The following is a 109,761-nucleotide window of genomic DNA, read 5'->3' as shown; positions in this document are numbered from 1 at the left end:
CCCGGGGGTCCACAGCACTGTTCTCGTCGGTGAGGGTGCCGTCGATGTCCACGGCGAGCGGCGGGGCGGGGTCCGATCCGGGCATGGTGCCGGTCGGCGGACGGGGGGCTTACGGCTTTCCACTCGTGAGGCGCTCGTAGGCTTCGTTGACCCGCCTGAACCGCCGCACGTCGCCGTCCTCGGTGTCCGGATGGACCTGTTTCACCCGCTCACGGTAGGCCGACCGAACCGCCGCCTCGCCCGCACCGGGGTCGAGCCCGAGCACCTCGTAGGCCTCGGCCGGACTCGGACCGTCGACTCCCCCGCCCGGACCGCGCGTTCCGCCGCCCCGCTCCCGTCGACCACCGGCCGGCCCCTCACGAAAGCCTCGCGGCCCGGCCCCGAACCCCCCGCCAGCCCCTCGGTCCGAGGTCGTCTCTCGAAACCCACTCGCGGTCCGGGTCTGCCGGTAGACGCGTTCCCCGAGCCGGCCGCTGACGTGGTACCAGAGGACGTAGGTCACGACCCCGAACGGGACCGCGACGACGAGCACCACGGGACTGTAGACGAAGCCGAGGATCGCCAGGACGACGGTGAGTCCCGCGAAGACCGACGCGAGACCGACCAGGAGCCGCGGTGCGCTCACGGCCGGCCTTGGGTGCCGAACGGCCTAAACCTCTCGCCACAGATTCAAGACGCTCGACCCCTAACTCGAACCATGAGCGTCGCCTCCCTGTGTGCAGTGTGCGAGAGCCGCGAAGCCGAGCGCACCTGCGACCGCTGCGGTCGCGGCGTCTGCGCGCAACACTACGACGACGCGTTCGGGCTCTGTCTCGACTGTGGGAACAGCGCGGGCTCGGGGAGTCCCGGCGGCCCCAGCGACCCCGACGGAACCGGGCGGGACGACGTCGGCGACGAGGTCCAGTTCTAGCTCCCCACGAACGCAACCGTGATCCGCCCGTCCGTCCACGATGACCCGGTGTTTCGATGGTTTCGCAGGCAGTAGCCTTTTACTTTATCTCCGCTGGGGGTACGTATGACGGAAACCCTCGGCCATCTGGGGATGGCCCTGATCTTCCTCGCCCCGGCGTGGCTGTTCATCGACGAGAAGCGGACGGCGGCTCTGTTCATCGCCGCCGGCTTCTGGTTCGGCCCGGTCCCGGACGTCGACACCTACCTCTCGGAATGGTTCCCGAACGAGATCCACCACCACGGCATCGTCCACACCCTCCTCGCCGTCGTCGTCATGACCGCGGTCCTCGGTCCGATCCTCGGCTGGCTGCTCAAGCGCGTCTTCGGCGGGACGAGCTGGTTCTCGAAGAAAGCGAGCCAGCGCGCCACCTGGATGGGCGTGATCGCCGTCGGGGCCGCGCTGACCTCCCACCTGTTCGCGGACATCCTCTCGGCCCCCGACATCTCGACCCGGATCGAGCCGCTCTGGCCGGTGGTTCAGGGGCCGATCGCGTACGTCGACGTGCTCTACTACGACTCGATCTGGGCCACGGTCGGGCTGTTCGTCCTCGGGTTGCTGGCCAACGCCGTCTTCTTCGCCTGGCGAACCCAGCGCGGTGCCCCGATGGGCTCGGCGACGCAGGGGTAGGACTACCGGAACTCGTTGAGCCGGCGCTTGAGTCGCTTGGCCGCTTCGCCGGCCGCCCCCGCGAAGTCCTCGCCCTCGCCCGCGAAGGTGATCCCCCGCGAGGAGTTCACCAGCCCGACACCGTCCGCGAGCCCGTACTCGACGGCGGCCTCGCTATCCCCACCCTGCGCGCCCACGCCGGGGACCAGGAATGGCAGGTCGGGCGCGATCTCACGCACGCGTTCGAGCTCGTCGGGCGTCGTGGCTCCGACTACCAGTCCCACGTTGTCGTGCTCGTTCCACCCGCTGGCGAGACGTGCGACGCGCTCGTAGAGTCGTTCGTCACTGGCGAGTTCGAGGTCCTGGAGGTCGCTTCCACCTGGATTCGAGGTCCGACACAGCACGAACACGCCGGCGTCTGCCTGCGAGAGGAACGGGTCGAGCGAGTCGCGGCCGAGATAGGGGTTGACGGTGATGGCGTCCACGGTGTCGAGCACGCGGGCGTACTGGCGGGCGGTGTTGCCGATGTCGGCGCGTTTGGCGTCGAGGAGAACGGGGACGTCTTTTCCGTGGGCGTAGGCGACGAGTTCGCGAAGCGCGCGCCAGCCGTCGGGGTCCTCGTAGAAGGCGGCGTTCGGTTTGTAGCACGCGGCGTGCTCGTGGGTCGCGTCGATGATCCGGCGGGCCCAGGCCCACCGTGGGAGGTCGTGGTCGGCGAGGTGGTCGGGCAACCGGTCGGGGTCGGGGTCGAGACCCACCGAGAGCACGCTGTCGGCGGTCTCGATGCGTGCGGCGAGTCGCTCGAAGAACATGGTCGGTACTCGGAACCCGCCGGCCTACCGTTTTCGGCTCGTCCGCCACACTCATACCCCCCGGCTCCATCCTGTGCGTATGCCAGTCACGGCGGTCGCGTTCGACCTCGATTACACCCTCGCGGTTCCCAACCGCGACCGCCAGACGCTCCTCGACGACGCCACCGAAGCGGTCGGCGCGCCCCGGTTCTCGCGTGAGGCCTACCTCGACGCCCACCGTCGGCATCTCACCAACGAGACGCGCGAGGCGATCTTCGCCGACCTCCTCGACGAGGACAGTACTGTGTCGGCGGCGGCGCTCGCCGATGCCTATCGCGACGTGATCGAGGAGGCGCTGGTGCCGGTCGCGGGGGCCGAAGCCCTCGTCACCGACCTCAAGGGGACCTATCGCGTCGGACTCCTCACCGACGGCCCGGTCCGCGCCCAGCAGGCCAAACTCGACGCGCTCGGGTGGGCCGACCTGTTCGATTCGGTGGTGATAACGGGCTCGCTCGCCGCGGGGAAACCCGACGACCGTGCCTTCGCGGCGATCCTCGACAGGCTGTCGAGCGCGCCCGACGAGACGGTGTACGTCGGCGACCATCCCGAGGCCGACATCAGGGGTGCCCACGCCGCGGGGCTCTACACCATCCAGATCCTCGACGGGAGCGACGCCGTCCCCGAGGCCGACGCCAGCATCGAGCGCGAGGCGCTCGCCGACGACCTCCCCGGACTCATCGGGGGTCTGTAGCTCCTCTCCCCCGCTCACCCTGCAACGCCCTCTCAGCTCTCGCGGAGTTCGTCGAGCGCGCGCTCGGCCACCTCGCCCACGTCGATCCCGCGGCGGCGGGCGTAGACCACCGCGGCGGCCTCGATGGTGAGCCCGAGCGCGCCCTGGAGTCGGTTGATCTCGGCGACGGCGGTGCGTTTTTCGGTGCCGTCGGCCACAACGCTGTCGAGCACGCGCTCGAACGTCGAGCGCTGTCGGAGGAGGTCCTCGCTCGGGACGAACCCGTCGGGGATCGTCACCTCGTCCGGGTCGAAGCCGGGTTCGAGGCCGGCGTCGGTGCGTTCGAGGAGACCCTCGCCGACCGCGACGTCCGCGAGGCGTTTGGCCTGGTCGGGCGAGAACCAGTCCCGGTCGAGCGAGAGCGCCACCACGAACTCGCTCTCGGCGAGTTCCATCTCCCCGCGACCCAGAAACGGTGCGGCGACGGCGCTCCGGAGACTCACACGGGAGGGCCACGGTCGAGCGGCCTAAAGGCTCCGGTAGACCCGCATCGAGCGATTCAAATAGCGCGCTCGTCGTGTGGGAGGTATGAAAGACCAAGGACGCTCGACGAAGAAGCGGACGGGCGGGCGACGACGACCGACGCACGGCAAACGCAAACACCAGCTCGGCAGCGAGGGCACCGAGACCCGCGTCGGCGAGCCGAAGCTCAAGACCGTCACCTCGCGTGGCAACACGACGAAAGTCCGGGCGATCGCGACCGACCGCGCCACCGTCGCCGTCGACGGCGAGACCCGAAGCACGACCATCGAGAACGTGGTCGAGAACCCCGCGAACCCGAACTACGTCCGACGGAACATCGTCACGAAGGGCGCGCTGGTCGAGACCGGCGAGGGCGCGGCCCGCGTGACCTCCCGCCCCGGCCAGGACGGGCAGGTCAACGCCGTCCTCGAAGAGTAAACCGACCGAAACCGAATTTTTCGGCCCGGCGACTGCGGAGCGGTGCGGCCGCTGTGCGGATGCGGTCCTGGCGGATGAAGGGCGAGACTGCGAGCGAAGCGAGCAGTCGAGGGCTTCGGCGGTTGCGGTGCTGTGCGGTTTGCGGAGGTGGTCGCGGTGCTGTGCGGAGTTGGTTAGTGGTTGTACCGCGAGCGAACGAAGTGAGCGAGCGGTCCTTTTTAGTCCAGGTTTTTGGGCGGGGGTTGAGCGCGAGCGCAGCGAGCGCGATTCCCCCGTCGAAAAAAGTGGGTGCTCAGAACGAGAGGTTGTTCTCCATCCCCTCAGTGGCCTCGTCGAGGCCGTCGCGGGTGGCCTCGGTCGTGTGGTCTTCGAGGTCGGCGTCGAGGTAGATCTCGTCGAAGGCCTCCCGGAAGCGGTCGCCGACCGCGCGGCGCTCGGCCCAGGTTTCGAGCACCCGACCGTAGCGCCGGACCGTCGACTCCGCGACGTCGAACTCCTCGGCGACCGCCGCGACGTCGGTCCCGTCTTCGAGCCGCTCGCGGAGGGTGTCGAGGTCGAACGGTGCTTCGACGTCGTCGTCCCGAAAGAGGTGGAGGTCCATTCGGGCCTGGAAGACGGTGTGGCGCGATTCGTCGACCGCGTCGGCGAGTTCGGCGTCGGTATCGTCCTCGTAGAACCCGCGGACGATGGCGACGAGCCCCTCGCGGTCGAGGTCGGTCGTGAACTCGTAGCGTTCGTCCATCGCCGCGACCACGTCGGCGGTACGCTCGTCTGGCGAGCCCTCGGGTGCGATCGCCCCCCGCTCGTCCTCCTGCGGCTCGGTGACGCTCGACGCGTCGGTGACCTCCATGAAGATGTCCCGGAGCTCCTCGGTTTTTTCGTCCATTGCCACGCGAACGAAGCGTCTGACACCGGCGAATAAAAACCCACCGGCGACCCGAACCCGAGTTCGTCAACCAGACTTATTAGAGGGGTTGACGAAGGGTCGCTATCGTGAGTACGCGAACCACCGACACCGAACTCGTCGGCGACGAGACCGCGGCCAACCTCGCACGAGCGGCGCTGTTCGCGGCGTTGCTGGGGGCCTTCGCCTACGTGGCGTTCCCGTACCCCCTCTCGCCCGCGCCCGTGACCCTGCAGGTCCTCGGGGTGTTCCTCGCGGGCCTGTTCTGTGGCCCGGTTTGGGGGGCGGCGGCCTGTGGGCTCTACCTCCTCGCGGGCGCGCTCGGCGCGCCGGTGTTCGCGCTCGGGACCGCGGGATTCGGGGTCCTCCTCGGCCCGACCGCGGGCTACCTCTGGTCGTACCCCCTCGGCGCGGCGGTCATCGGCGGCCTCGCCTACGGCCGATCGGGGGTCGACCCCAGTCGAGTGGGGCTCGTTCGGCTCGTCGTCGCGCTCGTCGCCGGCATCGCCGTGATCTACACCTGTGGAACCCTCGGGCTGATGGCGACCCAGCAGCTCGGGCCCGTCGAGGCGTTCCTGACCGGCGCGGCGGCGTTCCTGCCGGCCGAGGCGCTGAAGGCGGCTGCCGCGGTCGGGATCGTCCGGAGCGACGCGCTCGTGACCGAATGATCGAGACCCGCGACCTCGTCTATCGCTACGGGAGCGACGAGAGCGATCGGCCGGCGGTCGACGGCGTCTCGCTCACCATCGACGACGGCGAGTTCGTGGTGTTCGCCGGCCCCAACGGCTCGGGGAAGACGAGCCTGGTGCGGCTGTTCAACGGGCTGCTCACGCTTGATTCGGGGTCCGTCGCGGTCAACGGAGTACCGGTGGCCGAGGATCTCGTGGCCGCTCGGAGCACGGTGGCGATGACGTTTCAGGACCCGAAGGACGGTTTCGTCGCCGCGACGGTCGGCGCGGACGTCGCGTTCGGGCCGGAGAACCTCGGGCTCCCGCGGGAGACGATCGATCGGCGGGTCGAGCGGGCGCTCTCGGCGGTGCGGCTGGCGGGGCGCGCGGACGACCGGATCGACCGGCTCTCGGGTGGCGAGCAGGCCCGAGTCGCCATCGCGGGCGCGCTCGCGATGGATCCCGACCATCTGGTGCTCGACGAACCGTTCGCAGGGCTCGACGAACCCGCGCGGGCGTCGGTTCTCGACAGGCTGGCCGCGCTCTCGGCCGACGGCACGAGCATCGTAATCGTGACACACGACCTCCGTGACCTCCTCGCGCTCGCCGACCGCGTAGTCGTGTTGCGCGATGGCCGGATCGCGCTCGACGCCACACCCGAGAACGTCCGCGACCGACTGGCGGGGCTCGGCGTGCGGGTTCCCGCCCGCGGTGCGGACCCGTGACGCTGGCGTACGAACCCGGCGACTCGGTGGCGCACCGGCTCGATCCGCGGACGAAGCTCGCCGTCCAGGTCGGGTTCGCGGTCGCGGCGTTCGCCCACACCACCCCGCGCGGGCTCGCCGTCGCGACCGGCATCACGGCCGTCGCCCTCCTCGCAGCGGCCACCTCGCCGGTCGAAGCCGTGGCCGAGGTGCGATACGCGCTCCCCTTCCTCGTCGCCGGGCCGGCCGTCGCGGCGCTCACGCTCGGGCCGCCGTGGGTCGCGCTCTCCGAGGCCGGCGGCCCGGCACTGGCGAGCTACCGGGTCCTGCTCGTCCTGGTGGTGAGCACGGCCTACGTCCGGACGACGCCGGTCCGGGACTCGCGCGCCGCGATCCAGCGGACGATCCCGGGTCGAACGGGTCGGCTGCTCGGGGTCGGCGTGGCGCTGGTCTTCCGGTTCTTGCCGGTGTTGGTGGCCGACCTCAAGGGCGCGCGAACGGCGATGCGGGCGCGTCTCGGCACCGAACGCTCGCTGGTCGAGCGGATGCGGATCGTCGCCGCCGCGGGCGTCGGGCGGGCGTTCGGCCGGGCGGACCGACTGGGACTCGCCCTTCGTGCCCGGTGTTTCGCGTGGAACCCGACGCTTCCGGTCCTCCAACTCTCCTGGCTCGACGGCCCCGCGCTCCTCGTCGCGGGTGGTTTGCTCGTGTGGGCGGCGCTCTGACGCCCACTGGATATATCACCGTCGACCCCGAAGCCCGCGCATGGTGCTCGACGCAGCTGACTGGGAGGCCGCCGACCCGACCAGCGACGTCATCACGCAGGTTCGGGACGTCCTCACCGACGACGAAACCAAAGCCTACTGCGTCGACGACTTCTTTCGCGACGCCGGCCCGGAGTCCGAGGGGTTCGAACCCCTCGCCACGCTGCTCGAAGCCCTCGACTGGCAGGTCTCGAAACAGCGCTCGGAGGTCATCGTCGAGATGGCGCTCGAAACCCTCGTCTCGCGCGACGTGGCGGAGAAACGGGTGCGCCAGGAGGACGGCGACGCGGTCGCGTACTACCGTGCCGCGTGACGGCTCAGGGTAGCCGTCCCCCCGCTGTTGCCAAGATTTAACCCCGGCGGTCGATACGCTAACAGTAGTAAATGATACATCCACTCCAGGCCGGAACCGTCACCCGGGAGACGTTCTGGCTGGTGGGCCCGGTGGGGAAGGCGGTGTTCTACTTCCTCGCGGCGCTCGCGGTCGTGCTCTTCCTCTACGGGGTCTACGACCGGTTCGCGCGCTACGCCCGGGGCCCCGACGACGCGTTCGCGCGACTCGACGACCTCCCGGGTCGGGTGGTGAGCGCCGCGAGCACAGTTTTGTCGAACCGCAACCAGTTCGACCGCGACCTCTACGGCGGGCTGATGCACACCTTCATCATGTGGGGTTTTCTCACGCTCCTGATCGGCACCACCATCCTCGGGATCGACATGGACGGCTACCGGCTCGTGACCGGGCTGCTCGGCGAGGAGCAGTCGTTCTTCGTCGGCGATTTCTACCTCTCGTACTCCCTGATAATGGACGCGCTCGGCTTCCTGTTCGTGGTCGGCCTCGGCATGGCGATCTACCGCCGACACGTCGTCCGCACCGACCGCCTCTGGGGTCGCCACACCAGCCTCGAGGACGGCGGCTTCGTCTGGGTACTCTTCCTGCTCGGCGTGGGTGGCTACCTCCTCGAAGGCCTCCGGATCCTCGCGACCGGCTTCCCGAGCTTCGAGACGGTGAGTTTCGTCGGCTGGTTCGTCGCGGACGCCCTCCGCGCCGCCGGGATCTCCGAGAGCCTCGCGAGGGCCCTCTACCCGGCGGCGTGGTGGTCGCACTCGCTCCTCGCGCTCGGGTTCGTCGCGTGGGTCCCCTACGCCAAACCGTTCCACATGATCTCGAGCTTCGCGAACGTCGTGACCCGCGACGAGAAGGCCGGGGTCCGCCTTCCGGGGGTGCCCGCCGACGCCGCACCCGACGAGATCGGCTTCACCGAAGTGGAGGACATGTCCTGGCGACAGCGCCTCGACCACGACGCCTGCACCAAGTGCGGCCGGTGTTCGTCGGTCTGCCCCGCGAAGGCGTCGGGCCGCCCGCTCGATCCCCGGAACGTGATCCTCGACCTGAAGAACTACCGGGAGTCCGTGGACGCGGGCGGCGAGACGAAGGACATCGTGGCCGACGGCGGCACGAGCGTGATCGATTCCCGAACGATGGAGTCGTGCATGTCGTGTATGGCTTGCATGGACGCCTGTCCCGTCGACATCGAGCACGTCCCGCAGTTCACGGAGATGAACCGCCGGCTGACCGAGATGGGCGAGATGGACGACAACGTTCAAGAAACCATGATGGACGTCTTCCAGCAGGGCAACTCGTTCGGGGATCCGGAGCGCAAACGCCCCGACTGGGTCGAGAAACTGGACTTCGAGGTGCCCGACGCGCGCGATCAGGAGGTCGAGTACCTCTGGTACGTCGGCGACTACCCCTCCTACGACGAGCGCAACCGGCGCGTCGCGCGCTCGCTCGCCACCATCCTCGAACATTCCGGGGTTTCCTACGGGATCCTCTACGAGGACGAGCAGAACGACGGCAACGACGTCCGGCGCGTCGGTGAAGAGGGATTGTACGAAATGCTCGCCGAGGACAACGCCGCCGCGTTCGAGGAGTGCGAGTTCGAGAAACTGGTCTGCACCGACCCGCACAGCTACAACACGTTCGAGAACGAGTACCCCGAGCTCGACGGCGTCGAGTGGAATTCGGATGGCGCGATCGACGTCCACCACTACACCCAGGTGGTGCAGGAACTGGCGGAGACGGGGAAGATCGACCTCGCGGGGACCGAACTCGACTACACCGTCACCTACCACGACCCGTGCCACCTCGGCCGGATGAACGACGAGTTCGAAGCTCCCAGGGACTTGATCCGTCGGACGGGCTGTACGATCGACGAGATGCCCAGGAACCGCGCGAACTCGTTTTGCTGTGGCGGCGGCGGTGGCGGTCTCTGGATGGACTTCGACGAGGACCCGAAACCCAGCGAGGAGCGCCTCCGGGAGGCCCTGGAGGACACGGATGCGGGGTCGGGAATCGAGAAATTCGTCGTCGCCTGCCCGATGTGCATGACGATGTACGAGGACGGACGCAAGACCGGGAACTTCGAGGACAGGATCGAGGTCGTCGGGCTCTCCGAACTCCTCGCCGAGGCGATCGAGGCTGGTGGGCGGGCCACGGATTCGACCACGGCCGCGGGGACGGCGACCGCGGACGATTGATTCGGACCGAGAACGGGTTCAGAGCACCCACTCGATGACGCCGAGCGAGATCGCCGCGAGCGCGGTCTCGAAGACGAGGGTGCCGATCGCCGAGAGCACCACGAACTCCCGGGTTCGCATCTCGGCGAAGCCCGCGGGGACGGTGAGCATCCCGCGCGTGAACAGCAGTGAGTTGCTCACCGGGACGACGAGCGGGCCCCAGCGGTCGAACCAGCCGTCGAAGGTCGCGAGGCGCTCGTCGCTCACCCGGAACCACCGCTTCTGGAGGAGCCACTCCCGGCCGCCGCGCTTCGCGAGCGTGAACAACGCGGTCTGCCCGATCGTCGCCCCGAGGACGGCGACCCCGATGATGGCGGCGATCTCGGGGATGGTTCCCCCCAGGAGCCCGATCGAGATCGGCACGATCGCCTCGCTCGGCATGAAGTACATCAGCATCGCGCCTTCGAGCACGAACACGCAGAGCAGCGCGAGGAACGCGAACTCCGAATCGAGGAGATCCCGCAGGAGTTGCGGCATCTCGGCTATCTGGAGGACCGGCGCGATCATCGTCGGAGCTACTTCGGTGGCTCCTAAATCGTTTCCGTCACGCCGCGGGGGTTTTGGGCTCCGGGGCCCTCCACAGACCATGTCCGGTCCTCACCGCCCGCGACGGCTCCGCCGCGACGGGCTCCGCGGCCTCGTGCGCGAGACCAGCCTCCAGCCGACCGACCTCATCGCGCCGGTCTTCGTCGACGCCACGACCGACGAGCGGGTCCCAATAGAGTCGATGCCGGGTCACGAGCGCGTCCCCGTGAGCCAGGCCGCCGACCGCGTCGCCGAGGTCGAGGCGACCGGCGTCGAGAGCGTGATGGTCTTCGGGATCCCCGAATCGAAGGACGAACGCGGCACCCGGGCCTGGGCCGACGACGGCGTGGTCCAGCGCGCGCTCCGGCGGATCACGGCGGAAACCGACGTCTTCGCCATCACCGACGTCTGTCTCTGTGAGTACACCGAACACGGCCACTGCGGGGTGCTCACCGACGAGGCGCACGAGCGGTGGGACGGGACCGCGAGCGACGGTGGGATGACGACGACCGACGGGCGGCCCGACCTCACCGTCGACAACGACGCGACCCTCGACCTCCTGGGGAAGGTCGCCGAGAGCCACGCCGCGGCGGGGGCGGACATGGTCGCGCCGAGCAGCGCGACCGACGGCATGGTGGGTGCCATTCGAGGCGCGCTCGACGGCGCGGACTACGAGGACGTCCCGATCATGTCCTACGCCGCGAAGTACGAGAGCGCCTTCTACGGGCCCTTCCGCGACGCCGCCGACGGGGCCCCCGCCTTCGGCGACCGCCGGCACTACCAGATGGACCCCGCGAACGCGCGCGAGGCGCTCCGCGAGGTCGACCTCGACGTCGAGGAGGGTGCGGACGTGCTGATGGTCAAACCCGCCCTGCCGTACCTCGACGTGGTCCGGCAGGTCCGCGACCACACCGACTACCCGGTGGCGGCCTACAACGTCTCCGGCGAGTACGCGATGCTCCACGCCGCCGCCGAGAAGGGCTGGCTCGACCTCGACGCGGTGGCGCTCGAATCGCTGCTGTCGATCAAACGCGCCGGTGCCGACCTGATCCTCACCTACTTCGCCGAGACCATCGCCGACCGGCTCTGACCTCCGACCGGTCGAGCCATCCATGCGACACGTCGTGTCGGGGCGCGCGCGAGGCCGACAGGGTAGTACCCGATCGAATCGACGGATTCGGATCGAAACTTTCGGCCGGCGGAGCGCGGGCGTTTCCGATCGGACGGAACCTAATATGGTATAGATATACTTCCATATTGAACATATGTTTACCGTATGTGGCTTGAACACTCCCTCGACAGGTGGAATATTTATATACTATCACTTCCAGACGTCTTCGCGTGATGAGGACCACGAACATGGTCAAAACGACGGTTAATCCGAACGAACAGCTACCGATTCACGAGCCATCTGGGCAGGTGATCCGGAAATGACCGACGTGCTGCTTCAGTCCGGGGTCGACGTCGGGGTGCTCGCCGACGGGGTCAACAACGTCTGGGTGCTGACGGTGACCTTCCTGATCTTCTTCATGCACGCGGGCTTCGCGATGCTGGAGGCGGGTCAGGTCAGAGCGAAGAACGTCGCCAACCAGCTCACGAAGAACATGCTGACGTGGTCGCTCGGCGTCGTGGCCTTCTTCCTCGTCGGTGCAGCCGTCTCGACGATCGTGGCCGGCCTGACGAGCGGCAGCGGGGTCGATATCGGCGGGGCGTTCGGCAGCGTCATCGCGCCCGCGGACCCCACTGCGTGGGTCGGCTGGCTGTTCAGCGCGGTGTTCGCGATGACCGCCGCCACGATCGTCTCGGGCGCGGTCGCGGGGCGGTGTAAGCTCCGGGCCTACGTCACCTACACCTTCCTGCTCGCCGCGGTCATCTACCCCGTCGTGACGGGCGTCACCTGGGGCGGGGGCTTCCTCGCCGACTTCATGGGCGTCGGTTTCCACGACTTCGCGGGCGGCATGATCGTCCACGGCATGGGCGGCATCGCCGGCCTCACCGCGGCGTGGGTCATCGGCCCCCGGATCGACCGCTACAACGACGACGGCAGCGCGAACGTGATCCCCGGCCACTCGATGACGTTCGCGGTGCTCGGTACCCTCATCCTCTGTTTCGGCTGGTACGGGTTCAACGTCGGTACGGCGGCGACGGTGTTCACCGCCGAGAACGACACGCTCGCGCTCGGCGCGTTCGCGAGCACCGTCGGCCGGGTCGCGCTCACGACCACGCTCGCGATGGGGACCGGCGCGCTCGGTGCCGCCGGCGTCTCGTTGCTCAAGAGCGACAAGGTCGACACCCTCTTCGTCGCCAACGGGATGCTCGCGGGCCTCGTGGTCATCACCAGCGTCACGGACGCCGTGACGTGGTGGGGGGCCATGATCCTCGGGCTGCTCGCGGGCGGCCAGCTCCCGATCGTCTTCGCGTTCGTCGAGAAGCGCCTCAAGATCGACGACGTCTGTGCGGTCTACCCGGTCCACGGCTCGGCCGGCGCGATGGGCGCGGTGCTCTTCCCGTTCTTCGCGGTGGGCGGCTTCTCCGTCACGCAGCTCATCGTCCAGGTCGTCGGCGTCACCGTCATCGGTGGCTGGACGATCCTCGCGACCGCGGCGGTCTTCTACGCGTTCAAGGCGGCCGGCCAGGCGCGGGTCACCCCCGAGCACGAACGCAACGGGCTCGATAGCTCCGAACACGGCGTCGACACCTACCCCGAGTTCGGCTTCGGCGACTCGGGCGGCCCCGTCGCCGACGGCGGGATGGTCCGCTCGATCGACGACGAGAAGATCCGGACCGACGGTGGTGAACCCGAACCCAACGGCGGGGAGCTCAAGATGATCACCGCCGTCGTCCGTCCGGAGAAGCTCAACGCAGTGAAGAGCGCGCTCTCGGAGGCCGGCGCGCCCTCGCTCACGGTGACGAACGTCTCCGGCCGGGGCAGCCAGCCGGTCACGAAGGGCCAGTGGCGCGGCGAGGAGTACACCGTCGACCTCCACCAGAAGGTCAAGATCGAGTGTGTGGTCGCCGAGATCCCCGCCTCGGACGTGGTCGACGCCATCGTCGAACGGGCCGCGACCGGCGAACCCGGCGACGGCAAGGTGTTCGTCACGCCCGTCGAGGACGCCGCCCAGATCCGGACCGGGACACACGGACCGGACGCGGTCTGAACACCCACTTTTTTCCTCCTCGGGTTGGCTCGCTTCGCTCGCCAACCGCTCGTCGCAAAAACCTGGACTAAAAAGGGCCGCTCGCTCGGCTTCGCCTCGCTCGCGGTACAACCACTAACCGCCCCGTACCGTAACCACTCCGCACAGCAACCGCTCCCGCCGAAGCCCTCGTTCACGCCTCCGGCGTTCACTCGCCCTTCATCCGCCAGGACCGCACCGCCCCGCCACCGCAGTCTCGGCTCGCTACCGCTCGCCGAGACCGTTCCACAACCGCACCGCCGCCGCACGGCGGCTCACTCGAAGTAGGCCTTGTAGGCTTCGAGGGTCTCCTCGACGTCCTCGTCGGTGTGCGCGTCGCTCACGAACTGGGACTCCATCTGGTTCGCGGTCAGCAGGATCCCCCGGTCGAGCATCGCGGGTCTGAACAGCCGGTCCCAGCGCTCGGTCTCGGCGTTCGCGACGTCCGCGCCGGTCTTGGGACACCGCTCGAAGCGTGCACAGTCGGGTTCCTGCCGACAGCCCGCCCGGCAGGAATCACTCACGCCCTCCGACCCGCCGCGGGTGAAGACGAGTTTGAACATGCTCTCGGTTCCGAGCACTGTGTAGCCCGGCGCGCGCTCGTCGACGATATCGGTAATGCCCGACCGGAGCTTTTCTCCCAGTCGGTTCACGTGGTCGTAGACGTCGTTCTCGGCCGCGTAACGCAGGGTTTCGAGCCCCGCCGCCATTGCCATCGGGTGCCCCGAGTAGGTTCCGGACTGGAAGACGTCCCCCGACGGCGTGAACGACTCGATTATCTCGGCCGGGCCGCCGATCGCACCCGCCGGGAGGCCGCCGCCGATGATCTTCGCGAACGTCGTGAGGTCCGGTTCGATATCGAACTTCCCCTGGGCACACTGGAGGCCCCCGACGCGGAAGCCCGTCATCACCTCGTCGAAGACCAGCAACGCGCCGTGCTCGTCGCACAACTCGCGCAGGCGGTCGTGATAGCCCTCGACTGGCAGCACGCTCGCGGTGTTCCCGAGCAGGGGTTCGGTGAGCACCGCCGCGATCTCCCCCTCGTGGGCCTCGAAGACGGCTTCCAGGCTCTCGGTGTCGTTGAACGGCACCGGGATGGTCTCGGCCGCGAAGGACTGCGGGATCCCCGGCGAGGAGGGCTGCGGTGCGTCCGGCGAGCCCTCGACCAGCGTCGACTCCTGGGCCCCGTGATAGCCACCCTGCATCACGACGACCTTGTCACGGCCGGTGTAGCCCCGTGCGAGCCGGACCGCCGACACCGTGGCTTCGGTGCCCGAGTTCACGAACCGGAGCATCTCGACGCTCGGCACGTGGCGGGCGACGAACTCCGCGAGTTCGACCTCGATCTCCGTCGGTGCGCCGTACATCGGTCCTGCACTCATGTGGGACTGGACCGCCGCGCGGACCGATTCGGGCAGGTCGTGGCCGAGCAGGAGCGGGCCGTAGCCCATCACGTAGTCGATGTAGCGGTTGCCGTCGGCGTCGATCAGATGCGATCCGTCGCCGCGCTCGGCGAACGCGGGGTAGGGCTGGGTCGCGCGCACCGAGGAGTTCACACCGCCGGCCAGCACGGAGAGGGCGCGGTCGTAGAGGTCGCGCGAGCGCTCGCGGTTCATGGCCGGGATACGATAGGGGACGGAATGTAACTGTCGAACGGCGATACGTTCCGACCCGCCGCCCCACCATCCTCGCCCTTTCGGGTGATCTACTTCGTGAGGACTGACCGCGCCGGATAAGTGCGGCCGGGCCCAACCGCGACCATGCGATACCGGAAACTCGGGGGCTCGAACGTCGAGGTCAGCGAGGTCGGCTTCGGCGCGTGGACCGTCGGCACCGACTGGTGGGGCGACCGGAGCGAGCGCGAGAGCATCGAGATGCTTCGTCACGCCGCCGATCGGGGGATCACCTTCTTCGACACCGGCGACGTCTACGGCCACGGCCGGAGCGAGGAGCTCGTCGGCCAGGCGTTCGCCGACCGCCGCGACGAGGTCACCATCGCCACCAAGGTCGGCTACGACTTCTACAACAACCCGCAGGCCGGCCACGGCGAACTTCCGAAGGTCATCACGCCCGAGTACATCCACGAGTCGGTCGAGAAGAGCCTCGACCGGCTCGACACCGACCACGTCGAACTCCTCCAGCTCCACAACGCCAACGTCGACGAGGTGGACGAGGACATCCTCGAAGCCCTCGACGAACTCAAAGAGGAGGGCAAAGTCGAGGCGCTCGGCTGGGCGCTCGGGCCCTCGATCGGCTGGCTCGCGGAGGGCGACGCGGCGATCGAGAACGAGTTCGACGCCGTCCAGGTGGTGTTCAACCTCTTCGAGCAGGTTCCGGGCAAGCACTTCATCGAGACCATCGAGGACCTCGACGCCGAGACCAGCCTCGTCCCGCGGGTGCCCCACTCCTCGGGGATCCTCAACGAGCAGGTCACGCCCGAGACCGAACTCGACGCCGGCGACCACCGGGGCTTCCGGCCCGACGAGTGGTACGACACCGGCTGGGAGAAGGTCGAACAGCTCCGGTTCCTCGAACGCGACGGCGAGCGCACGATGGGCCAGGCCACGATCCAGTGGCTGCTCGCCCACGACGCGGTCGCCTCGGTGACGCCGACCTTCCGCACCGCCGCCGACATCAACGAGTGGGCCGCCGCGCCGGAGACCCCCCGACTCTCGGACGAGGAGTTCGAACGGGTCGCGGAGCTCCACGCGAACGACTACGGCATCACGCGCGACGACGGGATGCACGGCTTCCGGTCGTCGGTCGACGGCGCGGACCTCGACGCCGTCGGCGCGAAATACGCTGGCGACTGACGCGTCTCGCTCAATCTCCCATATACGCAGTCTGGCAGTTACCGCCCGTGTAAACGTCCCTTTCCGGATCCATCTTGCCGAAGATCTTCACGTCGAGACCTTCCCACACGGATAGCCCGTTACAATCCGAAGCCGGCCACTGCCTCTCGTACCGTTTCCCATCGACAGTGACGAGCACCGTTGCGGGATCGTCCGATGCCGGGAACGTCTCGCTCTCGGACGCCTGAACGGATTCGGAGAAGGCATACGAACGCTCGAAGAGGATCTCGTCGGCGCTGTTTCGCACGCTGACCTCCACCTCTCGGGCTCGCTTTTCGCTGAGATTGTAGACGGAGACGGTATGAGCAGGAGTTTTGACGAGACTAGATAGGCCACTCACACAACCCGCGCTTCCTATCGCCGCAGTTGCTATCGCTCCGATCAGCTGGCGGCGTTTCATCTTTCGACAGCGGTTCTCCGTGGCGGGTTATAATTCCAGTTGGTCGTCGGAGGACATAAACCGGATCCCGACGCAACAGCTCTTCGATAGCGATCCGTCCGAACGCGACGCGCGAAAAAACGGTGGGGTCGGCTTATATGACGCGGTTCTGGAGGTAGTCGAGGTGTTTCGCGTTGTAGACGATCTTGACCTCGTCGGCCGCCGGCGACCCGATGCAGGTCAGGCGGACGTTGCGGTCCTCGACTTCCTCGTCCGAGAGGATCTGCTGCATGTCCATGTCGATCTCGCCCTCTTTGAGGATCGACGCGCAGTTCGCACACGCACCAGCGCGGCACGAGAACGGCCAGTCGTAGCCCTGTGCCTCGGCGGCTTCGAGGATGTACTCGGACTCGTTGACGTCGATGGAACCGTAATCCTCCTCGTCGAGTCCGGCGTCCGCGGCCTTCTCGAAGAGGTCGTCGTCCTCAACATCCCAGCCCTGATCGTCGACCACTTCGTAGTTGACGTATTCTACGGTAGGCATCAATAGCTCGTTCTCCCCCGAAGGTGTTAGATGTTTTCGTTCCCGAATTCGGCTCGCCCAAACCTCAGCGCCGAGATCGAGGCTGATTCCGAGGTCCCGAATCGCGACCACGGCGCTATCGGTCGTCCACCTGGAGCCGTCCGCCGCACATGCAGGGCGTTAAGGCCGCGCGACCGCCTACGCGACCCATGTACGATTCGTTCGAAGTCGTTCCCGCGGTCGACATCGAAGGTGGGCAGGTGGTTCAGCTCGTCGGCGGCGAGCGCGGTAGCGAGACCGCCTACGGCGACCCCGTCGAGGCGGCCGAACGCTGGGTCGCGGCGGGCGCGCGAACCCTCCACCTCGTGGACCTCGACGGGGCGTTCGACGGCGAGCGGCGCAACGCGACCGCGATCGAGCGGATCGTCGAGACCGTCGACGTCCCCGTTCAGCTCGGCGGCGGCATCCGGACCGCAGCCGACGCCCGCTCCCTCCTCGACGCCGGCGTCGACCGGGTCATCCTGGGGACGGCCGCGGTCGAGACCCCCGAGGTCGTCGCGGCGATCAGCGACACCCACCCCGAGAGCGTGGTCGTCAGCCTCGACGCCAGCGACGGCGAGGTCGTGGTCTCAGGCTGGACGGAGGGTACAGGAATAGACCCCGTCGAAGCCGCAGCGGGCTACGAGGACCGCGGCGCGGCCGGGATCCTCTTCACCGACGTCGACGTCGAGGGCCGGCTCGAAGGCGTCCGCGCCGACCGTGTGCGCCGGCTCGCCGAGGCGGTCTCGGTCCCGGTCGTGGCGAGCGGCGGGGTCGAGACCCTCGACGACCTCGAAACCCTCCGCGACGCCGGCGCGAGCGCGGCCGTCGTCGGCACCGCGCTCTACGAGGGGCGGTTCACGCTCGAGGACGCCATCACGGCGCTCGAAGGGGACTGAGCGCCACGCGACCGAGCAAAACCGCCTTATGCCCGCTACGCCGAGGGCTCGCATGACCAGGCGTGCGACCGTCGAGCGCGAGACGGCCGAAACCACGATCGAGGTGACGCTCGCGGTCGACGGCGAGGGCGAGTCGACCACGGACACCGGGATCGGCTTCCTCGACCACATGCTGGATTCGTTCGCGAAACACGGCCTGTTCGACCTCGACGTCTCGTGTGACGGCGACCTCCACGTCGACGACCACCACACGATCGAGGACGTCGCGATCGCGCTCGGGACGGCCCTCGACGAGGCGCTCGGCGATCGGGCGGGGATCCACCGGTTCGCCGATAGGCGAGTGCCGCTCGACGAGGCGGTCGCCGGGGTGGTGGTCGACGTCTCGGGTCGCCCGCTGTTCGAATTCGACGGGGAATTCTCCCAGGGCCGGGTGGGCGAGTTCACGAGCGCGATGGCTCCGCACTTCTTCCGCTCGCTCGCGATGAACGCAAACCTGACCCTCCACACGGAGGTCGCCGGCGAGAACGCCCACCACGAGATCGAGGCGCTGTTCAAGGCGGTCGCGCGGGCACTCGACGACGCTACCCGGCCCGACGACCGCCGTGAGGGGGCCCCGAGCACGAAGGGCACCCTCTCCGAGTAGCGGTTCGACCCCTGCCGACGGGTTCGGTCACTCGGAGAGGAGCCAGTGGAAAGGTACTTTTCGGTGGGCCGTCAGTCGATCGCTGTGCCGAAACCGACCGACCACACCGCGTTCGAGCGCTCGTTGACCGTCGGGACCGGCGGGGCGGTCGCGGTGGGGCTGCTCTTCCTCTCGCTCTCGATCCTCGGGCTCGCGCTGGCGGACGTCGTCATCGCCGTCGGCATCCTTCTCGTGCCCTTCCTCGCCGTGCTCACGTACTACCGGCATGGAGGGCGGACGGCCGATCTCGGCTACTACGCCGACCAGTACTGGCGCGAGCGGTACCCCCACTGGTACGGCGAGGAGGCGGCCGACCAGAGCAGCCGGGACGCCGATAGCCTCGCGACGCTCCGCGAACGCTACGCCCGCGGCGAACTCACCGAGGCACAGTTCGAGCGGAAGCTCGACGTGCTCCTCAACACCGAAACCCGCGAGAACGCAGCCGAATGGCGACGATCCGGGACCGAGCGCACGCTGGAGGAGGCCGACCAGTTGAATTAACCCCGCGGGTGCGATACGGAGGTGCACAGACGATGTTCGACGAGATCATGGCGAAGTTCGCGGGAAGCCCGGGCCAGCAGGCCGTCGTCCGGCTCCTGCTCGAACGCGGTTTCTCGGTGAACGAGAGCGGGCGGGTGGTCTCGGGCGGGATCGAGATCCCGAACACCCAGGTCGCCGCGGAGGTCGGCGTCGACAGACGCGTCGTGGACTCGACCACCGACGCGCTGCTGGCCGACGACGAACTCCGGCCCATCTTCCACAACATCTCGGCGGTGCCGAGCCTCCGCGACCTCGCGCCGGTGCTCGATCTATCCGTCCTCACCGTCGAGGTCGCCGACGCGGAGGCCTCGGGGATCGTCGCCGCGGTCACGGGTGCGATCGCCGACCACGGAGTCTCGATCCGACAGACGATCTCGGAGGACCCGGAGTTCACCGACGTCCCGACGCTCTCGGTGATCACCGACGACCCGCTCCCGGGCGCGGTCCTCACCGAGATCCGGGAGATGGCGTTCGTCCGACGGCTCGAACTGGAGTGACCGAAACCTACCGAACCGTCGAGACCCGCGGCGAGGCCGCCTTCGAGGAGCGCGGCTCGCGGTTCGTCGGTCGTATCGCGCCGGTCGGGTCGGTCGACGAGGCGGAGGCGTTCGTCGAGGGGATCGCGACCGACCACGCCGACGCGACCCACAACGTCCCCGCCTACCGGGTTCGGGCCGACCCGCTCCGTGAGTACGCGAACGACGACGGCGAGCCGGGCGGTTCGGCGGGCAAACCCGCGCTCACGGTGCTCCAGCGCGAGGAGCTCGAAAACGTCGCGGCCGTCGTCACCCGCTACTACGGCGGGACGAACCTCGGGGTCGGCGGCCTCGCGCGTGCCTACGCCCGTGCGGTGAAAGTCGCGGTCGAGGACGCGGGGGTCGTCGAGTCACGACCCCACGAGACGGTCGTCGTCGAGGTCGAGTACGACGATTCCGGGCTCGTGCGTGGGATCCTCGAGAGCGCCGACGTCGAGTTCGAGGCGCGCTACGACGAACGCGTCGCGTTCCGGGTTCGGATCCCGACGGCCGAGAGCGACGACCTCCGCGACCGACTCCTGAGCGCCACCAGCGGCCGGGCCGACATCGACGCCGGCGAGTAGTTCGGCCGGACGTTCTCTCGACCGCCGTCTCCGATCCGGACCGCGCGCCAGCCCAACCGGACCCCTAAAGGCCGATTCAGAGCCGCGAGAGCAGGATGTCGGGGTCCTCGATCCCCTCGATGAGCCGCTCCATGAACCGGTTCGCGGTCACGCCGTCGATGAGGCGGTGGTCGAACGAGAGCGAGAGCGGGATTCTGGTTTGGACCTCGACCTCGCCGTCGACCGCGACCGGTTTGTCCGCGATCGGCTCGATACCCAGGATCGCGGCTTCGGGGTGGTTGATGACCGGCGTGCCACCCGTTCGGTGCTCCCCGTCGAGTGCGAGGTTCGTGATCGTGAAGGTCCCGCCTTGGAGGTCCGAGATGTCGATCGAGCGCTCGCGGGCCTGTTCGGCGAGATCGTTCAACTCCGTCGCGACCTCCACCAGCGACTTCTGGTCGACGTCCTCTATGACGGGGACCATCAGGCCGTCCTCGGTGTGGGTCGCGAAGCCGACGTTGTAGTAGTGCTTCTCGACGATCTCGCCGGTCGTATCGTCGATGCTCGCGTTCACCAACGGGAACTCCTTCAGCGCGGGGACGACCGCCTTCAGGAGGATCGGTGTGTAGGTGACGTGAACGTCGTGCTTTTCGTTCAGCCGCTCCTTCAGCGCGACGAGCTCCGTGGCATCCGCTTCGAACTCCGAGGTGAGGTGGGCGGTGACGGTCTTCGAGCGCGTCATGTTCTCCGCTATCCGCGCCCGCAGTCCCGAGAGGTCGTAGCGCTCCGAGCGCGACTCGTCCTCGTCGACCGACGTCGGCTCGATGTCGACGCTCGGGTGCAGGTCTCCCGCTCCACTCGCCTCGGCCGCTGCACCCTCGTCGCCTTCGCTACCCTCGCCGCTCGCGTGCGCGTCGATGTCCTCGCGGAGCACCCGACCGTTGGGGCCGGACCCATCCACGTCCGCGAGGTCGACACCCTCCTCGCGGGCGTAGCGCCGGGTGCTCGGTGCGGCGAACACCCGTCCGTCGCCGGTTTCGGGCTCCGACCCTTCGTCGGCTTCCCCGTCCGCCGTCGACCCGTCCTCGCTCTCGTCGCCGTCGTCGACCCTCGTGGCGGCCTGCTTCGGCTCGTCGCCCTCGCTCTCCTCGTCCGCTCCCTCCTGGTCTCCGTCTTCCGCCTCGTCCTCGGATTCGGACCCGTCCGATTCCTCGGCTTCCTCGCCGTCGGTTCCCTCGTCCTCCGACTCCTCGGCTTCTTCGTCGGCCGACTCGTCGCCACCGTCCTCGTCGCCGTCGAAGACCACGATGACCGTCCCGACGTCCACCGTCTCGCCCTCCTCGGCGGTGATCTCCGTCACCGTCCCCGCGACCGGCGACGGGACTTCGGTGACGGCTTTGTCCGTCTCGACCTCCGCGAGCACGTCGTCCTCCGCGACCTCGTCGCCCTCCGCGACCTGCCAGGAGACGATCTCGGCCTCGGTGAGTCCCTCGCCGGGGTCCGGGAGTTCGAACTCGTAGCTCATCGCTCGTCCCCGATGGATCGGATCGCGGTTGTCGCCGTGCGGTTCGTGGGTCGGGTGTGTGAATCAGAATTCATAGTTCATCACCGCCTCGATGGCGTACTGCGCGCGTTCGGCGTCCGGCAGGTAGTCGTCCTCGATGTCGTGGCCCGGGAAGTGGACGTCGTAGCCCGTCGCCCGCTTGACGGGGGCTTTCAGCCGGTCGAGCGCGTACTCGTTGACCAGCGCCGAGAGCTCCGCGCCGAGGCCGAGGCTCCGGCGCGCCTCGTGGAGCACGACACACCGCCCCGTCTTCTTCACCGATTCGAGCACCGTCTCGACGTCGAGCGGGGCCAGCGACCGCATGTCGACGATCTCGACGTCCGCATCCACGGCGTCGCTCGCCGCGACCGCGTGGCGAACCATCGCGCCCCACGTCAACACGGTGACGTCCTCGCCCTCCCGAACCAGCCGGGCCTCGTCGAGCGGCAGGGTGTACTCCTCCGTTGGCACTTCCTGGCTCCCGCCGCGGTAGATCCGTTTGGGTTCGAGGAACACCACCGGATCGTCGTCCCGGATGCTCGCCGCGAGCAGACCCTTCGCCTGATAGGGCGTGCTCGGGCAGACCACCCGAACGCCCGGCGTGTGCGCGTAGTAGGTCTCGGTGGATTCCTGGTGGTATTCGAGGGCTTTGACCCCGCCGCCGTAGGCCATCCGGAGGGTCATCGGGAGTTCGATACTCCCTGCCGTCCGGTCGTACATCTTCGCCATCGCGTACATGAACTGGCCGAAAGCGGGGTACGAGAAGCCCATGAACTGGATCTCGGGGACGACCCGCTCGCCCGCCATCGCCATCCCGACCGCCGTCCCGAGGATCCCGTTCTCCGCGAGCGGGGTGTCGATCACGCGCTCCTCGCCGTACTCCTCCAGCAAGCCCTGGGTCGCCCGGAAGACCCCGCCGATGGGGCCGATGTCGTAGCCGATCATCCGGACCGACGCCTCGCGCTCCATCTCCTGGTGCAGAGTCCGATTCACCGCGGTCACGAGGTCGATCTCCTCGCTTTCGCCCTCGATCTCGTTGTCCGGGTCCGGGGCCGGGTAGATCTCACTCATCGAACCCCTCCCCGGTGAAGTCGGTGAACGGATTTTTCCCACTCTGCTCGCGTTCGAGCTCCGTCCGCTGGTGGGCCTGCGCCCACGAGTCGCCGTGGAGGTGGTGGTCGAACATCCGCTCGGGCTCCGAATCGGGGACACCCCGTGCGGCCTCGACCGCCTCCGAGACTTCCTCGTCGAGCTCGGCCGCGATCTCCTCGGCCAGGTCGTCGTCGAGGATCTCTTCCTCGCGGAGGTAGGTCTCGTACCGGTCGAGCGGGTCCCGGTCCTCCCACTTCTCGCGTTGCTCCTCCGGATCCCGGTAGACGTCCGGGTTGTCGGAGGTGTTGTGCTCCTCCATCCGGTAGGTCACGCACTCGATGAACGTCGGGCCGTCGCCGTTTCGCGCCCGCTCGACGGCCTCCTCGGCCTTTTCACGAACCGCGAAGATGTCGTTGCCGTCGACGCGCTCGTGGGGCACGCCGTAGGCTTCGCCCTTCTGGGCGAAGGTCTCCGAGCCGGTTTGCCGATGTGAGGGTTCGGAGATCGCCCACTGGTTGTTCTGACAGACGATCACGACCGGCGGCTCGAAAACCCCTGCAAAATTCATCGCGTCGTGGAACGCGCCCTCGCTGGTGGAGCCGTCGCCGATGAACGCCATCGAGACCGTGTCGCGGTCGTTGAACTTATCGGCCATCGCCATCCCGACCGCGTTGGTGGTGTTCACCCCCACCGGAGTGTAGTCCGGCGAGAAGTTCACGCCCGCCTCGACCGGGCCGAGTTCTTCTTCAATAGTTTCGGGCTCGGCCCCTATCGAGCCCGCGATGAGGTTGTCCATCGGGTAGTCCCAGTAGAGCAGCGCGGGGTTCTGTCGATAGGTGTAGAAGACCCAGTCGTCGGGCGCGAGCGCGGCGGCACAGCCCAGCGGGGTGGCTTCCTCACCCCGCGACCGCGCGACGAGGCTCGCCTCACCGCTCTGTTGCATCTTCAACATCTTCTCCTCCAGGGTCCGCGTGGCGACCATCGTGCGGTACATCCCCACGAGTTCGTCCTCCTCGAACGCGGGCGGGTCGCCGTCGAGCGCTCCCTCGGCGTCGAGAACCTGATACTGTCCCTCCGGCGGCTCGTGTTCCGTCCATTCTACCATGATTCGATCACGTACTCCGCTCGCGGTTCCTCGCCCGTCCTGCCGGTCGTGCGTACTCGCCGACCGGGAGATCGATGCTCGTCAACGTCGAACACATCGACGCCAGCGGCTAAAAGCGACTCCCGGCACATTCAAGCCGACCATATACGCGACCGTCGCGCCCGCTCAATCGAGGAGGGCGACGAGGTCCGTCACGTCGTGGTCTTCGAGGTTCCTGACGACGTCGACGATCTCGTCTCGCCTACTCTCGTCGTAGCGCTCGCGTGCCATCGTCCCGAACTTCTCCTCGACCTGCTCCCACGTCATCCGCTGGGTGGGGTGGCCGCTGAAGGCGTCCTTCTCGACGTGGCGCGTCGAGTCGTCCCCGAGCTCGATGTCGACCACGGCGGGCATCTCGCCGTTCTCGAAGCGCTCGGTGAGGTCGTCGTCCTCCTCGACCTCGACCTTCCGGAGGAGGGTCTGCACGTCCTCGCGCTGGATGCGCTCCTCGTCGTAGGCCTCGTTGGTGAGCTCGCGGTCGATGAGGGCTGCTGCCAGCATGTAGGGGAGGGAGTGGTCGGCCTGGGCTTTGGTCTCGACCTCGTAGCGGCTCCCTTCGCCGCCGCCGATGATGAGCTTCGCGCCGTGGAAGGTGTCGAGGTGGATCGAGTTGACCTGTTTGGGGTCGATGTCCGCGGTCTCGGCGAGCTCGATGACGCCCTCGACGGCGGACTGGGCGTAGGTCTCGGCGACGTAGCGTTTGGTCATGGTGTCGAAGACGCGCTCGCAGTCGGGATCGAGGTCCACCTCGAACTCGCCCGAGACGATCTGTTTCCAGCCCTTCTGCCCCTCGAAGAGGTTCACGGGGCCCTCCATCCCGTTCGCGGCGAGGAGGGCGGAGTAGACCGCGTTCCGGGCGGCGTTCGCGCTCGCGATGCCCTTCCACTCGTTGATTCCGCCAGTCCTCGTGACCCGGAGCGCGTTGTGGGCCGTCCCGGCGATCCCGACCGCGTTCCGGAGTTGCTCGTGGTCGAGCCCGAGGACCTTCCCGGCCCCCGCCGCCGCCGAGATCACGGTGTGGGTGACGTGGTCCCAGCCCTTGTCCCGAACCGGCGCGTTCCAGGCGAGCTCGGCCTGGAGTTCGTAGGCCACCCCCACCGCTTCGATGAGGTCTCGTCCGCTGGCGTCGGTGTACTCGCCACAGGCCACGAGGCTCGCGATGTTGTCGCTCGGGTGGGGCGTCTCGCCCGGCGCGAGGAACGAGTCCATGAAGTCGAGGTAGCGCGTGAGCGAGGTGTTGTACATCGCCGCGCCGGTCGGGCTGGCGCGGGTATCTGACCCCCAGAGCCGCGCCGCGTCACCCGCCGCGGTGGTCTCGACGGTGTCGCGAACGACCCGCGTCGCGTCGGCGTCCATCGCGCCGACCGCGATGCCGACCGAGTCGAGCACGCGTTTCTTCAACTCCTCACGAACGTCCTCGGAGAGGTCGTCGTACGCGACCGAGCCCACGAACCCCGCGATCTCGTCGGTGGTTGTCATACCTGGAGTTACTCCCGGGCGGGGCAAAAGGATTGTCGCGGATGCGTCCGTCGCGAGGCGGTCCTGTCCGCGTTTCGCGGGTCCGGTGGAGTCTTGTGAGTCGCACCCGTCGAGTTTCCCATGCAAGCTTCCGACCTACTCGTCAGATGTCTCGAAGTCGAGGGCGTCGACCGGGTGTTCGGCGTCCCGGGCGAGGAGCTGGAGGACATCCTGTTCTCGATGCGCGACTCGACGGTGGAGTTCGTCCCGGTCCGCCACGAACAGGGCGCGGCGTTCATGGCCGACGTCCACGGTCGGCTCACCGGCGAGGCCGGGGTCTGTATGGGCACCCTCGGGCCGGGCGCGACCAACCTCCTCACCGGGGTCGCGGACGCCCAGCTCGACAAGAGCCCGCTGGTCGCGATCACCGGCCAGGGCGGCCTCGAACGCCTCCACCAGGAGAGCCACCAGCGCCTCGACGTCGTAGGGATGTTCGAGCCGGTCACGAAGTGGAACACCCAGATCACGGAACCCGAGATCATCCACGAGTCGGTCCGAAAGGCGTTCAAACTCGCCGAGTACGAGAAACCCGGCGCGACCCACATCGAGTTCCCCGAGGACGTCGCGGCCGAGGAGGCCCACAACCGTCCGATCCGCCCCCGTGAACGCGTCCGCCGGCCCAGCCCCGACCAGAAGGCCGTCGAGCGCGCCGCCTCGCTGCTCGCCGACGCCGACCGCCCGATCGTTCTGGCCGGCAACGGCGGTATCCGAACCCGCTCGTCCGAACGTCTCCGCTCGTTCGTCGACGAGACGAACATCCCAGTAGTAGGAACCTACATGGGCAAGGGCGCGGTCTCGGACGCCGACGACCACTCGCTGTTCACCCTCGATTCGGGCGACGACGACCAGGCTCAGACCGCGATCGAACGGGCCGACGTGGTGCTCGCCGTCGGTTACGACATCGCCGAGCACGACCCCGAGAACTGGAACCCCGACCTCGAAAAGCGGATCGTTCACCTCGACTTCGAACCCGCCGAGGTCTACGAGCACTACAACCCCCAGGCCGAGATCGTTTCGGATGTCTCAGCCGGTCTCCGGGCGATCCAGGAGTACGACGAGGCGATCGCCACCGACACCGACTGGTACGCCGACCTCCGGGAGTCGATCCTCGACGACGTGACCCAGGAGCCAGAGGCCGACGACCCGTTCAGCGTCGAACGCACGCTGCCCCTCCTCCGGGAGGCGATGGCCGACTCGGACGTCCTCCTCTCGGACACCGGCAGCCACAAGATGGCGATCGCCCAGAACTACCCGACTTACGAGCCGAACACCTGCATCATCTCGAACGGGCTGGCGACGATGGGCATCTCAGTACCCGGCGCGGTGGCCGCCGACCTCGCCGTCGATTCGAACGTCGTCGCCGCGACGGGTGACGGCGGGTTCCTGATGAACGGTGCGGAGATCGAGACCGCGACCCGCCTGGGCTGTGGGTTCACGATCCTGCTGTTCAACGACGACGACTACGGGCTGATCTCCGAGAAACAGGAGGACCACCGGGACGAGAGCACCGGCACGAAGCTCTCGAACCCCGACTTCACGACCTTCGCCGAGAGCTTCGGGATCGAGGGATATCGGCCCGAGACGTGGGACGAGCTGGGTGAGACCCTCGAAACCGTGGTGCCGAGCGACGAAATGGCGCTCGTGGAAGTTCCGGTCGAATAACAAACGCGGCTTTCAGTCGGACGACCGGTTTGCTGTCGTTTCGGAACCGCGCTGACGCTGGTACAAACGAGAACCGCAACCGCCCCGAACCGGCCACACGCCTCCCCAGCCGATTCCTTCGGCTCGTCGCTTCGCTCCTCACCTCAGTCATCCCTCGCACAGTGTCCGCGGTCGGCGCTCGTTTCACTCGCGCACGACCGCGAGCGCGCGCCAACAGCACCACCGCAACCGCACCGCACGGCGGCTGACCGGGAGCCGATTCAGGCGCGGGCGGTGGCCCAGATGGCGGTGAGCCCGAGCACGAGCGCGGGGACGAACGGCACCACGAGGAAGGTGTCGCGCCAGGTTAGCCCGAGCATGGCGAGGCTTTCGCCCGAGATGGCCAGCCAGTAGACCCCTACCGGCGCGACGATAAACGTGAGGATCACCATCCCCACCAGCGTCCAGCCCCGCCAGTCGAACTCGCGGTCGGCCGCGCCGGCGGCGACCTCGTCGTACTCGGTTCGGGGACGGTCGGCCACGGGGTCGCGAACGGATTCGTCGCTCATCGCGCCCGGCCACACCCCATCCGACTCCGGCGTCGGCCCCGGTTCATACCGACTCGACGAGCGGGTCGAACAAAAGCGATGCGGGACGTTTTATTCGCGACGACCGATCCGAGCGCATGGCGGATTCCCACGACCACGACGACCACCACAGCCACGACCACGGCGACGAACCCGACCACGCCCACCACGACTTCGGCCCGGTCGCCTTCGCGCTGATCACGGTCTCCACCTCTCGAAGCCTCGATGACGACCCGGCAGGCGACGCCATCGTGGCCGCGGTCGAGGACGACGGTGGCTCGGTCGCGACCCGCGAACTCGTCGACGACGACTACGACGGGATCCAGGGTCGAGTGAACTCCCTCGTCAATCGTGACGACGTGGACGTGGTCGTCACCACCGGCGGCACGGGCGTGACGCCCGACGACGTCACCGTCGAGGCGGTCGATCCCCTCTTCGACAAACGACTCCCCGGCTTCGGTGAACTCTTCCGGGCGCGCTCGCGCGAGGAGGTGGGTACCCGCGTGGTCGCCACCCGCGCCACGGCCGGGGTCATCGAGGGCGTCCCGGCGTTCTGTCTCCCCGGGAGCGAGAACGCGGCGAGCCTCGGGGCCGAGATCGTCACCGCCGAGGCGGGCCACCTCGCGGGGCTCGCGAAACGCGACGAGGACGTCGAGGACGAGAACGTGGACGACGAAGAAACGGACGACGGCGATACGGATTCCGGTTCCGACGAGAGCTGAGTCAGGACGGCAGCGGACACAGGCTCGCGGTCAGCACCGCCACCGCGTCGGTTTCGTTGCGCGCGCCGTGGACCGCGCCGCGTTCGTTCGGGACCACGCCCGGTGCCGAAATCAGTTCTTCTTCGTTGTCGCGGGTCACGACCACCGTCCCGTCGAGGACGTGGAAGACGTTGGTGGCGTTCTCGTGGGCGTGTGGCTCGACGGCCGCGCCGGGGCCCAGCACGAACGCCTTCACGAGCACGTCGTCGGTCACGAGGAGTTCCTCGGTCAGCACCTCGCCCTCGTCGGGGTCGAGGTCCGGGTAGGTATCGAGCACACCCAGAGCGCGGAGCGCGGACCGGGTAGTGCTTTCGCCGATCCGCGAAACTCTCCGCCGGGCCACAGTATATACGCCGGCCGGCCGTCGTCCGGACATGGAGTACGTTACCGTTCAGGACACCGAGATCCCGGCGCTCGGTCTCGGCACGTGGCGCATGAAGGGCCCGACCTGCCGGCGTGCGGTCGCGACCGCGCTCGACTGTGGCTACCGCCACATCGACACCGCCCAGATGTACGGCAACGAGCGCCAGGTCGGCGCGGCGATCTCCGGTGCGGCCGTCGACCGCGACGAGGTCTTCCTCACCACGAAGCTCGCGATGTCGAACCGCGACCACGACTCGGTGATCGAGTCCACGGAGACCAGCCTCCGGAAGCTCCAGACCGACTCGGTCGACCTCCTCCTGATCCACCAGCCGAATCGTGGGGTAGCGCTCGAAGAGACCCTCGGCGCGATGGACGAACTCGTCGACGACGGCCTGGTCGACCACATCGGGGTCTCGAACTTCGGCGTCGAACGCCTCCATTCCGCCTGTGAAATCGCCGACGCGCCGATCCTCACGAACCAGGTGATGTATCACCCATTCTGGGACCAGTCCACAGTCCTAGATTACTGCCAGATCCACGACATCATGCTGACGGCCTACAGCCCGCTGGCCCACGGCGGTGCGGTCTCCGATCCCCTGCTGAGCGAGATCGGCGCACGCTACGACAAGACGCCCGCCCAGGTCGCCTTCCGGTGGCTGATCCAACAGGAGAACGTCTCGACGATCCCGAAGTCCACCTCGCCGGAACACATCGAGGCCAACCTCGCAGTCTTCGACTTCGAACTCACCGACGAGGAGATGCGGGCGATCCGACGGCCATCGGCCTCCCGGACCGCGTCGAGCTTCGTCCGGGCGCGACTCCCGTTCTGACCCCGAGAGCTTTCCGCTCGCCGGTCGAAGGGACGGCATGGCGACCCAGCTCGCGGACGGTATCTGGTGGTTCGAGCTCTCGGGCGTGAACGCCTACCTCGTCGAGGACGACGTGCTCACCCTCGTCGACGCCGGCACGCCGTTCGACGCCGCGACGATCGAGGCCGAGGTCGAGGGGGCGGGGCACCGAGTGAGCGAGATCGAGCGCGTGCTGCTCACTCACTACGACTTCGACCACGTCGGTGCACTTGCGAAACTCGACGACCTCGACGCCACGGTCTACGCCGGGCGGGCGGACGCGGCGGTCCTCACCGGCGACGAGAAGCCCCGACTCGGCAACCGAAAGGGTGCGTTCCAGCGCGTTGCGGGCCCGTTTGTCGACACCCCCGACCTCCCGGTCGAAATCGTCGCCGACGGTGATACTGTGGGCTCCTTCACGGCCTACCACACGCCGGGTCACACCCCCGGCCACACCGCGTTCGTGAGTGAGACCCTCTCGGCGGGGTTCTTCGGCGACCTCGTCTTCGAGGGGTCCGGCCGACTCACGCCCTCCGGGTGGGCGATGAGCCACGACACCGACACCGTCGCCGAGAGCATCCGGTCGGTCGACGAGCGGGTCCCCGCCTTCTCGGTGCTCGGGATGGGTCATGGAGTGCCGTTCGTCCGCGACGGCGACGCGCGCCTCGCGGACCTCGCCGCCGACCGCTGAAGAACCGGGACGCTTTGGTGCCGGACGACGAGGGATGGGACGATGAGTACCGACGACCTGCCGAACGGCTGGAGCCGAATCGAGGACACCGACCAACAGGGCGGCCAGTACAACCCACAGCAGCCGATCCAGTACGAGCGCGACTCCATCGAGCTCCACCTCCAGCCCGCGACGAACGCCGCCGACACCGACCAAGACGTCTGGCAGGTGAACGCGATCCGCGAGACAGGTGATGGGCCGGACGTCCTCCGCGAGGAGATCGAGGGTCGCGACACCGCCATCGGCACCGCTCGCGAGTTCATGGAGACCTACAACGAGCGCCACGTCGAGGGCGACGAGAGCGTCGACGGCCTGATCTCGTCGTTCTAATTGTCCGCAGCGAGTTCTTCGGCCACCGTTCGCGCGTCGAGCAGCGCGGGGTCGACGAGGAGATCCGCCTGCCCCTTCGCGAACTCCGGCAGCGAATCGCGCGAGTAGACGACGATCCTGATCCGTCCCACCAGGTCCACGACTACCGGGATCGAGGTGGCCTGTTCGACGTCGGTGAGGACGAAGACGTCGGCCTCGCTGATACCGGCGTCTTCGAGCGCCGGCCGGTTGGCGATGCCCTCGACCCACGAGACTTCGACACCCTCGGCTTCGAGTGCGTCGCCGAGGCCGTCGAGGTCCGGACCCGCGACGACCGCTTTCTGGTCGGTCATTCTACTGCCTCGATCGCCCGTCGAGTTCTCGCTTTCGCTCCTGGTCGTAGGTCTTCGTATAGGCCACTGTCGAGTGGTCGAAATCGCGCGTCCGCTGCGTCGGACCCCGCCGCCGGCTCGCCGGCTGTATCGGCCCGCGAAACGACGAATCCGACCGCGACGGCGTAGACACCATCCGAGAAGTCGGACTGCCACGTGTCGAACGGGACGAGGTCCACCGGGGACGCCTCGACGTTCGTTTCCTCCCGGAGTTCGCGTGCCGCAGCCACCGCGAGGGGTTCGTCGTGCTCCACTGCACCGCCGGGCAACGCCCACGAGCCTTCGTGAGGTGGTCGCCCTCGCTGGACCAACAACACGTCTTCCCCGTCGACGACCGCGACGTTGGCTGCCACGCCCGGTTGCTGGAAGACGATCCGGTCACAGGCCTCGCAGTAGCGCCGGTCGCGCCCCTCGAATCGCGTCGACTTCAGCGGACTGCCGCATCGAGGACAGAACTCGGCGGGAAGTTTGGTCACTGATGAGCGACGCGAAACACCCACATCACTCATACTCGATGGTCGCGGGCGGTTTATGGGTCACGTCGTAGACGACACGCGAGACGTTGTCGAGCGATCCCGTGATCCGGCTCTGGAGGCGCTGGAGGGTGTCCCAGTCGACTTCGAGGGCGCGCGCGGTCATGCCGTCCCGACTCTCGACCGCCCGCACGGAGACTACCCAGCCGTGGACCCGGTTGTCCCCCTTCACGCCCGTGGCCTTCCCGATGACCGCCGCGAGCGCCTGCCAGGGCTCGTAGTCGGCGTTTTCCAACTCCTCCTCGACGGCCTGGGTCGCCTCGCGCGCGACGTGGAGCTTTTCTTCGGTGACCTCGCCGAGCACCCGCACCGCGAGACCGGGACCCGGGAACGGCATCCGCTCGGCCACGAGGTCGTCGAGGCCGAGTTCGCGGGCGACCTCGCGGACCTCGTCCTTGTAGAGGTCGCGAACGGGTTCGACGATCCCCTCGAAGTCGACTCTGTCGGGGAGCCCGCCGACGTTGTGGTGGGACTTGATGTTGCCCTCCGACTCGATCCGGTCGGGGTAGATGGTGCCCTGGACGAGGTAGTCGGCGTCCGTCTCGCGCGCCTCGGTTTCGAGTTCGCGGATGAATCGCTCGCCGACGACGTGCCGTTTCTCCTCCGGGTCCGTCACGCCCGCGAGCGCGTCGAGGAACCGTTCCTGGGCGTGGACGACCTGGAGACTCTCCATGTAGGAGAAGGTCTCCTCGACCTGTTCGGTCTCGCCCTTTCGCATCAGGCCGGTGTCGACGTAGACGGGGGTCAGTCGGTCGCCGAGCGCCTCGTAGGCCAGCGCCGCCGCCACGGACGAGTCCACACCGCCGGAGAGCGCGATCACCGCGCTCGCGTCGCCGACGTCGGCCTCGATCCCCGCGACCGCCTCGTCGATGAACTCTTCGGGGTCGACCATCAGACCTCGACCTCGGTGGTCTCGGTCGGTTCCTTCTCGATGGCGGCGTCGAGCAACCCGACGAACGGCGGGCTCGCCCGACCCGGTCGCGACCGGAACTCGGGGTGGAACTGGGTACCGAAGAAGAACGGGTGGTCGTCGAGTTCGAGGACCTCCATCCGGTTGTTCGCCCGGCCCGAGAAGCGGAGTCCCTCCGCCTCCAGGTCGTCGATGTACTCGGGGTTGACCTCGTAGCGGTGGCGGTGGCGTTCGGTACACGATTCCCCATATAACTCGGCCGCGAGCGTTCCCGGCTGGATCTCGGTCGCGTGAGCCCCGAGGCGCATGGTGCCTCCGAGGTCCTCGACGTCGTACTGTTCGGGCAGCAACCCGATGACGGGATGGGGGGTCTCGGGGACCATCTCGGTCGAGTGGGCTCCTTCCAGCCCGAGGACGTTTCTGGCGTACTCGATCACGGCCATCTGGAAGCCGAGACAGAGCCCGAGGTAGGGCACCTCGTTCTCGCGGGCGTATCGCGCGGCGTCGATCTTCTCGCGCGTGCCGCGCGTGCCGAACCCGCCGGGGACCACGATGGCGTCGGCCTCCCGAACCCGGCGCTGGTGGGTGTTCGCCATCTCCTCGGCGTCGACCCAGAGCACCTCGACCTCGACGCCGTGCTCGAGACCCGCGTGCTTCAGCGCCTCGTGGATCGAGAGGTAGGCGTCTTCGAGCGCGTACTTCCCGACGAGCGCCACCTTCACCGTCCCGGACTTCTCGCGGGTCACGACGTCGCGCCACCAGCCCGCGCGTTCGGCGGCCGGCTGTGCCGCGTCCTCGATATCCAGGCGCTCCATGACGTGCTCGTCGAGCCCTTCCTCCTCGACGACGAGGGGGACGTGGTAGATGTCCTCGACGTCGGGGTTCGAGAAGACGGCCTCCCTCGGGACGTCACAGAACAGCGCGATCTTCTCCTTGGTGTCGGGGTCGAGTTTCTCCTCACACCGCCCGACCACGATGTCGGGCTGGAGCCCGATCGAGCGGAGCTCCTTCACGCTGTGCTGGGTGGGTTTGGTCTTCTGCTCGCCGTTCTTCGAGAAGGGAACGAGGGTGACGTGCGCCAGCAGGACGTCCTCCTCGTTCTCCTCGTGGGTGAACTGTCGGATCGCCTCGTAGTAGGGGCCGCCCTCGATATCTCCAACCGTTCCGCCGACCTCGATGAGACAGACGTCGTGGCCCGCGGCGGCCTCCCTGATGCGGCGCTTGATGTCGTCGGTGATGTGGGGGATTATCTGTACTGTTTTCCCGAGGTAGTCGCCGGCGCGCTCCTTCTCGATGACGTTCTTGTAGAGCTTGCCAGTCGTAATATTCTGGTCGAAGCTCATGTCCTCGTCGAGGAACCGTTCGTAGTTCCCGAGATCCAGGTCGACCTCGCCGCCGTCGTTGAGGACGTATACCTCGCCGTGCTGGTAGGGGTTCATCGTGCCCGCGTCGACGTTGAGATAGGGGTCGATCTTGACGGCCGTGACGTCGAAACCGGCGTTCTCGAGGAGGCGGCCCGTGCTCGCCGCGGTGATTCCCTTCCCGAGGCCGCTCATCACGCCCCCGGTGACGAAAACGAATTTGGGTCCCCCGTCGGGACTCGCGGAGTTTGTCGGCATAGCAACGGTCTGCAACCGGAGGACAAAATGGTTTCGGAGGTCCAGTCCATCCATGACACGTCTCACGCACGGGTGCTGGACGGGATGAGCGCCCGACACGATCTCGTCGCCGGCGCGAAGGCCACCGCCCCGCTCCTCCTCGGGGTCCTCCCGTTCGGGCTGATCGTCGGGGTGACCGCCTCGAACGTCGGCCTCTCGCCCGTCGAGATGGTCGGGATGTCGGTTCTCGTCTTCGCGGGCGCGGCCCAGCTCGCGGCCATCGACCTCATGGGGCAGGGCGCGCCCGTCGCGGTGGTGGTCATGACGGCCGTCGTCATGAACGTCCGGCACACCATGTACAGCGCGTCGATCGCGCCGTACTTCCGGCGGCTCAGCGGCCCCGCCAAGTGGGTCAGCGCGTACTTCCTCAACGACGAGACCTACGCGGTCGCCATCACCGAGTTCCGGAACTCGGGGCCCGACGTCCAGCATCACAAGCGGTTCTACCTCGGCTCCGGGGTCGCGATGCTGACGACCTGGGTCGTGAGCACCGCGCTCGGGATAGTCCTCGGAGCGAACCTCCCCGCGGGGCTCTCCCTGGAGTTCGCCATCCCGCTCACCTACCTGGCGCTGCTGTTCACGACGCTCGACGACCGCTCGACCGTGGTCGCCGCGCTCGTCGCGGCCGGCGTGAGCCTCGTCGCCGCCGTCCTGCCGTTCAACCTGAGCCTCGTCGCGGCGGCGCTCGTCGGGATCGCCGCCGGCGTGGCGGTCGAAGTCCACCGGGGGACCTTCCCGACGGTCGACCGGGAACCGCGGTCGGACGGCGGGGCGGACACGACGAACGAGGGGTCGGGATGACGGCCGAATACACCACGACGGCGGTCTGGCTGGTCATCGCCGTCGTCGGGGGTGCGACGTACCTGTTCCGGCTCTCCTTCCTCCCGTTGATCGGTCGGCTGGAGCGGGTACCGCCGCGGCTCACGGGCACCCTCCGGTTCATCCCGGTGACGGTGTTCGCCGCGCTCGCCGTCCCCTCGATACTCTCGCTTTCGGCCGCACCGACGCCACACCTCGTCTACGAACCGGCGAAGCTCCTCGCGGCCGGGGTCGCCGTGGTGGTTGCGTGGCGAACGAAGAACATGTTCGCGACCATCGGTATCGGGATGGTCGTGCTCTGGACCGTGCAGCTGCTGCTCTGAGCTTCGCTCACCGAACCAGGTCCAACGGGCTATCGGGGTGGCTACCACTCGGTGAGCGCGCCGCGGCCGTGGGCACGCACGAGAGCGTACAGGAAGCTGAGGGAGCCGCTGACGGCGACCAGCCCGCCGAGGTAGAACACCCACGCCATCCCGACCGAACTCATCAGCCAGCCGCCGACGACGGGGGCGAGCAGGCTGCCGGGTCGCCAGACGAGGTCGCGGATCCCGAAGCTCGCGGCCACGCCACTTTCGTCGTCGTCGCTCCCCTCGTCGGCGAACAGCGCCATGCTCGCAGGTTCGCGGAAGGCCTCGGTGACGCCGAGCAGGGCGTTGAGTACGAGCAGCGGTACGAACGCGGCGGAGACGTAGCCGACCGCAGGGATCGCATCGGGGAGGCCGAGCGCCGTCCCGACGGCGGGGGTGAAGGGCACGGCGAGCGCGACGATCCCGTACGTCCCGCCGCCGACGAAGACGAACAGCGCGCGGCCGTAGCGGTCCGAGAGCGATCCTATCGTGGGCTGGAGCACGAGGTTCGCGAGCTTCTCGGCGGTGATCACGAGCGTGACGGCGATCGGGACCATCTCGAGGCCGCCCCGGGCGGCCACCACGCCTGCAAAGAGCGGCACCCACGTCCGGACGAGGGTGACGGCGACCGAGTACTGCGCCCGGAAGACGCTGAGGGTGCGGATGCGGCGGTTGAACGCGAGGCCGGTGAAGGGGATCCCACGAATCGTGGTCTCGTCGGGTTCGAGCACGAGGACGACCGCGAGGAAGGTGACGACGTAGAGCGCGACGAGGGGCCAGAAGACGAGCGCGAAGCCGGAGTGTTGGTAGACTACGCCGGCGGTGAGGCTCCCCGCGATGGCGGCGGCGAAGCGTGCGGCGTTCGACTTCCCGATGACGTTCGCGCGGGTCTCCTTGCTGGCGAGTTCGCCGACGAATGCCAACGTCAGGAGACCGATCCCGACCACCACGATACCCTGGAGCGCGCGGATGCCGACGAGGGTCGCCGGCGAGACGACCTGTGTGAACAGCGCGTAGACCACGGCCCCGACGGCGAGACAGCCGCCGAGCACGACGCGTTTGTCGTAGCGGTCGCCGGCCCACGCCAGCGGCACGACCGCGAGGAACTGGGCGGCGGTGAAGCCCGAGTAGAACAGCCCGGTCGTCAGCCCCGAGGCGTGGAGCCGGTTGACGTAGTAGGGGAGGAGCACGATGAGCGTCGAGTAGCCGAAGCGCCCCGCGAACCGAACGAGATAGAGCGCGAAAAACTGGCTTCGACGGTCGGTTGCGGTGGACACTGCGCCCCGTTGTCGAAGCCCCGAAAAGCACGTTTCGCTTTGCGTCCGCCCCGACCTGCGCCCGGCTCGATTCGCCGAGGTCAACACCCTTAATCGCCTCCCACGCCTCCGTTCGCGTAGTGTCACTCGCCATCTCGACGACCGACCTCACGAAGAACTACGGCGACGTGCAGGCGCTCGACGGCCTCTCGCTCGACATCGAGCAGGGCGAGTTCTTCGGGCTGCTCGGCCCGAACGGCGCGGGCAAGACAACCTTCATCAACATCCTCGTCGGGCTGGTCTCGAAGTCCGGCGGCGAGGCGCTGGTGTTCGGCAACGACGTCGAGGCCGACTACCGCGAGGTCCGCTCGCGGATCGGCCTCGCCCCCCAGGAGTTCAACGTCGACCGGTTCTTCCCGGTTCGCGAGGTCCTGCTCCACCAGGCGGGCTATCACGGCGTCGATGGGGAAGAAGCCCGCCGCCGGGCGGACGAGGCGCTCAAAACGGTCGGTATCTACGAGAAGCGAAACTCCAGATTCGACTGGCTCTCCGGCGGGATGAAGCGCCGGTTCATGCTCGCCCGCGCGCTGGTCTCGGACCCGGACCTCCTGATCCTCGACGAACCCACCGCGGGCGTCGACGTCGAACTCCGCCACGACCTCTGGGAGATCATCACCGACCTCAACGAGGACGGATTGACGGTGCTCCTGACGACCCACTACATCGAGGAGGCCGAACAGCTCTGCGACGAGGTCGCCATCATGGACCAGGGCCAAAAGGTCACGGTCGCGAGCCCGGCCGACCTGATGGCGAAAGGCGACGACACCGTCCGCCTCCGGCTCCGCGACCCGCCGACCTCGACCCCGGCCGTCACGGACGACCGCGTCACCGACGTCGACCTCGACGGCGACCTCCTCACCGTCTCGGCCGCTTCGGGTGGCGAAGTCACCCCGGCGCTCGTCCGTGACCTCGACCGCCAGGGCCACACCGTGGTCGACGTCGACATCTCGCGGACGTCGCTCGAAGAGGTGTTCATCTCGCTGACGAGCCACGACGAGGAACCGGCGACCGGCGACCTCGACGATCCCGAACGTGACGCCGAGGCCGCCGCCCCACCGGGGGCCTCGCAGTGAGCGTGGTCTCGACGGGCGCGCGAACCCTGCTCCGCCGCGAGGTGCTCCGGTACGTCCGGCGGCCGTGGAACACGTTTCTCCCTCCTGTCATCACCAACGCGCTCTACTTCGTGGTTTTCGGGGTGATCCTCGGCGGGCGGATCAACGCGACCGGCGGGACGCCCTACATCCTGTTCATCCTCCCGGGGCTCGTCGTGCTCGGCGCGACCAGCGACGCCTTCCAGAACGCCTCCTTCACCATCTTCCACGGTCGCTGGAACGCCTACATCCACGAGGTCCAGACCGCGCCGCTCTCGTACGTCGAGATGGTCGGCTCGTACATCTCGGCGAGCGCGCTCCGCGGGATCGTGATCGCGGCGCTCGTCACGCTCGTCGGCGTGGTCTTCACGAACCTCGACCCCGGCGTGCCGCCGGTGGGCACGGCCCACCCGGTCTACACCGTGGGCTTCGTGCTCGTGATCACGGTGCTCTTCGCGGCCTTCGGGGTCCTGGGCGGGCTCTGGGCCGAGGACTTCGACTACCTCACGGTGATGAACCAGTTCATCATCCGGCCGCTGGTGTTCTTCGGGGCGGTCTTCTATCCGCTCTCGGCGCTGCCCCCCATCTGGCAGACCGTCTCGCTCCTCAACCCGATGGTCTACATGGTCGACGGCCTCCGCTACGGCTTCCTCGGGACCGCCGACATCGACCCGACGGTCTCGCTCGTCGTCCTCGCCGTCGCGGCGGCGGTGATGGTCGGGGTCGACGTCCTGCTGTTCAAACGCGGCTACGGGCTGACGGACTGAGGCGGGAAACGGGCTCAGTTCCCCTCGAAGAACGCCACGACCCGCACCGCGACCTTCTCCGCCTGCCCGAGGAAGAAGTGGTCGGCCGAGAGCCCCTCGACGGCGATATCGAGGTCGCGGGCGCGCTCGACCACGGGCTCCCAGTCGGCGGTCGTATCGCGTTCGGCGTAGAGAACTTTCACTCGATCGTCGATCCCGTCGAGCGCGGCCACCGCGTCGCTTTCGCCCTCGCCACGGTCGGGCGCGAGCGCACACACGCCCCAGAGGCCCTCGATATCGCTCGCGGCGCACAGCGCCATCGTCGCGCCGAAGCTGAACCCGAAGAGTCCAACCTGATCCGCGCGCTCGCGCGCCCACTCGACGGCGCTTTTGGCGTCTTCCTGCTCGCCGCGGCCCTCGTCCCACGCTCCGTAGTCGAACCGGAGGCAGGCGATCCCCGCCTCGCAGAGCGCGTCGCTCACGGCGGTGAGCCGCTGGTCCGAGCGGGTGCCGCCGTCCTGCGGGTGGGGTGGACACGCCACGACGAGTCGCTCGAAGCGGTCGTTCTTGTTCACGTCCTCGGGGGTGTCGAGCGTTCCGCGGACGTCGCGCCCGCCGGGAATAACCACGGTCATCGGCCTCGTCTGCGAACGGGCGGTGTTTTAAGATGGCGGGACGCTAGGGGCCGGTATGGGCATCCTTTCACGCGCGTCGTACGTGGTTCGGTCGCGGCTCAACGCGATCCTCAACAACGCCGAGGACCCGAGCGAGGCACTGGATTACTCCTACGAACAGCTCCGCGACCAGCTACAGGACGTGAAAGGCGGGATCGCGGACCTCACCACCCAGAAGAAACGCCTCGAGATCCAGAAACGACGGCTGGAGGAGAACGTCGACAAGCACAACGAGCAGGCCCGCGAGGCGGTGCGCCAGGACCGCGACGACCTCGCGCGGCAGGCCCTCGAAAAGAAGAAACAGAAGATGACTCAGATCGAGGATCTGGAGAGCCAGATCGCCGACCTCCAGAACACCCAGGACCAGCTGGTCGAGAAGAAGAACACCCTCCAGGGTCGGATCGAGGAGTTCCGGACCCAGAAGGAGACCATGAAGGCGCGCTACGAGGCCGCCGAGGCGAGCACGCGTGTCTCCGAAGCGATGACCGGGGCGGGCGACGAGATGGAGGACGTCGGCCGTTCGATCGAACGCGCAAACGAACGCACCGAGGACATGGAGGCCCGCGCCGAGGCGATGGACGAACTCGAGGAGTCGGGGGCCTTCGAGGACGCGCTCTCGGACAAGGACAGCATCGACCGCGAGCTCGAATCGCTCGGCACCGACAGCGAGGTCGAGGCCGAACTCGAAACCCTCCGGGGCGAGATGGGTGGCGGTGGGTCGTCGAGTACGTCCACGGAAACCGAAACGGAGACCGCCGAGACGACCGACACGGACGACGGCGGTTCGAGTGCGGGCAGCGACGAACCCGCCGACCCCGAGGTCGAAGCCGAACTCGAAGAGCTCCAGAACGAGGACTCGAACTAGGCCGCGAACGACGGGCGCTCGACTGGGTGGGGGACGCCCGTGCTTAGCGCTTCTTCGCGACGACGGCGACCGCGTTCATATGCTGTTCGTACTGGTCGAACACCGACCGCATCTTTCTGACCCGTCTCCGCCCCGAGGGCTTCGCGAGCAGATTGAACCCGAACCGCATCGTTCGGCGGAGCCCCTCGTCGTCGATCATCCGCCGCGGGTCGAGCAGCGCCATCGGGGCACGGCCCTGCCAGACGACCTCGAACCCCGCCGTTTCGAGGTGATCAACCCACTCCGACTCGGTTAGCGGCCGCGCGTTGACCTTCAGGACATGCGAGAGGTCCTCCCGAATTCGGGATTTCGACTCGTCGTCGATGTCGTCGGGTATCAGTCCGAGTTCGTGGATGCCGTACGTGCCACCCGGTCGGAGGAGACGTTCGGCCTCGTTGACGATGCTCGCTTTCCCCCTCTCGGGCTGCATCGTCAGCAGTGCCTCGCCGTAGACCACGTCCGCGCACGCCGAGTCGAGCGTCGTGGCACCCGCGTTTCCGACGACGATCTCGCAGTCGGGACGGTCGAGTTCGGTCGCCAGTGCGTTCGCCGCCTCCCGGTCGAGTTCGACGCCCGTGTACGACCCTGGTTCGTGGTCGAGCGCGAGCCGCGCGGTGAACCCCGTTCCTGGGGCGAACTCGACCACGTCGTCGCCGGGAGTGATGTCGAGTGCGTCGACGAGTTCAAGCGTCAGCTCCCGACCGCCCGGCCGGAGCACGCGTTTGCCCATCTCGGCGAGGACCCAGTGGGCGGGTGGTTTTCGAGCGATTTCCGGGCCATCAGGCTCCCCCCGATACCGACGTCAGGATCACTAGCGCGGTGCTCGCCTCGACCGCCACGGGCGAGAACTCTCGCTCCCCGTCGAATCGCGCGACACGCCCGGCGGGCAGCTCGTACGTCTCCGACCCAACGTGTAGTTCGAACTCGCCGTCGAGAACCACGAAGAGCACCGTTCGCGCGGCGTGGCGATGCGGCTCGATGCGCTCGCCAGCGTCGAGATGGAGGTGATTTACCCGCGGCTCCCCGTTCTCGAAGAGCGGGACGAACGATTCAGCGCCGAGTCCAGTGAAGTCGGCGATCTCCGCCATCCGTTGGGTCCCCGTCATCGGTCACTCCGTGTGTCACGCGCCGACCGCGCTTCGGTTTCGACATCGGTTCGGTCACGCTGCTCGGACGCTTCACGAACGCTCCGTGGTCCCCGTCGACCGCGGTATTGACGGTCGACCGCCGCCACGTCGGGGGCCGGTCGGTTGCTGTGTCTCATCTGCCTTCGGCAGTTCGTCCCCCACGCCTATAATTTTAGGTATGCCTAAAACACGGCTCGCTGTCGATGCACGCGAGACGCACGAACGATCCGCCTCGATGCAGACCAATCGTGGTTCGCTGTCGCGGGAGTCGGTGACAGTACTCGCGAAACAGTCGACCAGGGCCGTGACGTGGTCTCGTCCGATGATCCGTCTCCCCGATCAAATGCTGCTCCGCGTCCGCACACGACCACGACGCTCGTTTTCCTGACCGTTCACTCGACGTTCTCGCCCTGATAGCTCCCGTCGTAGACATCGTCGTGGTCGGCCTCACAGAGGACGAGCTGTGCGACCCGCGCACCGCGTTCGATCTCGATGTCGTGGTGGACCTGGAGCAGCCCCTCGCCGCGGCCCTCGTAGCCCGCGTCCCAGACCGCGGTGTTCAGCATACACGAGTTGCGCAGCAGCGACGAGCGCGGATAGACGAACCCCACGTGACCCTCGGGGATCCGGACGATCTCGGTGTAGCGGGCGACGTAGCCCCCCGGCGGGAGGTAGTAGGGGTCGGTGGTGTCGCTCTCGCCGAACCCCTCGACGACGTGTTCGCGGCGACGGTGGCGCACGCCGACTTCCTTGCTCTCGATACCGATCCGGCCGGGTTCGCGCTGTTCGAAGACGGCTTCGAGCGTGAGGTCCACCCCGTTGGGCTGGACCTGTTCGTCGGTGACGGGCGTGACGTGCTCGGCGACGAACGCACCGCTTTTGTACATACCACACCGTCCCTATCGGCATACAAAGCCGTACCGGAGTCCCCGGAATCGAGCGGAGCGGCAAGACTTGCGATGTATGGCGGTCTTTCGTGCGAAACGCACGGGATTTATACCGATGGGTAGCGGATAGGTACGTGCTATGGGAAAAACGCTAACGGAGAAGATCCTCTCCGACCACCTCGTCGAAGGTGAACTCGAAACCGGCGAGGAGATCGGGATCGAGATCGACCAGGTCCTGACTCAGGACACGACGGGGACGCTCGTCTGGCTCCAGTTCGAGGCGCTCGGCCTCGACGAGGTCCAGACCGAGCTCGCTGCGCAGTACTGCGACCATCAGACCTACCAGTTCGACTTCAAGAACTCCGACGACCACCGCTTCCTCCGGTCGGCGGCGGGCACGTTCGGCGCGCACTTCTCGCGCCCGGGCAACGGTATCTGCCACCAGGTCCACAAGGAGCGCTTCGCCGCACCGGGCAAGACGATGCTCGGCTCGGACAGCCACACCCCGACTCCTGGTGGGATGGGCGAACTCGCCATCGGTTCGGGCGGTCTCGACGTCGCCGTCGCGATGGGCGGCGGGCCGTACTACATCGAGATGCCGGAAGTCGTCAGCGTCCGTCTCGAAGGCGAACTCCCCGAGTGGGCCACCGCCAAGGACGTCATCCTCCACCTCCTCGGCGAGCTCTCGGTGAAGGGCGGCGTCGGCAAGGTGCTCGAATACACCGGCCCCGGCATCGAGAGCCTCTCCGTGCCCGAGCGGACCACCATCACCAACATGGGGACCGAGCTCGGCGCGACCACCTCGATCTTCCCGACCGACGACAACACCAAGGAGTTCCTCTCGCGGCTCGAACGCGAGGACGAGTACGTCGACCTGAGCGCCGACGACGACGCCGAGTACGCCGACGAGATCGTGGTGAACCTCGACGAGCTCGAACCCCTGATCGCCACGCCGTCGATGCCCGACAACGTCGTCCCCGTGAGCGAGGTCGCCGGGACGGACGTCGACCAGGTCATGATCGGCTCCTGTACCAACGGTGCCTACGAGGACATCCTCCCGGCCGCGAAGATGCTCGAAGGCCAGCAGGTCGACAAGCGCACGGACATGATCATCGCGCCCGGCTCGAAGCAGTCCTCCGAGCTCCTCGCCCGCGAGGGCTGGACGGCCGAGCTGATGGCCGCCGGCGTCAACTTCTCCGAGGCGACGTGTGGGGCCTGCATCGGCATCGGCCACGTGCCGGCTTCGGACTCCGTTTCGCTCCGGACCTTCAACCGCAACTTCGAGGGCCGCTCGGGTATCGAGGACGACTCGGTCTACCTCTGCTCGCCCGAGGTCGCCACCGCCGCGGCGATCACCGGCGAGATCACCGACCCGCGCGACCTCGACGACATCGAGGACCCCGGCTTCGAGATGGCCGACGTCTACGACGGCTCGACCGCCGACCTCATCTCGCCGGACAACGCGGTCGACGACGGGCTCGTGAAGGGCCCGAACATCGGCGACGTGCCCCTGAAGGACCCGCTCGAATCCGACCTCGGCGGGCCGGCACTGCTGAAGATGCAGGACAACATCACGACCGACCACATCATCCCCGCGACCCAGGACATCCTGATGTACCGGTCGAACATCCCGAAGCTCTCGGAGTTCACCCTCTCGCGAGTCGACGAGGAGTTCGCCCAGCGCGCGCTCGACTCCGACGGTGGTTTCCTCGTGGCCGGCGAGAACTACGGTCAGGGGAGTTCGCGTGAGCACGCGGCGCTCTGCCCGATGTACCTCGGCGTCGAAGGGGTGCTCGCCCAGAGCTTCGCGCGGATCCACAAGGCGAACCTCTTCAACTTCGGCCTCCTGCCGCTGGAGATCGACGAGGACACGTATGAGAAAATCGACCAGGGCGACGACATCGAGATCGTCGACGACGTCGACGAGGCCGTCCGCTCCGGCGAGACCGAGTTCACGATCCGCGTGAACGACGACTGGGAAGCCACGGGCACCCTCAAGGCCTCCGACCGCGAGCGCGAGATCCTCGCCGACGGCGGCAAGCTGCCCCACACCAAGGCCCAGCAGGAAGGGAGCTCGGGCGCGGCCCCCGCCGACGACTGATCGCCTAACCGAACTTCGAATTCTTTAGCGAACCGCGGTACCGACGGTACTCGAATCGAGTCAGTCCAACGGTCCGTTTCTCGTGACCCCCACGTCGACGACTCGCCATTCGGTTCGTCTCGACGCTCTTCCGACCGGAGTGCTCGTGACTCAGGCGGTGGGTTCGGGTCGTCCCTCGGTTCTGTCGGTGTAGTAGGCCACGTAGTAGGTTCGCAGGAACGCACCGATCAGGAGCGACAGTACCCCCGAGGCGATGAAGAACACGAGGCCACCGGAGGGCGACGTCCCGAGAAACCCGTTCGTGGCGGCGGTCGCCGGGGCGTCCGAGACGGCGACGTGGGTAACGACGTAGTAGACGATCGGGATGACGGAAACGAGGTTGACGAGCAGAGCGATGACGTTGTAGCCGAGGGTCTTCGCGAAGTTCTCCCGAACCAGCCCCGCGCTCCGTCGGAACGAGTCCGTGACGCCGGCGTCGTCGACGACGATCGCCGCCCGGTAGAACTGGAGGAAGAACGGCACCAGCAGGAGTCCGACGATGAGGAGCGCCGAGATGCCGGTGAAGACGAGTCCCGCACCGAGTCCCATCCCGCCCGCGAGCCCACCGCCGCCACCCATGCCACCTATCGCGAACCCAGTGACGAGCGCGACCAGGAGCGAGACGATGAGATAGACGATGATGGCCGCGATGAATATCACGAACATGAGGACGTTCGCGAGCAGGAGCCCGACGTAGTTCTCCCGGCCTTCGCTGAGGAACGTCCCGAAGCCCGTGTGACCGACCACGCCTTCGTGCGCCATCCCGATGATCCCGCCCTCGATGAACGGGTAGACGAAGACCGTGACGACGAGCGAGATTGCCGTGCCGAGCAGGCCGGAAACGAGGGGGTCGTTCGGCATGGGGAGGAACTGGACGACGGTCGAGAGCAGACTGACCGCCACGACGACGACCATCGCCGCGAAGATGATCGGATTCCGACGCAGTGCCGCACCGGCGCTCGAAACCGCGGAGATCGCGCCCATAGAAATTTCCACACCCAAACCTCAAATAAATTCGTCCATTTCCGTCACGAATTTTCCGACCGCGGTCCGCCCTGCTCTCACTCGTCCGTGCGTTCGCTGTAGGCGGCGTACCGGAGGAGGTTGAGGCTCCAGTCGGCGGGGAGTTCGGAGACGAGGTCGTTGATCCCGGTCTGCTCGTACTCGCCGTCGAGCACCGCCGCGATGTGGTCGGCGGCCTTGCCGTAGGCGACGCTTTTCCCCTCCCGCTCGGCCGCCTCGCGGTCGGTGAGGTCGTCGGCGTGTTCGATCGCGTCGAGCTTGTGCATCCCGCTCAGCACGCGGAGCCGCAGCCGAACGTTCTCCAGGTCCGTGCGGTCTGCCTCGTCGAGCATACCGCGCCTTTCACCGGCCCGTCCTATAAACCGTGCGTCGTTCGGGCGGCCCCAGCGTAGGTCTCGCGGATGGTCTCGGCGAGCGGTCCCGTCCGGTCGATCGCGAGCGCGACGAGGACGAACGGTTCGTCCGCCGGTCGGATGACGAAGCCCGCGAACGGCGGCTCCGCGCCCTCCGCGAGCCGGTCGATCAGCGGTTCGAGCGGGGTGACGCCGTCCCGGAACTCGGTGAAGAGGTCGCGTTCGCCCGACTGCTTCGCGAAGGTGTAGACCACCCCGTTCGGTTCGCCGTCGGTGTCCCTGGTCACCCGGGAGTTCATCGCCCGTCCCTCGCGCTCGGCCTCGTTCCACGTCTCGCGTGCGGCCTCGAAGATCCCCGTCGCGCCGTCGACGAACTCGACGGTGGTTTCGGTCTCGGTCTCGACGGCCGCGAACCGCGGGCCGTCCGCCCAGACGATCTCGGCCGCGATCCGGTTGCCGGCTTCGAGTTCCGCCACCCGCTCCGCGAGGTCGCCCTCGTAGCCGGTCGAGGGGACGTACGTCGGATCCTGGCTCTCGACGTCGAGCAGGAGGAGTTCGTCGGGGTCGCGTGGGCTCCGGAGGACGCGATAGGTCCCGGCGGTCGTCTGCATGGTCGGTCTTGCGCCGTCGCGGTGAAAACCCGTTCGACCACGAAGGCTTTGGCTTCGCCGCCCCATCTCGACCCATGCGCGTCGTCTCGCTGCTCCCGTCGGCGACCGAGATCGTCTCCGCGCTCGGGGTCGAACCCGTCGGGGTCTCCCACGAGTGCGACTACCCACCGGCGGTGACCGAGAAACCCGCCGTCAACCGCTCGCGAGTGGATGCCGAGGCGTCGAGCGCCGAGATCGATAGCCAGGTCCTCGAAGCCGAGGAGGGCGAGGGGGTCTACGACATCGACCTCGCGACCCTCGACCGGCTCGACCCCGACCTCGTGGTCTCCCAGGGGATCTGTGACGTCTGTGCCGTGGATTCGGTGCTCGTGCGGGAGGCCATCGACCGGTTGGACCTCGACTGTGAGGTGCTCACGACCGACCCGCACTCCATCGACGACGTGCTCGGCGACATCCGACGCGTAGGACGGGCCGTGGGACGAGAGGAGCGTGCGGAGGAACTCGTTGCGGCCCTCGAAGCCCGCGTCGCGGCGGTCGAGGCGGCGACGGGATCCGTCGAGCGCCGCCCGCGCGTGACGGTGCTCGACTGGACCGATCCCGTGATGACCGCCGGTCACTGGGTCCCCGAGATGGTCGAGCTCGCGGGTGGGTCCGAGGGCTTCACCGAACCCGGCGGTGCCTCGCGCCCGCGCGAGTGGGACGCGATCCGCGAGTACGACCCCGAGGTGCTCGTGGTCGCCCCCTGCGGCTTCGACCTCGACCAGACCGCCGAGAACCTCGCGGACCTCACCGAGCGCGAGGGCTGGCACGACCTCACCGCCGTCCGGGAGGGCCGCGCCTACGCGCTCGATGGCCACCGGTTCATGAACCGCCCCGGGCCGCGGCTCGTCGATTCGCTCGAACACCTCGCGGGGCTGGTCCAGCCCGAACTGTTCGACGCGCCGCCGTCGGACGTCGCCCGGTCTTTGCAGGCGACACCGATCGAACCATGACTGGATCCCGACCACCCACTCGAAATCGGATCGGAGACTGGTGGGTCACGAGCCACGACGCGGATGCCGACGAGCGGATCGAATGGAGTCGTGCTGCCAACCACCTTCAAGGTCGCCGCCAAGTAGGCGGAAAGCTATTCTTGACGAACGCACGGCTCCTGTTCAATCCACACCACCTCGATCACGCTCTCGCCGGAAGACGATGGAGCGTCTCGCTCGAAGACATCGAAACTGTCGATACGGAACCACGTTTGACCGGTGGCTTCCTCGATACGTTGTTCGGTGGCGGCCTCAGGAACCGACTCCGGATCGACCTCGTCGACGAGTCGGCCGATCTATTCGTGGTGAATGACCTCGGCACGGCCGTGACCGTACTCACGGACTCAACCGATGGTCCTGCCGACTGACCAGGTCTGTTCACTTACTCCGCGACCGCACACGACCCGACGTACTCGACCTCGTCGACCGACTCGATACCGTTCTCGCCACAGACCGGACAGTCCGGATCCGATTTGATCGGGAGTTCCTCGAAGTTCATCCCGAGCGCGTCGTAGTGGAGCAGTCGGCCGTCGAGGCTCTCGCCGATCCCGACGAGGTGTTTGACGGTCTCGGTGGCCTGTATCGAGCCCACGACCCCCGGTAGCACGCCGAGCACGCCCGTGGTCGCGCAGTCGGGGACCGTGCCGGCGGGCGGGGCTTCGGCGAACAGACACCGATAGCACGGCGAACCCTGGGTGAAGGTCGTGATCTGGCCCTCGAAGCGGTAGATCGCGCCGTGGGAGAAGGGGATCCCCGCGAGCGTACACGCGTCGTTGACGAGGTACCGCGTCCGGAAATTGTCGGCCCCGTCGACCACGAAGTCGTAGTCGGCGACGAGGTCGGCGACGGTGTCGGGTCCGACGCGGACGTCGTGGGGTTCGACCGCGACGTCGGGGTTCAGGTCCGCGACGAACGCGGCCGCGCTCTCGACCTTCTTTCGACCCACGTCACCGTCGCCGTGGATCACCTGGCGCTGGAGGTTGCTCCGTTCGACGACGTCGTCGTCGGCGATCCCGAGGGTTCCGACGCCCGCGGCCGCGAGATACTCGATGACGGGCGAACCGAGCCCGCCGGCACCGACGACGAGCACGCGCGAATCGAGCAGCGCCGACTGGCCCGCGGGTCCCACGCCGTCCATGATGATGTGACGCGAGTACCGGTCGAGCTGGGTGCCGTCGAGACTGAGACCGCTCATACCGAACCTACGCGCCCGGCGGAATAAGCCCGCGGGTGACTCCCGCTTCGGTGGTCACTGGGGCTCGGTTCGACCGCGCCGACCATGGACAGTCATGCGATCGATACGGCCGTCGTCCCCGTGTTCGGGCCGCCGGTGCGAGCGCGGATGTCTACTTTTATGGTTCATGGCTTTCTACCGGTATCCAACATGCGAACGAATACCCTCGTTGTCGCCCTCGTGTCGGCCCTGTTGATAGTGGGTGCCGGCGCTGGCGGCGCGCTCGCGGCCACGGGCCCCCTCCATCCGCAGCAGTCGACGACCGATACCGGGAACACCACGACGGCGGAGAGCACGACCACGGCGAGTGACTCGGCCACCGAGGCGGCGACCGCCGACGGGAGCACGGGCACCGCCGGCGCGTCGGACGGGCCGAGCATCACGTTCAACGACCAGGAGTCGAGCGGTGAGACGATCCTCGTCGACTCGGCGACGCTCCCCACCAACGGCTTCATCGTCATCAACGGTACCAGCGGCGGGGAGGAGCGGGTCATCGGGTCGTCGTACCTCCTCAACGGCGGGGTCGCCGATAACATCCGTATCGAGCTCAACCGCCCGCTGAACGGTTCGGAGTCCCTGACCGCGGTGCTCTACGCTGACTCCAACGGCAACGGTGCGTTCGACGCCGACGCCGACGAGCCGGTCTATCAGGGCGACTCCGACCGCCGGGTCGTCGACATCGCGGACGTCACGGTCCAGGACAGCTCCGGCACCGCCACCAGCGGTGAGGGCGACGCGACGAGCGCCGCCACCCAGGCCGACTCGGGCGGTGCCGAAACGACCGCCGCGAGCGACGGCGGGGCCGGAACGAGCGGCGAGGCGAACGGGAGCGCCGGGAACGAGAGCGGCGGCAGCGGCGGGAGCGGGCCCGGCTTCGGACCCGTCGTAGCTGTGATCGCGTTGCTCGGGGTCGCGTTCCTCGTGCGTCGGCGCTGAACCCGTCGAACCGAGACGTTTTTCAGCCGTTCAGTAACTCATTGCTCGTCGCGTGCGTCGGCGATGAGGTCGCAGAGCCTCGTCGCGACCCGCTCCGTGGCGGTGATCTGGAGCGGTGCGGCATCGACCCGGTCGAGTCGAATACGTTCGACCGTCGCCTCGATCGTCATCATCCCGCTCCCGCTCCGGAGGTTCCGGAGCACGTCGAGGAGCAACAGCACACCGATGAGGACGACCACGACACCGACCGACATCCCGATGATCCGGTCGGCGATCACCAGCGTTCCGAGCCCGGCGGCGGTGAACACCACCCCGCCGGCCGTGAGGTCGCGGTAGCTCCCCCCAGCCGACTCGCCGCTCTCGGACCGCGTTTCGACCCCGGCGATCCGGGTGTAGTCCACGATCTCCTCGCCCGTTCGCGTCACGCAGACTAGCCGCCGCTCGGTCGCCGCGAACAACGCCTCCTCCGACCCGTCGTCGTGCTCGACCTCGCCGCTCCACTCCACCACTGGAACCTCGTCCGGCGCGAAGGGGTAGTCGTCCCGGGGACCGGGTCGGGCTTTACCCTCGGTCGCCATGCGGCCCCTCATGACCGGCCGCTATATGAAATCATTCACATCGGTCGCAAGCCGGCCTATGCCCTCACTTACCACGAAACGACGCGTCGGTCGGTGCCATGATCCGCGGTGAGCGTCCGTCGATAGCGTCGCGCAGTGCCTCGTTATGCCTTTCGGACCGACAGACGGCGGCAGCTCGTTGCTGTGTGAAACCTTCCCCTCCCGAGAGTACGGACCGTAGTTTCAATCCCCATCCTCGTCTCGACACGACCGCAGTCAGCTACCAAGGGCTGCCATCGCCTGCAAGACTTGCTTTCGGAACGGTCCGTGCCATCCTTCACGGGCCGTTCATCCATCGTACGCACCGAATCGTCGACCGACGGTTGTGGGAATCACCGATTCGATCGAGTGGACTCGGACGGAATCGAACCACGATCGTTCGCAGGAATTCATGGGCTCGGGCGGATTCGAACTACGCGAACGTCGCTCGCTGCTCACGGCTCGCCCGTTCTCCCATTCGAATCGCCCTCGCGTCACTGCTTGCCACTCACGTTCGTTCGCGGCAAAATCAGTGGGCTCAGGCGGATTCGAACCACCGATCTCGGCCTTGTAAAGGCCGCGTCATAACCAACTAGACCACGAGCCCCGTATGGGCGAACCGGGGCACGGAAAATAACCCTTTCCGTCGGTCGTCGGAACGGTTTAGGCTCCACGCGACCAGCCTCGGATATGTCGCTCCAGCGCATCGTGAACATCGTCTTCGGGCTTTCGGTGGTCGCGCTGGTGGTGACCTCGGCGGTGGTCGCCGGCGTGGTTCCCTCGCCGATGTCGCTGATGGGCACCCCCCAGGAGTACGACCGTGCCGAGGTGACGATCACGAACAACTGCTCTCGGACCCTCGGGACGGTCGACGTCCGGATCGCCGACACCTACCAGAAGAAGTACACCGGGCTCTCCGACACCCCCTCGCTCGCGAACGGTTCCGGGATGCTGTTCACCTACGAGCAGAGCTCCGAGCACACCTACGTGATGCGTGAGATGGACTACCCGCTCGACATAGTCTTCATCGGGGCCGACGGCCGGATCAACGCGATCCGGGAAGCGCCGGCACCCGGACCGAACGAGAACGGCGAGTCGATCGAACGGACTGGGGAGGGGAAGTACATCCTCGAAGTCCCGCGCGGGTGGATGCGGAGCCACGGGATCCACGCCGGCCACCGAGTCACGATCGAGAACTCCGGGTGAGGAGTTCGTCCCCGTGGACACCGAAACCCGGGGATTTTCGCCGGAGAGCGGTTCTGTCCGTTGAGAAGTGTTTTAAGCGAGTACCCGTTTCGATCGTCCAATGAGTTTTTCTTTCGATGAGGACGACCCTTTTGAAGAACAACGGGAGGGAACGGAGAACGCGATGCGCCAGCTCTTCGCGGTCTACGGTCGCGAGAACTGGTTTTCCTTTGCCGTAGGGACGCTTACGAGTCTCGTCGCCCGGATGCTCGACCTCCTGCCGCCGCTGCTCCTCGGTATCGGCATCGACGCGGTCTTTCGCGGTAACCGGGCGTTCACCCTCGACCCGATACCGATCGCCCAGTCGTCGCTTCCGACGACGCGAACGGGCCAGTTCTGGCTGCTCGTCGGGCTGATCTGTGTCTCCTTCTTCGGTGGCGCGATCTTCCACTACGGTCGGAACTGGGGCTGGAACGCCTTCTCGCAGAACATCCAGCACTCGGTACGGACCGACACCTACGACAAGATGCAGCGACTCAACATGGACTTCTTCGCCGACAAGCAAACCGGGGAAATGATGTCGATCCTCTCGAACGACGTCAACCGGCTCGAACAGTTCCTCAACGGCGGGCTGAACTCGCTGTTCAGACTCTCGGCGATGGTCGTGGGGATCGCTGCGATCATGCTCAAACTCAACTGGCAGCTCGCGCTGGTGTCGCTGATTCCGGTCCCGCTGGTAGCGGCCTTTACGTACTACTTCATCCAGCGTATCCAGCCCAAGTACGCGGAGGTTCGCTCCTCGGTTGGCCAGGTCAACTCCCGGCTCGAAAACAATCTCGGTGGGATCCAAGTCATCAAGTCCACGAGCACCGAGGATTACGAGTCCGACCGGGTCGACGATGTCTCGCAGGCCTACTACGACGCCAACTGGGGTGCCATCCGAATCCGGATCAAGTTCTTCCCGATGCTCCAGGTCATCTCCGGGATCGGCTTCGTGCTCACCTTCCTCGTCGGCGGCTACTGGGTACTCACCGGCGTCGCACCCGGTCCGTTCACCGGAACTCTCACCGTCGGGACGTTCACGACGTTCATCCTCTACACCCAGCGGTTCATCTGGCCGATGGCGCAGTTCGGCGAGATCATCAACATGTACCAGCGCGCCCGCGCCTCCGCCGAGCGGATCTTCGGGCTGATGAACGAGCCGAGCCGACTCGCCCAGGACCCCGACGCGACGGACCTCACGGTGACGGAGGGCCGCGTCGAGTACGACGACGTGACCTTCGGCTACGAGGCGGAGCGCGGCGACGGCGGCCCCACCGTCGAGGACGTCTCCTTCGACGTCCGGGGCGGCGAGACGATCGCGCTCGTCGGTCCCACCGGCGCGGGGAAATCAACAGTATTGAAGCTCCTGCTCAGGATGTACGACGTCGACGAGGGCGAGATACGGGTCGACGGCACCGACATCGACGAGGTCACGCTGTCGAGCCTCCGGCGCGCGATCGGCTACGTCTCCCAGGAGTCGTACCTCTTCTACGGGACGATCAAGGAGAACATCGCCTACGGGACCTTCGAGGCGAGCGACGAGGAGATAGTCGAGGCCGCCAAAGCCGCCGAGGCCCACGAGTTCATCACCAACCTCCCGGAGGGCTACGAGACGATGGCGGGCGAGCGCGGAGTCAAACTCTCGGGCGGCCAGCGCCAGCGCATCACGATCGCGCGGGCCATCCTGAGCGACCCCGAGATCATGATCCTCGACGAGGCGACTTCCGATGTGGATACCGAGACCGAGATGCTGATCCAGCGCTCGCTCGACCGCCTCACCGAGGAGCGAACCACCTTCTCGATCGCCCACCGGCTCTCGACGATCAAGGACGCCGACCAGATCGTGGTGCTGGAGAACGGTCGGGTCCGCGAACACGGGACCCACGAGGAACTCATCGACGAAAACGGGTTGTACGCCAACCTCTGGGCGGTCCAGGCCGGCGAGATCGACGAGCTCCCCGAGGAGTTCATCGAGCGCGCGACCCAGCGCCAGGCCCAGACCGCCGAAAGCGGCGACGACTGATCAGAGCGACTGTTCTTCGTCGTCCCCGTCCTCACCCTCGTCGGGTTCCTCGCCGATACCCGCCGAGTCACGGTCGGAGTAGTTCTCCCGACCGATCGCGTCGTCGCCGACCATGTTCATGATCATGGTTTCGAGTTCTTCTTTGTCCTGGTAGGTCTGTTCTTCGTCCTGGAGGGGTTCGAGCACCTCTTCGAGCGTCGCGTCGCCGTTCGGGAGTTCGAGTTCGGCGTCGCCGTGGTCGGCGACGAGATCCGAGTGCTCGACCGGGTAGTCGAGCGACTCCATCGTCTCCTCGAACTCACCGAACTCGATGCCCTGCTGTCGGGTTTCGTCGGTATCACTCATCGAGTCGCCCGACGACGGGCGTACTCAAATGGGTTGTGCCTGCTTAAGCCGCTGGCCCCGTTCGCCCCCCGTATGGACCTCACCACGGCGACCTGGACCGACGTCGCGGACGTCGAGACCGACCTCGCGGTCGTGCCCGTCGGAAGCACCGAACAACACGGCCCGCACGCACCCCTCGGAACCGACCGCCTCACCGCGCGCGCGGTCGCCGAAGGCGCGGTGACGGTTTACGAGGAGACGAACGACCAAGCGGTCGCCCTCGCGCCGACGGTTCCCGTCGGGATCGCCGAGGAGCACCGTGGCTTTCCGGGCACGCTCTGGGTCACGCCCGACACCTTCCGGCGCTACGTCCGCGAGGTCGTCGCGAGCCTCGCTTTTCATGGGTTCGATCGGGTGGTGCTCGTGAACGGTCACGGCGGCAACGTCGACGCGCTCCGAGAGGTTTCGGCGGCCATCACCCGCCACGACGCGGCGTACGCCGTGCCGTTCACCTGGTTCGACGCGATCGGCGCGGAGGGGATGGGCCACGGTGGCCCGGCCGAGACCGCCCTCCTGCGGGCCACCCACCCGGACCTCGTTCGCGACGACCGGATCGAGACGGCCCGCGAGGACGCGAGCGAGCGCTGGGGCGAGTGGGTTTCGGGAACCAATCTTGCAGTCGATTCGGCCGAGTTCACCGAGAACGGCGTCGTCGGCGATCCGTCGGAGGGAACCATCGACCGTGGCGAGGACCTCCTCGAACGCGCGACCGCGTCGCTCGTGGACCTGCTCGACGCCATCGCCGAACGCGACGTGGACGGCTCGACGGACGGGTGAGGAGCGAGATTAGGGTTACTCGACGGCTTCGGCCTCGCCCTCGTCCGCGTCGGCTTCGTCTGACTCCTCGTCCGACTCGCTTTCCCCCGAGTCGCCCGTCTCACTGGCGTCGCTCGCCTCGTCGAGCGCGCCGCGGAGTTCGGGTACCGTGCTCGCGAGGCCCGACGCCTGTTCGTGGGCCTCCTCGACGTCCGTGAGGACGCCGTCGAGGGTCTCGATCCGGGCTTCGAGGTCGTCGCTGTCCTCGAAGACCTCGGCGCGTTTGCCCATCGCGTACCACTTCTTCGCCTCCCGGAGGTCCTCGGCGGCGTCGTCGACGTCGAGCGCCGAGCGCAACGAGTTGAGTACCCCGAGGGTGTTGTCGGCCTCGACGGACCAGATCGCGTCGCCGTCCGGGAGCGCGTTCGCCACCGCGTCGAGGCGCTCCTCGACGTCGCTTCGGATGTCGTCGGCCGCCTCGTCGAAGAGGTCGTCGTCCTCGAACGTCGACTGGCTCATGCGTGGGCTTCGCTGGCGCAGGGTTTAAAAGCGCGCCCGAAAGCGAAAGTGAAACCCCGCCTCGCTTTTCCCACCTCGTCATGGAGCCACAACGACGAGTCGCGGCGTTCGTCGCCGACCACGACCTCGACGCCCCGCCCGAGTACCGGATCCTCGACCTCGCCGCCGAGGTCGGCGAGATCGCAGCCGACGCGACGGCATCGTCGGCCTACGGAGCCGACCCGGAGAACTTCTCGGTGAAATCGGGCGAGATCGGCGACGTGCTGTTCTCGGTGCTCGCGCTCGCGGATTCGCTCGACGTCGACGCCGGCGACGCCCTCGACGAGGCGCTCGCGAAGTACGAAGCCCGACTCGACGAGACGGGGAACGCGTCGTCCGGGAAGTGACTCACTCGATTTCTTCGACCGACTCGACCGCCATCAGCGGGTAACCGTCCTCCATCGCCATCCCCGCCGTGACGCGCTGACCGTCGCACTCGACGACGACCTCGACCTCCATGAACTTCCCACTCAACTCGGTGTAGCCGTGGTCGGTGGCGGCGGCGAGTTCGTCGTCGAGGATCGCGACCGCGACGGACTCGCAGTGGGGCTGGTTCTCGATGGACTCCTCGATGGCGCGCGCGAGGCTCGTGGCGCTCTCGGGGCTCACCGGCGTGCCGGCGAACTGGTGGTAGAGCGAGCCGAACTTGATGCCGGTCTCGAAGCAGGCGCGTTCGGCGGCCGAGGGGACCGCGGTATTCGTGGAGTCGGTGGTGTCGGATTCGGTGGCCGTGTCGTCGCTCATGGGTTCGGTTTCGTGTCGGGCGGGCAAATAGACTGTTCAATGGGTTTCGTTTGGAGCTTCGTTTCGCGACCCACTTTGCATCAGTTGCCGGTTCGACGATCTCAAATCCCGATCCAAGTGAGAACCGCAAACCGCCCCGCGACGGCCACGTACCTCCCCAGCCGACTGCGCTCCTCGTTCGCGGGTTCTGTGGTGTTCACTTCGTTCACACCACCTCCCGCTCACTCCGTGCTCATCCCTCGCACGCCGGTCCGCGGTCGACGTTCGCTTCGCTCACGCACGACCGCGAGCGCGCGCCACCGCGACCGGTCACGGCTCGACGTTCGACACACGAGCTACGATCTCGGTCCGTCGTCTCTCACGGAATATCCGGTGAGACGGGGCGAGGAACCCTGTTCCGGTCTCTCACGGAATTCCTTTAGGTCGTGAGCCGTCAGTTCGGGCATGGATTACGAAGCAAGTCTCGACCGCGCGATGGATTCGGTCCCCGACCTCGACACCGGCGACTCGCGCCTCGATGTCCCAAGCGCCGAGGCCCAGAAGGACGGTGCCTTCACCCGCCTCACCAACCTCGGCCGTATCGCCGACGCGCTCTCGCGCGACCCCGAACACATCCACAGCGTGATCCAGCGCGAACTCGGGACCAACGGCCAGTTCGACGCCGGTCGCTCGCGGTTCAACGGCACCTTTTCGAGCGACGACTTCGACGAGGCCATCCGGAGCTACACCGAGGAGTTCGTGATCTGCTCGGAGTGCGGGCTGCCCGACACCCACCTCGAAACCGAGGGCCGAACCCAGATGCTCCGGTGTGAGGCCTGTGGGGCCTTCCGCCCCGTCGAGAAGAACACCGGCTCCCAGCAGACCCGCCAGCGCCCCGACGTCGAGGAGGGTCGAACCTACGAGGTCGAGATCACCGGCACGGGCCGGAAGGGCGACGGCGTGGCCGAACGCGGCGAGTACACCATCTTCGTCCCCGGTGCACAGGAGGGCGACGTGGTCGAGATCTACATCGAGAACATCAGCGGGACGCTGGCGTTCGCGCGGCTCGCCTGAGACGGAACCCGAACCGCACGTTTCTTATCGTCCCCTATCCGAAGCCCACTCGAATGGGGGAGAGGGTACGGGAGTCGAGCGTACTGCTTACCGGCGCGTCCGGACGGGTCGGCCGCGCGATCCTCGGCCAGCTCGGCGACGCCTACGACTGGCGATGTCTCGACCGGGACCGGCCGACCCGCGAGTTCGACCACGAGTTCGTGGTGGCGGATATCACCGACGAGGAGGCGATGGCCGAGGCGATGGTCGGCATCGACGCGGTGGTCCACCTCGCGGGCGACCCGCGCCCCGAAGCGCCGTGGGACAGCGTGCTCGCCAACAACATCGACGGGACCAGGACCGTCCTCGAAGCCGCCGTCGAGGCCGGGGTCGAGCGGTTCGTCTTCGCCTCCTCCAACCACGCCGTCGGGGGCTACGAAACCGAGGACCGAGTGCCCGAACTCTACCGTCCACCCGACGAGTTCCGGCTCGACGGCACCGAACTCCCGCGACCCGGCAACCTCTACGGCGTGAGCAAGGTCGCTGGCGAGACCCTCTGTCGGTACTACCACGACGAATCCGAGATGGGGGTCGTCTGCGTTCGGATCGGCAACCTCACCGAATCCCACCCGCCGGAGGACTACGAACGCGGCCAGGCGATGTGGCTCTCCTACCGCGACTGCGCCCACCTCTTCGAGCGATGTCTCGACGCCGAGTACGGCTTCGAGATCGTCTACGGGATCTCCGACAACGACCGGAAGTACTACTCGATCGACCGCGCCCGCGAGGTGCTGGGCTACGACCCGCAGGACAACTCCGCCGAGCACATCGACGACTGACCGCCGAACACGGCGAACATACCCCTACACTTCGCTCTCGATAGCGCGTCTCAGTTGCTCACTCCAAACGAACGGCGTCAGTCCTCGCAGGCCTCGCCATCGTTGTCGGCATCGAGACCCGATGGGTCGTCATCGGGGTCGTGGCTCTCGAAGTACGCTTGGGCCTGCTCGGAACTCTCGAAGTCGTCGCAGTCGTACGGGTCGGGGAGGTTCCCGTCGTTGCTCGGTGTCGGGTAGTCCGAACTCTCACCCGCCGACGATGGAGTCGGTGTCTCCGTTGAGGTCGGCGTTGGCGTCTCTGTCGGTGTCGGTGTTGGTGTGTCCGTTGGTGTTTCTGTTGGCGTCGGAGTTGCGGTAGGCGTTGGAGTAGGTGTCGCCGTTGGGGTTGGAGTCGGAGTTGCTGTCGGGGTCGGGGTTGGTGTAGGTGTCGCTGTGGCGGCTCGTGTCGATGTGGCCGTCGTCGTCGGGGTTATCGTGGCCGTCGCGGCCGCCGTCCGCGTGGCGGTGGATAGTTGAGTCGTTTCGCTTGTTTCCGTCTCGATGGCGGTCTCCGTGGATTCTTCCGTGAGTTCACTCGTCCCCGATCCGTTCGCTTCACTGGTGTTGTTCGATCCGGTGCTGGCACCACAGCCACCGAGGAGGAGGGCTGCAACGAGCAGGACCACGAGCGGTGTCCGATCCATAATGTTAAACCGAAATGAAAGCACAAATAATTAATATATTATTCATGGATTATTCTTGTAAGATTGAATAGCAAGACGTAATGTATCTTATGACGAGTGACCGCTTCGATCCGCCGGCCGGACGAATGCTGCCGTCCGTAGCGTTCGGTTCGAAAGTCGCCAGTCGGTGATTCGCTACCGTCGCTTCTCATGCCGACGGTCCATATGATAGCGAGGACTACCGCAGCTCGAACAGGCCGTCGACGCTCTCGTCGCGCGCACGTCGTCGACGGGTGTGTTCCGCGAGGCGCTGGTAGATTATCCCCCGGTTCTCCTCGCGCGCGAGGTCGTAGACGAGGGTCACGAAGGGGCTGGTCTCCCGACCGTCGTCCAGGTCCGTTTCGGCGTAGTCGATGGCGCGGTCGAGTTGCTCGACGTCGAACCCGTCGGCCTCGGCGAGCGCCCTGGCGACGACTGCGCTCGCCTCGAAGTCGAGAGCCGTGACGTGGAGTGTGGTCCCCCGATGGGTCAGCTCGACCGGCGGGGTGTGGTCGAGGTCCGGGTCGGCAGCGAACCGCACGAGGAACCCCCGAACATCGTCGACGTTGACGTCGCGGTAGGCCTCGGGGAGTGCTTCGAGGTACTCGTGAGCGCTCTCTGCGAGCCCCGTCGCGCCCGCCCGGTTCCCCTGGGTCGCGTGGTGGACCGCCGCGGTGAGTTGGATGAGGCCGTGGAGCAGCCGCTCGTCGTCGCCCGTTCGGTCGAGCCAGCACTCCTCCCATGCGTCGTGGGCGGCGTGGTATCGGCCCGAGTTGTAGACGGCGATCCCGGCCCGGAGCGCGGGGACGACCGGGTCGGCAGCGGGGTCGTCGGTGCTCGCGGGGCGGGTCACGGGCTCACCCGCTGGCGAGGTGTTCTTCGATCAGCTCGACGTTTCGCCGGTTGGCCTTGAACGCGGCGTCGGCGACGGTCCCGAGGACGGGTATCGAGCCGCTCGCCGTGTCGATCGAGATGTTCACGACCATCTGGGCCAGCGTCTTCCCCGGAACCCCGATCCGGGCGGCCTCGCCGACGATGTACATCGAGAGTATCGCCCCCGCGACGTCGCCCGAGACCGGCACGATACTGAGGATCGGGTCGGCACCGACCCGGTAGTTGGTTCCGGGGACGCGAAACGCCTCGTCGAGGAAGGTCGCGGCGGCACGCGTGCGTTTGAGCGCGGCGCGCTCGGCACGGTCGAGGTCGTCGAGGTCGAGGTCGTCAGCCATACGCTTCCCTGTCCTCCCAAACGGATAGATGCACCGCCAGCACCTGCCGACCGAACGCGTTGTCGACCGGTCGGTCGGGGCACGCGAAGGGCTATACCCGGCCGGGAACCACGGGGGGACATGCGAGAGTGCTTCGAGGACATCGAGGTGGGCGACGAGCAGTCGTTCGGGAGCCGCGACGTGACCCGCGAGGAGATACTCGAGTTCGCCGAGCGTTACGACCCGCAGTCGTTCCACACCGACGAGGCGGCGGCGAGCGAGTCGCTGTTCGGCGGGCTGATCGCGAGCGGTTGGCACACCGCCTCGATGACGATGCGAATGTTGGTCGAGAACGTCTTCGAGGACTCGGCGGCGACCGGCGCGGTCGGTATCGACGAACTCCGGTGGCCGAACCCCGTCAGACCCGGCGACACCCTCTCGGTCCACACCGAGGTCGAGGCGACCGAAGACTGGAACGACAGCCTCGGGCTCGTCCGGAGTCGAACCACGACGCTGAATCAGGACGACGAGGTGGTGCTATCGATGGTCGGCCTCTCGCTCTACGAACGGCGCGACGCGGCCTGAGCTACGACCCGAGGACGAACAGCCCGAGCTCGGTGGTGAGAAGCCCTGCCGGAACCCCGAGCACCGTGAGCGGGATCGAACGGACGCTCGCGCCACCGTCGCGGCTGTACTGGAGTTCGCCGTCGGCGACCCCTCGGTACTCGATGGGGCTGACACCAGCGATCTCGCCGCTCGTCGAGTGACACGTCGCCGTCGGTCCGAGCACGGCCACGCCGACCACGACTGCGAGGCCGAGCGCCACGACGGCGAGACCGGCCGCGGTTCTGCGCTGCATATCCGGCCCATGCCCGCACGGGGGCATCGACCGCCGGGTGGTTGCGAGCGCGTGATGAACATTCATAAGCATACGGCGAGCGAATAGGTGATATGAGCGACCACGAGTACACCCTCACCGTGCGGCCGAACGCCCACCTCCGAGTTGCGTACAACGCCGACCGCGAGGGGCTCGAACGACTGGTGCTCGCCTTCGAGTACGGCCGCGACGGTCTGGACCACGACGACGCGGCCAGCGGGGTCGACTGGCACGGCTACGAGATCGCGCTGGCTCGCGACGGCCACACCCTGCTCGGCGACAACGGCGAGGCCTCGCGCGCCATCGAGCGCGCGTTCGACCGTGGCTTCGACGACGACCGGGTCCGCCGGGGTGTCGACGCCGCGAAGGGCTACGGCCAGCGACTCCGCAACCGCGTCGAGACCCTCCGCGGGTCGGCGGACGTCGAGGTCCCCACCGACTCGGTCGAGCCACCCGAGACCATCGAGGTGCCCGGCCCCGGCGGGCGGTCGATCGACGTCTCGCTGACCGAGACCGCGGCGACGTTCGAACTCTACGAGGACGGCGGCGGTAACTGGCGCTGGCGGCTGATGCACGACGACGGCCGCACCCTCGCCGTCAGCCCCTCGGGCTACGACTCGCGCGAGACCGCCGAGGAGCTCCTCACGGCACTCAAGACCAACGCGCTCGGTGCGGAAGTCAAGGACTGAGTATTTGCTGGCCGTCAGCTAAAGACCAAAACATCGCTTTTCAGGTTTACCGGCCGTATTGCTCTTGGACTTCTACTGCTGTTAGAACGCCACTTTCCGCGAAAAGATCCTGTATTCCAGGCCCATCAGCATTAGTTGGTCCAAGTGTGAACATCGGCTCCCTTAGTCGTGTCTCTAAGATGTCCAGAAGCGCATTGGTTTCTATCAAACGCACTTCCTGAATCTCTGTTTCAATTTTCAGCCTCCGGACTGCATCTGGACGATCTGCATCGTAGAAGCTAGAAAAGACGGTAAAATAGACATTCCGAAAGCCTTGGCTCTGGAGACGCCCAACTTCCGCATCGATATAATCTCGAAACTGCCGCTCATCATTAGTTGCGAATCGATATCCGTCTTGACGTACCTTTGCATCGTAAATGATCGCATAGTTGTGCCGACGAGCTCTCGCAATACCGTCCGGATTGCGCCCACTTCCCTGTCCACGTTCCTCCACCGTGTATCCAAGCATTCGAAGACACTTCGCGAGTCGGTCTTCAAATAGCGTTTCAACAGCTCGTCCGGTCTCGCTGCCAATATTCTTCATTTCCTCAGTATTCTGTGCGAGATCCGGGAGAATTGATACGATTGGAGGGATATAGCTGTCTGGAAATGAATTCGCTTCTACTATCTCTGTGGCACCTGACGAGGAGTTCCCACCATCTTCATCAGTTGCGCCATCGCTGACTTCATCTCTATTGAGCCAAAAAAGACACATCCGTTCGATAGTCCAAAGATGAACTTCCTCATTGCTGTACGACTCGATTAACTCTCGGATTTCCTCGTTCAGATCCCAAAATTCCACATAATCCTCGGCGAGGTTATCACTAGGGTCCCAAATGGCAAGGTCAGAGAAAGCACGGCGAATTGATTTATAATATATCTGGTATTTGTTTGGGTCCTGTAATTGCCAAAAGTACGAGACAAAGTACGGGATGAATCCAGCACTTGGTGCAGAGTTCAGATCATCTATCTGTGATCTGAGTCTCTTCACATAGCGTTCCAGTTTGCGGATTTTACTGGCTGCTGATGCCTTGTCGTTGGGCGCAGTGAATACCTCTCTAAGCAATTCATCGAGGTCTGCGTCGTCGAGATCTGCGGACGAAACAAGCGTATTGAAGAACATTTGACCGCTGAATCCGCTGAACCCCCACAATTTGTGCCTCCCAACTTCACTTGCCATCTTCCTTTTGAATTCCATGATGTCTGTCTCGCCATCGAGAAATGCTTGAAGTAACTTTTGCCGTATTGGGAGGCGTTCTTCACGCTCTTTACGACCCTCGCTAAGGTTATGCCGATCTCCACTTTCACTCACGTATACGAAACCAGTGTCAGCAAATGCGTCCCAAACACGCGTTATTTGACGCTCGTCAGAGAGGACCATGTCGAATACTCACGGCCGATGAACAAAAGTGCAATCCAGATCCAGCGGCTTCGCTCATCAGTTTGCGTCGCGAAAACGTCCTGGCGGAGTCCTGCGCGAGCGAAGCGAGCGCAGGGCACGCCAGGTCGTGAACGAACGAAGTGAGTGAACGTCCTGGCGGAGATTTGAACTCCGGTCACCGGCTCCGCAGGCCAGTAGGATAGTCCACTACCCAACCAGGACTCACCCTCACTACAGGAGTTCCGGTTAAACGCGTTACGATCCACCCGCCACAAGAGCCATGCCCCCACCACCCAACCCGAGGGCATGAACCGTCGACGCGTGCTCGCGAGCGCGGGCGTCGTCTTCCTCGGGATCCTCGGCGGCTGTAGCGGCGACGACGGGGCGGATGCGAACGGCTCCGAAGCGACGGCTGGCTCGACCGAAACCGGCCGACCGGACGGCACGAGCGCCCGACCCACGACCGGGACGACGAGCGGGGGTGAAACCTCGGCCCGCGAATCGACGGGGGCCGGCCGAGTCACAACCGACGGCGAGCCAACGACCGAACCCGCGACGACTACATCCGCGATCACCGACGCGTCGGCGACCGTGACGACCGGAAGCGATGGGACGGCGACACCGCCTCCCGACCCACAATCGACCCAGTCGGGAAAGGGGGCGACCGTCACCTTCGAGAACGGTGGCTCGCGGGTCGTCGTCACCGGGACGATCGTGGCTCAGGACGGCTGCCGGCGGGCGGTGCTCGACTCGGCCCAGTCGGACGGCGGGACCCTCGTGGTCTCGGTGGGCACCGAGCGCGATGCCGGCACGGACGTGATGTGCACCCAGGCGCTCACGCCCGTCGAGTACCGCTTCGTCGTCACTCCCGACGACCCGCCCGACTCGGTGCGGGTGGTCCACGACGGCGCTGGCGACCCCCGGACCGTCGCGACGACCGACCGCACGAACTGATATCTGTTCGGGCCCCGAAACCCGCCCTGGACGGGGATCCGTCGACACCACGAAACCGCCGGAGGGAGGCGGTCTCGGCGGTGACGACAACGCTTAAGCGCACACCGGCTCTGGATTCGCCAATGGGTGCGATAGAGGATATCTACGCGGATCTCGATGCCGACGTGCCCGAACCCGAGTTCCGGGAGGCCGTCGAGCGGAAGGTCGAGGAGATGGGGGGCCTCGCCGACGAGGAGACCGCCGCGATGTTGATCGCTCACGAGCTCTCGGACGACGAGATCGAGGGCGTCGCCGACATCGAACCCGGCATGGAGGAGGCGGCCTTCGCGGCGAAGGTCCTCCGGATCGGCGAACTCCGTACGTTCGAGCGCGACGACGAGGACCGGGAGGGTCGGGTGGTCAATCTCGACGTCGCCGACGAGACGGGCCACATCCGGGTGGCGTTCTGGGACGACCACGCCGAGGCCGCCGTCGAGGAGCTCGAAGCCGGCGACGTCCTCAAGATCGCGGGCCAGCCCCGCGAGGGCTACAACGGGCTCGAGGTCAGCGCGTCGGACGCCCAACCCGCCGACATCGATATCGACGTCGACCTCGACGAGGCCGACTCCATCGGCGGGCTCTCGCTCGGCCAATCGGACGTCTCGCTCACCGGCATCGTGCTCGACACCGACTCCGTCCGCACGTTCGACCGGGACGACGGCTCGGAGGGCCGGGTCTCGAACCTCACCCTCGGCGACGAGACCGGGCGCGTCCGGGTCACGCTCTGGGACGACCAGACGGAACTGGTCGAGGAGCTCTCGCCCGGTACCACCGTGGAGCTCGTCGATGCCTACGTCAGGGAACGAAACGGCGACCTCGAACTCCACCTGAACGACCGGAGTTCGCTCGACGAGGTCGAGGCCGACGTCGAGTACGTCGCCGAGACGACCCCGATCGGGGCGCTGGAGATCGACACCACCGCCGACATCGGCGGCGTGGTTCGCTCGGCGGACCCGAAGCGGACCTTCGACCGGGACGACGGCTCCGAGGGGCAGGTCAGAAACCTCCGGATACAGGACGACTCCGGCGACATCCGGGTCGCGCTCTGGGGCGAGAAGGCCGACCGGGACCTCGGCCCCGGCGACGAGGTCCAGTTCACCGACGTCGAGATCCAGGACGGCTGGCAGGACGACCTCGAAGCCTCCGCGGGCTGGCAGGCGAGCATCATCGCGCTCGGCTCCGAGTCGACGACCCGTACGGCCGAGACCGACGGGGCAGAGGAGTCGGGGAGCACAGGTCTCGACGCGTTCTCGGGGGACGGGGACCCCTCGTCCGAAGGCGACGAACCGGCGGCCACCGACGACCAGTCCGCCGACGACGCCGCACCGGCGGCCACCGACGACCAGTCCGCCGACGACGCCGCACCGGGCGAACCGATCGAGTTCACGGGGACCGTCGTCCAGGCCGGCGACCCCGTGGTACTCGACAACGGCACGGAGACGATGCGGGTCGAGACCAGCGTCGACGTCCACCTCGGCGAGGAGGTCACCGCCCGCGGGCCGGCGTCGGACGGTCGGCTCGATGCCGACGACATCGTGTAGCGTCACGGAACGCTTATGAGTGAAACAGTCGCCCGTACTGCTATGAGCGTCGAGCTCCCGTTCGCGCCCGTCGATGCCGTGATCCGGCGACGGGCGGGCTCGCTTCGGGTCAGCAGCGAGGCCACCGAAGCCCTCGCCCGCCGGATCCAGCGCCACGGTGCGGGGCTCGCCCGCGAGGCCGCCGACCGGGCGACCGCGGACGGGCGCAAGACGCTACGAACCGACGACTTCGACGCCGAACCGCCCGAGGACGACCCCGAACTCCCGGTCGCACCGGTCGACCGCATCGCCCGTCTCGACATCGACGACCGCTATCGCGTCTCGATGGACGCCCGGGTCGTCCTCGCGGCGCTCCTCGAACGGTACGCCGAGCGGGTCGCGGCCGCGGCGGCGGTGCTCGCGCGCCACGCCGGTCGCCGCACCATCACGCTCGCCGACGTCGAGACCTACTTCGAACTCGAACCGTACTACACCCCCCACCACACCGGATGAGATTCGGCTACTCCACCGACTGCCTCCGACACGACCCGGGTCCGCGCCACCCCGAGAGCCCAGACCGGCTCCGGGCGATCCGGCGCGGCCTCGCGCACCGCCACGGCGTCGAGTATATCGACGCCGACCCGATCACCTCCGAGACCGCCCGTCGAGTCCACGACGACGACTACGTCCAGGAGTTCAGGGAGTTCTGCGACTCGGGCGGTGGCCAGTGGGACCCCGACACCGTCGCGGTCGAGGCGACCTGGGAGGCGGCGTGCAAGAGCGCTGGCCTCGCGGTGTGGGCCGCCGAGGAAGCCGTAGCGGGCGCGACGGGACGTGACACGCCGTTCTCGCTCGGTCGCCCGCCGGGCCACCACGCCGTCGCCGACGACGCGATGGGGTTTTGCTTCTTCAACAACGCCGCGGTCGCCGCCCAGGCCACCCTCGACGACGGCCTCGACCGGGTCGCGGTGATCGACTGGGACGTCCACCACGGCAACGGCACCCAGGACATCTTTTACGACCGCGACGACGTCTGCTACTGTTCGATCCACGAACACGGCCTCTACCCCGGCACCGGCACCGTCGACGAGACCGGGACCGGCGAGGGAACGGGCACGACGGTCAACATCCCCTTCCGGGCGGGTAGCGGCGACGCGGCCTACGTTGAAGCGATCGAAACCGCGTTCGCGCCGGTGCTCGCTGGCTTCGACCCCGACCTGCTCCTCATCAGCGCGGGCTTCGACGCCCACGTGAACGACCCGATCTCGCGGATGTCGGTTTCGACGGAGGGCTACGGCGTGCTGGCGGCGCGCGCCCGCTCGCTCGCCGACCGGCTCGACGCGGCGCTCGGGTTCGTGCTCGAAGGCGGCTACGGCCTCGAAACGATCGCCGACGGTGTCGAGATGACCAACGAGGTCTTCGACGGCTACGAACCGGTCGAGCCCGACGACGAGGTCGACGAGGAGGCCCAGAGCGTGATCGACGACGCCCGCGCGGCTCACGGGCTCGGCGAGAAGTAGGCCGCGAGCTCCGTCCCGAACTCCTCGGCGAGCGCGCCGACCTCGTCACCCTCCAGAACTTCGTACTCGTCGCCGAGCGCGGTCTCGATGTCCGCCCCGAGCGCGGTCTCGATGTCCGCCCCGAGCGCGACGTCCTCGAACACCCCGGCGTCGAGGAACGCGCGGGCGGTGCGGTACTCGCGCTCGCGCTCGACGACGTACCGCTCGCCGTCGACGAACGGGCCGTCGCAGTCCCGGTCGGCGTAGGTCTCGTAGAACCGCGTGGCGTGCTCGCGTGCGGCCACCGGCGGGCCCTCGTGGCGTTCGATCGCGGGTCGGCGAGCGACGGCGAGTTCGAGGAACAGCACCGCCGTGTCGTCGGCGAACGCGGCCCTCCGGAGCACGTCGAACCCCCGTCCTTCCAGCGCGGTCACGATGCCCGACACCGACTTTTCGAGCTGGGGGTAGAGCTGGTCGTCGACGATGTCGGGGGCGTCGAACCGGAGCGCGAGCGGGGTGGTGCCGCGGCGCTCGACCGCCCGCTGCACGCCGTCGGCCGAGAGCGGAACTGGTGATTCGGCCGTGAAGAGCGCCTCGCGCGGGTCGGCCAGGAGGTCGCGGGCGTAGTGTTGGAAACGTGCGAGGTTCGTGGCCGAGAGCACCGCCGCGACGTTGCGCCCGGGGTCGGTGGGGTCGACCATCGTCAACGGGTCGGCGAACGAACGGCTCCCGTGGGATTCGGGGTCGAACTCGAGGGGCGGGTGCCAGTCGGCCGCGGCGGTCACCAGCGAGCGGAAGTCGCCGTGCTCGACGACGAGGAGCTCCGTGAGGTAGCCCGAGAACCCCCGCGTGCGGAGGTCGCTGCCGTAGACGCCGATGGCGTCGAGGAAGCGCTTCGCGAGCCTGACTTCGGTGGCCAAGCCCTCGTCGAGCCGGGCGTCGAGGTAGCGGGTGTGAAACGGCGTGCGGTCGACCGCGGATCGGATCTCGCTCGCGCGTTCGACGCGGTAGCAGGGCACGAGGTCGACCGCGAACCCGTCGAACTCGCCGACGACGTAGGGATGCTCGGCGTACTCCTCGTGGGCGTCGGGGAGGACGTCGTGACCCACCGCGAGCCCGTAGCGTTCGAGGTCCGTCCGCGGGAGGTCGGGCGAGAACCGAACGAACAGGTCGATGTCGCGGTCGCCGGGGAGCCAGGTCCCCCGGGCCGTGGAACCCACGTGGAGGGGGTCGGCCGCGACGGGGAGGCCGTCGAGCGCCGCAGCGGTGCGTTCGGTGAGCCGGGCGACGGCCCCGTCGAGACGCGCGCGCTCGTCGTCGTCGGGCGTGACGCGGTCGCGAACCCGCGCGAGCACGGCGTCGAGGGCGTCGCTCATGGCCCGGCTACCCCACCCGCGGGCGAAAACGTGTCGGTCGAAAGCGAAACGGCTATGAACGAACTCCCGCTTCCCACAAACAGGGCCGCCGTAGCTCAGCTGGTAGAGCACCTGGTTGTTACCCAGGTTGTCCCAGGTTCGAGCCCTGGCGGCGGCGCTTTCTCCAGCGAACACGACGGCGAGCGGAGCGCGGCGCGCCACAACAGAAGCGATTTTATGGATTCACTGACGAGTGGTTCGTGAACGGGCCCTTAGCTCAGTGGTGAGAGCGCTCGGCTCATAACCGAGTGGTCGTTGGTTCGAATCCGACAGGGCCCATCCACCTCTTTAGTCGATTCCCAGCCGACAGTAGCCTTCACTTCTTGCGATTTCGCCTACATCGTGCCGAGTTCGACTAAGCACCTTGACGCACCCCGCGCCCTCGTGCCTTCTACGATAGTCGAGATGCTGCGGGGGAACCTAGTTCTTTCGGTCAAACAAGACTGGAGAATGGCTGTCAACGTATGTTTGACTGACTACTTACGAAACTGTTCGTGATGATTGATAGAGCATCTATCCGGAAACACTGCATCAAGGAATGATATCTATACTTACAATTGTGTTTTAACGTTACCTTTATACTCATACAGGTCGTATTGGTTACTAATGAAGCGAGGTATCATTGGGACTGGTAATGGCAACTTTCCTAGTATGCAGTCATACACATCTAGCCACCAAAATCATGGAATGACTCTCAATGAGTGCGTTGAGGTTGGGCCCGCATCATCCGTAACCACACCGAATGGAAACCAAATCACGGTCCAAACTGGTAGAGCACTCGCAGAAGTTGCTAATAATGTCTCGAAACCTACGGTTCAGAACGGTAGCATCCAATCGACAAACACATGGGAAAAAATAGCGAGTGTAACTGATTTCATACTGTGTCCGAATGAGTTCATCATAATCGGTGACACTTCAGGTAAGTTCTTCTTTGACATACTTGGTAGTACGAATAGCATCAGCGTAACTCGACCAACTATAGACCTCGATGCATATGCGCAAACTCGACCGAATGCGCTACCATGGAAGTATGGTTTCAGCAACCTCGGTGGGAATGCTGACAAGGGGGTTGTCTATGGGACTGATCTTCCAAATGACCCCAATATGGGGACCGTTCTCCAGCAATCCAACAAGAACCAGCTTGGTCTGGAGTTTCAGCACAATGGCCGCCAGACGAAAATGGAGGTCTCGGCGAGTGGATTCGTTCGAATTATGGAACCTGCAGCTGGATCCGATGACTTGGCAGCCTTTGTTTCCGATGAACTTCAGCCACACTGGTAGCCATCAAGCCAAGTAAGGGCAGGACTTGGGTTGTGTTATCATAATCGAACGATCCCTATTTCCTGCTTTCAGGAAAGTCTCTCGCCCTCTCACGAGCGGAGAGGTATCGATAGAGTCTGACCGCGATATAGTCCATCAAGTTGAAATGCGTTCGTATAGAATAATCTATCATGTCTTGGTCACAAGGGCTAGACTGGGAAGAAGGGGAGCCGCAACAATCATTGAAACAAGACATTCTTGGAATTTTCAGAGCCAACCCTGATAGAATCGTAGCTATATCCGACCTCCGATCAACGCTATTCCCTGATGTGTCCATGCCTTCGGATCTGAATGCAGCAGGGGCGCAAGAGGAGAAGGAAGGAGTCATCCTAACGACTGCTAAAATCGAGATCCTTACAGAGATGCTTGTCGATGAGGGTCAAGTCGATAAGCGAGAGTTTGATGTTGACTTTGCCGAACAGATCTCCGTTAATGAGGAAGAATATGACCAATTCGCTGATGCTCTTGACGGAGATGTGGATCAAGAGTGGTCGTTCTACAGACTCTCCCGATAGACGGCGGACCTCTCGATCTTGCATCGATGGGGAAGTATACCCTCTGTATACAGATCCATTCGAGAACGTCGGGCTGCTCCTCCTGCCGAGGGCCATAGCCTCAGGTACGGGACGTTCACATCATGGGACGCTAGTCTGAGGGGTTGACTCGTCTAAGGGAGTGGATCAGCCCTCGAACGATGAACAGCCTGTCTATCTTCTCGGAGGAGGGGCCGCCAGCCTATCTCTCGATAGATAGACCGCGACGGTCAATCCTTCGAGGAGAACAACTATCCTGAGTCTGTAAAAACTCAGACTAGCGTTCCTGATGTTAACGTTCCGTACCGAATCTTTAGCCATTCGGCACATGTGTAGAGAACTACAACAGGAAAACAACTCTCACTAAAGGACTATTACCGCAACTGCAAAAACGTCCATTAGTGAGGTCAGTTCCTCGAACTTCTCCGATACAGTAACTTACTCCACACGCATCCAACGACCTATGCGGGGTTCAGTGTGATTGCACCCAGTGGATACAACCCTTTTCCAACGGAGAGGCTTGCTTTGCCGTATACCAGACTATCGCCCTGAGAGGTTCCTTAGTCCGTACCAACTTCGGGGAGGGGCAAGCTCCAGCGAACCGAAGTATCTGTTTACTAGTAGGTGCTATAGATACTTAAAGGTTTCGATGATCGTAAAGATTGCCGGTTAATCTGTGGGTATGAAAACGATGTGTTCAGGGCGTGCCTAGCACCCTTCCGTAAGCTTGAACGAAGTTGGTACGAACTTTGCCGAGGGCAAGCCAGACCTCAGCATAACCTAACGTAAGGGTTGCAGCTACTTAAACCTTTCGGGAGTTGTTTACTCCTCTGAGCTATCCTGATTTGAGTCATTGAGAGCCTTTTTCGAGAACCCCGATATTGGCGCGAGGGCCGCCATATTGTGCGAATCTCGTTGCCTTAGCGAATATCGTAGGCTCAGTCTTCGAGAGAGGCGCAAACACTGCCGAGAGCGGTTTCGGCCTTCGAGTAAGGCCGTGGAGCATGGTTCGAGGGTCGCAACCCTACACTAAAGCGCCGAGAAGCAGGTCGAGCCTCTATTTGGACGAATAGGGCAAATATACCGTAATAGCTACTTTCCGCTTAGTAGTGTCGAGCGAGCCTGAAAGCAGCGTTCGGCAGAATTCTTGCAGGTGAAATTGGGGGTTCTGTGAGAATAAGCATCCTTATCTTTGCTTAGTGGGGGTTCCATCCTTGCAGGTTCAGAATTGGCCCGCTCAATCGCTCGAATTTCGCCGTTTCATCCTATCATAATACATATGTATCAAATTCCTTTAATAGATGTATCTGATTTGTGGTATGTCTTGCTCCCGTCTCAGGCAAAATCATTATGAATTTTATTCGATGTTTTCGGGCGAGAACGGCGCGAATCTTCCCAAAGAAATAACAAATCGCGCAAGTGGGGAAATTGTCAAACTTTTTTATATAAATGAGTGTCAGCCTCGCTATATATACAGGCCAACCCGCGAGCGAAAATATATCGCCTGAGTCACAGGACTAATTGGTTACATCTGTAACACTTGTAACAGCCTACCCCAATTCCTGCGAATTTGACAATTAGAACCGCGTGAGAGCATCGAAAACACCACTTGAGGAAGTCGGATTCCCAAACTACCGGCAATTGTTGTAGGTATTGGGTGAGGCTCGAAAAGCTAATCCTCCGAGAGAGGCGATATACTGGCCGTTCGCCTTCGAATTAGGCTCATTTGCTTCAAATATACATCATCCCTTGCACCTCCATGAGCCACCCATAGAATCGAGTCTTAGCCCGTCTATCGGAACAGGGGGGCTTGGGGGGTGTAGATTCGGACGATAGCAGGCCTCTCCCTCCGGCAAACCGACTCGAATGAAATGAACGCACCTCTTTTTCGTATATTATTTCATAACTAACAACCAAAAGTTTTAAGTAGCTGCGGCTCCTAGGTACACCGGAGATAGTCACTCTACTATCTCCAATGATGGAAGTGTCACAGCTTCTTCGAGCGTGTTCCGTCGATTCGATGTAACATTCGTTCATGAAGTCGGTGCAAATCCGGCAAGGGAGGCTGGTTCGAATCCAGCCCCCTCCTGTTCACGGAGGACTAGGAATGTCAACTATGAAGCAAGTGAAGCTGACTGAAGACGAGCATCAGGCGCTCGAAGAAGCGCGAGAACGACGCTTCGGTGAGGGGCGGAGAATTACGATTGGGGCCATGGCGCGGCTATTGGCCGAGGAGTCTCGCCGATGAATGAGGCGATCACGGAAGCCCTGAATGTAGGGGTAATTGACCATCGCACCACTGAGGGAATCGGCTTCGAGCTTCCGACAGAGGAGTACGAGCAACTCCTACAAGTCGTGGAGGGGTTCGGAGTAGATACTCACCAGAAACCTCGCCTGACGGACAAAGCATTGGGGCATAACGACGGCCTACACCAGCTGCTCCGATTAGCGATTCAGGGGAACCTTGACGCTTCCACGATTGAGCCGACAGAGCCTGCTGTGAGCCTCAGGACACCGGATGGCGCTCGCCGTATTCATCGTATGAGAGTCACGGTTCCGCCCAAGGAGCGGAGTATTGTCGATGCATCAATCTCCGAGTCAGAGCTAGCATCGATGGAGACTGATTACAATACGAGCCATACGAGCAAGGCTATGCGTCATGGGATAATTCGCCCTCTGCTAGAGGAGGCGTTTGAAGATGAGTAAATTCTTCGAGCTTTCCCCGCCTGTTGTCGAGGCGCTGAATGAGGTGCCCCGATACAAGAACCATCTGTCGAGTCGATCATCGGAGGAGAGAATCGTCCGTTTCCTCGCCGCAGAGTATCTTGAGGCCCAAGAATCCAAAGAGGGCGGCAGCGAAGAACTCTCGGAAGTAGAGAGCTACCAGCACGACTTGCGCGAGTCGATGGGACTGCCCTCGGCCAAGGAGGAATCCAGCCCTGATACCGAGGGAATGTCCGAGGCTCAGGCGAAGCGGGCGGAATTACGTGAACAGCTAGACCTCGATGGACCCTCGGACGAGGCCGAATTATCGGACGAGAATCTATCGCCTGTGGAGAAGGAGCAACGGCGATTGAAAAAGGAGATCCTAGATTGAGTCAATTCGAGCTTTCATCCGAGACGGATGAGCTTGTCCGAGAGTGTATTCAAGGAGATAACACCCTCTCCCACCGCTCTAGCGAGGATGAGGTGATTCGGCATATAGCGTCGGCCTACCTCTTGGATGAGGGTGGGGATTCCAACTCCTCGGAGGAGCTTAGTGGAGCCGTCAACTCGGAACAGAGACGCCTTCGCCGACGCTTCAAAGAAGAAAGGTCGCGCCGACCGGGAAGATGAGTGAGCTACAAATCGACGGAGAGACGGGGCTCGAATTAGCGCGAGCCTACCTCATTGGCGAAGGTGTGTTCGGCCTCGATGTAGGGGAGGATGCAGTGATTCAATATCTGGCCGCTCGCTATTCCGAGATCGAACAAGAGTATCCCGCTACCTGCATCCATCCGGTGACGTTCGGCCCCTCGATGGAGATCGGGCCACTGAATTGGAAAAGTGAGCGGGCGCTTGCCTATGCTAGAAGCGTGGCCCCTCCCCTGAATAGTGATACCTCGGATGAGGCCACGACAGACTATTTAAGTAGTGTGTACCTCAAGACGACTCACGGAACTAGCCCTGTCTGGATTGAGCAATCGTCTCAGAATCGCTCAGATTAGCTCAGGATCTGTTCTGATTCAATACGATGGCAATTACTTGTAAGATGCTAGCAGCGCGCCTCGGCAAAAATGAGACGTTCTCGGACAAATTACAGGTTGTCTAGATGATCTCTCCTCTGTTCCATCTTCTCTTGTTCTGTCATCTTATTGTAGTGTTTGTCGAGTACTCCTTCCTCGACGTTCGCCCTGTCTGAAACGACCTCTTTGGGCATTCCCTCTTTCAAGAGGTGGGTCAGTCCACCTCGCCTAATATCGTGTGGCGATACACTCGACGGACATTTGCTGGCATCCTTGTACGAGTTCGCCTCGCACTCATCAGGGTCCCTGCTATGAGGACATTCCTCGCCGTACTGACAGGGCCTTGTAGCAGAGTAGATCAGCGACCTAATCTGAGACTTACCCATTCTGTTTCCAGAGGTCGTGAACAAAGGACTCCGCCCATGATCGTCTTCGACCTCGTTCCGATTGACTTCGATGTAGTCTGACAGCACATCCGCCACATCGTTCGGGAGAGCGACCAGCCTCTCGCCAGCATGCTTATTCTTCAAGCGAGTGCCCTTGCTGGGTCTATGACGGAAGGCGAGCGAGCGTTCCTCTCGGTTAAAGTCACCGAGGTCTAAGGAGTGTAGCCCGCCCATCCTGCAACCAGTGGACCACAATACTTCGAGCATAGCATGAGTCCTGCTCGCATATTCGTACCGGCGGAGATATTCGAGGAGGTTGTCGGCCTGCTCGGAGGAGAGGAGCCTATCACGGACATTCTCGTTTCCCTCCATTTTCGGAACGAGGATCTTCTCGGATAATCCCTGCTCCACGGCATCGATCGATTCGAGGAATTTGACGAACACTCGAATTGTCGAGAGTTGGGTTCTCACCGTCACTTTGTTGATATCCTTCTCCTCCTTCCGAAAGAGCCGGAACTTGTGGATGTGACGAGAGGTGAGACTGTTCATGTTCCGAACGTCCATGTCATCAAGCCATGACACGAACGACTTCAGCCTGTAATGATGGGATTGTAACGTTTCTTCCGATACTTCTCCTTCCCTCTGTGCGAGGTACAGGTCCTTTGCTTCTGACGGAGTTATTGGTTCGAGTTCTACCATTATCGAGTCTCCGTAGAAGACAGGGAGGGCATCGGGGCGAGATACGGGTCCTGTGAAAGCGGCTTTACTTTTTCAAGTTATTCCGCCGCTTTCGTTCGAATCCGACAGGGCCCATCCACCTCTTTAGTCGATTTCCAGCCGACAGCGGGCTCGCCCGCTTTCGACTTCACCTTCGTCGTTCCCGCGTTCGACAGCATCCTCGAAAGTCATCCCAACGAGCCGAGCACCGCCACGTCGTACGAGGCGATGTCCGCCGGGTCTTCGAGAACGATGGCCTCGAAGCTCCACGTCGACCCCGCGGCGAGGTCGTAGGTGCTGTCGAGGTACCGGCCCAGTTGCTCGCCATCGCTGTTGTAGACCCGTGCCCGGACTTCGACCAACTCGATCCGTTGGCGACCGGTGTTCTCGATGCTCCCCCGGACTACCGCGCCCCGGTAGTCGTCCCGGACGACCATTCCGTGATCCCGGAGGGCCAGCGCGTCGAGCTGCACGGCGTAGGTGTCGCCCTCCAGTTGGGCGCGCGCCGCCGCGGCGCTCGCCGCGCTCGCGTTCGATGCGTTCGTGTCGGCGGTCGTCGGGAGGTCGACGTCCCGCTCGTCGCCGTATCGGACGTCCCCGCTCCCGGTTCCACAGCCGGCGAGCCCGACCGACCCGCTCGCACCGAGGAGGGCGAGGACCTGCCGTCGACTGAATCGGCGCGACTCGGTCTCGGGTGGGTGGGTCACTGGTCCTCCCCCGTCCCGATGTCGTCGGAGCGCTGTGAGTCCCGGAGGATGAACGGGCCGACCGCGAGCGTTCGCTGGGCGATCGTTCCGAGACGGAGGATGTACGACACGAGCACGAAGAACGGCATCGACGCGATGGCTACCGCCGCGCTGATGGCGAAGACGAGGTTCGCCATCCCCAGGGTCGACCCCACGAACGAGTTGGGGTCGAGATAGACCAGCCCGAGGATCGATATCGCGAGCGCCGGGACGCCGGCGTAGAGCATCTTCCGGGAGAAATCGACCAGCTCCCGCCGGAAGTAGAGCGTCTTGAAGTGCTCGCGAGCGGGCGCGAAGAGGCTCAGTGCCTGGATCAGCTCGTCGAACGCGGTTCGTTCGTCCTCGGAGAGCGACTCGCTGTGTTCGGATCGGAGCCGCCGGGCGGTGTATATCTTCCAGGAGTAGTCGTAGTTCAGGACCGCCGGAATGACCTCGAACTCGCCGAACTCCGCCTCGGAGAGCTGCCCCCCGATGTCGTCCGCCTGCGTTCGGATCCGTTCGCCGAGCGCGTTCACGCTATCGCGGAGCTCCGCGTCGCCATCGTCCGCCACCGCCTCCTTGAGGTCGTCCGCCCGGTCCGTGCTCAGCTGCATGAACGTCCGCATGAACGAAGCGGGTTCGGGCGGGGCGACCGACCCGGTGATCTCCTCGATGTGTTGGCGGAACTCCGTCGCGTCGGCCATCTCGTCGCGTTTCTCGCCGAGCGGCCCCAGCTCGCGCGAGAGCACGAGCTGATTGAGCGTGACCACGAGCGTGATCCCGGTGATGATCGACATGATGAACGCCTGAAAGAGGCGCTCGATGTGGGTCCCGTTGCGGACCGTGGTTCGTATCGGATAGACGTTGACGACGCCGACGGCGACCAGCACGACGAAGAGCCCGACCGTCAACAACCCCGCGACGAGGGCTCGGTTCGCGGTGAGCAACACCCAGAGGCGAACGCGACTGTCGCCGGTTCGCTCGCGCATGGTGGTCGCGGGGCCGGTATCACTCATGGCGACGACATCGCTCCCCGACCGACCGGCTTCAGTCCCACGGCTTCGTCGACCGCGAGCGCCTTCGTCTCGGGTGTGACACCGGTCATCGTCTCACTCCCTCCGCCCCCGATGGGGGAAAGGGGACTGCTTGCAGCTACGGGCCGTTCGGGTCGGTTGGCCCGTCCGTTCGACGGACTACCCGCGCCGAACGGTTCGAGACGTGACTGTGGGTCGATACGCGTCCCCGAAGCGTTGGGATTCGGTCACACAGGACCGTCCGACACGGAATTCGAAGTACGATCGTGACTGCGGGAACGCTCGGAAACTCGCTCAGGTGCTCGCTTCGACGGTCGCGAGAACGTCGTCGACCGCGGTCTCGACGGCCTCGCGTGCGTCCGCGTCGAGTTCGACGAGCGGCGGTCGGAGGGTCGCCTCGGGGAGCACCCCTCGAACGACGAGACCGGCCTTCGCCGTTGGGGCGAACCCGTGGGCGACACAGGCCTGAAACAACGAGGTGATCCCCGTCTGGAGGTCGGTCGCCGTCTCGACGTCGCCGCGCTCGACGGCGGCGACGAGCGCCGCGAACGCCTCGGGGACGACGTTCGAGAGCGCACAGACCCCGCCGGCAGCGCCCGCGAGCAGCCCCCACGCGAGGAGGCTGTCGGAGCCCGGATAGACCTGGAAATCCCCCGGCGTCCGCTCGACGACGTCCTGGAAGTAGGTGAAGTCGCCGCCCGAATCCTTCAGTCCCACTATCGAATCGTGGTCCGCGACCGTTGAGACGGTCTCGGGGGCGATCGGCGCGCCCGTACACGACGGGATGTTGTAGAGGTAACAGGGGAGAGCGGCTTCGTCGGCGACGGCGGTGAGGAAGGCCTCGTTGCCCGCCTCGTCGTTCGCGGTGTGGAAGTACGGCAGCGTGATCAGCGCCGCGTCCGCCCCCGCCTCCGCGGCGAACGCGACGTTCTCGACCGTCCCGGCGACGCTCGTCCCCGCCGTCCCCGCCATCACGGGAACCCGTCCGTCGGCGACGTCGACCGTCGTCTCGATCACGGTCCGGTACTCCGCCGCGGAGAGGCTGGCGAACTCGCCGGTCGTCCCGCACGGAACCAGCCCGTCGATGCCGCCCTCAATCACGTGCTCGATGAGGGTTTCGAGGCCGGCGGTGCTCACCTCGCCCTCGGCGAACGGGGTGATAGTCGGACACAGCGCGCCGCCGAACCGGTCGGGAGCGGTCGTGGTCATCGTTCGAAACGCGCGGGGCGACCCGCATAACGATACCGCCCGTGACGATGCCTCCGCCGTCCGCTGACCCCGGTCGTCGTTCCGGCTCCTCGCTGTCCGTTCACCGACACGGCCGAACGGCCGATAACTACAATCCCGTCAGCCGCCTACGGAGGGACGTGTCGAGCGAGGACACGAGGTGACACACGATGGCAGTGACACGAACACCGGCCGAGGCACCGACCGACGAACACCGGCGGGACTACACCGTCGAGCTGTTCGTCCGTTCGTTGGCACCGGCGGGCGCTCGACCGGAGCAAGAGGGAGTGGTCGACCGGATCGAGGGACTCCAGCGAGCGGGACGCATCGCCGCCTCGACCGTCACCGTCTGGGGCGGGGGTATCGCCCCAGGGTCGGCGTTCGCCGGCACCGAACCCGGCCGAACCATCCTCGAAACGGTCGAGGAGTTCACGCGCTGGGCGTCGGCGAACGACCTCCGGTTTCCGTCGGCGTTCGAAGAGCGCGAGTGCAGATCGATCGCCGACGACGACTGCCAGCGGGTGATCGGATTCCCGCTCATGTGTCTCGCAACCCGCGAGGACGGCGAGCTCCGGTGTGTCGCCCCGTGGTCGAACGACGTACTGACGCACACGATCCACGACTGCCTCGACGAACTCGCCGACGAGGACGGACCGACGGTCCACGACTGGGACACCGACGAAGACCCGGTCTGAGTCGTCACGACGCCGCTGCACCCGGATTCGTGGCAAGGGCTATCTCCTCACCGACCCTACCTCGTGTATCATGGGCTCCGCATCGGGTACCAACTTCCCCGCCGTCAGCGACGCGTGGTTTCGCCTCTGGTCCGACCTGTTCACCTCCACGCTCGAAGCCAACCGTGCGGCCATCGGCGCGTTCGAGCGGAGCACGGCGACCGCGCCACGGCTCGACCCGGCGGTCCCCGAAGTGGCCTATCGGGAACCCGACTGGGAGGTCGAGCGGTCGGTCGACTCGGCCGCCGACCTCGCGGTCGGCGACTGGGTTCGGTTCACGAAGCGGATCGCGGACGAGGAGGTCCGGGCGTTCGCCCGGATCAGCGGCGATACGAACCGGCTCCACCTCGACGAGGGGTTCGCCGAGGACACCCGTTTCGAGGGCCGGATCGCCCACGGAACGCTTCTCTCGGGCCTCATCAGCGCCGCGCTCGCGCGCCTGCCCGGGTTGACGATCTATCTCTCCCAAGAGCTCGAGTTCCGCCACCCGGTTCGGATCGGCGAGACCGTCACCGGGAACTGCGAGGTCATCGAGGCCCTCGGGGGCGACCGCTACCGGGTCGAGACGACGCTCCACAACGAGGACGACGAGGTGATCATCGCCGGCGAAGCCGTGGTCCTGATAGACGACCTCCCGACCACCGCTCGTCAGTAACCCCGACCGCCGATACCGTCCCCGCTGCCGACGGGTCGAACGGCAGTCGTGGTCCCGCCCGCGAACCGGAACCCGACGAGCGCGTTAGCTCGCGAGGGCGATGACGACGAACGTCAGGGTGAAGACGAGGAGCGCGATCAGTGCGAGGATCCCAATGAGCTGCTCGGTCGTCATGTGGGCTTCTGGGGGTCCGAAGCGGAAAAACCCGCGTTACCCAGCCGGAAACGTGGATTTCCCGGCCCCGTCGTCCCGCTGGAGCCTCGACGACGACCCGACCCGGCGGCGCGGGCTTTCGAAATCCTTTTTCCGTCGGTCGGCCTCGGTCCGAGCGGGCCGCCTTAGCTCAGACTGGGAGAGCACTCGACTGAAGATCGAGCTGTCCCCGGTTCAAATCCGGGAGGCGGCATTTTCCCTGCGGCCGAAACAAGTTAGACGTAGAATTGCTCTTTTAGTTGTTACAGCGGTAGGTCATTAGAGCGAACCTACAGCATGTCGTCCGTCGTGTCCGCATTCCGAAGAGCATTAAGTGTCGTGTACTGCAGTGACTGCGGATATTTCGTCTTGTATGGAACCGGGTCCTCTAGTTCGTAGAGACTACCCGGCTCGAATCTCACCACCTTCTTTCCTTCACCTATCTTCGCTCTGTCGACATACTCCTCTGCCGGACGTACTAAATCGGCCTCGTCCGGTGCGACTATATCCCTAACTCTGGCGAAATATCGCACTTCGCTCTCGCCACTGGTAACATACATTGCCACATAGTCGAATTCACTCCCGATTTTGACGAATCCCCAAGCGTTGTTTTCTACTAGAAACACCAGACCGGACTTCTGAGTTGGGAACACGGCGACCCTCGCATCGCCGTTCCCGTCAATTTCCGCTCGTGCAATGGCCCCTGCGACGTGGTTCTTCTGTGGCTCAATAGTTGTCTCTTCGTCATCTTGAAGCCGAGATTCCGTCTTCGTGCTATCCGAATTGATTTCGCTTTCTATCTCATCAACTAGCTTATCGATCGTCTGCTTGAACTGTGGTTCCGCGAGTGAAGAGATCGTATCCGCAGTTCGTTCCGTTAGGAGATTCGTTAACTCGGTCGAGATCTCGTCCTTCTCTCTCTGAAGAATCGTTTTGGCTTCACGTAGCTCGTTTATTCGGTTGAGGATCTTCTTTGATTGTCCGGATTCTATCGCACTTTCCGTGTACGCGTTCAAAGACGCAAACCTCTTTTCGAGATCCTGCAGCGCTACATCGCCGATCATCTCCACGCTCACATTGTCCGAATCTAAACGCCGTTGAAAGAGACGGTACTGTTTCCCGTTCGTGAGAATGCCATAGTTAACATTTTTATTTGTCATGTATGACTTGAGCTGTTCTGCATGTTTCGTAGTGAGAGCGGTATCTGCGCCTTTGGCCTCGACGAATGCGAATGGCGTTCCCTCCAGAAGAAGTGCATAGTCCACTTTGTAGGTTTGTCCGAACGCCTCAACTGGATACTCTAGTTGTGTATTCGTTGGTATCTGCCAGTCAAGCAAATCGAGAAAATCACGGAGCACCGCTGCTTTCGTGTTTGCCTCATCCATTTGCGGAGAGGCCTCAAAGATAGACTCGGACTGCTGGATATAGTCACGAACCGCCTCTCGATTCATTCTACCCTGTTTCGACTTACCGATACTACATCAATCTTAGTCATATGGATCCGTATACCGGCATATTACAGAGCAATGAAACTGTGATTTCGCCATCACCACAAATCAGCGGCGAAAAGCGATGTCGCAAAATAGAGTCAACTCGCTCGTTTCTCGGCGAACGGCGTTGCGAAGAGCCCCCGCTTTCTCCCGATTATTCTCCGAGCGCAACAGGAGTGGACTCACCGGGATTTGAACCCGGGGCCTTTCCCCTGCCAAGGGAACGATCTACCACTGATCTATGAGCCCGCACTCCCGACTTGTTCGCTCCCCCGGTTAAACCCATCGAACCCTCCCGAAGTCGAAACGGTTTAACCCCGCGCACGGCTCCCATCGATGGGAACAGCACGGCCACGAATCCGACTCGTCCGGCGGTGGACTCCGAGATCGTGGTAGTGTTCGGTAGCGATTCGTGTGATTCCTATCCTCAACAATGGCACGGATGCATACACGACGCCGCGGCTCGTCGGATTCCGACAAGCCCGTGGCAGACGAACCACCGGAGTGGAGCGACGTCGACGCGGACGCGGTCGAGAGCCGCGTCGTCGAACTGGCAGAACAGGGCCACAGCCCGAGCGAGATCGGGCTCAAGCTCCGCGACGAGGGCGTCCAGGGCACCGCGATCCCGAACGTCCAACTCGCGACCGACAAGAAGATCACCGAGATCCTCGCCGACAACGACGCCGAACCGACGCTGCCGGAGGACCTCCGGAACCTGATGGAGCGGGCCGTCCGGCTTCGCGAGCACATGGCCGCGAACCCGAACGACGCCCAGAACAAACGCGCCCTCCAGAACACCGAGGCGAAGGTGCGCCGGCTCGTCGACTACTACCGCGGCGACGCGCTCGACGAGAACTTCAAGTACACCTACCAGAACGCACGGGACCTCGTCTGAGATGGCCGTCGCCGGTCGTTCCACCGGGGCCGAGGGCGTCGCGTCGACGCTCCGCGAGGCCGGGTTCGCCCGACTCCTCGTGGCCGCCGACGCGGACGCGCTCGCGGCCGCCGGACTGCTCGCGAACGCGCTCGCCCAGCGTGGCGTGCCGTTCCAGGCGAGCGTCCACGCCGAGCGCCCCGGGGTGGAGACGGCCGACGACACGACGACGATCCGGATCGGTATCGAGGGATCCGCCGACTGCTCGCTCGACGCGAGCGAGCGACCGGCGAGCGAGACCGCCTTCGCGGCGGCACGCGCGCTCGAGGCCGACCCCGACCCGCTGCTCGCGCTCGCGGGGCGGTTCGTGGTCGGCGACGAGACGGGCGACCTCGACGGGAGCGATGCCTTCGAGACGGCCACCGAGCGCGACCTGGTCGAACGACGACCCGGCGTCGCGGTTCCGGTGGCCGACCTCGACGACGGGCTCGCACACAGCACGCTCGTCCACACCGACTTCTCGGGCGACCCCGACGCGACGGCGACGGCGCTCGCCGGCTGCGACGACGATGGTCGACGGACGGCTTCGATGGTCGCGCTGTCGACGTGTGCCGACGCGACGCCGCGCGGTGCGTCGGCCCTCGGCTGTGCGCTCAACCCCTACGTGGTCACCGAGCGCGGACGGGAGGCGACCACGGTGAGCGGACGGTTCGAGACGGTCGGGGGCCTCGCGGACGTCCTCTGTGCGGTCGCCCACGAGCGCCCCGGTATCGCGCTCGCGCTCGCGCTCGGCCACGACGTCCGCGAGACGGCGCTCGACGCGTGGCGGAGCCACGCCGACCGCGCCCACCGCGCGCTGCGGGAGGCGACGACCGAACGCCACCGCAACGTCTTCGTCGCCCGAACCGACGCCGGCGCGTCGCTCCCGACCGCCGCCCGACTCCTGTGTGACTTCCGGTCGCCGGAGTCGATCGCGGTGGTCGTCGACGACGGACGCGCGGCGGGGGTGGCCCACGACGACGCGGACCTCGGCGATCGGATGGCCGAGGCGGCCACCGCGGCGGGCGGCGACGGTGCGGGCGACGACCGTCGCGGCTGGGCGCGGTTTTCGGACGCGGACGGCTTCGTCACCGCGTTCCGGGAGGCGGTCGCGTGAAGCGCGCCCGCGTCCGGACGCGGTCGGTCGCGCCCGAGACCGTCGCGGCGGCGCTCGTCCCGGACAACACCCCGGAGATGCACACCGGGGTCGATGGCGACGACGTGGTGACGACCCTCGAACGCGAGACGGTCGGCGGGCTTCGCGCGACGCTCGACGACTACGCGGTGAACCTCTCGGTCGCCGAACGGGTCGTGCAGGCAGCACAGGACGGAACGAACGACACGAACCAGACACACTCATGAGCGAACGATCAGTTTCACGACAGCAGCGACAGAAGCGGTGGTACACCGTGGTCGCGCCCGAGTCATTCGACCGGGCCGAACTCGGTACGACCCCCGCGAACGAACCGAACGCGGTGCTCGAACGCACCATCGAAGCGACCCTCGGCGACCTCACGGACGACGCCGGGGCCAACAACGTCAAACTCACCTTCCGGATCAACGACGTCGGGAGCGACACGGCCTACACCCAGTTCGAGAAACACGAACTCACGCGGGACTACCTCAACAGCCTCGTGCGGCGCGGGGCCTCGAAGGTCGACGCCTACCTCACGGTGCGAACCAACGACAACTACCGGGTTCGCATCCAGCCGGTGGCGTTCACCACCCAGAAGGCCAACGACAGCCAGGAGAAGGCCATCCGCGCCCGAATGGTCGAACTCGTCCGTGAGGCCGCGCGCGACCGGAGCTTCCAGGAGCTCGTCGACAGCGTGACCCAGGGCCGGCTGTCGAGCGCGATCTACGGCGAGGCACGCACCATCTACCCGCTCCGCCGGGTCGAGATCGCGAAGCTCGCCCTCGATGCCCACCCCGAGGAGATCGCCGAAGAGGAAGAGACCGCGGTCGACGTCGACGAATCCGACGTCGAGGTTTAATCTCACCCACGAGAGACTACTTTTACTCGACGACGTCGAACGAGCCGACCATTCCCCCTGGCTCGTGTGGAATGCAGAAGTAGTTGTAGGTACCTGGAACCTCGAAGGTGTGTTCGTACACCTCGCCGCCGTGGATAGCCCCACCGCCGTTCTGGTTCCACGCCTCGCGGGCCGCAGCCGTGGTCTCGAACCCGCCGGAGGCGAAGAAATCCGCCCCGTCGGGGATCCCCGACCCGTAGGCGGTCACGGTGTGCGCGCGTGCGCCGGTGTTACGCCAGACCACGGGCTCGCCGACGCGCGGCTCGAAGTCGTCCTCCGGGAGGAACGCGCTCGCGGCCATCCCGATGTCGTAGTCGGATCCCCCCTCCGCGGCCCCGAGGCAGCCCGCGAGGCCGACGGCGACGCCCGTGCTCGCAGCCAGAAACGCACGACGGTCCATAGTTCGACGTACCGTCCGGAGCGGTATAGCCGCCGCGGTACGCGCCGAACTTCTGGCCCCGCCGACGAGTATGAACACCTAAATCGCCCGCCGGCAACCCCGGCATATGCCGCCCCGTCCTCGGTTCGTCGCTCGGCTCGGGCTCGCCGACGCGGTGACGGCGACGAACGCCGGGCTCGGGTTCCTCGCGGCGGCCGCCGCCCCGTTCGCCCCCGCGCTCGCCGCGCGATTGATCCTTCTGGCGGCGGTCGCCGACGGCCTCGACGGCGTGCTCGCGGCACACACCGGCGGCACCCCGCTCGGGGAGGTCCTCGACTCGCTCGCCGACGTCGCCTCCTTCACCGTCGCGCCCGCGCTGCTCGTCTTCGGTATCGTGCGTGCTGAGTGGGAGCTCTCCTTCGCCGTCCCGACACCGGCGCTCGCGCTCGCGCTCGTCGTTCCCGCCGCGTTCGTCGTCGTCGGGGTGGTTCGACTCGGGCTCTACACCGCCTACGACATCGACCGCGGAACCACCGAGGGGGTCCCGACCACCCTCGCGGCGACGGTGCTCGCGGCGGCGTTCCTCGCCGGGGTTCGCGACCCCGTCGTCGTGCTCCTCGGCCTGGCGGCGTTCGTCGCGCTGATGGTCGCGCCGGTTGGCTATCCGGACCTCCGGGTGCGCGACGCACTCGTCATGGGAGCGGTCCAGGCTGGCGCGATCCTCCTGCCTGGATCGTTCTTCCGGGTCTTCCCGCGCCTGCTCTGTGGGTTCGCGCTCGCGTACCTCGTGCTCGGGCCGCGATACTATCCCTTGCTCGTGGAAGGGAAACGCACTTAGGCGATTCACCCGAAATCGGATTCATGAGCGACGGTGACGAGCCTCCGGCCGACGACGACGCCGACGCGCCCGCCGAGGGCACCGACGGCGAGCCGGTCGACGAGGAGACGTCGGCCGAAACGGCGGACGAAGCGACCGAGGAGAGCGACGTGGACGAAACGACGGAGACGGAGCCGGAGCCGGAGGACGCAGTGGAGAGCGAGGAACCCGACGACAGCGACGAGACTGACGAAGACGAAGCGGGTGGCGGTGACGATACGGAAGACGGGGCGGACGAAGCGGATGCAGAGGGCGACTCGGAGGGCGAAGCAGCCGAAGACGACGGCGAGGGGACGGAAGACGAGGGAGACCCGGAAGCGGATGCGGCTGACGCGGAAGCGGCCGGAGACGAGGCGGATTCGGACGACGAAGGGGACGCGGAGGAAGAAGCGGAAGCGGATGCGGACCAAGAGTCGGAGGCCGACACCGCCGACGAGGACGGTGAGACGGACGAGGACGGCGACACGGACGACGAGTCGGAGTCCCTCCCGGACACGACACCCGAATCGCTGGACTCGCGGCTCGACGAGGTCGAGGGGATGGTCGACGAGGCCGAGACCGAGGCCGACCTCGACGAGGCGGAGGCGAAACTCGACGAGGTCGAGGCGGACATCGAGGCCGCGGACCTCCCCGAACCCGACGAGGACGAAGAGGACGAGGAGGACGTGGCGGACCCGCGCGACGAACTCGAAACCACCGTGACGGGGCTCCGCGACGCCATCGAGACCGAGCGCGGGCCGTACGCCGAGGACGCGGTCGAGACGATCGAGAGCGCGAAGGCGACCATCGAGGACACCCGCTGGACCGAGGACGGCGAGCCCGAGGTCGTCGCGGCGGTCGAGTCGTTCCTCGACTCGGTCGGCGAGGTGCTCGACGAGTCCTTTTCGACGGACGGCGAGACGATGGCGGACCTCACGGCGGCGCTCGACGACGTGATCGAGACGGTCGAGGCGCGCGACCTCGACCCCGACGACGACGCCGAGACGGTCGCCGACCTGTGCGAGGTGGCCGACGAGCTCGAAGCCGACCTCGCCGACGCCGAGGAGTGGGACGACCTCTCGGTTCGTGAGAAACTCGATGCCGAGGGGTTCTACGACGTGCTCACCCCCGAGAACCGGAAGGACTTCCCGCCGGAGTGGAACGCGATCAAGGTCTACGAGAAACAGAACGACCCCGAGTCGATCCTCCACGGTCTGGAGATGTTCGGCTCCGAGTACATGCAGGGCCACTGTATCGAATCGTTGAAACGAATGGGCTCGCCCGAGGCCTACGACGCGATGGAGCAGCGCGCCCAGAAGCGCAACAAGCCACCCATCGAGGTGCTCGGGAAGATCGGCGACGAGCGCGCGCTCGACACCCTCCACGACTACATCGAGGGCGACAGCGACCCCGCACTCCAGACGGTCACGATCAAGGCGATCGGCGAGATCGGTTCGACCGACTCGACCCAGGCGGTCGCGGACAGGTTGGTCGCCGAGAACGACACCGTGCGCTCGAACGCCGCGCGTGCGCTCGGGCTGATCGGCGACACCCGCGCCATCGACCCCCTCGCCGACGTGCTCGCCGACGACGACTCCAACCCCGTGCGGGCGAGTGCGGCGTGGGCGCTGAACCAGATCGGGACGGCGGAGGCGCTCGATGCCGCCCGCGAGCACGCCGACGACCGCTCGTTCCTCGTCCAGACCGAGGCCGAGAAGGCCGAGGGCGCGATGACCGACGAGGACAGAGCCGAAACGCCGGCCTGAGCGGGCGAGGGTTTACATACCGACGGGAAACCACCGACGGGCGTGTCCGTTCGTCTCGTCTGGGTCGTCGCCGTTCTCGCGGTCGCACTGGTCGCGGGACCGGTGGCGGCGGCCGGACCGGGGAGCGATACGTCGACGACGAACGGGTCGGCAAGTGCCGGTCCCCACATCGAGTCGGTGTACCCCAACCCGCTCGCCGACGAGGACGCCGGCGAGTACGTGGTCCTCGACTTTCCCCGCCCGACGAACCTCTCGACCTGGACGCTGACCGACGGCGAGAGTGACGTCTCGCTCTCGAACGACACCGTCTCGGGGCGGGTCGCGGTCACCGCGGAGCCGGAGGCGGCGCGCAACGCGACCGACGCCCCGTTGCTCGCGCTCGATGATTCGGTGAGCCTCGCCAACTCCGGCGACGCGGTGGCGCTGGTTCACGACGGCCACGAGGTCGACATCACGACCTACGAGGACGCCCCCGACGCCGAGGTGTGGAACCGGAGCGCCGACGGCTGGGGGTGGGAACACCTCGGCGCGACGGACTTCGCGGTGGTACGGACCGACGCCACGAGCGCGCGGGTGTTCGTGCTCCCCGACGACCCGGAGGTGGCGGTCGAGACCATCGAGGCCGCCGACCAGCGGGTCCTGCTCGCGGGCTACACCTTCAGCTCGGAACGGGTCGCACGGGCGCTGAAGCGGGCGAAGCAGCGAGGGGTTCGAGTTCGCGTGCTCGTCGACGACGCGCCGGTCGGCGGGATGAGCGAACGTCAGGCTGCGGCGCTGAACGAACTCGTCGTGGCCGGGATCCCGGTCGACGTCATCGGCGGGGACTGGGCACGGTACGACTACCACCACGCGAAGTACGCCGTCGTCGACCACCGCGCCCTCGTCATGACCGAGAACTGGAAGCCGTCCGGGGTCGGTGGCCACTCGAATCGGGGCTGGGGTGCGGTGGTCGGGAGCGAGGCCGCCGAGGCGCTCGCCGCGGTCTTCCGCGCCGACGACGGCTGGCGCGATACCGTCCCGTGGCGCTCCTACCGGGCGAACCACACGTTCGAACCCGACGACGTGGCGAACGAGACCTATCCCTCGAACTTCGATCCGAAGACGGTCGACGTCGACGGGGTGCAGGTGCTCGTCGCCCCCGACAACGCCGAGCGCGCGCTGATCGCCCGGATGGACAACGCCACCCGATCCGTCGACGTGATCCAGCCCGCCATCGGGAGCCGACACCAGTCGTTTCTCGAAGCGGCGATACGCGCGGCGAGGCGCGGCGTGCGGGTCCGGGTCCTCCTCAGCAACGCGTGGTACTCCGAGGACGAGAACGAGGCGATGGCCGAGTGGATAAACGCGCGGGGGGAGACGGAGGACCTGCCGCTCGAAGCCAAAGTGGTCGACCCGGAGTCGACGTTCGAGGACATCCACGCCAAGGGCGTCGTGATCGACGACGACACCGCGGTCGTTGGGAGCATGAACTGGAATAACAACTCCGCCAACGAGAACCGGGAGGTTACGGTGGTGCTGGACGGCGAGGCGGCGGGTGCGTACTACGGTCGGGTGTTCGAGGCCGACTGGACGGAAGACGGCGGGTCGGGGATCGACCTCGGGTTCGATTCGCCGCTACCGATCGGGGTTCTCGTCGCCGTCGTCGGAGTACTCATTCTCGGGATCGTCGTCGCGCGCCGTATCGAGTTCGAGTAAACCCCGAACGCCCGCTCTCAGTCCTCGAAGCCAGCGACGCTGGCGCTGCCGAGCTCCTCGTCGATCTCGGCCTCGCCCATCTTGGTCTCGAGCGCGTCGAGGACCGCCTCGCGCATCCCCTTCACGAACTTGATCGAGCCGACGACGAGGTGGCCGCCGCCGCTCACACCGCCGCCGTCGACCTCCGTTTCGAGTTCCTCGACCATCCGCGGGATGTCGAGCCGGACGCCGTCGCTTCGGAGGACGGCGAAGTCCGGGCCGTAGCCCACAGTGATGACGGGGTCGCCGGTTTCTTCGACCTTCGCGTCGTGGATCGCGCCCGTCGTCTTGCCCGGTGCGGGGTAGGTGAAGCGGTGGGCGTGACGCTCGACGTCGAGTCGGTAGAGGTGGGCTCCGTTGTCGAGCTCGCGCTCCTCGACGTGGGGCATGGCGGCGTCGAGCTGCTTTTCGGTCTCGTGCTCGGCGCGGTCGGCGAGGAACTCGACCAGCTCCGCGTGCGGTGAGTCGTCGCCCGTGCCGACGTCGAGGACGTCCGCGAGCAGCGACTCGCCCGCGCTGTAGCGGAGCCAGTGGGCGGCGTAATCCAGCGCGTCGCCGACCGCCTGGAGGTCCGCCTCGTCGTAGCCCTTCTCCCGGGCGAGCGCGAGGTAGTCGTTCATCGCGTCGGCCTCCGAGCGGTCGGTGAGACCCGCGACCGCGGGGACGTGGGCGAGCTCGTCGGTGAGCGACGGGTCGATCATCCGGGCGAGCTCGACACAGAGCATCCCGGTCGTGATCCGGTAGTCCTCGCCGTGGAGGTAGGGGTTGACGTGGGCGGCGAGGAGGTCCCCGACCGCCTCGGGGTCCGGGTGGTGGTGGTCGACGACGAGAACGGGGATGTCGTACTCGGCGAGCGCCTCGTAGGCCGGCACGTCCTCCTCCGTACTGCCGTTGTCGAGCATCACCACGAGCGGGAGCTTCTGGCCGTGGCGCTCGCGGTCGCCGAGCGCGAAGTTCAGATCACGGGTCACGTCCTCCATCTCGTAGTAGGGTGCCTTGCTCGGGAGGCGTTTCACGAGGTGGCGACCCGCGTCGGGGTCGTCGTGGACTTCCTGGGCGAACCGTTCGAGCGCGAGCGCGACGGGGATCGACGCACACATCCCGTCGCCGTCGGCGTGGTGGCGGATGCGGATCGGGCGGTTTTCGAGCACCGCACGCCGGAGGCGGGTGGCGACACCTTCGAGGTCGGGCACGAGGTCGGCGAGCGCCGGCCACTCGACCATCGGGTCGATCTCGTTGGCGGTCGCCTGCTCCGCCAATCCGTTCTCGACCGCCTCGTGGAGTTCTTCAGGGTCGTCGTGGGCGTCGAGCGACTCGACTTCGACTTGGAGCGAACCGTCGCGTTCCTCGACGACGCCAGCGACTCGCACCGCATCGCCGACCTCGACCGCGGGGTAGGCTCGGACCCCCGCGGCCTCGAAGGCCGCACACGCCACGAGCCCGGTCGGGGCACGGAGGGTGAACACGGTCGGGCCGCCGGTCTGGTTGATCTGGACGACCTCGCCGTCGACCGTGACCTCCTCGCCAACGTGGTTCCGGAGGTCGTCGGCCGCCGTGATGTCGGGTTCGTACTCGACCCGGAGCGTTTCACCGCTCCCGTCGGCTGCCTCGAATCCGAGGTCGCCGTTTTCGCGGACCTCGATGAGACGCACGGTGATCTCGTCGTCCACTTCGTAGTCGTCGTCGAGGTTCGATTCGTGAACCAGCCCGGAGACGGTGGCCGAGAGGTCGACGAACACGCCGTACTCCACGACACCGTTGACGGTGGCGACGTAGCGCTTGCCAACCTCGACGTCCTCGGTCGTACACTCGGGCGCGAGGTCGTAGACCGCATCACCGGGGGCCGCAGATTCGGATGGTGAAGACATTCTTGTGCGGCGTTTGCCGCGGCCGACTTTAACGCTTGGCAAACGGGTTTTCGGTGCTCCGGCGTTCGGAACCCTTAGATGGACGCCAGCCGGATCCCACGCATGGGGCTGTTCGGTTCACCGACTCTCCTCGGGATCGCCGCCGAGACGCTGGATTTCGCGCGGTCGGCGGCCGCCGAGACCCACCCTGACGAGTACATGGGCCTCCTCAGAAGTCAGGACGCGAGCGAGCTCGGTCTCGACGAGTCCGGCATCGTGATCACCGACGTACTCGTCATCCCCGGCACGAAATCGAACCCCGTGAGCGCCACCGTGAAAACCAGCCTCGTCCCCAACGACATGCGCGCCGCGGGCTCGATACACTCCCACCCGAACGGCGTGCTCCGCCCGAGCGCCGCCGACCGCGCCACCTTCGGTCGCGGACAGGCTCACGTCATCCTGGGCGCGCCCTACGGACCCGACGACTGGCGCGCGTTCGACAACGAGGGTGAACCACGTAGTCTAGAAGTGCTCGACGTCTCGCTGCCCGACGACGAGGCGTTCTTCGACTTCACCCAGGCCGACATCGACGAGGAGCTTCGATGACGACGGTCGTCGCCCAGGGGACCTTCGACATCCTCCACCCGGGCCACCTCCAGTATCTGGAAGAGGCGGCGGCGATGGGTGACGAACTCCACGTCATCATCGCGCGTCGCGAGAACGTCTCCCACAAACGAACGCCCGTGCTCGCCGACCGCCAACGCCGCGACATGGTCGACGCGCTCGACCCCGTCGACAGCGCGGTGCTCGGCGACCGCGAGGACATCTTCGTACCCATCGAGCGGATCGACCCCGACGTGATCGTGCTCGGCCACGACCAACACCACGACGAGCACGCGATCGAGGGGGCGCTGGACGAGCGTGGCATCGACTGTTCGGTCGCACGTGCGGCGGGTCGAACCCCCTCCTACGACGACGAACTCCTCTCGACCGGTCGGATCATCGACCGGATCTGTGAGCAACGCTGCTGAGACCCGTCGGACGACCGTCTGACGAACCCTTTTCTTGTGGCTCTCGATACGTGATACTATGTCCACCTCCGCCGCCGGGACGCCGAACACCCGGGCGGTCGTCGAAGCCCTCTCCTACGAGTCGAGCCCGCTCGACCGCACACCCACCCGCGACGACGCCCTCCTCGCGGCCTACAAACACCTCATCACCCATCGGACCGCCTCGCGGCTCGGCCTCGTGGCGAACGTCCACCCGCGACGCGACGCCGGACTCGGGCCGACCGAGTGGTACGAGGCGCTGGTCTCGCCACTGCTTCGCGAGCTGCCGGGCGTCTCGGCACCCGGACCCGGGACGGCCGTCTGGCGGTACGTGCCGGAGTGAGGGGTTCGGTCGTGACCGTCGCCCTCTCGGGTGCCGTCGCATCGATGTACACCGGCCGTCTACTGCCGTCCGCGAGCACGAGGTAGACGACGATATCGGCCTCGTCGTAGGAATCGACGACTCCGGACACCTCGATGCCGTTCGCGGTCGACCACGCCGAGAGGGAGACGGTCGAGGAGTCGACCCGTCGGGGGCCGTTCTCGAAGACGTACGCCTGCCCGTCGAACCGGATCGGTTCCCGCGATGCGTACCGGAGCGGACCGTCGCCGGAGACGTCCTCGATGGCCGTCGAGTCGGCGATCCGAAACCGATTCGGCCCGCTCGTTCCGTTCAGCGCGGCGGCGTCGTCCTTCGTGACGACCGAGAACCCGGCGACGGCGAGTGAGGGGGGTCGTACCTCGAACGCGAGCCGGTTCACCGTGCCCGTGCTCGTCAGGTTCGCATCGAGCGGCGCACGGTTCGCGGACGTCTCGTTGGTCGAATTACCACCGTCCGCGGGGTAGTTCAGGCCGAACGCCTCCGATCGGTTTCGCTCGTCCGCGAGCGCGACCGTCACGCCGACCGTCCGTCCGCCGTCGTCGCCTCCCGGCGTGTAGACGAACGACGCCTTCCCGTCGTCACCGGATTCGGTGCTGGCCGGTTCCAGCGTTCCGGAGCCGTTGGTGGTCGCTTCGAGATCGACATCCCGGAGCGGCCCGCCGAACTCGTCGACCGCCCGAACGACGACGGTCCGCTCGCCATCGGGGTCCACCGCCGGGGCGTGCGAGGTGACGTTCGTGAGGTACGGTTCGAGGTCGAACCCGTCGTCGGTCCCCTCGCCGATGGACACCTTCGCCGCCGCAAGCCGAGTCCCGCCGTCGATGTGGACCCTGACCCTGCTCGTCCCCGGCGAGTCGTCGTAGTCGAGAAGCCGGGCGTAGCCGCGCTCGTCGAGGAGATCCTGCCACTGTGAGCGTGGGAGCCTGGTCGGGAGGCTGACGGTCGCGCCGCCGGACGGCACGGTCGTGTTCCAGTGCCCCGTCCGTTCGGTCGTGACCGTGGTCGAGACCGCCCGCTCGTCGAGGTCGCCGCTCAGGAGGACCAGCCGAACCGCGTCGTCGCCGAACGTGCCGTCCGTAGTGTCGGCCAGCACGGTGTCGGTCCCCGAGTACCGTTCGAGCAACATGCTGTATTCGAGCGAGATCTCCCGTCGCTCGCCGAGCTGGTTGTAGGTCGGACGGTAGGTGACGAACGTGGTGTTGAATCGCTGCGTCCCGTCACCCCGCTCGGTGTCGAGACCCGAGATGACGACCGGCCGTGGTGCCGTCGATTCGAGCGACCCGACCGGGGTACCGGGGTCGACCGCGAACGGGCGAGTTGGATACCGAACCCCCAACTCCACGGTCGTCCGTCGAGTCGTGCTGGCTCCCGCCGGGGCGGTCGCGGTGTTCATCACCGCCGCACTCAATTGCTCCAGTTGGCTCTCGACCGTCCGGCTGTGTTCGAACTCCACCGCCCTGTTCTGGGCGGGGACGACGCTCGATTGGTAGATCGTGAAGACGATCATCACCAACGCGAAGATCAGGACGAACCCCACCACGGGCGAGACTGCGCGGTCGTCGTCGGACCGTCGTGTGCGTCGCCTCATGGCTTAGATCACCGCGAAGACCGCGAGCGCGACGGTCGGGAGGACCACTGCGAACTTCGTCCCGGTGAGGAGGGTGCCGCTCCGGATGTAGCCCGCGATGAACCCCGACGTGACCGCCTGGATCGTCACGGCGTGGAAGAACAGCATCCCCATCAGGTCGACGTCGATGCTCGCGCCGAGCCCCGCCGCGGCCGCCCCGCTCGTTCCGGTGTCGAGCCCGGCCACCGTATCGAGGAAGTTCACCTTCAGGACCGCCATCACCGCGAGCAGGGTGAGGAAGGTCATCACGACGATCACGACCTGCATTCTGGCCTGGGAGCGCTGTTCACGCTCGACCGCGTCCTGGTTCTCGCTCGCGCGCGCCGCCGTCGACAGCACCTCCGTTATCTCCGAGGAGGCCTCCTGTGCCTCGCTGATGACGTTCACCGTCCGTGCGAGTCGCGGGACGTGGTACTCGTTGTTGAACTCGACGAGCGCCCTCGTCAGGTTCGTCCCGTAGTCGACCTTCGCGGCGACCGTCCGAAGCTCGCTCGCGAGCCGTCCCGAGGAGGTCTCGGCGACGACCCGGAGCGATTCGAGGAGGGTCAGCCCCGTACTGTTGGCGCTCGATAGCTTCCGGAGCGTCTCCGAGAGCTTGCCCGTTATCCGACGGCGCGACCGGACGTTCCACCCGTAGAACACCGCGAGCGGCAGCCCGTTGACGTACAACGGCACGTAGACCCAGAGGAAGGTGCCGACCACCGAGCGATCGACGAACCCGTCGAGCGACGTGGGGGCGCGTCCCGAGCGCACCGCGAGGGCCAACAGCACCACCGAGGCGGGTACCGTGAGCGCGAGCACGGCGAGCGGTCGGTCCCGGAAGAAGCGGTGTGGGTTCGCGAGGAGTTCCGCCGTCCGATGGGTCCCCTCGCGGTCGCGGATACGCTCGAACACCGCGTGTCGACCGGTGTACTCCTCGACCACCCCGAGGTCGGCGAGCTGGGACCGACCCGTCGTCGAGGTCGGTGCGCCCTCAACTCCCTCGGGTCGGAGGTAGCCGTCGCCGACCTCGTCCTGTTTCACCGTCGAGACCAGCACCGCGAAGCCGATACCGATCAGGGGGACCAGCCCGTAGACCGTCAGATAGAGCAGCAACGTTTGCGGGCCGCCGACCATGCTCATCACGACGAGGACCACGACCAGGAGGAGGGGAAACACCGAGAGCGTGATGTACAGCTCGCCGAACAGTTCGAGCGTTTCGAGCACCAGCGACTGCTCCTGTTTCGAGGTGCGAAGGTGCTTGTCCTTCTTGTCCCGGAGGAACGCCGTCATGCTCCCGCCGGAGTCGACGACCGAGAGCATGTCGGTCAGGAACTGGCTCAGCTCCTCGCTCGGGGTTCGGATCGACTGCCGCCGGATCGCGGTCCGGTAGTCGGTGTCGAAGAACTCGGTTTCGAGGTGGATTGACTCGAACTCCCTCGCGACCGCGCCGTAGGTGTCGTCGGCCCCCGCCATCGCCTCGACGATCTCGAGCTGGTTCAGCCCGCCGATCGAGAGGGCGTACATGAATGAGACCGAGTCCGCGAGCAGCACGTTGATCTCGCGTTTCCTGGCGTTCGCCCGGACGTAGGGGATCGTGACGAGCGTGCCGAACCCGACCGTGAACCCCACGAACCCACAGACGAGCCCCGACGCTCCGACCAACAGCGGGAGCTTCGCGGCCTCGAAGAGCTCCAGTACCACGCCGTGGAGCACCCGGAGGTCGGTGAGCTTCGGGACGCCGTCCACGAAGCGCTCGACGAGGAGGAAGCCGACGACCGTGGCGAGCACCCACAGCAACGCGCCGACCGTGACCCCGACGCCGATCGCACGCGAGAGGTAGATCTCGACGGTGTCAGGCATCCGCGCCGCCGCCAGCTTCCGTTCCATGTCGTCGACGAAGTCGCCGTCGTCGTCGAACAGCCGTCGGTAGAGGCCGTAGAACCGGTCGCCGAACGTCCGCCTCCCACCCACGTAGCCCCCGCCGATCCCGTGACTCACGGCTCGTCCTCCGCCCCCATCGGTGCTCCCGACCCGTCGTCCGCGCGGCCACCGTCGGTGATCGCGGCGGCGACGCTCGGCGCGGACCGGTCGTCGTACGCCTCGAAGAGCTCGGCTTCGGCCGTTTCGAGTATCGACCCGGTGAGCCGTCGCAGCTCGTCGGAGGGGTCGGGGCGGGGGACCATCGCTTCCGTCGCGGGGTCGGTGTCGATCTGCACGCTTTCCATCCCACGCAAGTCGTCGAGGCTGGCTTCGAGCCGGTCGGACGCGATCAGCGAGAGGATCGTCTCGGGGTCGTTGATGAACGCCTGGAGCGTGGCGGCGGCCTGGGTGTAGGTGTTGAGCCCCCGGTCGACGAGGTAGGCCAACACGACCTTTCGCTTGAAGAGCTCCGTAGAGAGGCGGTCTTCGGACCAGCCCCGGTCGAAACGGATCGATTCGAGGGTGTTCGAGCTCCCGAGACGGAGGTAGTCGTCGGTCTCGGCCTGCCACTGGTAGACGTCCTTGACGTTGATCTCGTCGTGCTCGGCGTCGTAGTAGTTGATCTCGGTGAGCGCCCGATTTCGGCGGACCTTCCTCCCGCGAACCCGCGTCGCGGTCTGGACGCTCACGAGGTCGAGCGCCGTGAACAGCGTCTTCGAGACGTTGATCGGGTCGGTCGTAAACCGCTTGATCACCTCGCCAACGTTGTCGGCGTGGAAGGTCGTGAGCGAGGTGTGACCCGTGCTCATCACCTGAAAGAGCGTTCGACCCTCCTCCCCCCGAACCTCACCCATCACGATGTAGTCGGGGCGCTGGCGGAGCGCGGCTTCGAGGAGCGCGAACTCGTCGACGTCGCCGACGTCGTCGGCGCTGAAGGAGGGTCGCGTCACCGAGGCGACCCAGTTTCGTTGCGGGATCTCGAGCTCCCTGGTGTCCTCGATCGAGACGATCTTGGCGTTGCTCGGGATGAACAACGAGACCGCGTTGAGGCTCGTCGTCTTGCCCGAGGCCGTCCCGCCGGCGAACAGCATCGACCGGCCGTTCTCGATGCAGAGCCAGACGAAGGCCATCTCCTCGATGCTGAACGTGTGCCAGTTGATGAGGTCGACCGGGGTGTAGGGGACGTCCTTGAACTGCCGGATGGTGTAGTTGGTGCCGTGGTCGGAAACCTCGCGACCGAGGGTGAGCTGGGCGCGCGAGCCGTCGGGAAGGGTAGCGTCGACCTGAGGCTGGCGTTTCGAGATCCCCTTCCCCGAGCGCTGGGCGAGCTTCACGACGAAGTCGTCGAGGTCGCTCTCGCCGTGGCGGACGTTGGTGATCAGCTGTTCGCGGTCGGTGTGATAGACGAACACCGGGGAGTCGTAGCCGTCACACGAGACGTCCTCGACGTTGACGTCGTGTTTGATGCCGTCGATACGTTCGTAGCCGATGAAGTCCCGCCGGAGATAGTAGCCGAGCTTCTCGACCTGGTAGGCCGAGAGCGTCGCCGCGTCCTCGTCGAGTACCGCGGGTTCGGGCCGGGCCGAGACTCCCTCGTAGTCGCCCCGTCCGTCGCCCGTTCCAGCCGTCCCGCTCGATCTTCGTCGAACGATCCCTTTCAGCCTGCCGAGAACGCCTGAACGCCCCGTGTCCGCGGTGGGACCTTCGTAGAGGTCGTAACGTTCGAGCAGTCGGCTCGTCTCGGTCTCGATGACGGCCGCGCGCTGGGATTCGTCGCCATCGGCCACGGCCTCGTCGTCCGAGTAGGTGATCCCGGTCTTGAGCTTCCGGGTCAGGAACGCCTTCAGGTCGGTTTCGATCCGGGTGGGGTGGGGCTCGACGAGGTAGTACTTCGCCTCGTTTTCGCGCGTCGAGTGGAAGATGACCACGAACGAGTAGGGTTCGTTGACCCAGTAGCGCGTGACCTCCCGGAAGTGGGGTTTCCGGTCGAGTGGCACCGCCTTCTCGAGGTCGTAGCGGTTCGCGACCGTGGTCCGCCCGTCGGCCGTCGTGAAGAAGTCGTCCTCGTCGAGCGCGTCGTCCACCGTCACCGTTCGGGCATCGACGGCGCGGGCGAGCCCATCGGCCATCCCGGCCGCGGCGGCGATACGGGCCGCGACGCCAGCGCTCGTGGGCGGATCGCGAGCGGACGAACCATCGGACTCCGACATTGGCGAGCCTGGCCTCCTCATCGAATAAAAACCCTCGGTGGGGCCGAGTCGGCCCGATACCTCGACCGAGCGGCCGACGTCGGGCGGAACGATAGCTTTTACCTACCTCGTTCGTATAAGTTACGTGTGCTTTCGATACTCCTTCTCGTTGGGGTCGGCGTCGCGGTCTTCGTCGGTTTCAACATCGGTGGCTCCTCGACCGGCGTCGCGTTCGGGCCGGCGGTGGGGAGCCGGCTGGTCTCGAAGAACGGTGCGGCGGCGCTGTTCACTCTCTTCGCGCTGATCGGTGGCTGGACCTACGGTCGGGAGGTCGTGAAGACGATGGGTGGCGATATCGTCCCGTCGAGCCAGTTCACCCTCGGGGCGAGCGTCGCGGTGCTGTTCTTCGTCGGCCTCGCGCTCCTCATCTCGAACCTCTTCGGCGTGCCCGCCTCGACCTCGATGACGGCGGTCGGCGCGATCGCGGGGCTCGGCCTCGCGAGTCACACCCTCGATTGGGGCGTGATGGGCGGGATAGTCTCGTGGTGGCTCGTCGCCCCCGTGGTCGCCTTCTGGGTGTGTGCGGTGATCGGCCGCTACCTCTACCCCTACCTCGACGCGTGGTTCGCGCTCGACCAGTCCGACAGCGACCTCCTGACGATCGACCGGACCGGCCCGGTTCCCGTCCCGCGACCCGCCCCGGGAACGACCCCGAAGGAAGTCTTCTGGAGCGCCGTCGTGCTCGCGATCAGCTGTTACATGGCGTTCTCCGCGGGCGCGTCGAACGTCGCCAACGCGGTCGCCCCCCTCGTCGGTGGTGGCTCGGTCACGGCCGACCAAGGGGTGCTGCTCGCGGCCGCCGCGATCGGTCTCGGCGCGTTCACGATCGCCCGACGGACCCTCGACACCATTGGCAACGACCTCACCGACCTCCCCCTCCTGGCCTCGCTGATCGTCGCGAGCGTGAGCGCCACCATCATCACCGTGCTCTCGCGGCTCGGGATCCCGGCGAGCCTGGCCGTGAGCGCCACGATGTGTATCGTCGGCCTCGGCTGGGGTCGGGCCACCCGAACGACCACCATCGCGGACGCGGCGTCGGCGGCCTACCGCGGTGAGGAGAGCGCGACCCTCACCACCGGCGCGCTCGCCGCCGACTCGCCCGAAGCGATCGACGCCGACGGTACCCCCGACGGCGGTGACGTCCCGGAGCCCGACGTCCCGCGGATCGGCGACGAGGACCCCACGGACTTCACCTCCCAGGAGCTCTTCGACCCGTCGGCGACGGGCCGGGTCGTGATGCTCTGGATCCTCACCCCCTCCCTGTCGGCGGCCGCCTCGTACGTTCTCTTCAGTCTCTTCCCGATCTACGGTGGCTAAGGTACGCAAAAATCAAGAATACGTCACATGTTATCAAAACCAACATTTTGATCGGAGATCTTCTCTACATTTTGTTCTCCGTGTTCTGTTAGTCGATAGAAGCTTGAATCGTCATCGATTGGCTCGAAATATCTGTTCGAAGAATCTTTCTTCTTGTCCATCCGAACGACAGGATGTTTAGCATGGATTTTGTCTTCTGACGATTCGGGGATATCTAAATATTCTGGCGGTTTGTATTCTTCACCAAGCCTTTTCCGTAGTATCTGTAGAGCTTGCCATCTCCAGACAGCAAGCTGATCTATCCGGCGTTTGAGAACGTTTTCTCGGTCCTGTCTACCACTATCCGTGGCACTTTTTGACATCCCTGTCTGTGTTATGAGATTCGTATTAGTAGCCAACATTTTGTCTGTCCCCTCTAGACTAGAATAAAATTTTGTCAGAGAATCCACTTCTACATCTTGTAGGAGTCCAATATTCTCTGCGTGAGATTCGTATGCTGTTGTTGAACCAATACTATTGGTTGGAGGCTGACGAGAATCATCGTCGACCCACTGCGGGAAGAATGTCATTGATTCTAACTCTGCCCTTATGGCTCTCCTTGCTGAGCTTTTCCGACGCTTGATCCTCAGCCGATAGATCAGGTAGCTACCACCTACGCCAATGATCGCAGCCAGTAGAACGATTATATTTCCAACCACTGGGCTTGATAGGAGTTCAGTCAAATCCATGCAGCCAATCTACTCTTGAGAACACATTAGCATTAATCTCAACCCATCTTGACAAATTCGCTATGTTTGATATCGATAGCGTTTTTCGCCTCCCTACCCCGTCTCCGATGTGACCGAACTCCGGGGCGTACTGGTCGAGGTCGGCGACGGGACCACCGTCGAAACCCGGTACGGCGAGCGCGACCTCGCCGAACTCACCCTCCGACCGGACGGGGGTCGCGCCGACCCCGTGACGCTGACCTGCTGGGGGAAGTGGGCCGAAACCACCGACTACGCCCGACCCGGAATGGACGTTTTGGCCGTTGACGTCGAGGAGAACGACTACGACGGTGACGGTGGGTACGCGACGACCGGCGACTCGCGGGTGGTGCTCCAGCCCGACTACCTCGTGAACGTCACCGACGTTCGCTCGTGGGTCCAGTGCCCCAGGTTGGAGTACCTCAACTCGATGTCGGGGATCCCCCTGAATTACCCGGTAGTGAAGGGGACCATCGTGCACGAGGTCTTCTCCGACCTGCTTCGGGGAAGCGAGGTCGAGGCCTCGATCGACGACCGGATCGAGGAGGCGGGCCTCGACCTCGGCCTCCTCGGGCGGGATCCCGAGGAGGTGCGGGCGGACGTCGCCGACCACGCCCGTGCGATCGACGGCTGGCTCCGCCAGGGTACGCTCGACGACGAGGACGAGTGGCGCTCCGAGCAGACACTCATCAGTGAACGGTACGGCCTGAAGGGTCGGGCCGACGCGGTCCGCCGGGGTTCCCCTGTGGAACTCAAGACAGGGAAGAACACCAAGAGCGAGCCCCGATTTCAGGACAAGATCCAGGTCGCTTGCTATGCGCTCCTGTTGGGTGAACGCGGTCCGTCACCCGATACTGGCACCCTCATCTACACGAAGAACGCCGCACTCGACCGGAACGAGGAGGACGGCGACCTCTCGCCGGCGAAGGACTTCTCGCTCAACGACGGTTTACTCGGGTACGTCGTCCGTCAGCGCAACCAGCTCGTGTCGATGGCGCTCGAAAAAACTGTGCCGACGGGCTACGAGGCCAACGCGCGGTGTGAGTACTGCTTCGAGCAGGACACCTGCATGGTGGTCTCGGGCCGGCTCGACCAGGAGTCGAAGGCAGGGCAGATCGGGAGCGCGCTCCCCGCCGAGGAGCGCGCGTACTTCGCACGATTTTACCGCGCCATCGAGGCCGAGCGCCGCGCGGTCCACCGGGAGTACGCGAAGCTCTGGACCCAAACCCCCGAGGAGCGCGCCGACGCCGACCGCGCGCTCATCGACCTCGAACCGCTCGGAAGAACCGAGGTCGACGACGGCTGGGAGCTCCGAGCGCGGTGTGACGACCCGGTCTCGAAGATCCGCGAGGGCGACGTGGTGCTCGCGAGCGACGGCGACCCGGTCTACGGCACCGCCGAGATGGGTCGGGTGCTCGAACTCGACGACGAGGTCGTGGTGAGCACCGAGGAGCCGGTCGACCTCCGGCGGCTCGACGTCTACCCCTCGGAGATGGGTGTCGACGGGATGCTGACGGCGCTCCACAACGCGGTGCTGGCCGGCGACCCGGACCGAAAGGACGTGCTCTTCGGGCGGCGCGAGCCCGAGTTTCGGGAAGTGGACGAGACGTTCATCCCGAACAACGAGAGCCAGGACCGGGCCGTCCGGCTCGCGGTCGGCGCGGAGGACTGTGCGCTGGTCCACGGCCCGCCGGGCACGGGCAAGACCTACACCATCGCGCGCACCATCCAGGCGCTGGTCGAGCGCGGGGACCGAGTGCTCCTCTCGGGGTTCACGAACCGTGCGGTCGACAACGCGCTGGAGGCGCTCCGCGACCAGGGGTTCGAGGAGTTCGTTCGCGTGGGAACCGAACACGGGGTCCGTGCGGACATGCAGGGGTTCAGACTCGAAACCCGCGGCGACCCCGAGGCGCGAGCGCGGGAGCTGGAGGACGCACCCGTGGTGGCGGCGACGACCGCGAGCTGTGGCTCGCGGGTCATGCGCGAGGAGTCGTTCGACGTCGCGCTGGTCGACGAGGCGGGTCAGCTCACCGAACCCGCGACGCTCGCGGCGACCACGCTCGCCGACCGGTTCGTGCTCGTCGGCGACCACCAGCAGCTTCCCCCCGTGGTCCAAGCGGCGGACGCGGCCGACGAAACCGGCATCGAGGTCGAGTCGACGACCGACCCGGCCGCCGCGCGGTCGGACGGCGGTACGACGGACGCAGCCGACCTCTCGCGGTCGCTGTTCGAGCGGCTGGTCGACGCCCACCCCGACGCGTCGGTGCTGCTCGACACCCAGTATCGGATGGCCCAGCGGATCCAGGCCTTCCCGTCGAGCGAGTTCTACGACGGCGCGCTCAGACCCGCCTCGCCAGACGTGGCCGCCCAGCACCTCACGGACCTGCCGGGTGTGGACGGCGACGCGCTCCCCGACCACCTCCGCGACCGCGTGGCGTTCGTCGACCCCGGCGGGACGGCGCGGGGCAACACCAATCCCACGGAAGTCGAGGCGGTGGGCGAGACGGTTGACGCGTTCGTCGCGGCGGGGCTCGCGCCCGACGACATCGGCGTCATCGCGCCGTTCCGCGCCCAGGCCGCGGCGATCCGCCGGCAGGTGCCCGACGTGACCGTGGACACCGTCGACCGGTTTCAGGGCTCGGCGAAGGAGGTCATCGTCGTCTCGTTCGTCGCGACCGGCACGCTGGACTCGCCGGTCTTCGAGGACCCACGCCGAGTGAACGTCGCGCTCACGCGCGCGAAGAAGGCGCTCGTGCTCGTCGGCGACCGCGCGGCGCTCACGTCCGACGAGCGCTACGCCCGGATGGTCGAGTGGGCCGACTGACCCGCACAAGGGTATACGACCAACCAACTCGGCGTAACTATCGTACGACCCTCCCCGACGGGATCACCTTTAAACGGACCGCCGGAAAACGAACGCTCGACATGCGACGACACGACCGTGTTCTCGCTCGAACGGGTGGACAACTCGCTCCCACCACCTCGGGACGGAGGAACGCGTGACGAATGCGGGGAGCACACTGCTGGCGTGGAGTTACGAGTGACTGACTTATCGGCGATGGTGGCGACCACGAGGTCCGACGGGTTCGTCGATCAGTACCGGGGAGCTGACCAGACGGATGCGTAGCGAGCGCTTCGGGACGGTCCGTGACCTCCGCCAGTGGATCAGCGCGCTCTCGGCGGCCAAACGGCTCCTCGTCCTCCTCGGATCCGGTGGTATCGCGCTCGCCGCACAGGGGATCGCGACGGCCGAAGAGCAGGAAGCCGTCGTCGTGGTCGTCGCTTCGGGGGTCTCGCTCGTCGCCGTGCTCGTCGCTCTCCACTCGGTCTACGCGCTCCTTCGGCCGTTCGTCAGCTCCGCCACGTCGGGCGACGCCGACGAGAACTGACCCGGCGCACCGTCCGAAACGAAGGAGAGGGTGCGACCTCGCCGTTTTCGCGTCGGTGGTTCCCCACGAGGGTGTACGCGTTCCGGCGTGACGACCGAACAGTTCCTCGTCCGACCCCGAACCGTCTCGTTACCGTTCGATGATCGTCCCGTCCGTCCCGACGGCGATATCCGACCCGTCCGACCCGCTCTGCCCGATGGTGACCCCAGACAGGTCGGCATCGACCGGAGCCTCGACCGTCTCCCAACCTCCGTCCACGAGTTCGACGACCGTCCCGGCGTCGCCCGCCGCGAGCCCCGATTCGCCAGCGAGGTCGATCGCCGAGAGCTCCGTCTCGGCAGCCCGCAGCCGCGTCCAGACCGAACCGTCGTACCGGAACACCGCACCGTCGTCGCACGACACGACGACCATCGACCCGGCCGCGTCGACCCCGGTGAAGGCGGCGTTCGCGTCGTCGATGCCGATCCGCTCGTAGCTTTCGCCGCCGTCGGTGGTCCCGTAGACGCCCTGGCTGGTATCGCAGAGGTAGCCGCGGTCGTCGTCCACGAACGAGACGGCCGAGATGCTCGACCCGCTGCCGGGTTTTTCGACCTCGCCCCACGAGACGCGGCCGTCGTCGTATCGCCCCCGGAGGAGTTCGCCGGAGCCGTTCACGAGGTGGATCCGTTCGTCGCCCGCCGTCCCTGTGACCGCGACGTCGGTCCAGGTGCTCGTCCGGTCCTTCGGTGCGGAGTGGTCGGTGAGTTCGCCATCCCTGTAGCGCCCGAGCACGCCACTGTCGCCCGCGAACCAGACCGCCCCGCCGTCGGCGGTCGCATCGACGCCCCGGAGCGGGTTTCCGTTCGCCGTCGGACCCCCCTCGACCGCGACCGCCCAGCCGTCGTCCTCCCGAGTGAGGACGACCCCGTTCTCCCCGACCGCGTACGCGCCGTCGGCGGTCGCGACCACGTCGAGCAACGACTCCTCGGTCGGTGCGTTCGCCGTCTTCCAGCCGGGCTCGACGTCGGGAGCCGTTTCGTCTTCGTCGGTCGGTTCGTCCTTGTCCTCCGACTCCGATTCCGGCTCGTCGTCGGTTCCCGTGGTCTCGGATCCGCGTTCGTTCGTCGGTCCGGCCGTCGCCGCCGGTCCCACGTCGCTGGAGCCGACGTCCGCTTCCGTTTCCCGGTCGTGGTCGTCGCCGTCCAGCCTCTGTTCTCGCTGTGAAACACTGGACTCGACAGTGTCGGCACGCGGGTCGCCGCTTCCATCTCCCGTACCACGTCCCGAACCCCGTCCATCGCTGGACTCACCGCCTTCGCCGACGACCGACGGCACCCGCTCGCCCTCGCCGGTGGAATAGAGGAACACCGGCGGGAGAACGTAGACCGCGATCGCGACCAGAACGAACCACCGAATGCCCGTGAAACTCGCGATCCCGATCAGTGCCGTCAGCGCTGCCGCGCTCGCCGCGTGAACACCCGATTTGGCGTACTCGCGGTAGTACGCGAAGAAACCCCGGCGTTCGCCCTCGGCGGCTGTCATTGCCCGTTGTGCACGACTGAGGCCCATGAGCCTTCGGCTTGAGCACGACGCCGGCGAGCAACGCTTTTGCCCGCCCCGTCCCCCGATTCGTCATGCGCGTAACCTTCCTCGGGACGGGAGCCGCGATGCCGAGCGGCCGGCGATCCCAGACCGGACTCCTCCTCGATGCCGACGACGATTCGCTCCTCGTCGACTGCGGCAGCGGCGTGCTCAACGCGCTCGCGCGAACCGAGACGGGGTACGAGGGCGTCTCGACGGTCCTCCTGACCCACCACCACCTCGACCACGTCGCGGACCTCCTCCCGCTGGTGAAGGCCCGGTGGCTCGCGGGCGCGGAGCATCTCGAAATCGTCGGGCCGCAGGGCACGAAAGAGCTGATCGACGGCCTCCTCGACGTCCACGAGTACCTCGACGGCCGGATCGACCTCCGGGTTCGCGAGGTCGTCGCGGAGTCGTTCTCGCTCGCGGGGTTCGACGTCGACGCCCGCGAGACTCGTCACTCGATGTACTGTCTCGCCTACCGCTTCACCCACGACGACGGGCCGGCGTTCACCTTCAGCGCCGACAGCGAGGCTTTCACGAACCTCATGAATTTCGCCGACGGCTCGGCCGTGCTGGCCCACGACTGCTCGTTCCCCGACGACGTCGACGTCTCGAATCACCCCACGCCGAACCAGCTGGGCGAGACGCTCGCCGGATCGGGGGTCGAGGTCGGGCGGGTCTACCTCACCCATCTCTACCCCCACACCGAGGGCCGCCACGAGGAAATGTTGGAGTCCATCGGGGCGCACTACGAGGGCGACGTCAGGTTCGCCCGCGACGGTCTCGCAGTCGAGGTCGAGTGACCGGTCACGGCTCCGCTCGGCCCACCGATCCGGTTCGTCAGTTCTCGCGCGTGGCCTCGCGGATAGTCGCGACCTCGTCCTCGTCGTAGCCGATCAGCCGGACGTCGGCGAGCGACGTGGATTCGTACTCGGCGATCACCTCGCCGATGATCCGTGCTCCCTCGCGGAGGTCGAACCCCGCGATCCCACAGCCGAGCGCCGGGAGCACGAGCGACGTACATCCGAGTTCGTCGGCGCGTTCGAGGCTGGTCCGGGTCGCCTCACGGATGCTCTCGGCGGTCGCGCGCCCGCCTTGCGGCATCGCGGCGGCGTGGATCACCCACTCGGCGTCGAGGTCGTAGGCGTCGGTGACCGCCACCTCGCCGAGATCAACTGGTCCCTTCGAGACCGCCTCGTCGTCGATGCCCGGACCGGCCCCGCGCCGGAGCGCGCCCGCGACGCCCGACCCCATCGCCAGCCCCGTGTTGGCGGCGTTGACGAGCGCGTCGGCCTGCTGGGCCGCGATGTCACCCTGGACGACGTCGAAGTTCATACTCGCCGTTGACCGTCCCGGGCCAAAAACCCGTGCCGGTCAGGGTGCGCTTCGACGGCGGTGGACGAGGTAGCCGACCAGCGCGAGGGGGACCCCGAAGACCACGAGGTACGGCGCGGCGTACGCGAGCCCGACGACGATCGCCCGGATCGCGGTGACCACGCCCTCCATCGACGAGACAAGCGCGCTGCCCACGCCGACGTCGTACCACTGCTCTGGGGGTGCGCTCGGGCTGGATTCGGCGTACGTCACCGTGATCGTCGAGTAGGCGACCCGGTCGTTCAGCGAGGCCAGTCGGCCTTCGAGACGCTCGATCCGCGACTGCACAGCCGAGAGGCGCTTCTGGACCGCGAGGGTCGCCTCGGTGTCGCTGGCGTTGTCGTAGAGCGCGCGGAGCCGGTCGCGCTGGGCGCGCGAATTGTTGAGCCGGGCTCGGAGGTCGATCAGCTTTCCGGAGACGTCGGTACTGTTGCTGTTCGCGTTCTCCACCGTGCCGACCGCCTTGACCTGCGAGAACAACGTCGAGAAGGTTCGACTGGGAACGCGGAGCACGAGCTCGCCGCGGGTGACGTTCTCGCCGGATTCGGTGTAGGTGCTCTCGCTCGACGCGCTGACGTAGCCACCCGCCGCCCGAGTCGCCCGCGTCAGGTTCCGCTGGGCCGCGCTGAAGTTCTCGACCCCGAGCTGGACGCGGCCGGTCTTGATGACCGCCTGTGGGGCTTGGCGCGCGCGCTGGGCCTCGCCCGCTCCACCGCCGCCGGCGCTGGCACCCCCGCCACCCATCCCGGCGTTCGCGTTCCCGCCCCCACCGCTCGCACCGCTCGCCTGGTCTCCGCCAGCACCTCCCGACCCGCTACAGCCCGCGAGAACGACCATACAGAGCATCACGACCGTCGCTACCGTGCGAGTGCGGGAGGGCATAGCATGCCTCGCCCGACCGCCGGCATATGTTTTGTGGCCGATACTTCTCACTCGGCCAACGCGGTGAAGCGGTTGACGTCCTCGTCGGTCCCGACCACGATCACCTCGTCGTCCTGACGGAGTTCGAAGTCGGCACCAATATCCGTGAACACGTCGCCGTCGCGCTCGACCGCGACGACGGTACAGCCGGTTCGGGCACGGACGTCGGCCTCCGCGAGGGTCCGGCCGGCGAGGTTCGGACACCGAGTTTGGAGCACCTCGATCTGGCTGTCGAAGTCCATGACGTCCTCGTCGAGGATCGTCGAGGCCAGCATCCGGCCGCTCACGGTGGCGAGCGCGAGCACGTAGTCCGCGCCGGCGCGGTAGAGTTTCCGGACGCTCTCGGTCTCCTTCGCCCGCGCCAGGATCTCGATGTCGGGGTAGAGCTCCCGGATGACGAGCGCCGCGAAGACGGTCTGCGTGTCGTCCGGGAGCGCGAGCACCACCGCGAGCGCGTCGTCGAGGCCCGCGGTCTTCAGCACGGCCTCCTCGGTGGCGTCGCCCACGATGTCCACGCCGGGTTTGTCGGCGAGGTCGACCACGACCGACTCCAGCCCGTCGGCCGCGATCGCCGCGTCGACCGTCGACCCGACTTCGCCGCGCCCCGCGATGACGACGTTTCCGCGCCGGTAGGGTCTGGTTTCGGCCGTCGTCATCCGCTTGAGGGCTTCGAGCTGTTCCTCCTGACCGGCCACGAGCAGCAAGGAGTGCTCGTCGAGGCGGGTGTCGGGCCCCGGCGGGCTGACGAACGCCCCGCGGAGCCAGGCTCCGATGACGTGCGCCCCGGTGCGTTCGGTGATCCGGCTCTCGGCGATCGTGACGCCCGCGAGGTCGCTCCCCGGTCGGATCGTGAGTTCGGCCACCTCGAACTCGTCGCTGATCTCGACCGCGTCGCGAAGCTCCGGCGAGACCGCCGTCGTGACCTTGTCCGCGAGGCTCTCGCCGACGAGCCGCCGCGGCGAGAACACGTCGTCCGCGCCCGCGTAGGTGAGATAGTCGGCGGCATCGGTGTCCTCGACGAACGCGATGATACGGGTCCCGCTCTCGCCCGCCGCGAGCGCGATCGAAGCGTTTGCCTCGTCGATCGAATCGGCCACCAGTGCCCGTGCAGCATCCAGGTTCACCCGCTCCAGGGTCGTCTCGGATTCGGGGTCGCCGTAGACCACGCTCACCCCGTCCTCGTGGAGGTCGTCGGCGCGGTCGCGGTCGGATTCGACCACCACGTACGGGATCTCCCGCCGTTCGAGTTCCTCGATGAGGGTCTCGCCGCGCGGGGTGTACTCACAGACGACGACGTGGTCGTCGAGGTCGGCACGGGTCGGTGCGCTCGTCGAGAAGGTCTCTTCGAGCAGCGGGAAGACGATCGCCGGGAGCGCGAGGAAGATCAGTGCGACCCCCGTGAGGTCCATCACGATCACGATGACGTTCATCGCGGGGCTGGTCCAGCCCGCATCGGAGCCGAAGCCCGTCGTGGTGAACGTCTCCACGACGACCTGCAGGGCGTGGAGGAACGTCGTCGGTTCGCCCTCGAACGTCGTCATCCCGTAGTCGTAGACCACCGCGTAGCCGAGGATCAGGAGGCCGAGCGAGACCGCCGAGTAGAGCGCCCGACGCTGCCAGGTGTTCATCGCTCCCCACCATCCGGACGGCGAACCACCGCCCCGGGTGCTCCGTCCATCGTTCGGGTTCGCCAACGGATCCTCATGAGCGGTTCGGTTCACCGACCGTTCCACGCACTATCGACCGCTATCGGCCGCTATCACCCGCTTTCGCGACCCGAGCGCCGATGGTTTCAGAACGAGGTGACTCGACACAACGACGATCGACGAATGGTTCCATTATGGTACTGATCTTGAAAAACATTTTTTACGGTGCGAGTTTCTTTATCTGATGATGCCACGGAGTGATGGGGAATCACGGGGAGGGGGAGCGCAGCTATCGGTGAACCGGCGTTCGTACTTGAAACTCGCGGGGGTAGCGGCGGGGTCGGCGGGACTGCTGTCGGGGCCGGCGAGCGCGGCGTTCACGCGTCGCGGGATCCAGTTCAATCGGACGGTGAACATGGTCGAAGATGCAGGGTGTGACCCGACGGGGAACGAACCCTGCGACGACCAGATCACCGCGGCGGCCGACGATTACACCCTGCTCAAGTTCCCGGCCGGCGAGTACAAGATCACCGAGAAGAACGCGGTCCTCGGTCTCACTAACGTGGGATTTCTGGGGGTCGGCGACGCACGCTTTACGGTTCCGGAGGACTTCAACGAGAAGGTCCTGGTGGTGGACCGGGGCGAAGGGGTGCTGTTCGAGGGTATCGACATCGACCAACGGGCCGACGGGGCGACGCCCGCGCTCCACATCGCGGGTGACGACGACATCCGGGTTCACGACGTCGAACTGATCGGAGCGGGGATACACAGGGATTCGATCCCGAAAGGGGAACCGGGCTACTCACCGGGCGTTGGGCCGGACAAAGGCAACCCGCGGGTCCACGACTTCTTCTACCCGATCGTTCGCTCGGAGAGCGGGACGGGACTGGTGACGAACCTCCGGGCGAACAACCACGGGTTGATGGGTACCTACAACGCCGGTAACGGCCGGAGCGGTATCTGGGTCGGTATCGGAACCTACGGCACGATCACCTTTCGTGACTGTCACATCGAGGAGTTCGGCTCGAACGGCTGTTACACCAGCCGAACCTACGGCGTGGTCCAGTACGAAGGCGGGGTCTATCGGAACAACGACAACAATCAGATACGGTTGGGGAGCGAGAACAGCTACATCGACGGGGCCAGTCTGGAGGTGGACGCCGATGCCAGTGAAGCGCCGAACCCGTACGAGGCGCTCAACTACCGCGGGGTGCGCATCGAGATGGGGCACA

General features: G+C 66.1%; 117 protein-coding genes and 6 tRNA genes (1 of these 123 only partly in view). 67 read left to right on the top strand and 56 right to left on the bottom strand.

Translation table 11 applies throughout. From position 1 onward, the window contains the following. Together GT355_RS10095 and GT355_RS10090 are read right to left on the bottom strand one after the other, a co-directional pair. Positions 1 to 85: the 5' portion of a phosphoglycolate phosphatase gene (locus GT355_RS10095; RefSeq protein WP_160134524.1), read on the bottom strand. The gene continues 614 nt to the left of window position 1, outside the view; only the first 85 of its 699 coding nucleotides appear in the window; the start codon lies at positions 83 to 85; its stop codon lies beyond the left edge, outside the window. Positions 86 to 109: 24 nt separating this feature from the next. Further along, on the bottom strand, positions 110 to 625 hold the full coding sequence (locus tag GT355_RS10090) for a J domain-containing protein (RefSeq protein WP_160134523.1): 516 nt from the start codon (positions 623 to 625) through the stop codon (positions 110 to 112). 72 nt (positions 626 to 697) lie between these two features. Between GT355_RS10090 and GT355_RS10085 the strand changes: the two genes are divergently transcribed. Both GT355_RS10085 and GT355_RS10080 read left to right on the top strand, forming a co-directional pair. After that, entirely contained in the window at positions 698 to 910 is a 213-nt protein-coding gene (locus GT355_RS10085) for a hypothetical protein (protein WP_160134522.1), read from the top strand. Positions 911 to 1,015: 105 nt separating this feature from the next. Beyond that, positions 1,016 to 1,579, top strand: coding sequence for a metal-dependent hydrolase (locus GT355_RS10080; RefSeq protein ID WP_160134521.1), 564 nt, complete (start codon positions 1,016 to 1,018; stop codon positions 1,577 to 1,579). 2 nt (positions 1,580 to 1,581) lie between these two features. Here the strand turns inward: GT355_RS10080 and pyrF are convergent, their stop codons facing one another. Further along, positions 1,582 to 2,370: an orotidine-5'-phosphate decarboxylase gene (gene pyrF, locus GT355_RS10075; protein WP_160134520.1), complete on the bottom strand. Its 789-nt coding sequence runs from the start codon at positions 2,368 to 2,370 to the stop codon at positions 1,582 to 1,584. Between the two features lie 79 nt (positions 2,371 to 2,449). Between pyrF and GT355_RS10070 the strand changes: the two genes are divergently transcribed. Beyond that, a complete protein-coding gene (locus tag GT355_RS10070; protein ID WP_160134519.1) occupies positions 2,450 to 3,100 on the top strand; it encodes an HAD family hydrolase in 651 nt (216 codons plus the stop codon). Positions 3,101 to 3,132: 32 nt separating this feature from the next. Here GT355_RS10070 and GT355_RS10065 read toward each other — a convergent pair whose 3' ends face one another. After that, on the bottom strand, positions 3,133 to 3,582 hold the full coding sequence (locus GT355_RS10065; protein WP_160134518.1) for a DUF2240 family protein: 450 nt from the start codon (positions 3,580 to 3,582) through the stop codon (positions 3,133 to 3,135). Positions 3,583 to 3,667: 85 nt separating this feature from the next. On the opposite strand from GT355_RS10065, the gene GT355_RS10060 reads away from it, so the two are divergent. Continuing rightward, on the top strand, positions 3,668 to 4,039 hold the full coding sequence (locus tag GT355_RS10060; RefSeq protein WP_120074032.1) for a 30S ribosomal protein S8e: 372 nt from the start codon (positions 3,668 to 3,670) through the stop codon (positions 4,037 to 4,039). 292 nt (positions 4,040 to 4,331) lie between these two features. Here the strand turns inward: GT355_RS10060 and GT355_RS10055 are convergent, their stop codons facing one another. Further along, complete coding sequence (locus tag GT355_RS10055; protein WP_160134517.1) at positions 4,332 to 4,925, bottom strand: helix-turn-helix domain-containing protein; 594 nt, start codon at positions 4,923 to 4,925, stop codon at positions 4,332 to 4,334. A 107-nt stretch (positions 4,926 to 5,032) separates the two neighbouring features. On the opposite strand from GT355_RS10055, the gene GT355_RS10050 reads away from it, so the two are divergent. The 5 genes from GT355_RS10050 (at position 5,033) to GT355_RS10030 (ending at position 9,617) form a co-directional block, all read left to right on the top strand. Beyond that, positions 5,033 to 5,611, top strand: a complete 579-nt coding sequence (locus GT355_RS10050) for a biotin transporter BioY (RefSeq protein ID WP_160134516.1) — start codon at positions 5,033 to 5,035, stop codon at positions 5,609 to 5,611. Continuing rightward, complete coding sequence (locus GT355_RS10045) at positions 5,608 to 6,336, top strand: energy-coupling factor ABC transporter ATP-binding protein (RefSeq protein ID WP_160134515.1); 729 nt, start codon at positions 5,608 to 5,610, stop codon at positions 6,334 to 6,336. Before GT355_RS10050 ends, GT355_RS10045 begins: the two co-directional genes overlap by 4 nt. Beyond that, the gene (locus tag GT355_RS10040; protein ID WP_160134514.1) at positions 6,333 to 7,040 is read left to right on the top strand and encodes an energy-coupling factor transporter transmembrane component T family protein; all 708 of its coding nucleotides are present in this window, start codon (positions 6,333 to 6,335) and stop codon (positions 7,038 to 7,040) included. The genes GT355_RS10045 and GT355_RS10040 overlap by 4 nt, the downstream gene beginning before the upstream one ends. 40 nt (positions 7,041 to 7,080) lie before the next feature. Continuing rightward, complete coding sequence (locus GT355_RS10035) at positions 7,081 to 7,392, top strand: hypothetical protein (RefSeq protein WP_160134513.1); 312 nt, start codon at positions 7,081 to 7,083, stop codon at positions 7,390 to 7,392. 71 nt (positions 7,393 to 7,463) lie between these two features. After that, positions 7,464 to 9,617 carry a (Fe-S)-binding protein gene (locus tag GT355_RS10030; protein WP_160134512.1) on the top strand — a complete coding sequence of 718 codons (2,154 nt, stop codon included), beginning with the start codon at positions 7,464 to 7,466 and terminating at the stop codon, positions 9,615 to 9,617. A gap of 18 nt (positions 9,618 to 9,635) precedes the next feature. Here GT355_RS10030 and GT355_RS10025 read toward each other — a convergent pair whose 3' ends face one another. Continuing rightward, on the bottom strand, positions 9,636 to 10,163 hold the full coding sequence (locus tag GT355_RS10025; RefSeq protein WP_160134511.1) for a DedA family protein: 528 nt from the start codon (positions 10,161 to 10,163) through the stop codon (positions 9,636 to 9,638). A gap of 79 nt (positions 10,164 to 10,242) precedes the next feature. Between GT355_RS10025 and hemB the strand changes: the two genes are divergently transcribed. Both hemB and GT355_RS10015 read left to right on the top strand, forming a co-directional pair. Beyond that, positions 10,243 to 11,271 (top strand): porphobilinogen synthase, encoded by a 1,029-nt coding sequence (hemB, locus tag GT355_RS10020; RefSeq protein ID WP_160134510.1) that lies wholly within the window; start codon positions 10,243 to 10,245, stop codon positions 11,269 to 11,271. Positions 11,272 to 11,611: 340 nt separating this feature from the next. After that, a complete protein-coding gene (locus GT355_RS10015) occupies positions 11,612 to 13,339 on the top strand; it encodes an ammonium transporter (protein WP_160134509.1) in 1,728 nt (575 codons plus the stop codon). A 293-nt stretch (positions 13,340 to 13,632) separates the two neighbouring features. On the opposite strand, the gene hemL is transcribed toward GT355_RS10015, so the two are convergent. Continuing rightward, positions 13,633 to 14,973: a glutamate-1-semialdehyde 2,1-aminomutase gene (hemL, locus tag GT355_RS10010; RefSeq protein WP_160134508.1), complete on the bottom strand. Its 1,341-nt coding sequence runs from the start codon at positions 14,971 to 14,973 to the stop codon at positions 13,633 to 13,635. A 144-nt stretch (positions 14,974 to 15,117) separates the two neighbouring features. On the opposite strand from hemL, the gene GT355_RS10005 reads away from it, so the two are divergent. Beyond that, positions 15,118 to 16,170, top strand: a complete 1,053-nt coding sequence (locus GT355_RS10005; protein WP_160134507.1) for an aldo/keto reductase — start codon at positions 15,118 to 15,120, stop codon at positions 16,168 to 16,170. Between the two features lie 10 nt (positions 16,171 to 16,180). Here the strand turns inward: GT355_RS10005 and GT355_RS10000 are convergent, their stop codons facing one another. Together GT355_RS10000 and fer are read right to left on the bottom strand one after the other, a co-directional pair. Beyond that, entirely contained in the window at positions 16,181 to 16,609 is a 429-nt protein-coding gene (locus GT355_RS10000) for a hypothetical protein (protein WP_160134506.1), read from the bottom strand. A gap of 133 nt (positions 16,610 to 16,742) precedes the next feature. After that, positions 16,743 to 17,132 carry a ferredoxin Fer gene (gene fer, locus GT355_RS09995; protein ID WP_120074063.1) on the bottom strand — a complete coding sequence of 130 codons (390 nt, stop codon included), beginning with the start codon at positions 17,130 to 17,132 and terminating at the stop codon, positions 16,743 to 16,745. Positions 17,133 to 17,320: 188 nt separating this feature from the next. Between fer and hisA the strand changes: the two genes are divergently transcribed. The 5 genes from hisA (at position 17,321) to GT355_RS09970 (ending at position 20,370) form a co-directional block, all read left to right on the top strand. Continuing rightward, a complete protein-coding gene (gene hisA / locus GT355_RS09990; protein WP_160134505.1) occupies positions 17,321 to 18,049 on the top strand; it encodes a 1-(5-phosphoribosyl)-5-[(5-phosphoribosylamino)methylideneamino]imidazole-4-carboxamide isomerase in 729 nt (242 codons plus the stop codon). A 52-nt stretch (positions 18,050 to 18,101) separates the two neighbouring features. Then, positions 18,102 to 18,692, top strand: coding sequence for an imidazoleglycerol-phosphate dehydratase HisB (hisB, locus tag GT355_RS09985; protein WP_160134504.1), 591 nt, complete (start codon positions 18,102 to 18,104; stop codon positions 18,690 to 18,692). 84 nt (positions 18,693 to 18,776) lie between these two features. Then, positions 18,777 to 19,232, top strand: coding sequence for an SHOCT domain-containing protein (locus tag GT355_RS09980; protein ID WP_160134503.1), 456 nt, complete (start codon positions 18,777 to 18,779; stop codon positions 19,230 to 19,232). A 32-nt stretch (positions 19,233 to 19,264) separates the two neighbouring features. Then, the gene (locus tag GT355_RS09975) at positions 19,265 to 19,768 is read left to right on the top strand and encodes a TrpY family transcription regulator (protein WP_160134502.1); all 504 of its coding nucleotides are present in this window, start codon (positions 19,265 to 19,267) and stop codon (positions 19,766 to 19,768) included. Then, complete coding sequence (locus tag GT355_RS09970; protein WP_160134501.1) at positions 19,765 to 20,370, top strand: IMPACT family protein; 606 nt, start codon at positions 19,765 to 19,767, stop codon at positions 20,368 to 20,370. The genes GT355_RS09975 and GT355_RS09970 overlap by 4 nt, the downstream gene beginning before the upstream one ends. Positions 20,371 to 20,446: 76 nt before the next feature. On the opposite strand, the gene GT355_RS09965 is transcribed toward GT355_RS09970, so the two are convergent. The 4 genes from GT355_RS09965 to GT355_RS09950 form a co-directional block, all read right to left on the bottom strand. Further along, positions 20,447 to 21,874 (bottom strand): dihydrolipoamide acetyltransferase family protein, encoded by a 1,428-nt coding sequence (locus GT355_RS09965; RefSeq protein ID WP_160134500.1) that lies wholly within the window; start codon positions 21,872 to 21,874, stop codon positions 20,447 to 20,449. A 63-nt stretch (positions 21,875 to 21,937) separates the two neighbouring features. Then, a complete protein-coding gene (locus GT355_RS09960) occupies positions 21,938 to 22,963 on the bottom strand; it encodes an alpha-ketoacid dehydrogenase subunit beta (protein ID WP_160134499.1) in 1,026 nt (341 codons plus the stop codon). After that, entirely contained in the window at positions 22,956 to 24,089 is a 1,134-nt protein-coding gene (locus GT355_RS09955) for a thiamine pyrophosphate-dependent dehydrogenase E1 component subunit alpha (protein ID WP_160134498.1), read from the bottom strand. Before GT355_RS09955 ends, GT355_RS09960 begins: the two co-directional genes overlap by 8 nt. A gap of 165 nt (positions 24,090 to 24,254) precedes the next feature. After that, the gene (locus GT355_RS09950) at positions 24,255 to 25,607 is read right to left on the bottom strand and encodes an MmgE/PrpD family protein (protein ID WP_160134497.1); all 1,353 of its coding nucleotides are present in this window, start codon (positions 25,605 to 25,607) and stop codon (positions 24,255 to 24,257) included. Positions 25,608 to 25,727: 120 nt separating this feature from the next. Between GT355_RS09950 and GT355_RS09945 the strand changes: the two genes are divergently transcribed. After that, the gene (locus GT355_RS09945) at positions 25,728 to 27,308 is read left to right on the top strand and encodes an acetolactate synthase large subunit (RefSeq protein WP_160134496.1); all 1,581 of its coding nucleotides are present in this window, start codon (positions 25,728 to 25,730) and stop codon (positions 27,306 to 27,308) included. 260 nt (positions 27,309 to 27,568) lie between these two features. On the opposite strand, the gene GT355_RS09940 is transcribed toward GT355_RS09945, so the two are convergent. After that, on the bottom strand, positions 27,569 to 27,856 hold the full coding sequence (locus GT355_RS09940; RefSeq protein WP_160134495.1) for a DUF7977 family protein: 288 nt from the start codon (positions 27,854 to 27,856) through the stop codon (positions 27,569 to 27,571). Between the two features lie 116 nt (positions 27,857 to 27,972). On the opposite strand from GT355_RS09940, the gene GT355_RS09935 reads away from it, so the two are divergent. Continuing rightward, positions 27,973 to 28,596 (top strand): MogA/MoaB family molybdenum cofactor biosynthesis protein, encoded by a 624-nt coding sequence (locus GT355_RS09935; RefSeq protein ID WP_160134494.1) that lies wholly within the window; start codon positions 27,973 to 27,975, stop codon positions 28,594 to 28,596. A 1-nt stretch (position 28,597) separates the two neighbouring features. Here GT355_RS09935 and GT355_RS09930 read toward each other — a convergent pair whose 3' ends face one another. Continuing rightward, a complete protein-coding gene (locus GT355_RS09930; RefSeq protein WP_160134493.1) occupies positions 28,598 to 28,912 on the bottom strand; it encodes a cupin domain-containing protein in 315 nt (104 codons plus the stop codon). Positions 28,913 to 29,009: 97 nt separating this feature from the next. On the opposite strand from GT355_RS09930, the gene GT355_RS09925 reads away from it, so the two are divergent. The 3 genes from GT355_RS09925 to GT355_RS09915 are packed head-to-tail and all read left to right on the top strand — an operon-like array spanning position 29,010 to position 30,906. Beyond that, the gene (locus GT355_RS09925) at positions 29,010 to 29,828 is read left to right on the top strand and encodes an aldo/keto reductase (RefSeq protein WP_160134492.1); all 819 of its coding nucleotides are present in this window, start codon (positions 29,010 to 29,012) and stop codon (positions 29,826 to 29,828) included. A 37-nt stretch (positions 29,829 to 29,865) separates the two neighbouring features. Continuing rightward, entirely contained in the window at positions 29,866 to 30,537 is a 672-nt protein-coding gene (locus GT355_RS09920; protein WP_160134491.1) for an MBL fold metallo-hydrolase, read from the top strand. A 42-nt stretch (positions 30,538 to 30,579) separates the two neighbouring features. Beyond that, complete coding sequence (locus GT355_RS09915) at positions 30,580 to 30,906, top strand: hypothetical protein (protein WP_160134490.1); 327 nt, start codon at positions 30,580 to 30,582, stop codon at positions 30,904 to 30,906. On the opposite strand, the gene GT355_RS09910 is transcribed toward GT355_RS09915, so the two are convergent. Genes GT355_RS09910 through GT355_RS09895 form a run of 4 tightly spaced genes read right to left on the bottom strand, consistent with a single transcriptional unit; the run spans position 30,903 to position 34,339 of the window. After that, the gene (locus GT355_RS09910) at positions 30,903 to 31,238 is read right to left on the bottom strand and encodes a DUF7126 family protein (RefSeq protein ID WP_160134489.1); all 336 of its coding nucleotides are present in this window, start codon (positions 31,236 to 31,238) and stop codon (positions 30,903 to 30,905) included. The genes GT355_RS09915 and GT355_RS09910 overlap by 4 nt on opposite strands. Further along, entirely contained in the window at positions 31,235 to 31,753 is a 519-nt protein-coding gene (locus GT355_RS09905; protein ID WP_160134488.1) for an NUDIX domain-containing protein, read from the bottom strand. Before GT355_RS09905 ends, GT355_RS09910 begins: the two co-directional genes overlap by 4 nt. A 25-nt stretch (positions 31,754 to 31,778) precedes the next feature. Further along, entirely contained in the window at positions 31,779 to 32,702 is a 924-nt protein-coding gene (gene guaA, locus GT355_RS09900; RefSeq protein ID WP_120074097.1) for a glutamine-hydrolyzing GMP synthase, read from the bottom strand. After that, on the bottom strand, positions 32,702 to 34,339 hold the full coding sequence (locus GT355_RS09895; protein WP_160134487.1) for a CTP synthase: 1,638 nt from the start codon (positions 34,337 to 34,339) through the stop codon (positions 32,702 to 32,704). The genes guaA and GT355_RS09895 overlap by 1 nt, the downstream gene beginning before the upstream one ends. Positions 34,340 to 34,366: 27 nt before the next feature. On the opposite strand from GT355_RS09895, the gene GT355_RS09890 reads away from it, so the two are divergent. Continuing rightward, positions 34,367 to 35,179 (top strand): AzlC family ABC transporter permease, encoded by an 813-nt coding sequence (locus tag GT355_RS09890; RefSeq protein WP_240145771.1) that lies wholly within the window; start codon positions 34,367 to 34,369, stop codon positions 35,177 to 35,179. Beyond that, complete coding sequence (locus tag GT355_RS09885) at positions 35,176 to 35,520, top strand: AzlD domain-containing protein (RefSeq protein ID WP_160134486.1); 345 nt, start codon at positions 35,176 to 35,178, stop codon at positions 35,518 to 35,520. Before GT355_RS09890 ends, GT355_RS09885 begins: the two co-directional genes overlap by 4 nt. A gap of 41 nt (positions 35,521 to 35,561) precedes the next feature. On the opposite strand, the gene GT355_RS09880 is transcribed toward GT355_RS09885, so the two are convergent. Next, positions 35,562 to 36,821 (bottom strand): MFS transporter, encoded by a 1,260-nt coding sequence (locus GT355_RS09880; protein WP_160134485.1) that lies wholly within the window; start codon positions 36,819 to 36,821, stop codon positions 35,562 to 35,564. A 119-nt stretch (positions 36,822 to 36,940) separates the two neighbouring features. On the opposite strand from GT355_RS09880, the gene GT355_RS09875 reads away from it, so the two are divergent. Together GT355_RS09875 and GT355_RS09870 are read left to right on the top strand one after the other, a co-directional pair. Continuing rightward, the gene (locus GT355_RS09875; RefSeq protein ID WP_160134484.1) at positions 36,941 to 37,933 is read left to right on the top strand and encodes an ABC transporter ATP-binding protein; all 993 of its coding nucleotides are present in this window, start codon (positions 36,941 to 36,943) and stop codon (positions 37,931 to 37,933) included. Then, positions 37,930 to 38,718 carry an ABC transporter permease gene (locus GT355_RS09870; protein WP_160134483.1) on the top strand — a complete coding sequence of 263 codons (789 nt, stop codon included), beginning with the start codon at positions 37,930 to 37,932 and terminating at the stop codon, positions 38,716 to 38,718. The genes GT355_RS09875 and GT355_RS09870 overlap by 4 nt, the downstream gene beginning before the upstream one ends. Positions 38,719 to 38,732: 14 nt before the next feature. Here the strand turns inward: GT355_RS09870 and GT355_RS09865 are convergent, their stop codons facing one another. Next, complete coding sequence (locus GT355_RS09865; RefSeq protein ID WP_160134482.1) at positions 38,733 to 39,332, bottom strand: alpha/beta hydrolase; 600 nt, start codon at positions 39,330 to 39,332, stop codon at positions 38,733 to 38,735. A 55-nt stretch (positions 39,333 to 39,387) separates the two neighbouring features. Here GT355_RS09865 and GT355_RS09860 point away from each other — a divergent pair, with 55 nt between their 5' ends. Beyond that, positions 39,388 to 40,236: a PspA/IM30 family protein gene (locus GT355_RS09860; protein ID WP_160134481.1), complete on the top strand. Its 849-nt coding sequence runs from the start codon at positions 39,388 to 39,390 to the stop codon at positions 40,234 to 40,236. 43 nt (positions 40,237 to 40,279) lie between these two features. Here the strand turns inward: GT355_RS09860 and GT355_RS09855 are convergent, their stop codons facing one another. The 3 genes from GT355_RS09855 to GT355_RS09845 all read right to left on the bottom strand — a co-directional run bounded on the left by GT355_RS09855 (position 40,280) and on the right by GT355_RS09845 (position 42,289). Then, on the bottom strand, positions 40,280 to 41,005 hold the full coding sequence (locus tag GT355_RS09855; RefSeq protein ID WP_160134480.1) for a class I SAM-dependent methyltransferase: 726 nt from the start codon (positions 41,003 to 41,005) through the stop codon (positions 40,280 to 40,282). 49 nt (positions 41,006 to 41,054) lie between these two features. After that, a complete protein-coding gene (locus GT355_RS09850) occupies positions 41,055 to 41,381 on the bottom strand; it encodes a cupin domain-containing protein (RefSeq protein WP_205250439.1) in 327 nt (108 codons plus the stop codon). 413 nt (positions 41,382 to 41,794) lie between these two features. Next, positions 41,795 to 42,289 carry a deoxyuridine 5'-triphosphate nucleotidohydrolase gene (locus tag GT355_RS09845; protein ID WP_120074113.1) on the bottom strand — a complete coding sequence of 165 codons (495 nt, stop codon included), beginning with the start codon at positions 42,287 to 42,289 and terminating at the stop codon, positions 41,795 to 41,797. A 139-nt stretch (positions 42,290 to 42,428) separates the two neighbouring features. On the opposite strand from GT355_RS09845, the gene GT355_RS09840 reads away from it, so the two are divergent. Next, positions 42,429 to 44,390: an aconitate hydratase gene (locus tag GT355_RS09840; protein ID WP_120074115.1), complete on the top strand. Its 1,962-nt coding sequence runs from the start codon at positions 42,429 to 42,431 to the stop codon at positions 44,388 to 44,390. Between the two features lie 150 nt (positions 44,391 to 44,540). Here the strand turns inward: GT355_RS09840 and GT355_RS09835 are convergent, their stop codons facing one another. The 3 genes from GT355_RS09835 to GT355_RS09825 form a co-directional block, all read right to left on the bottom strand. Beyond that, entirely contained in the window at positions 44,541 to 45,413 is an 873-nt protein-coding gene (locus tag GT355_RS09835) for a DUF7847 domain-containing protein (RefSeq protein ID WP_160134479.1), read from the bottom strand. Positions 45,414 to 45,490: 77 nt separating this feature from the next. Beyond that, positions 45,491 to 45,784, bottom strand: a complete 294-nt coding sequence (locus GT355_RS09830) for a hypothetical protein (RefSeq protein WP_120072058.1) — start codon at positions 45,782 to 45,784, stop codon at positions 45,491 to 45,493. 23 nt (positions 45,785 to 45,807) lie between these two features. Beyond that, the gene (locus GT355_RS09825; protein WP_160134478.1) at positions 45,808 to 46,416 is read right to left on the bottom strand and encodes a DUF6663 family protein; all 609 of its coding nucleotides are present in this window, start codon (positions 46,414 to 46,416) and stop codon (positions 45,808 to 45,810) included. A 74-nt stretch (positions 46,417 to 46,490) separates the two neighbouring features. Between GT355_RS09825 and GT355_RS09820 the strand changes: the two genes are divergently transcribed. Together GT355_RS09820 and GT355_RS09815 are read left to right on the top strand one after the other, a co-directional pair. Further along, positions 46,491 to 47,408, top strand: a complete 918-nt coding sequence (locus GT355_RS09820; RefSeq protein WP_160134477.1) for a cobalamin-binding protein — start codon at positions 46,491 to 46,493, stop codon at positions 47,406 to 47,408. Between the two features lie 140 nt (positions 47,409 to 47,548). Further along, positions 47,549 to 47,815: a hypothetical protein gene (locus GT355_RS09815; RefSeq protein WP_160134476.1), complete on the top strand. Its 267-nt coding sequence runs from the start codon at positions 47,549 to 47,551 to the stop codon at positions 47,813 to 47,815. A 14-nt stretch (positions 47,816 to 47,829) separates the two neighbouring features. Here the strand turns inward: GT355_RS09815 and ubaA are convergent, their stop codons facing one another. After that, positions 47,830 to 48,642 (bottom strand): SAMP-activating enzyme E1, encoded by an 813-nt coding sequence (gene ubaA, locus GT355_RS09810; RefSeq protein WP_160134475.1) that lies wholly within the window; start codon positions 48,640 to 48,642, stop codon positions 47,830 to 47,832. A gap of 189 nt (positions 48,643 to 48,831) precedes the next feature. On the opposite strand from ubaA, the gene GT355_RS09805 reads away from it, so the two are divergent. After that, complete coding sequence (locus GT355_RS09805) at positions 48,832 to 49,617, top strand: DUF7282 domain-containing protein (RefSeq protein WP_160134474.1); 786 nt, start codon at positions 48,832 to 48,834, stop codon at positions 49,615 to 49,617. A 38-nt stretch (positions 49,618 to 49,655) separates the two neighbouring features. Here GT355_RS09805 and GT355_RS09800 read toward each other — a convergent pair whose 3' ends face one another. Continuing rightward, the gene (locus GT355_RS09800; protein ID WP_160134473.1) at positions 49,656 to 50,195 is read right to left on the bottom strand and encodes a hypothetical protein; all 540 of its coding nucleotides are present in this window, start codon (positions 50,193 to 50,195) and stop codon (positions 49,656 to 49,658) included. Between the two features lie 551 nt (positions 50,196 to 50,746). Continuing rightward, a tRNA-Val gene (locus GT355_RS09795) sits at positions 50,747 to 50,820 on the bottom strand. Positions 50,821 to 50,903: 83 nt separating this feature from the next. Between GT355_RS09795 and GT355_RS09790 the strand changes: the two genes are divergently transcribed. Together GT355_RS09790 and GT355_RS09785 are read left to right on the top strand one after the other, a co-directional pair. After that, positions 50,904 to 51,419 (top strand): DUF192 domain-containing protein, encoded by a 516-nt coding sequence (locus tag GT355_RS09790; RefSeq protein WP_160134472.1) that lies wholly within the window; start codon positions 50,904 to 50,906, stop codon positions 51,417 to 51,419. 100 nt (positions 51,420 to 51,519) lie between these two features. Beyond that, on the top strand, positions 51,520 to 53,463 hold the full coding sequence (locus GT355_RS09785) for an ABC transporter ATP-binding protein (protein ID WP_160134471.1): 1,944 nt from the start codon (positions 51,520 to 51,522) through the stop codon (positions 53,461 to 53,463). Here the strand turns inward: GT355_RS09785 and GT355_RS09780 are convergent, their stop codons facing one another. After that, positions 53,464 to 53,808 (bottom strand): DUF5789 family protein, encoded by a 345-nt coding sequence (locus tag GT355_RS09780; protein WP_160134470.1) that lies wholly within the window; start codon positions 53,806 to 53,808, stop codon positions 53,464 to 53,466. Positions 53,809 to 53,880: 72 nt separating this feature from the next. Here GT355_RS09780 and GT355_RS09775 point away from each other — a divergent pair, with 72 nt between their 5' ends. Then, complete coding sequence (locus tag GT355_RS09775) at positions 53,881 to 54,624, top strand: creatininase family protein (RefSeq protein ID WP_160134469.1); 744 nt, start codon at positions 53,881 to 53,883, stop codon at positions 54,622 to 54,624. Positions 54,625 to 54,639: 15 nt separating this feature from the next. Here the strand turns inward: GT355_RS09775 and GT355_RS09770 are convergent, their stop codons facing one another. Then, a complete protein-coding gene (locus GT355_RS09770; protein WP_160134468.1) occupies positions 54,640 to 55,122 on the bottom strand; it encodes a DUF5790 family protein in 483 nt (160 codons plus the stop codon). An 80-nt stretch (positions 55,123 to 55,202) separates the two neighbouring features. Here GT355_RS09770 and GT355_RS09765 point away from each other — a divergent pair, with 80 nt between their 5' ends. Next, complete coding sequence (locus GT355_RS09765) at positions 55,203 to 55,508, top strand: MazG nucleotide pyrophosphohydrolase domain-containing protein (RefSeq protein ID WP_160134467.1); 306 nt, start codon at positions 55,203 to 55,205, stop codon at positions 55,506 to 55,508. Position 55,509: 1 nt separating this feature from the next. On the opposite strand, the gene GT355_RS09760 is transcribed toward GT355_RS09765, so the two are convergent. Then, positions 55,510 to 55,905, bottom strand: coding sequence for a dihydroneopterin aldolase family protein (locus tag GT355_RS09760; RefSeq protein ID WP_160134466.1), 396 nt, complete (start codon positions 55,903 to 55,905; stop codon positions 55,510 to 55,512). A 444-nt stretch (positions 55,906 to 56,349) separates the two neighbouring features. On the opposite strand from GT355_RS09760, the gene GT355_RS09755 reads away from it, so the two are divergent. Next, positions 56,350 to 56,958, top strand: a complete 609-nt coding sequence (locus GT355_RS09755; protein ID WP_120072086.1) for a translation initiation factor IF-2 subunit beta — start codon at positions 56,350 to 56,352, stop codon at positions 56,956 to 56,958. 53 nt (positions 56,959 to 57,011) lie between these two features. Next, complete coding sequence (gene azf, locus GT355_RS09750) at positions 57,012 to 57,776, top strand: NAD-dependent glucose-6-phosphate dehydrogenase Azf (protein WP_160134465.1); 765 nt, start codon at positions 57,012 to 57,014, stop codon at positions 57,774 to 57,776. 77 nt (positions 57,777 to 57,853) lie between these two features. Here the strand turns inward: azf and GT355_RS18135 are convergent, their stop codons facing one another. The 3 genes from GT355_RS18135 to GT355_RS09735 form a co-directional block, all read right to left on the bottom strand. Then, positions 57,854 to 58,459, bottom strand: coding sequence for an excalibur calcium-binding domain-containing protein (locus GT355_RS18135; RefSeq protein WP_160134464.1), 606 nt, complete (start codon positions 58,457 to 58,459; stop codon positions 57,854 to 57,856). 217 nt (positions 58,460 to 58,676) lie between these two features. Beyond that, a complete protein-coding gene (locus GT355_RS09740; RefSeq protein ID WP_160134463.1) occupies positions 58,677 to 59,330 on the bottom strand; it encodes a DUF309 domain-containing protein in 654 nt (217 codons plus the stop codon). Between the two features lie 4 nt (positions 59,331 to 59,334). Beyond that, positions 59,335 to 59,706, bottom strand: coding sequence for a DUF4112 domain-containing protein (locus GT355_RS09735; protein ID WP_160134462.1), 372 nt, complete (start codon positions 59,704 to 59,706; stop codon positions 59,335 to 59,337). A gap of 120 nt (positions 59,707 to 59,826) precedes the next feature. Here GT355_RS09735 and GT355_RS09730 point away from each other — a divergent pair, with 120 nt between their 5' ends. After that, positions 59,827 to 60,270 carry a MaoC family dehydratase gene (locus GT355_RS09730; protein ID WP_160134461.1) on the top strand — a complete coding sequence of 148 codons (444 nt, stop codon included), beginning with the start codon at positions 59,827 to 59,829 and terminating at the stop codon, positions 60,268 to 60,270. Between the two features lies 1 nt (position 60,271). On the opposite strand, the gene GT355_RS09725 is transcribed toward GT355_RS09730, so the two are convergent. Then, the gene (locus GT355_RS09725; protein ID WP_160134460.1) at positions 60,272 to 60,544 is read right to left on the bottom strand and encodes a hypothetical protein; all 273 of its coding nucleotides are present in this window, start codon (positions 60,542 to 60,544) and stop codon (positions 60,272 to 60,274) included. A 92-nt stretch (positions 60,545 to 60,636) separates the two neighbouring features. Between GT355_RS09725 and GT355_RS09720 the strand changes: the two genes are divergently transcribed. Then, a complete protein-coding gene (locus GT355_RS09720) occupies positions 60,637 to 61,251 on the top strand; it encodes a YegP family protein (RefSeq protein WP_160134459.1) in 615 nt (204 codons plus the stop codon). 46 nt (positions 61,252 to 61,297) lie between these two features. Here the strand turns inward: GT355_RS09720 and GT355_RS09715 are convergent, their stop codons facing one another. Then, positions 61,298 to 62,671: a hypothetical protein gene (locus GT355_RS09715; protein ID WP_160134458.1), complete on the bottom strand. Its 1,374-nt coding sequence runs from the start codon at positions 62,669 to 62,671 to the stop codon at positions 61,298 to 61,300. A gap of 149 nt (positions 62,672 to 62,820) precedes the next feature. Next, positions 62,821 to 62,893, bottom strand: a tRNA-Arg gene (locus tag GT355_RS09710). 84 nt (positions 62,894 to 62,977) lie between these two features. On the opposite strand from GT355_RS09710, the gene GT355_RS09705 reads away from it, so the two are divergent. From GT355_RS09705 to GT355_RS09690, 4 genes are all read left to right on the top strand, one after another. Then, entirely contained in the window at positions 62,978 to 63,625 is a 648-nt protein-coding gene (locus GT355_RS09705; RefSeq protein ID WP_160134457.1) for a hypothetical protein, read from the top strand. A 122-nt stretch (positions 63,626 to 63,747) separates the two neighbouring features. Next, positions 63,748 to 65,205, top strand: a complete 1,458-nt coding sequence (locus tag GT355_RS09700) for a single-stranded DNA binding protein (protein WP_160134456.1) — start codon at positions 63,748 to 63,750, stop codon at positions 65,203 to 65,205. Between the two features lie 42 nt (positions 65,206 to 65,247). Then, positions 65,248 to 65,697: a histone gene (locus tag GT355_RS09695; protein WP_160134455.1), complete on the top strand. Its 450-nt coding sequence runs from the start codon at positions 65,248 to 65,250 to the stop codon at positions 65,695 to 65,697. Next, positions 65,694 to 66,704 (top strand): histone deacetylase family protein, encoded by a 1,011-nt coding sequence (locus tag GT355_RS09690; RefSeq protein ID WP_160134454.1) that lies wholly within the window; start codon positions 65,694 to 65,696, stop codon positions 66,702 to 66,704. Before GT355_RS09695 ends, GT355_RS09690 begins: the two co-directional genes overlap by 4 nt. Here the strand turns inward: GT355_RS09690 and cca are convergent. Next, positions 66,683 to 68,059, bottom strand: coding sequence for a CCA tRNA nucleotidyltransferase (cca, locus tag GT355_RS09685; protein WP_160134453.1), 1,377 nt, complete (start codon positions 68,057 to 68,059; stop codon positions 66,683 to 66,685). The genes GT355_RS09690 and cca overlap by 22 nt on opposite strands. Before the next feature lie 84 nt (positions 68,060 to 68,143). Between cca and GT355_RS09680 the strand changes: the two genes are divergently transcribed. The 7 genes from GT355_RS09680 to GT355_RS09650 all read left to right on the top strand — a co-directional run bounded on the left by GT355_RS09680 (position 68,144) and on the right by GT355_RS09650 (position 73,658). Then, positions 68,144 to 68,216: transfer RNA gene (locus tag GT355_RS09680), tRNA-Asn, on the top strand. Between the two features lie 88 nt (positions 68,217 to 68,304). Further along, positions 68,305 to 68,377, top strand: a tRNA-Ile gene (locus tag GT355_RS09675). Positions 68,378 to 68,785: 408 nt separating this feature from the next. Further along, on the top strand, positions 68,786 to 69,379 hold the full coding sequence (locus GT355_RS09670) for a hypothetical protein (protein ID WP_160134452.1): 594 nt from the start codon (positions 68,786 to 68,788) through the stop codon (positions 69,377 to 69,379). Between the two features lie 170 nt (positions 69,380 to 69,549). Then, on the top strand, positions 69,550 to 69,933 hold the full coding sequence (locus tag GT355_RS09665; protein ID WP_160134451.1) for a hypothetical protein: 384 nt from the start codon (positions 69,550 to 69,552) through the stop codon (positions 69,931 to 69,933). A gap of 2,262 nt (positions 69,934 to 72,195) precedes the next feature. Further along, positions 72,196 to 72,657 (top strand): hypothetical protein, encoded by a 462-nt coding sequence (locus GT355_RS09660; RefSeq protein ID WP_160134450.1) that lies wholly within the window; start codon positions 72,196 to 72,198, stop codon positions 72,655 to 72,657. Then, the gene (locus GT355_RS09655) at positions 72,650 to 73,048 is read left to right on the top strand and encodes a hypothetical protein (RefSeq protein ID WP_160134449.1); all 399 of its coding nucleotides are present in this window, start codon (positions 72,650 to 72,652) and stop codon (positions 73,046 to 73,048) included. Before GT355_RS09660 ends, GT355_RS09655 begins: the two co-directional genes overlap by 8 nt. Positions 73,049 to 73,283: 235 nt before the next feature. Then, a complete protein-coding gene (locus tag GT355_RS09650) occupies positions 73,284 to 73,658 on the top strand; it encodes a hypothetical protein (protein WP_160134448.1) in 375 nt (124 codons plus the stop codon). Between the two features lie 89 nt (positions 73,659 to 73,747). Here the strand turns inward: GT355_RS09650 and GT355_RS09645 are convergent, their stop codons facing one another. From GT355_RS09645 to dapA, 4 genes are all read right to left on the bottom strand, one after another. Beyond that, complete coding sequence (locus GT355_RS09645) at positions 73,748 to 74,761, bottom strand: tyrosine-type recombinase/integrase (RefSeq protein WP_160134447.1); 1,014 nt, start codon at positions 74,759 to 74,761, stop codon at positions 73,748 to 73,750. Positions 74,762 to 74,967: 206 nt separating this feature from the next. Further along, positions 74,968 to 75,486, bottom strand: a complete 519-nt coding sequence (locus tag GT355_RS09640; protein ID WP_160134446.1) for an FxLYD domain-containing protein — start codon at positions 75,484 to 75,486, stop codon at positions 74,968 to 74,970. Continuing rightward, entirely contained in the window at positions 75,483 to 76,520 is a 1,038-nt protein-coding gene (locus GT355_RS09635; protein WP_160134445.1) for a DUF7972 family membrane protein, read from the bottom strand. The genes GT355_RS09640 and GT355_RS09635 overlap by 4 nt, the downstream gene beginning before the upstream one ends. A 312-nt stretch (positions 76,521 to 76,832) precedes the next feature. Then, entirely contained in the window at positions 76,833 to 77,747 is a 915-nt protein-coding gene (gene dapA, locus GT355_RS09630; protein ID WP_160134444.1) for a 4-hydroxy-tetrahydrodipicolinate synthase, read from the bottom strand. 188 nt (positions 77,748 to 77,935) lie between these two features. Between dapA and GT355_RS09625 the strand changes: the two genes are divergently transcribed. The 3 genes from GT355_RS09625 to GT355_RS09615 all read left to right on the top strand — a co-directional run bounded on the left by GT355_RS09625 (position 77,936) and on the right by GT355_RS09615 (position 79,560). Further along, positions 77,936 to 78,460, top strand: coding sequence for an HTH domain-containing protein (locus GT355_RS09625; protein WP_160134443.1), 525 nt, complete (start codon positions 77,936 to 77,938; stop codon positions 78,458 to 78,460). Between the two features lie 70 nt (positions 78,461 to 78,530). Beyond that, positions 78,531 to 79,154 carry a MaoC family dehydratase gene (locus GT355_RS09620; RefSeq protein WP_160134442.1) on the top strand — a complete coding sequence of 208 codons (624 nt, stop codon included), beginning with the start codon at positions 78,531 to 78,533 and terminating at the stop codon, positions 79,152 to 79,154. 332 nt (positions 79,155 to 79,486) lie between these two features. Beyond that, positions 79,487 to 79,560 (top strand) — tRNA-Phe (locus GT355_RS09615). Positions 79,561 to 79,636: 76 nt separating this feature from the next. Here GT355_RS09615 and GT355_RS09610 read toward each other — a convergent pair. Both GT355_RS09610 and GT355_RS09605 read right to left on the bottom strand, forming a co-directional pair. Then, the gene (locus GT355_RS09610) at positions 79,637 to 80,797 is read right to left on the bottom strand and encodes a type I restriction enzyme HsdR N-terminal domain-containing protein (RefSeq protein ID WP_160134441.1); all 1,161 of its coding nucleotides are present in this window, start codon (positions 80,795 to 80,797) and stop codon (positions 79,637 to 79,639) included. Between the two features lie 216 nt (positions 80,798 to 81,013). Further along, positions 81,014 to 81,085: transfer RNA gene (locus tag GT355_RS09605), tRNA-Ala, on the bottom strand. Between the two features lie 184 nt (positions 81,086 to 81,269). On the opposite strand from GT355_RS09605, the gene GT355_RS09600 reads away from it, so the two are divergent. From GT355_RS09600 to GT355_RS09585, 4 genes are read left to right on the top strand one after another with little or no spacing between them, the layout of a single operon-like run. Continuing rightward, a complete protein-coding gene (locus GT355_RS09600; protein WP_160134440.1) occupies positions 81,270 to 81,731 on the top strand; it encodes a 30S ribosomal protein S15 in 462 nt (153 codons plus the stop codon). A 1-nt stretch (position 81,732) separates the two neighbouring features. Continuing rightward, entirely contained in the window at positions 81,733 to 82,866 is a 1,134-nt protein-coding gene (locus tag GT355_RS09595; protein WP_160134439.1) for an exonuclease RecJ, read from the top strand. Beyond that, positions 82,863 to 83,111, top strand: coding sequence for a KEOPS complex subunit Pcc1 (locus GT355_RS09590; RefSeq protein ID WP_160134438.1), 249 nt, complete (start codon positions 82,863 to 82,865; stop codon positions 83,109 to 83,111). The genes GT355_RS09595 and GT355_RS09590 overlap by 4 nt, the downstream gene beginning before the upstream one ends. After that, positions 83,108 to 83,743 (top strand): 30S ribosomal protein S3ae, encoded by a 636-nt coding sequence (locus tag GT355_RS09585; RefSeq protein ID WP_120072169.1) that lies wholly within the window; start codon positions 83,108 to 83,110, stop codon positions 83,741 to 83,743. Before GT355_RS09590 ends, GT355_RS09585 begins: the two co-directional genes overlap by 4 nt. A 22-nt stretch (positions 83,744 to 83,765) precedes the next feature. On the opposite strand, the gene GT355_RS09580 is transcribed toward GT355_RS09585, so the two are convergent. Beyond that, positions 83,766 to 84,182: a plastocyanin/azurin family copper-binding protein gene (locus GT355_RS09580; protein WP_160134437.1), complete on the bottom strand. Its 417-nt coding sequence runs from the start codon at positions 84,180 to 84,182 to the stop codon at positions 83,766 to 83,768. Positions 84,183 to 84,288: 106 nt separating this feature from the next. Here GT355_RS09580 and GT355_RS09575 point away from each other — a divergent pair, with 106 nt between their 5' ends. The 3 genes from GT355_RS09575 (at position 84,289) to GT355_RS09565 (ending at position 88,478) form a co-directional block, all read left to right on the top strand. Next, entirely contained in the window at positions 84,289 to 84,999 is a 711-nt protein-coding gene (locus GT355_RS09575) for a protein sorting system archaetidylserine synthase (RefSeq protein WP_160134436.1), read from the top strand. Between the two features lie 578 nt (positions 85,000 to 85,577). Continuing rightward, the gene (locus GT355_RS09570; protein WP_240145794.1) at positions 85,578 to 86,783 is read left to right on the top strand and encodes a HEAT repeat domain-containing protein; all 1,206 of its coding nucleotides are present in this window, start codon (positions 85,578 to 85,580) and stop codon (positions 86,781 to 86,783) included. A 42-nt stretch (positions 86,784 to 86,825) separates the two neighbouring features. Then, entirely contained in the window at positions 86,826 to 88,478 is a 1,653-nt protein-coding gene (locus GT355_RS09565) for a phospholipase D-like domain-containing protein (RefSeq protein ID WP_160134434.1), read from the top strand. Positions 88,479 to 88,495: 17 nt separating this feature from the next. On the opposite strand, the gene han is transcribed toward GT355_RS09565, so the two are convergent. Continuing rightward, positions 88,496 to 90,385: a Hef-associated nuclease gene (gene han / locus GT355_RS09560; RefSeq protein ID WP_160134433.1), complete on the bottom strand. Its 1,890-nt coding sequence runs from the start codon at positions 90,383 to 90,385 to the stop codon at positions 88,496 to 88,498. Between the two features lie 102 nt (positions 90,386 to 90,487). Between han and GT355_RS09555 the strand changes: the two genes are divergently transcribed. After that, positions 90,488 to 90,970, top strand: coding sequence for a JAB/MPN domain protein-containing protein (locus tag GT355_RS09555; RefSeq protein WP_120072180.1), 483 nt, complete (start codon positions 90,488 to 90,490; stop codon positions 90,968 to 90,970). Next, complete coding sequence (locus GT355_RS09550) at positions 90,967 to 91,395, top strand: FAD synthase family protein (RefSeq protein ID WP_120072182.1); 429 nt, start codon at positions 90,967 to 90,969, stop codon at positions 91,393 to 91,395. Before GT355_RS09555 ends, GT355_RS09550 begins: the two co-directional genes overlap by 4 nt. A gap of 185 nt (positions 91,396 to 91,580) precedes the next feature. Here the strand turns inward: GT355_RS09550 and GT355_RS09545 are convergent, their stop codons facing one another. From GT355_RS09545 to GT355_RS09535, 3 genes are read right to left on the bottom strand one after another with little or no spacing between them, the layout of a single operon-like run. Next, positions 91,581 to 93,383: a hypothetical protein gene (locus tag GT355_RS09545; RefSeq protein ID WP_160134432.1), complete on the bottom strand. Its 1,803-nt coding sequence runs from the start codon at positions 93,381 to 93,383 to the stop codon at positions 91,581 to 91,583. A gap of 3 nt (positions 93,384 to 93,386) precedes the next feature. After that, complete coding sequence (locus GT355_RS09540; protein ID WP_160134431.1) at positions 93,387 to 95,402, bottom strand: type II secretion system F family protein; 2,016 nt, start codon at positions 95,400 to 95,402, stop codon at positions 93,387 to 93,389. After that, entirely contained in the window at positions 95,399 to 97,534 is a 2,136-nt protein-coding gene (locus tag GT355_RS09535; RefSeq protein WP_160134430.1) for a type II/IV secretion system ATPase subunit, read from the bottom strand. The genes GT355_RS09540 and GT355_RS09535 overlap by 4 nt, the downstream gene beginning before the upstream one ends. Positions 97,535 to 97,660: 126 nt before the next feature. Here GT355_RS09535 and GT355_RS09530 point away from each other — a divergent pair, with 126 nt between their 5' ends. Further along, a complete protein-coding gene (locus GT355_RS09530; protein WP_160134429.1) occupies positions 97,661 to 98,890 on the top strand; it encodes an inorganic phosphate transporter in 1,230 nt (409 codons plus the stop codon). Positions 98,891 to 98,913: 23 nt separating this feature from the next. On the opposite strand, the gene GT355_RS09525 is transcribed toward GT355_RS09530, so the two are convergent. Further along, the gene (locus GT355_RS09525) at positions 98,914 to 99,618 is read right to left on the bottom strand and encodes a hypothetical protein (RefSeq protein WP_160134428.1); all 705 of its coding nucleotides are present in this window, start codon (positions 99,616 to 99,618) and stop codon (positions 98,914 to 98,916) included. Positions 99,619 to 99,727: 109 nt separating this feature from the next. Here GT355_RS09525 and GT355_RS09520 point away from each other — a divergent pair, with 109 nt between their 5' ends. Next, complete coding sequence (locus tag GT355_RS09520) at positions 99,728 to 102,460, top strand: AAA domain-containing protein (RefSeq protein WP_160134427.1); 2,733 nt, start codon at positions 99,728 to 99,730, stop codon at positions 102,458 to 102,460. A 295-nt stretch (positions 102,461 to 102,755) separates the two neighbouring features. Next, complete coding sequence (locus GT355_RS09515) at positions 102,756 to 103,025, top strand: hypothetical protein (RefSeq protein ID WP_160134426.1); 270 nt, start codon at positions 102,756 to 102,758, stop codon at positions 103,023 to 103,025. Between the two features lie 129 nt (positions 103,026 to 103,154). On the opposite strand, the gene GT355_RS09510 is transcribed toward GT355_RS09515, so the two are convergent. Beyond that, positions 103,155 to 104,546, bottom strand: a complete 1,392-nt coding sequence (locus GT355_RS09510) for a hypothetical protein (protein ID WP_160134425.1) — start codon at positions 104,544 to 104,546, stop codon at positions 103,155 to 103,157. A 92-nt stretch (positions 104,547 to 104,638) separates the two neighbouring features. Between GT355_RS09510 and GT355_RS09505 the strand changes: the two genes are divergently transcribed. Beyond that, a complete protein-coding gene (locus GT355_RS09505) occupies positions 104,639 to 105,391 on the top strand; it encodes an MBL fold metallo-hydrolase (RefSeq protein WP_160134424.1) in 753 nt (250 codons plus the stop codon). 37 nt (positions 105,392 to 105,428) lie between these two features. Here GT355_RS09505 and GT355_RS09500 read toward each other — a convergent pair whose 3' ends face one another. The 3 genes from GT355_RS09500 to GT355_RS09490 are packed head-to-tail and all read right to left on the bottom strand — an operon-like array spanning position 105,429 to position 108,511. Further along, entirely contained in the window at positions 105,429 to 105,923 is a 495-nt protein-coding gene (locus GT355_RS09500; protein WP_160134423.1) for a macro domain-containing protein, read from the bottom strand. A 39-nt stretch (positions 105,924 to 105,962) separates the two neighbouring features. Continuing rightward, positions 105,963 to 106,844: a DUF4349 domain-containing protein gene (locus GT355_RS09495; RefSeq protein WP_160134422.1), complete on the bottom strand. Its 882-nt coding sequence runs from the start codon at positions 106,842 to 106,844 to the stop codon at positions 105,963 to 105,965. Between the two features lie 47 nt (positions 106,845 to 106,891). Next, the gene (locus GT355_RS09490; protein WP_160134421.1) at positions 106,892 to 108,511 is read right to left on the bottom strand and encodes a potassium channel family protein; all 1,620 of its coding nucleotides are present in this window, start codon (positions 108,509 to 108,511) and stop codon (positions 106,892 to 106,894) included. A 313-nt stretch (positions 108,512 to 108,824) separates the two neighbouring features. Here GT355_RS09490 and GT355_RS09485 point away from each other — a divergent pair. Then, a partial coding sequence (locus GT355_RS09485; RefSeq protein WP_160134420.1) for a twin-arginine translocation signal domain-containing protein occupies positions 108,825 to 109,761 on the top strand: 937 nt, incomplete at its 3' end.

Origin of the sequence: Halococcus salsus, assembly GCF_009900715.1 — an archaeon.
GTDB lineage: Archaea > Halobacteriota > Halobacteria > Halobacteriales > Halococcaceae > Halococcus > Halococcus salsus.
The sequence above is the reverse complement of the archived record's forward strand: the minus strand, read 5'-3'. Positions and strand labels throughout refer to the sequence as shown.

Bases quoted from the DNA above. Each gene is read 5' to 3' on its own strand.
- GT355_RS09650 (WP_160134448.1), top strand. From the start codon at position 73,284: ATGAGTGAGCTACAAATCGACGGAGAGACGGGGCTCGAATTAGCGCGA.
- guaA (WP_120074097.1), bottom strand. From the start codon at position 32,702: ATGGTCGACCCCGAAGAGTTCATCGACGAGGCGGTCGCGGGGATCGAG.
- GT355_RS09510 (WP_160134425.1), bottom strand. From the start codon at position 104,546: ATGACAGCCGCCGAGGGCGAACGCCGGGGTTTCTTCGCGTACTACCGC.
- GT355_RS09585 (WP_120072169.1), top strand. From the start codon at position 83,108: ATGAGCGAACGATCAGTTTCACGACAGCAGCGACAGAAGCGGTGGTAC.
- GT355_RS09700 (WP_160134456.1), top strand. From the start codon at position 63,748: ATGGGTGCGATAGAGGATATCTACGCGGATCTCGATGCCGACGTGCCC.
- GT355_RS09895 (WP_160134487.1), bottom strand. From the start codon at position 34,339: ATGCCGACAAACTCCGCGAGTCCCGACGGGGGACCCAAATTCGTTTTC.
- GT355_RS09940 (WP_160134495.1), bottom strand. From the start codon at position 27,856: ATGAGCGACGAATCCGTTCGCGACCCCGTGGCCGACCGTCCCCGAACC.
- GT355_RS10080 (WP_160134521.1), top strand. From the start codon at position 1,016: ATGACGGAAACCCTCGGCCATCTGGGGATGGCCCTGATCTTCCTCGCC.
- GT355_RS09835 (WP_160134479.1), bottom strand. From the start codon at position 45,413: ATGGGCGCGATCTCCGCGGTTTCGAGCGCCGGTGCGGCACTGCGTCGG.
- GT355_RS09855 (WP_160134480.1), bottom strand. From the start codon at position 41,005: ATGGGCAAACGCGTGCTCCGGCCGGGCGGTCGGGAGCTGACGCTTGAA.
- GT355_RS09830 (WP_120072058.1), bottom strand. From the start codon at position 45,784: ATGCTCGACGAGGCAGACCGCACGGACCTGGAGAACGTTCGGCTGCGG.
- GT355_RS10030 (WP_160134512.1), top strand. From the start codon at position 7,464: ATGATACATCCACTCCAGGCCGGAACCGTCACCCGGGAGACGTTCTGG.
- GT355_RS09735 (WP_160134462.1), bottom strand. From the start codon at position 59,706: ATGGCTGACGACCTCGACCTCGACGACCTCGACCGTGCCGAGCGCGCC.
- hemL (WP_160134508.1), bottom strand. From the start codon at position 14,973: ATGAACCGCGAGCGCTCGCGCGACCTCTACGACCGCGCCCTCTCCGTG.
- GT355_RS09555 (WP_120072180.1), top strand. From the start codon at position 90,488: ATGGGGCTGTTCGGTTCACCGACTCTCCTCGGGATCGCCGCCGAGACG.
- GT355_RS09635 (WP_160134445.1), bottom strand. From the start codon at position 76,520: ATGAGTGATACCGGCCCCGCGACCACCATGCGCGAGCGAACCGGCGAC.
- GT355_RS18135 (WP_160134464.1), bottom strand. From the start codon at position 58,459: ATGGATCGGACACCGCTCGTGGTCCTGCTCGTTGCAGCCCTCCTCCTC.
- GT355_RS09515 (WP_160134426.1), top strand. From the start codon at position 102,756: ATGCGTAGCGAGCGCTTCGGGACGGTCCGTGACCTCCGCCAGTGGATC.
- GT355_RS09690 (WP_160134454.1), top strand. From the start codon at position 65,694: ATGAGATTCGGCTACTCCACCGACTGCCTCCGACACGACCCGGGTCCG.
- GT355_RS09730 (WP_160134461.1), top strand. From the start codon at position 59,827: ATGCGAGAGTGCTTCGAGGACATCGAGGTGGGCGACGAGCAGTCGTTC.
- GT355_RS09820 (WP_160134477.1), top strand. From the start codon at position 46,491: ATGCGCGTCGTCTCGCTGCTCCCGTCGGCGACCGAGATCGTCTCCGCG.
- GT355_RS09500 (WP_160134423.1), bottom strand. From the start codon at position 105,923: ATGAACTTCGACGTCGTCCAGGGTGACATCGCGGCCCAGCAGGCCGAC.
- GT355_RS09965 (WP_160134500.1), bottom strand. From the start codon at position 21,874: ATGAGCTACGAGTTCGAACTCCCGGACCCCGGCGAGGGACTCACCGAG.
- GT355_RS09915 (WP_160134490.1), top strand. From the start codon at position 30,580: ATGAGTACCGACGACCTGCCGAACGGCTGGAGCCGAATCGAGGACACC.
- GT355_RS10035 (WP_160134513.1), top strand. From the start codon at position 7,081: ATGGTGCTCGACGCAGCTGACTGGGAGGCCGCCGACCCGACCAGCGAC.
- GT355_RS09545 (WP_160134432.1), bottom strand. From the start codon at position 93,383: ATGAGGCGACGCACACGACGGTCCGACGACGACCGCGCAGTCTCGCCC.
- GT355_RS09670 (WP_160134452.1), top strand. From the start codon at position 68,786: ATGACTCTCAATGAGTGCGTTGAGGTTGGGCCCGCATCATCCGTAACC.
- GT355_RS09610 (WP_160134441.1), bottom strand. From the start codon at position 80,797: ATGAATCGAGAGGCGGTTCGTGACTATATCCAGCAGTCCGAGTCTATC.
- GT355_RS10015 (WP_160134509.1), top strand. From the start codon at position 11,612: ATGACCGACGTGCTGCTTCAGTCCGGGGTCGACGTCGGGGTGCTCGCC.
- GT355_RS09575 (WP_160134436.1), top strand. From the start codon at position 84,289: ATGCCGCCCCGTCCTCGGTTCGTCGCTCGGCTCGGGCTCGCCGACGCG.
- GT355_RS10000 (WP_160134506.1), bottom strand. From the start codon at position 16,609: ATGAAACGCCGCCAGCTGATCGGAGCGATAGCAACTGCGGCGATAGGA.
- GT355_RS10060 (WP_120074032.1), top strand. From the start codon at position 3,668: ATGAAAGACCAAGGACGCTCGACGAAGAAGCGGACGGGCGGGCGACGA.
- GT355_RS09945 (WP_160134496.1), top strand. From the start codon at position 25,728: ATGCAAGCTTCCGACCTACTCGTCAGATGTCTCGAAGTCGAGGGCGTC.
- GT355_RS09620 (WP_160134442.1), top strand. From the start codon at position 78,531: ATGGGCTCCGCATCGGGTACCAACTTCCCCGCCGTCAGCGACGCGTGG.
- GT355_RS09755 (WP_120072086.1), top strand. From the start codon at position 56,350: ATGGATTACGAAGCAAGTCTCGACCGCGCGATGGATTCGGTCCCCGAC.
- GT355_RS10045 (WP_160134515.1), top strand. From the start codon at position 5,608: ATGATCGAGACCCGCGACCTCGTCTATCGCTACGGGAGCGACGAGAGC.
- GT355_RS09550 (WP_120072182.1), top strand. From the start codon at position 90,967: ATGACGACGGTCGTCGCCCAGGGGACCTTCGACATCCTCCACCCGGGC.
- GT355_RS09655 (WP_160134449.1), top strand. From the start codon at position 72,650: ATGAGTAAATTCTTCGAGCTTTCCCCGCCTGTTGTCGAGGCGCTGAAT.
- GT355_RS09840 (WP_120074115.1), top strand. From the start codon at position 42,429: ATGGGAAAAACGCTAACGGAGAAGATCCTCTCCGACCACCTCGTCGAA.
- GT355_RS09495 (WP_160134422.1), bottom strand. From the start codon at position 106,844: ATGCCCTCCCGCACTCGCACGGTAGCGACGGTCGTGATGCTCTGTATG.
- GT355_RS09975 (WP_160134502.1), top strand. From the start codon at position 19,265: ATGTTCGACGAGATCATGGCGAAGTTCGCGGGAAGCCCGGGCCAGCAG.
- GT355_RS09885 (WP_160134486.1), top strand. From the start codon at position 35,176: ATGACGGCCGAATACACCACGACGGCGGTCTGGCTGGTCATCGCCGTC.
- GT355_RS09910 (WP_160134489.1), bottom strand. From the start codon at position 31,238: ATGACCGACCAGAAAGCGGTCGTCGCGGGTCCGGACCTCGACGGCCTC.
- GT355_RS09725 (WP_160134460.1), bottom strand. From the start codon at position 60,544: ATGCAGCGCAGAACCGCGGCCGGTCTCGCCGTCGTGGCGCTCGGCCTC.
- han (WP_160134433.1), bottom strand. From the start codon at position 90,385: ATGTCTTCACCATCCGAATCTGCGGCCCCCGGTGATGCGGTCTACGAC.
- GT355_RS09660 (WP_160134450.1), top strand. From the start codon at position 72,196: ATGAATGAGGCGATCACGGAAGCCCTGAATGTAGGGGTAATTGACCAT.
- GT355_RS09925 (WP_160134492.1), top strand. From the start codon at position 29,010: ATGGAGTACGTTACCGTTCAGGACACCGAGATCCCGGCGCTCGGTCTC.
- GT355_RS09760 (WP_160134466.1), bottom strand. From the start codon at position 55,905: ATGAGCGACGACACGGCCACCGAATCCGACACCACCGACTCCACGAAT.
- pyrF (WP_160134520.1), bottom strand. From the start codon at position 2,370: ATGTTCTTCGAGCGACTCGCCGCACGCATCGAGACCGCCGACAGCGTG.
- GT355_RS09805 (WP_160134474.1), top strand. From the start codon at position 48,832: ATGCGAACGAATACCCTCGTTGTCGCCCTCGTGTCGGCCCTGTTGATA.
- GT355_RS09695 (WP_160134455.1), top strand. From the start codon at position 65,248: ATGAGCGTCGAGCTCCCGTTCGCGCCCGTCGATGCCGTGATCCGGCGA.
- GT355_RS09600 (WP_160134440.1), top strand. From the start codon at position 81,270: ATGGCACGGATGCATACACGACGCCGCGGCTCGTCGGATTCCGACAAG.
- GT355_RS10055 (WP_160134517.1), bottom strand. From the start codon at position 4,925: ATGGACGAAAAAACCGAGGAGCTCCGGGACATCTTCATGGAGGTCACC.
- GT355_RS09720 (WP_160134459.1), top strand. From the start codon at position 60,637: ATGAGCGACCACGAGTACACCCTCACCGTGCGGCCGAACGCCCACCTC.
- GT355_RS09800 (WP_160134473.1), bottom strand. From the start codon at position 50,195: ATGGCGACCGAGGGTAAAGCCCGACCCGGTCCCCGGGACGACTACCCC.
- GT355_RS09595 (WP_160134439.1), top strand. From the start codon at position 81,733: ATGGCCGTCGCCGGTCGTTCCACCGGGGCCGAGGGCGTCGCGTCGACG.
- GT355_RS09535 (WP_160134430.1), bottom strand. From the start codon at position 97,534: ATGTCGGAGTCCGATGGTTCGTCCGCTCGCGATCCGCCCACGAGCGCT.
- GT355_RS10070 (WP_160134519.1), top strand. From the start codon at position 2,450: ATGCCAGTCACGGCGGTCGCGTTCGACCTCGATTACACCCTCGCGGTT.
- GT355_RS10085 (WP_160134522.1), top strand. From the start codon at position 698: ATGAGCGTCGCCTCCCTGTGTGCAGTGTGCGAGAGCCGCGAAGCCGAG.
- GT355_RS09845 (WP_120074113.1), bottom strand. From the start codon at position 42,289: ATGTACAAAAGCGGTGCGTTCGTCGCCGAGCACGTCACGCCCGTCACC.
- GT355_RS09935 (WP_160134494.1), top strand. From the start codon at position 27,973: ATGGCGGATTCCCACGACCACGACGACCACCACAGCCACGACCACGGC.
- fer (WP_120074063.1), bottom strand. From the start codon at position 17,132: ATGCCTACCGTAGAATACGTCAACTACGAAGTGGTCGACGATCAGGGC.
- GT355_RS09570 (WP_240145794.1), top strand. From the start codon at position 85,578: ATGGTCGACGAGGCCGAGACCGAGGCCGACCTCGACGAGGCGGAGGCG.
- GT355_RS10005 (WP_160134507.1), top strand. From the start codon at position 15,118: ATGCGATACCGGAAACTCGGGGGCTCGAACGTCGAGGTCAGCGAGGTC.
- GT355_RS09715 (WP_160134458.1), bottom strand. From the start codon at position 62,671: ATGGTCCTCTCTGACGAGCGTCAAATAACGCGTGTTTGGGACGCATTT.
- GT355_RS09860 (WP_160134481.1), top strand. From the start codon at position 39,388: ATGGGCATCCTTTCACGCGCGTCGTACGTGGTTCGGTCGCGGCTCAAC.
- GT355_RS09890 (WP_240145771.1), top strand. From the start codon at position 34,367: ATGGTTTCGGAGGTCCAGTCCATCCATGACACGTCTCACGCACGGGTG.
- GT355_RS09645 (WP_160134447.1), bottom strand. From the start codon at position 74,761: ATGGTAGAACTCGAACCAATAACTCCGTCAGAAGCAAAGGACCTGTAC.
- GT355_RS09960 (WP_160134499.1), bottom strand. From the start codon at position 22,963: ATGAGTGAGATCTACCCGGCCCCGGACCCGGACAACGAGATCGAGGGC.
- GT355_RS09865 (WP_160134482.1), bottom strand. From the start codon at position 39,332: ATGACCGTGGTTATTCCCGGCGGGCGCGACGTCCGCGGAACGCTCGAC.
- GT355_RS09955 (WP_160134498.1), bottom strand. From the start codon at position 24,089: ATGGTAGAATGGACGGAACACGAGCCGCCGGAGGGACAGTATCAGGTT.
- GT355_RS09525 (WP_160134428.1), bottom strand. From the start codon at position 99,618: ATGGATTTGACTGAACTCCTATCAAGCCCAGTGGTTGGAAATATAATC.
- GT355_RS09625 (WP_160134443.1), top strand. From the start codon at position 77,936: ATGGCAGTGACACGAACACCGGCCGAGGCACCGACCGACGAACACCGG.
- hemB (WP_160134510.1), top strand. From the start codon at position 10,243: ATGTCCGGTCCTCACCGCCCGCGACGGCTCCGCCGCGACGGGCTCCGC.
- GT355_RS09505 (WP_160134424.1), top strand. From the start codon at position 104,639: ATGCGCGTAACCTTCCTCGGGACGGGAGCCGCGATGCCGAGCGGCCGG.
- GT355_RS09785 (WP_160134471.1), top strand. From the start codon at position 51,520: ATGAGTTTTTCTTTCGATGAGGACGACCCTTTTGAAGAACAACGGGAG.
- GT355_RS09580 (WP_160134437.1), bottom strand. From the start codon at position 84,182: ATGGACCGTCGTGCGTTTCTGGCTGCGAGCACGGGCGTCGCCGTCGGC.
- GT355_RS09790 (WP_160134472.1), top strand. From the start codon at position 50,904: ATGTCGCTCCAGCGCATCGTGAACATCGTCTTCGGGCTTTCGGTGGTC.
- GT355_RS10025 (WP_160134511.1), bottom strand. From the start codon at position 10,163: ATGATCGCGCCGGTCCTCCAGATAGCCGAGATGCCGCAACTCCTGCGG.
- GT355_RS09780 (WP_160134470.1), bottom strand. From the start codon at position 53,808: ATGAGTGATACCGACGAAACCCGACAGCAGGGCATCGAGTTCGGTGAG.
- GT355_RS09770 (WP_160134468.1), bottom strand. From the start codon at position 55,122: ATGAGCCAGTCGACGTTCGAGGACGACGACCTCTTCGACGAGGCGGCC.
- GT355_RS09775 (WP_160134469.1), top strand. From the start codon at position 53,881: ATGGACCTCACCACGGCGACCTGGACCGACGTCGCGGACGTCGAGACC.
- GT355_RS09490 (WP_160134421.1), bottom strand. From the start codon at position 108,511: ATGAACACCTGGCAGCGTCGGGCGCTCTACTCGGCGGTCTCGCTCGGC.
- hisB (WP_160134504.1), top strand. From the start codon at position 18,102: ATGACCAGGCGTGCGACCGTCGAGCGCGAGACGGCCGAAACCACGATC.
- GT355_RS09920 (WP_160134491.1), top strand. From the start codon at position 29,866: ATGGCGACCCAGCTCGCGGACGGTATCTGGTGGTTCGAGCTCTCGGGC.
- cca (WP_160134453.1), bottom strand. From the start codon at position 68,059: ATGAGCGACGCCCTCGACGCCGTGCTCGCGCGGGTTCGCGACCGCGTC.
- hisA (WP_160134505.1), top strand. From the start codon at position 17,321: ATGTACGATTCGTTCGAAGTCGTTCCCGCGGTCGACATCGAAGGTGGG.
- GT355_RS09765 (WP_160134467.1), top strand. From the start codon at position 55,203: ATGGAGCCACAACGACGAGTCGCGGCGTTCGTCGCCGACCACGACCTC.
- dapA (WP_160134444.1), bottom strand. From the start codon at position 77,747: ATGACCACGACCGCTCCCGACCGGTTCGGCGGCGCGCTGTGTCCGACT.
- GT355_RS09850 (WP_205250439.1), bottom strand. From the start codon at position 41,381: ATGACGGGGACCCAACGGATGGCGGAGATCGCCGACTTCACTGGACTC.
- GT355_RS09665 (WP_160134451.1), top strand. From the start codon at position 69,550: ATGTCTTGGTCACAAGGGCTAGACTGGGAAGAAGGGGAGCCGCAACAA.
- ubaA (WP_160134475.1), bottom strand. From the start codon at position 48,642: ATGAGCGGTCTCAGTCTCGACGGCACCCAGCTCGACCGGTACTCGCGT.
- GT355_RS09950 (WP_160134497.1), bottom strand. From the start codon at position 25,607: ATGACAACCACCGACGAGATCGCGGGGTTCGTGGGCTCGGTCGCGTAC.
- GT355_RS09705 (WP_160134457.1), top strand. From the start codon at position 62,978: ATGAACCGTCGACGCGTGCTCGCGAGCGCGGGCGTCGTCTTCCTCGGG.
- azf (WP_160134465.1), top strand. From the start codon at position 57,012: ATGGGGGAGAGGGTACGGGAGTCGAGCGTACTGCTTACCGGCGCGTCC.
- GT355_RS09825 (WP_160134478.1), bottom strand. From the start codon at position 46,416: ATGCAGACGACCGCCGGGACCTATCGCGTCCTCCGGAGCCCACGCGAC.